Annotated in this window: 94 protein-coding genes, 1 tRNA gene and 1 pseudogene; 29 read left to right on the top strand and 67 right to left on the bottom strand. The window is 67.2% G+C overall.

Translation table 11 applies throughout. The features are described 5' to 3' along the window. The 3 genes and pseudogenes from AC1DDO_RS18410 to AC1DDO_RS18420 form a co-directional block, all read left to right on the top strand. Positions 1-159 (top strand): annotated as a pseudogene (locus AC1DDO_RS18410) (lipoyl synthase); the annotation flags it as partial. Positions 160-249: 90 nt separating this feature from the next. Next, positions 250-999, top strand: coding sequence for a DUF4191 domain-containing protein (locus tag AC1DDO_RS18415; RefSeq protein WP_476868045.1), 750 nt, complete (start codon positions 250-252; stop codon positions 997-999). A 165-nt stretch (positions 1,000-1,164) separates the two neighbouring features. After that, complete coding sequence (locus AC1DDO_RS18420) at positions 1,165-1,566, top strand: DUF3817 domain-containing protein (protein ID WP_476868044.1); 402 nt, start codon at positions 1,165-1,167, stop codon at positions 1,564-1,566. A gap of 148 nt (positions 1,567-1,714) precedes the next feature. Here the strand turns inward: AC1DDO_RS18420 and AC1DDO_RS18425 are convergent, their stop codons facing one another. Then, a complete protein-coding gene (locus AC1DDO_RS18425) occupies positions 1,715-2,152 on the bottom strand; it encodes an RDD family protein (protein WP_441410347.1) in 438 nt (145 codons plus the stop codon). 284 nt (positions 2,153-2,436) lie between these two features. Here AC1DDO_RS18425 and glnA (AC1DDO_RS18430) point away from each other — a divergent pair, with 284 nt between their 5' ends. Further along, on the top strand, positions 2,437-3,861 hold the full coding sequence (gene glnA, locus AC1DDO_RS18430; RefSeq protein ID WP_223985745.1) for a type I glutamate--ammonia ligase: 1,425 nt from the start codon (positions 2,437-2,439) through the stop codon (positions 3,859-3,861). Between the two features lie 145 nt (positions 3,862-4,006). Here glnA (AC1DDO_RS18430) and AC1DDO_RS18435 read toward each other — a convergent pair whose 3' ends face one another. The 4 genes from AC1DDO_RS18435 to glnA (AC1DDO_RS18450) all read right to left on the bottom strand — a co-directional run bounded on the left by AC1DDO_RS18435 (position 4,007) and on the right by glnA (AC1DDO_RS18450) (position 9,434). Further along, the gene (locus tag AC1DDO_RS18435) at positions 4,007-4,522 is read right to left on the bottom strand and encodes a GNAT family N-acetyltransferase (RefSeq protein ID WP_476868043.1); all 516 of its coding nucleotides are present in this window, start codon (positions 4,520-4,522) and stop codon (positions 4,007-4,009) included. Between the two features lie 57 nt (positions 4,523-4,579). Beyond that, a complete protein-coding gene (locus AC1DDO_RS18440) occupies positions 4,580-4,996 on the bottom strand; it encodes a VOC family protein (RefSeq protein ID WP_476868042.1) in 417 nt (138 codons plus the stop codon). A 76-nt stretch (positions 4,997-5,072) separates the two neighbouring features. Then, positions 5,073-8,084, bottom strand: coding sequence for a bifunctional [glutamine synthetase] adenylyltransferase/[glutamine synthetase]-adenylyl-L-tyrosine phosphorylase (locus AC1DDO_RS18445; protein ID WP_476972473.1), 3,012 nt, complete (start codon positions 8,082-8,084; stop codon positions 5,073-5,075). Positions 8,085-8,093: 9 nt separating this feature from the next. Then, a complete protein-coding gene (gene glnA / locus AC1DDO_RS18450; protein WP_120954845.1) occupies positions 8,094-9,434 on the bottom strand; it encodes a type I glutamate--ammonia ligase in 1,341 nt (446 codons plus the stop codon). Positions 9,435-9,697: 263 nt separating this feature from the next. On the opposite strand from glnA (AC1DDO_RS18450), the gene panB reads away from it, so the two are divergent. The 3 genes from panB (at position 9,698) to AC1DDO_RS18465 (ending at position 12,170) form a co-directional block, all read left to right on the top strand. After that, positions 9,698-10,672: a 3-methyl-2-oxobutanoate hydroxymethyltransferase gene (gene panB, locus AC1DDO_RS18455; protein ID WP_476868040.1), complete on the top strand. Its 975-nt coding sequence runs from the start codon at positions 9,698-9,700 to the stop codon at positions 10,670-10,672. 235 nt (positions 10,673-10,907) lie between these two features. Continuing rightward, positions 10,908-11,297, top strand: coding sequence for an SHOCT domain-containing protein (locus tag AC1DDO_RS18460; RefSeq protein ID WP_441410353.1), 390 nt, complete (start codon positions 10,908-10,910; stop codon positions 11,295-11,297). Positions 11,298-11,399: 102 nt separating this feature from the next. Beyond that, positions 11,400-12,170, top strand: coding sequence for an MBL fold metallo-hydrolase (locus AC1DDO_RS18465; RefSeq protein WP_476972474.1), 771 nt, complete (start codon positions 11,400-11,402; stop codon positions 12,168-12,170). 82 nt (positions 12,171-12,252) lie between these two features. On the opposite strand, the gene AC1DDO_RS18470 is transcribed toward AC1DDO_RS18465, so the two are convergent. Further along, on the bottom strand, positions 12,253-14,376 hold the full coding sequence (locus AC1DDO_RS18470; RefSeq protein WP_476868038.1) for a phage holin family protein: 2,124 nt from the start codon (positions 14,374-14,376) through the stop codon (positions 12,253-12,255). Positions 14,377-14,518: 142 nt separating this feature from the next. Next, on the bottom strand, positions 14,519-14,683 hold the full coding sequence (locus tag AC1DDO_RS18475) for an SPOR domain-containing protein (protein WP_018772367.1): 165 nt from the start codon (positions 14,681-14,683) through the stop codon (positions 14,519-14,521). Positions 14,684-14,846: 163 nt separating this feature from the next. On the opposite strand from AC1DDO_RS18475, the gene map reads away from it, so the two are divergent. The 3 genes from map to AC1DDO_RS18490 all read left to right on the top strand — a co-directional run bounded on the left by map (position 14,847) and on the right by AC1DDO_RS18490 (position 17,389). Continuing rightward, positions 14,847-15,725, top strand: coding sequence for a type I methionyl aminopeptidase (gene map / locus AC1DDO_RS18480; protein WP_476868037.1), 879 nt, complete (start codon positions 14,847-14,849; stop codon positions 15,723-15,725). A 97-nt stretch (positions 15,726-15,822) separates the two neighbouring features. Further along, positions 15,823-16,626, top strand: a complete 804-nt coding sequence (gene ppgK, locus AC1DDO_RS18485; protein WP_476868053.1) for a polyphosphate--glucose phosphotransferase — start codon at positions 15,823-15,825, stop codon at positions 16,624-16,626. Between the two features lie 4 nt (positions 16,627-16,630). Continuing rightward, a complete protein-coding gene (locus tag AC1DDO_RS18490) occupies positions 16,631-17,389 on the top strand; it encodes an SDR family oxidoreductase (protein ID WP_476868036.1) in 759 nt (252 codons plus the stop codon). A gap of 141 nt (positions 17,390-17,530) precedes the next feature. On the opposite strand, the gene nrdR is transcribed toward AC1DDO_RS18490, so the two are convergent. The 3 genes from nrdR to AC1DDO_RS18505 all read right to left on the bottom strand — a co-directional run bounded on the left by nrdR (position 17,531) and on the right by AC1DDO_RS18505 (position 20,279). Beyond that, the gene (gene nrdR / locus AC1DDO_RS18495) at positions 17,531-18,034 is read right to left on the bottom strand and encodes a transcriptional regulator NrdR (protein ID WP_476868035.1); all 504 of its coding nucleotides are present in this window, start codon (positions 18,032-18,034) and stop codon (positions 17,531-17,533) included. 195 nt (positions 18,035-18,229) lie between these two features. Next, the gene (gene hisD / locus AC1DDO_RS18500) at positions 18,230-19,576 is read right to left on the bottom strand and encodes a histidinol dehydrogenase (protein WP_476868052.1); all 1,347 of its coding nucleotides are present in this window, start codon (positions 19,574-19,576) and stop codon (positions 18,230-18,232) included. Between the two features lie 139 nt (positions 19,577-19,715). Further along, entirely contained in the window at positions 19,716-20,279 is a 564-nt protein-coding gene (locus tag AC1DDO_RS18505; protein WP_476868034.1) for a hypothetical protein, read from the bottom strand. 196 nt (positions 20,280-20,475) lie between these two features. Here AC1DDO_RS18505 and AC1DDO_RS18510 point away from each other — a divergent pair, with 196 nt between their 5' ends. Continuing rightward, positions 20,476-20,934: a flavin reductase family protein gene (locus AC1DDO_RS18510; protein WP_441410424.1), complete on the top strand. Its 459-nt coding sequence runs from the start codon at positions 20,476-20,478 to the stop codon at positions 20,932-20,934. Positions 20,935-20,979: 45 nt separating this feature from the next. On the opposite strand, the gene dnaE is transcribed toward AC1DDO_RS18510, so the two are convergent. The 23 genes from dnaE to dinB form a co-directional block, all read right to left on the bottom strand. Beyond that, the gene (gene dnaE / locus AC1DDO_RS18515; RefSeq protein WP_476868033.1) at positions 20,980-24,537 is read right to left on the bottom strand and encodes a DNA polymerase III subunit alpha; all 3,558 of its coding nucleotides are present in this window, start codon (positions 24,535-24,537) and stop codon (positions 20,980-20,982) included. 43 nt (positions 24,538-24,580) lie between these two features. Next, a complete protein-coding gene (locus tag AC1DDO_RS18520) occupies positions 24,581-25,555 on the bottom strand; it encodes an RluA family pseudouridine synthase (RefSeq protein ID WP_476868032.1) in 975 nt (324 codons plus the stop codon). After that, the gene (gene lspA, locus AC1DDO_RS18525) at positions 25,548-26,126 is read right to left on the bottom strand and encodes a signal peptidase II (RefSeq protein ID WP_476868031.1); all 579 of its coding nucleotides are present in this window, start codon (positions 26,124-26,126) and stop codon (positions 25,548-25,550) included. The genes AC1DDO_RS18520 and lspA overlap by 8 nt, the downstream gene beginning before the upstream one ends. A 167-nt stretch (positions 26,127-26,293) precedes the next feature. Then, positions 26,294-26,998: a DivIVA domain-containing protein gene (locus AC1DDO_RS18530; RefSeq protein WP_390202918.1), complete on the bottom strand. Its 705-nt coding sequence runs from the start codon at positions 26,996-26,998 to the stop codon at positions 26,294-26,296. Between the two features lie 160 nt (positions 26,999-27,158). Next, positions 27,159-27,467: a YggT family protein gene (locus AC1DDO_RS18535; RefSeq protein ID WP_390202917.1), complete on the bottom strand. Its 309-nt coding sequence runs from the start codon at positions 27,465-27,467 to the stop codon at positions 27,159-27,161. Positions 27,468-27,604: 137 nt separating this feature from the next. Further along, the gene (locus AC1DDO_RS18540) at positions 27,605-28,135 is read right to left on the bottom strand and encodes a cell division protein SepF (RefSeq protein WP_441410364.1); all 531 of its coding nucleotides are present in this window, start codon (positions 28,133-28,135) and stop codon (positions 27,605-27,607) included. 87 nt (positions 28,136-28,222) lie between these two features. Further along, a complete protein-coding gene (locus AC1DDO_RS18545; RefSeq protein WP_476972495.1) occupies positions 28,223-28,984 on the bottom strand; it encodes a YggS family pyridoxal phosphate-dependent enzyme in 762 nt (253 codons plus the stop codon). Further along, on the bottom strand, positions 28,977-29,789 hold the full coding sequence (locus AC1DDO_RS18550; protein WP_476868029.1) for a laccase domain-containing protein: 813 nt from the start codon (positions 29,787-29,789) through the stop codon (positions 28,977-28,979). Before AC1DDO_RS18550 ends, AC1DDO_RS18545 begins: the two co-directional genes overlap by 8 nt. Before the next feature lie 115 nt (positions 29,790-29,904). Then, positions 29,905-31,122 (bottom strand): cell division protein FtsZ, encoded by a 1,218-nt coding sequence (ftsZ, locus tag AC1DDO_RS18555; protein ID WP_476868028.1) that lies wholly within the window; start codon positions 31,120-31,122, stop codon positions 29,905-29,907. 218 nt (positions 31,123-31,340) lie between these two features. Continuing rightward, positions 31,341-32,282 carry a cell division protein FtsQ/DivIB gene (locus AC1DDO_RS18560; RefSeq protein WP_476868027.1) on the bottom strand — a complete coding sequence of 314 codons (942 nt, stop codon included), beginning with the start codon at positions 32,280-32,282 and terminating at the stop codon, positions 31,341-31,343. Further along, a complete protein-coding gene (gene murC / locus AC1DDO_RS18565) occupies positions 32,275-33,675 on the bottom strand; it encodes a UDP-N-acetylmuramate--L-alanine ligase (RefSeq protein WP_476868026.1) in 1,401 nt (466 codons plus the stop codon). The genes AC1DDO_RS18560 and murC overlap by 8 nt, the downstream gene beginning before the upstream one ends. Positions 33,676-33,679: 4 nt before the next feature. Next, complete coding sequence (gene murG / locus AC1DDO_RS18570) at positions 33,680-34,831, bottom strand: undecaprenyldiphospho-muramoylpentapeptide beta-N-acetylglucosaminyltransferase (protein ID WP_476868025.1); 1,152 nt, start codon at positions 34,829-34,831, stop codon at positions 33,680-33,682. A gap of 10 nt (positions 34,832-34,841) precedes the next feature. After that, on the bottom strand, positions 34,842-36,401 hold the full coding sequence (ftsW, locus tag AC1DDO_RS18575; protein WP_476868024.1) for a putative lipid II flippase FtsW: 1,560 nt from the start codon (positions 36,399-36,401) through the stop codon (positions 34,842-34,844). A gap of 2 nt (positions 36,402-36,403) precedes the next feature. Further along, positions 36,404-38,005: a UDP-N-acetylmuramoyl-L-alanine--D-glutamate ligase gene (gene murD / locus AC1DDO_RS18580; protein WP_476972475.1), complete on the bottom strand. Its 1,602-nt coding sequence runs from the start codon at positions 38,003-38,005 to the stop codon at positions 36,404-36,406. After that, positions 37,987-39,096, bottom strand: coding sequence for a phospho-N-acetylmuramoyl-pentapeptide-transferase (gene mraY, locus AC1DDO_RS18585; RefSeq protein WP_441410370.1), 1,110 nt, complete (start codon positions 39,094-39,096; stop codon positions 37,987-37,989). The genes murD and mraY overlap by 19 nt, the downstream gene beginning before the upstream one ends. Further along, positions 39,093-40,688: a UDP-N-acetylmuramoyl-tripeptide--D-alanyl-D-alanine ligase gene (locus tag AC1DDO_RS18590; RefSeq protein ID WP_476868022.1), complete on the bottom strand. Its 1,596-nt coding sequence runs from the start codon at positions 40,686-40,688 to the stop codon at positions 39,093-39,095. The genes mraY and AC1DDO_RS18590 overlap by 4 nt, the downstream gene beginning before the upstream one ends. A 6-nt stretch (positions 40,689-40,694) precedes the next feature. Further along, on the bottom strand, positions 40,695-42,356 hold the full coding sequence (locus AC1DDO_RS18595; protein WP_476868021.1) for a UDP-N-acetylmuramoyl-L-alanyl-D-glutamate--2,6-diaminopimelate ligase: 1,662 nt from the start codon (positions 42,354-42,356) through the stop codon (positions 40,695-40,697). A 129-nt stretch (positions 42,357-42,485) separates the two neighbouring features. After that, positions 42,486-44,288, bottom strand: a complete 1,803-nt coding sequence (locus AC1DDO_RS18600) for a peptidoglycan D,D-transpeptidase FtsI family protein (RefSeq protein ID WP_476868020.1) — start codon at positions 44,286-44,288, stop codon at positions 42,486-42,488. Positions 44,289-44,329: 41 nt separating this feature from the next. Then, positions 44,330-44,995, bottom strand: coding sequence for a cell division protein FtsL (gene ftsL, locus AC1DDO_RS18605; protein ID WP_441410374.1), 666 nt, complete (start codon positions 44,993-44,995; stop codon positions 44,330-44,332). Then, positions 44,992-45,990 carry a 16S rRNA (cytosine(1402)-N(4))-methyltransferase RsmH gene (gene rsmH / locus AC1DDO_RS18610; RefSeq protein ID WP_091564374.1) on the bottom strand — a complete coding sequence of 333 codons (999 nt, stop codon included), beginning with the start codon at positions 45,988-45,990 and terminating at the stop codon, positions 44,992-44,994. The genes ftsL and rsmH overlap by 4 nt, the downstream gene beginning before the upstream one ends. A 209-nt stretch (positions 45,991-46,199) precedes the next feature. Next, positions 46,200-46,628, bottom strand: coding sequence for a division/cell wall cluster transcriptional repressor MraZ (gene mraZ / locus AC1DDO_RS18615; RefSeq protein WP_090956633.1), 429 nt, complete (start codon positions 46,626-46,628; stop codon positions 46,200-46,202). A 415-nt stretch (positions 46,629-47,043) separates the two neighbouring features. After that, the gene (locus AC1DDO_RS18620) at positions 47,044-47,415 is read right to left on the bottom strand and encodes a DUF3040 domain-containing protein (protein WP_441410375.1); all 372 of its coding nucleotides are present in this window, start codon (positions 47,413-47,415) and stop codon (positions 47,044-47,046) included. 278 nt (positions 47,416-47,693) lie between these two features. After that, complete coding sequence (gene dinB, locus AC1DDO_RS18625; protein WP_476868050.1) at positions 47,694-48,947, bottom strand: DNA polymerase IV; 1,254 nt, start codon at positions 48,945-48,947, stop codon at positions 47,694-47,696. A 219-nt stretch (positions 48,948-49,166) separates the two neighbouring features. Here dinB and AC1DDO_RS18630 point away from each other — a divergent pair, with 219 nt between their 5' ends. Next, positions 49,167-49,691, top strand: a complete 525-nt coding sequence (locus AC1DDO_RS18630; RefSeq protein WP_441410377.1) for a hypothetical protein — start codon at positions 49,167-49,169, stop codon at positions 49,689-49,691. Beyond that, entirely contained in the window at positions 49,688-50,782 is a 1,095-nt protein-coding gene (locus tag AC1DDO_RS18635) for a polyprenyl synthetase family protein (RefSeq protein ID WP_441410378.1), read from the top strand. The genes AC1DDO_RS18630 and AC1DDO_RS18635 overlap by 4 nt, the downstream gene beginning before the upstream one ends. A 165-nt stretch (positions 50,783-50,947) precedes the next feature. Here the strand turns inward: AC1DDO_RS18635 and AC1DDO_RS18640 are convergent, their stop codons facing one another. After that, positions 50,948-51,301, bottom strand: a complete 354-nt coding sequence (locus tag AC1DDO_RS18640; RefSeq protein ID WP_441410379.1) for an Rv2175c family DNA-binding protein — start codon at positions 51,299-51,301, stop codon at positions 50,948-50,950. A 306-nt stretch (positions 51,302-51,607) separates the two neighbouring features. On the opposite strand from AC1DDO_RS18640, the gene AC1DDO_RS18645 reads away from it, so the two are divergent. Beyond that, positions 51,608-52,996 carry a lytic transglycosylase gene (locus tag AC1DDO_RS18645; RefSeq protein ID WP_476868019.1) on the top strand — a complete coding sequence of 463 codons (1,389 nt, stop codon included), beginning with the start codon at positions 51,608-51,610 and terminating at the stop codon, positions 52,994-52,996. A gap of 102 nt (positions 52,997-53,098) precedes the next feature. Continuing rightward, on the top strand, positions 53,099-55,264 hold the full coding sequence (locus tag AC1DDO_RS18650; protein WP_476972476.1) for a Stk1 family PASTA domain-containing Ser/Thr kinase: 2,166 nt from the start codon (positions 53,099-53,101) through the stop codon (positions 55,262-55,264). A 143-nt stretch (positions 55,265-55,407) separates the two neighbouring features. Here AC1DDO_RS18650 and AC1DDO_RS18655 read toward each other — a convergent pair whose 3' ends face one another. Together AC1DDO_RS18655 and AC1DDO_RS18660 are read right to left on the bottom strand one after the other, a co-directional pair. After that, the gene (locus tag AC1DDO_RS18655; RefSeq protein ID WP_476868017.1) at positions 55,408-56,799 is read right to left on the bottom strand and encodes a class II 3-deoxy-7-phosphoheptulonate synthase; all 1,392 of its coding nucleotides are present in this window, start codon (positions 56,797-56,799) and stop codon (positions 55,408-55,410) included. A gap of 88 nt (positions 56,800-56,887) precedes the next feature. Continuing rightward, positions 56,888-57,703 carry a lysophospholipid acyltransferase family protein gene (locus AC1DDO_RS18660; protein ID WP_476868016.1) on the bottom strand — a complete coding sequence of 272 codons (816 nt, stop codon included), beginning with the start codon at positions 57,701-57,703 and terminating at the stop codon, positions 56,888-56,890. A 113-nt stretch (positions 57,704-57,816) separates the two neighbouring features. Here AC1DDO_RS18660 and AC1DDO_RS18665 point away from each other — a divergent pair, with 113 nt between their 5' ends. The 3 genes from AC1DDO_RS18665 to AC1DDO_RS18675 are packed head-to-tail and all read left to right on the top strand — an operon-like array spanning position 57,817 to position 60,207. After that, positions 57,817-58,632 carry an alpha/beta hydrolase gene (locus tag AC1DDO_RS18665; RefSeq protein ID WP_476868015.1) on the top strand — a complete coding sequence of 272 codons (816 nt, stop codon included), beginning with the start codon at positions 57,817-57,819 and terminating at the stop codon, positions 58,630-58,632. Then, positions 58,629-59,432: an alpha/beta hydrolase gene (locus AC1DDO_RS18670; protein WP_476868014.1), complete on the top strand. Its 804-nt coding sequence runs from the start codon at positions 58,629-58,631 to the stop codon at positions 59,430-59,432. Before AC1DDO_RS18665 ends, AC1DDO_RS18670 begins: the two co-directional genes overlap by 4 nt. Beyond that, positions 59,425-60,207 carry a hypothetical protein gene (locus AC1DDO_RS18675; protein ID WP_476868013.1) on the top strand — a complete coding sequence of 261 codons (783 nt, stop codon included), beginning with the start codon at positions 59,425-59,427 and terminating at the stop codon, positions 60,205-60,207. Before AC1DDO_RS18670 ends, AC1DDO_RS18675 begins: the two co-directional genes overlap by 8 nt. Positions 60,208-60,272: 65 nt before the next feature. On the opposite strand, the gene AC1DDO_RS18680 is transcribed toward AC1DDO_RS18675, so the two are convergent. Then, positions 60,273-61,361 (bottom strand): ROK family glucokinase, encoded by a 1,089-nt coding sequence (locus AC1DDO_RS18680; RefSeq protein ID WP_476868012.1) that lies wholly within the window; start codon positions 61,359-61,361, stop codon positions 60,273-60,275. A gap of 250 nt (positions 61,362-61,611) precedes the next feature. On the opposite strand from AC1DDO_RS18680, the gene AC1DDO_RS18685 reads away from it, so the two are divergent. Next, positions 61,612-63,432, top strand: a complete 1,821-nt coding sequence (locus tag AC1DDO_RS18685) for an AMP-dependent synthetase/ligase (RefSeq protein WP_476868011.1) — start codon at positions 61,612-61,614, stop codon at positions 63,430-63,432. A gap of 113 nt (positions 63,433-63,545) precedes the next feature. On the opposite strand, the gene AC1DDO_RS18690 is transcribed toward AC1DDO_RS18685, so the two are convergent. Next, positions 63,546-66,941: a pyruvate carboxylase gene (locus AC1DDO_RS18690; protein WP_476868010.1), complete on the bottom strand. Its 3,396-nt coding sequence runs from the start codon at positions 66,939-66,941 to the stop codon at positions 63,546-63,548. Between the two features lie 319 nt (positions 66,942-67,260). Between AC1DDO_RS18690 and AC1DDO_RS18695 the strand changes: the two genes are divergently transcribed. Then, complete coding sequence (locus AC1DDO_RS18695) at positions 67,261-68,121, top strand: ParA family protein (RefSeq protein WP_476868009.1); 861 nt, start codon at positions 67,261-67,263, stop codon at positions 68,119-68,121. 138 nt (positions 68,122-68,259) lie between these two features. On the opposite strand, the gene AC1DDO_RS18700 is transcribed toward AC1DDO_RS18695, so the two are convergent. From AC1DDO_RS18700 to gcvH, 5 genes are all read right to left on the bottom strand, one after another. Then, positions 68,260-68,856 (bottom strand): MerR family transcriptional regulator, encoded by a 597-nt coding sequence (locus AC1DDO_RS18700; protein WP_441410391.1) that lies wholly within the window; start codon positions 68,854-68,856, stop codon positions 68,260-68,262. A 352-nt stretch (positions 68,857-69,208) separates the two neighbouring features. After that, the gene (locus AC1DDO_RS18705) at positions 69,209-69,712 is read right to left on the bottom strand and encodes a bifunctional nuclease family protein (protein WP_441410392.1); all 504 of its coding nucleotides are present in this window, start codon (positions 69,710-69,712) and stop codon (positions 69,209-69,211) included. Next, on the bottom strand, positions 69,712-70,434 hold the full coding sequence (gene ftsR / locus AC1DDO_RS18710) for a transcriptional regulator FtsR (RefSeq protein ID WP_476868008.1): 723 nt from the start codon (positions 70,432-70,434) through the stop codon (positions 69,712-69,714). Before ftsR ends, AC1DDO_RS18705 begins: the two co-directional genes overlap by 1 nt. Positions 70,435-70,451: 17 nt before the next feature. Beyond that, positions 70,452-70,928 carry an FHA domain-containing protein gene (locus AC1DDO_RS18715; protein ID WP_028275906.1) on the bottom strand — a complete coding sequence of 159 codons (477 nt, stop codon included), beginning with the start codon at positions 70,926-70,928 and terminating at the stop codon, positions 70,452-70,454. A 159-nt stretch (positions 70,929-71,087) separates the two neighbouring features. After that, a complete protein-coding gene (gene gcvH, locus AC1DDO_RS18720; RefSeq protein WP_441410394.1) occupies positions 71,088-71,474 on the bottom strand; it encodes a glycine cleavage system protein GcvH in 387 nt (128 codons plus the stop codon). Between the two features lie 195 nt (positions 71,475-71,669). On the opposite strand from gcvH, the gene AC1DDO_RS18725 reads away from it, so the two are divergent. Both AC1DDO_RS18725 and AC1DDO_RS18730 read left to right on the top strand, forming a co-directional pair. Next, complete coding sequence (locus AC1DDO_RS18725; protein ID WP_476972477.1) at positions 71,670-72,539, top strand: Fpg/Nei family DNA glycosylase; 870 nt, start codon at positions 71,670-71,672, stop codon at positions 72,537-72,539. A 156-nt stretch (positions 72,540-72,695) separates the two neighbouring features. Further along, a complete protein-coding gene (locus AC1DDO_RS18730) occupies positions 72,696-73,298 on the top strand; it encodes an adenylate kinase (protein WP_476972496.1) in 603 nt (200 codons plus the stop codon). A gap of 118 nt (positions 73,299-73,416) precedes the next feature. On the opposite strand, the gene AC1DDO_RS18735 is transcribed toward AC1DDO_RS18730, so the two are convergent. The 10 genes from AC1DDO_RS18735 to AC1DDO_RS18780 all read right to left on the bottom strand — a co-directional run bounded on the left by AC1DDO_RS18735 (position 73,417) and on the right by AC1DDO_RS18780 (position 83,396). After that, positions 73,417-73,493: transfer RNA gene (locus AC1DDO_RS18735), tRNA-Pro, on the bottom strand. A gap of 149 nt (positions 73,494-73,642) precedes the next feature. Further along, complete coding sequence (der, locus tag AC1DDO_RS18740) at positions 73,643-75,193, bottom strand: ribosome biogenesis GTPase Der (protein WP_441410396.1); 1,551 nt, start codon at positions 75,191-75,193, stop codon at positions 73,643-73,645. Continuing rightward, positions 75,190-75,870, bottom strand: coding sequence for a lysophospholipid acyltransferase family protein (locus tag AC1DDO_RS18745; RefSeq protein ID WP_476868048.1), 681 nt, complete (start codon positions 75,868-75,870; stop codon positions 75,190-75,192). The genes der and AC1DDO_RS18745 overlap by 4 nt, the downstream gene beginning before the upstream one ends. 70 nt (positions 75,871-75,940) lie before the next feature. Continuing rightward, the gene (gene cmk / locus AC1DDO_RS18750) at positions 75,941-76,699 is read right to left on the bottom strand and encodes a (d)CMP kinase (RefSeq protein ID WP_476868006.1); all 759 of its coding nucleotides are present in this window, start codon (positions 76,697-76,699) and stop codon (positions 75,941-75,943) included. Next, positions 76,699-77,805 (bottom strand): prephenate dehydrogenase, encoded by a 1,107-nt coding sequence (locus AC1DDO_RS18755; RefSeq protein ID WP_476868005.1) that lies wholly within the window; start codon positions 77,803-77,805, stop codon positions 76,699-76,701. The genes cmk and AC1DDO_RS18755 overlap by 1 nt, the downstream gene beginning before the upstream one ends. Positions 77,806-77,807: 2 nt before the next feature. Continuing rightward, positions 77,808-79,097, bottom strand: coding sequence for a pseudouridine synthase (locus AC1DDO_RS18760; protein ID WP_476868004.1), 1,290 nt, complete (start codon positions 79,095-79,097; stop codon positions 77,808-77,810). A 129-nt stretch (positions 79,098-79,226) separates the two neighbouring features. Continuing rightward, entirely contained in the window at positions 79,227-79,820 is a 594-nt protein-coding gene (scpB, locus tag AC1DDO_RS18765) for an SMC-Scp complex subunit ScpB (protein ID WP_476868047.1), read from the bottom strand. A 101-nt stretch (positions 79,821-79,921) separates the two neighbouring features. Further along, on the bottom strand, positions 79,922-80,773 hold the full coding sequence (locus AC1DDO_RS18770) for a segregation and condensation protein A (RefSeq protein WP_476972478.1): 852 nt from the start codon (positions 80,771-80,773) through the stop codon (positions 79,922-79,924). A gap of 44 nt (positions 80,774-80,817) precedes the next feature. Then, positions 80,818-81,717 (bottom strand): ParA family protein, encoded by a 900-nt coding sequence (locus tag AC1DDO_RS18775; RefSeq protein ID WP_476868002.1) that lies wholly within the window; start codon positions 81,715-81,717, stop codon positions 80,818-80,820. 299 nt (positions 81,718-82,016) lie between these two features. Next, a complete protein-coding gene (locus AC1DDO_RS18780; RefSeq protein WP_476972479.1) occupies positions 82,017-83,396 on the bottom strand; it encodes a cation:dicarboxylate symporter family transporter in 1,380 nt (459 codons plus the stop codon). 140 nt (positions 83,397-83,536) lie between these two features. Between AC1DDO_RS18780 and AC1DDO_RS18785 the strand changes: the two genes are divergently transcribed. From AC1DDO_RS18785 to AC1DDO_RS18795, 3 genes are all read left to right on the top strand, one after another. Next, positions 83,537-85,279, top strand: coding sequence for a sensor histidine kinase (locus AC1DDO_RS18785; RefSeq protein ID WP_476972480.1), 1,743 nt, complete (start codon positions 83,537-83,539; stop codon positions 85,277-85,279). Beyond that, positions 85,276-85,995 (top strand): response regulator, encoded by a 720-nt coding sequence (locus tag AC1DDO_RS18790; RefSeq protein WP_476972481.1) that lies wholly within the window; start codon positions 85,276-85,278, stop codon positions 85,993-85,995. The genes AC1DDO_RS18785 and AC1DDO_RS18790 overlap by 4 nt, the downstream gene beginning before the upstream one ends. A 196-nt stretch (positions 85,996-86,191) precedes the next feature. Continuing rightward, the gene (locus AC1DDO_RS18795) at positions 86,192-87,472 is read left to right on the top strand and encodes a hypothetical protein (RefSeq protein WP_476972482.1); all 1,281 of its coding nucleotides are present in this window, start codon (positions 86,192-86,194) and stop codon (positions 87,470-87,472) included. Between the two features lie 161 nt (positions 87,473-87,633). Here AC1DDO_RS18795 and AC1DDO_RS18800 read toward each other — a convergent pair whose 3' ends face one another. Further along, positions 87,634-89,544 carry an AMP-binding protein gene (locus tag AC1DDO_RS18800; protein ID WP_476972497.1) on the bottom strand — a complete coding sequence of 637 codons (1,911 nt, stop codon included), beginning with the start codon at positions 89,542-89,544 and terminating at the stop codon, positions 87,634-87,636. A 201-nt stretch (positions 89,545-89,745) separates the two neighbouring features. Between AC1DDO_RS18800 and AC1DDO_RS18805 the strand changes: the two genes are divergently transcribed. Genes AC1DDO_RS18805 through AC1DDO_RS18820 form a run of 4 tightly spaced genes read left to right on the top strand, consistent with a single transcriptional unit; the run spans position 89,746 to position 94,016 of the window. Beyond that, a complete protein-coding gene (locus AC1DDO_RS18805) occupies positions 89,746-90,402 on the top strand; it encodes a GntR family transcriptional regulator (RefSeq protein ID WP_476972483.1) in 657 nt (218 codons plus the stop codon). Beyond that, complete coding sequence (locus tag AC1DDO_RS18810) at positions 90,395-91,915, top strand: MmgE/PrpD family protein (RefSeq protein WP_476972484.1); 1,521 nt, start codon at positions 90,395-90,397, stop codon at positions 91,913-91,915. Before AC1DDO_RS18805 ends, AC1DDO_RS18810 begins: the two co-directional genes overlap by 8 nt. Further along, complete coding sequence (prpB, locus tag AC1DDO_RS18815) at positions 91,915-92,817, top strand: methylisocitrate lyase (RefSeq protein WP_476972485.1); 903 nt, start codon at positions 91,915-91,917, stop codon at positions 92,815-92,817. Before AC1DDO_RS18810 ends, prpB begins: the two co-directional genes overlap by 1 nt. A gap of 59 nt (positions 92,818-92,876) precedes the next feature. Further along, positions 92,877-94,016, top strand: a complete 1,140-nt coding sequence (locus tag AC1DDO_RS18820) for a bifunctional 2-methylcitrate synthase/citrate synthase (protein ID WP_476972486.1) — start codon at positions 92,877-92,879, stop codon at positions 94,014-94,016. Positions 94,017-94,193: 177 nt separating this feature from the next. On the opposite strand, the gene AC1DDO_RS18825 is transcribed toward AC1DDO_RS18820, so the two are convergent. From AC1DDO_RS18825 to AC1DDO_RS18885, 13 genes are all read right to left on the bottom strand, one after another. Continuing rightward, positions 94,194-95,078 carry a hypothetical protein gene (locus AC1DDO_RS18825; RefSeq protein WP_476972487.1) on the bottom strand — a complete coding sequence of 295 codons (885 nt, stop codon included), beginning with the start codon at positions 95,076-95,078 and terminating at the stop codon, positions 94,194-94,196. Between the two features lie 169 nt (positions 95,079-95,247). Beyond that, complete coding sequence (locus AC1DDO_RS18830) at positions 95,248-96,735, bottom strand: hypothetical protein (RefSeq protein WP_476972488.1); 1,488 nt, start codon at positions 96,733-96,735, stop codon at positions 95,248-95,250. After that, positions 96,728-97,237, bottom strand: a complete 510-nt coding sequence (locus AC1DDO_RS18835; protein WP_476867992.1) for an RNA polymerase sigma factor — start codon at positions 97,235-97,237, stop codon at positions 96,728-96,730. The genes AC1DDO_RS18830 and AC1DDO_RS18835 overlap by 8 nt, the downstream gene beginning before the upstream one ends. A 68-nt stretch (positions 97,238-97,305) precedes the next feature. Further along, positions 97,306-97,794 (bottom strand): 8-oxo-dGTP diphosphatase, encoded by a 489-nt coding sequence (locus AC1DDO_RS18840; protein ID WP_476972489.1) that lies wholly within the window; start codon positions 97,792-97,794, stop codon positions 97,306-97,308. Between the two features lie 66 nt (positions 97,795-97,860). After that, positions 97,861-98,967 (bottom strand): site-specific tyrosine recombinase XerD, encoded by a 1,107-nt coding sequence (gene xerD, locus AC1DDO_RS18845; RefSeq protein ID WP_476972490.1) that lies wholly within the window; start codon positions 98,965-98,967, stop codon positions 97,861-97,863. After that, positions 98,964-99,629: an NUDIX domain-containing protein gene (locus AC1DDO_RS18850; protein ID WP_476867990.1), complete on the bottom strand. Its 666-nt coding sequence runs from the start codon at positions 99,627-99,629 to the stop codon at positions 98,964-98,966. Before AC1DDO_RS18850 ends, xerD begins: the two co-directional genes overlap by 4 nt. A 27-nt stretch (positions 99,630-99,656) precedes the next feature. Continuing rightward, positions 99,657-101,465 carry a CTP synthase gene (locus AC1DDO_RS18855; protein ID WP_476972491.1) on the bottom strand — a complete coding sequence of 603 codons (1,809 nt, stop codon included), beginning with the start codon at positions 101,463-101,465 and terminating at the stop codon, positions 99,657-99,659. A 100-nt stretch (positions 101,466-101,565) separates the two neighbouring features. Then, positions 101,566-103,302 (bottom strand): DNA repair protein RecN, encoded by a 1,737-nt coding sequence (gene recN / locus AC1DDO_RS18860; protein ID WP_476972492.1) that lies wholly within the window; start codon positions 103,300-103,302, stop codon positions 101,566-101,568. Positions 103,303-103,305: 3 nt separating this feature from the next. Further along, positions 103,306-104,358: an NAD kinase gene (locus AC1DDO_RS18865; protein ID WP_476972493.1), complete on the bottom strand. Its 1,053-nt coding sequence runs from the start codon at positions 104,356-104,358 to the stop codon at positions 103,306-103,308. Positions 104,359-104,380: 22 nt separating this feature from the next. Then, a complete protein-coding gene (locus AC1DDO_RS18870) occupies positions 104,381-105,193 on the bottom strand; it encodes a TlyA family RNA methyltransferase (protein ID WP_476867986.1) in 813 nt (270 codons plus the stop codon). Next, complete coding sequence (locus tag AC1DDO_RS18875) at positions 105,190-105,504, bottom strand: hypothetical protein (protein ID WP_476867985.1); 315 nt, start codon at positions 105,502-105,504, stop codon at positions 105,190-105,192. Before AC1DDO_RS18875 ends, AC1DDO_RS18870 begins: the two co-directional genes overlap by 4 nt. Before the next feature lie 9 nt (positions 105,505-105,513). Continuing rightward, the gene (locus tag AC1DDO_RS18880) at positions 105,514-106,503 is read right to left on the bottom strand and encodes an HAD-IIA family hydrolase (RefSeq protein ID WP_476867984.1); all 990 of its coding nucleotides are present in this window, start codon (positions 106,501-106,503) and stop codon (positions 105,514-105,516) included. Positions 106,504-106,507: 4 nt separating this feature from the next. Then, the coding region (locus AC1DDO_RS18885; RefSeq protein ID WP_476972494.1) for a hypothetical protein at positions 106,508-108,010 on the bottom strand (1,503 nt) is incomplete at its 5' end.

Consider the following 108,010-nt stretch of genomic DNA (forward strand, 5'->3'; position numbering starts at 1 on the left):
ATGTCCGGGCCGCTGGTGCGCTCCTCCTACCGCGCCGGCCGGCTCTGGGCCACCGCGATGCGCAAGAAGGGCTGGGAAATCCCCGCCGAACTCGCGCACATCGAAAGCTCCGGCAGCACCCGCCAGGAAGCCAGCTCCCTGCTCGCCGCCCATTCCTGAACCCAACTGCAACACCCTTCCAGCCAAGGGCCGGCGCCGGAGTCATCTGGTGCCGGCCCTTGGCCGTGAATCACGTAGAATTAAGGCACTATGGCGAATTCCCCTGATCCCAGCAGCTCCAGCCCGGCTTCCGATGCTCCGAAGCGCGGTCTTTTCTCCCGTAAGCCCAAGGAAGCAAAGGCCAAGAAGCCGAGCCGGCTGAAGCAGATCGGCGAAGTCTTCCAGATGACGCGCCGCCACGACCCCATGGTTCCGTGGCTCATGTTGCTTGCGTTCCTGGGCGTTGTCGCCGTCAGCCTCCTGGTCGGCTTCCTGCTGGAAAACTGGGTCACCGGCCTGATCATCGGCATCGCGCTGGGCGCCCTTGCGGCCACGCTGATCCTGTCCCGCCGCGCCGAACGCGCTGCATTTGCGCAGATCGAGAACCAGCCGGGCGCTTCAGGTGCCGCACTGGGCACGCTCAAGCGCGGCTGGATCACCGAGGACCAGCCCGTCGCCGTGAACCCCCGCACGCAGGACGCCGTCTTCCGCGCCATCGGCCGTCCCGGCGTCGTTCTCGTCAGCGAAGGCCCCAGCGCCCGGGTCAAGCCGCTGGTTGACGCCGAGCGCAAACGTCTTGCACGCATCCTCCCCAACGTCACCATCCACGTGATCGAGAGCGGCCGCGGCGAAGGCCAGGTGCCGCTCAGCCAGGTCGCCCGCAAGATGAACAAGCTCAAGGGCGAACTGACCAAGACCGAGGTCAGCGCGGTGTCCAAGCGAATTTCCTCGCTCGGCGGCCGCCTGCCCATCCCGAAGGGCATCGATCCCTACAAGGCCCGCCCGACCCGCGGTCGCTAGGCCCCGCCGGCAGCATCCACGCATTTCAGAACCACCCGTACTACAGAATCGCCCCGGTTCACGGCCGCTCCAGGCCGCCAGCCGGGGCGTTTCCATTACCGCCCCAGATCAACTCCGTGAGCGCTGAAGACCGACCCGACTGACGCCAGGAACCAGGAGAAACGCATGACATTTCCACCGACCGCAACCATCATTCGCATTTTCCGGGGGCTGGCCATTGCCGAAGCGTTCAGCTGGGCCGCGCTGCTGGTGGGCATGGTGCTCAAATGGGTCACCCGGACGACGGAACTCGGCGTGGAGATTGCCGGCCCGATCCACGGCGCGTTCTTCATCGGTTACGCAGCCGCGGCACTGAGCCTGTGGGCGAAGCTTCGCTGGCCGTTCCGGGTTGCCCTGCTCTCCGGCCTGTCCGCCGTTTTTCCCTTTGCAACCATCTGGTTTGAACGCTGGGCCGGGCGCCGGGGCCACCTCAATGCCGCCGGCGAACCCGCACGGGCACAGGAATTTGCAGGGGCACAGGAAAAAGAAGTGACGCGCGACGACGACGACCTATCCGCCCGGGTCTGATACTTATTGCTACCGACGGGCGCTGATTGGTACTGACCGGCGCTGATTGCTACCGACCGACGCTAGTTAGTACAGGCCGGGCCCGACCCAACGGGTCTGGCCGGCGCGCACCGGCAAGGACCGACGTCGCGCATCCGGCGGGAAGGTCCTACATGCGGACGAGTACGGTATCCATGGCCTTGTCGTGGAGGCCGCGCTGGTCTGGATCGAAGATGACGGCCGGGATCACGAGGCATAGCAGCACTGTGCGCACCAGGGCGGCGAGGGGGCCCGCCGGACCGCCGCCGAGCCGGACCACGTGGATACCCACGATTCTGTGGCCGATGCTGTAGCCGAGGGTGCCGATCAGCAGGATCTGCTCGATGGCAAACACGGCAAGGGTGGCCCAGGAATCGCCGGCGAAGGCGAAATTGCTGATCAGCAGCGCGATGGCCCAGTCAATGCAGATCGCCAGGATGCGCCGGCCGGCACGGGCAATCGATCCGGGGCCGGCCTCGGGAAATCCCAGCCGCTCCCCCGGGTACCTGGATATGCCGGATGTGTCCGGCCCGGTGAGCCATGAACCGATGTCTTTGCGATCAACCACGGTTCAATCTTATCGGCTCTGGCCCGTCCACAGTGTGGGCGGTAGTGTGTCACACTGTGGACCATGTAGGTCACAGTGTGGACCGGCGACTAGCGTTTACTTGTCAGGGCATTCTGTAACCTCCCCGAAACAATACGGACACTGCGGGGAAATCCCACGTCCTTAGGGTGGTAACAGTTGCTAGCGACTGCGAAGCGGGGAAGCTTTTTTGCCTTCTCCGCTGTTGGACTGCGCTGGACCAATGTGCCTGACGGCCAGATTTTTCATATGCGTAAGGAGCATAGATGTTCAAGACTGCGGACGAAGTCCTCAAGTTCATCAAGGACGAAGACATCAAATTCGTCGATATCCGCTTCACCGATCTTCCTGGCGTTCAGCAGCACTTCAACGTGCCGGCCAAGAGTGTTGACGCCGACTTCTTCGTCAACGGCCAGCTCTTCGACGGATCTTCGATCCGCGGCTTCCAGGGCATCGCCGAGTCTGACATGCAGCTCATCCCGGACGTGACCACGGCATTCATCGACACGTTCCGCATGGAGAAGACCCTTGCGCTGAACTTCTCGATCGTGAACCCGCGCACCGGCGACCCGTACCACCGCGACCCCCGCGGCGTGGCCGAGAAGGCCGAAGCCTACCTCGCCTCCACCGGCATTGCGGACACCGCGTTCTTCGCCCCCGAGGCTGAGTTCTTCGTCTTCGACAACGTCCAGTACCAGTCCTCCCCGCAGGGCAGCTTCTACAAGATCGACTCTGAGGAAGCCCACTGGAACACCGGCCGCGAGGAAGAGGGCGGAAACCTCGGCTACAAGACCCCCGTCAAGGGCGGTTACTTCCCGGTCTCCCCCACCGACAAGCAGGCCGACCTGCGCGACGCCATGTGTGTTGCACTGGACGAGGCCGGCCTTGAGGTCGAGCGCAGCCACCACGAAGTCGGCTCCGCCGGCCAGGCTGAAATCAACTACAAGTTCACCACCCTGACCCACGCGGCTGATGACCTGCAGAAGTTCAAGTACGTCATCAAGAACACCGCCGATGCCTGGGGCAAGTCGGTCACCTTCATGCCGAAGCCGGTCTTCGGTGACAACGGCTCGGGCATGCACTGCCACCAGTCGCTGTGGACCGGTGGCGAGCCGCTGTTCTACGACGAGAAGGGCTACGCCGGCCTGTCCGACACCGCCCGCTGGTACATCGGTGGCCTGCTGAAGCACTCCTCCGCCGTCCTGGCCTTCACCAACCCGACGGTGAACTCCTACCGCCGCCTGGTCAAGGGTTTCGAAGCCCCGGTCAACATGGTCTACTCGCAGGGCAACCGCTCCGCCGGTATCCGTATCCCGATCACGGGCTCCAACCCGAAGGCCAAGCGCATCGAGTTCCGCGCGCCGGACCCCTCCTCCAACCCGTACCTGGCGTTCGCCGCCCAGCTGATGGCCGGCATTGACGGCATCCGCAACCGGATCGAACCCCCGGCTCCGATCGACAAGGACCTCTACGAGCTCCCGGCCGAAGAAGCCAAGGACATCCCCAAGGCCCCGGGCACCCTCGAGGAGGCCCTGGAGGCATTGGCCGAGGACAACGAGTTCCTGCAAGCCGGCGGCGTCTTCACCCAGGACCTGATCGACACCTGGATCGAGTACAAGTACGAGAACGAGATCCGTCCGCTCTCGCTGCGCCCGAACCCGTACGAGTTCGAGCTTTACTACGGCGTCTAGTTAGATCACTGGCTAAACCAGATTTAGTCCACAGAGAGCCCGCACGGGCTGCCAGAGCTTCGGCGATGGCGGCCTGTGCGGGCTCTCTTTTCGTCATCAGGGCCAACCAGTACCGCTGGCCCACGGACGCCAAACTAACCTCTGTTCAGAATGCCCGGTACATGATGCGCTGCGGGCCGGCGTCGCCGCCTTCGTAGCGGCCGCGGTCCTCGAAACCGGCCTTGCGGTAGGCGGCCAGCCCGCCGGGGTTCAGTTCGTTGACGGAGAGGACGACGCCGGACTGGCCAGTGCCCAGGCCCGCCGTCAGTTTGGCAGCCTCCCGCACTGCGGCGTCCGCGGCGCTGGTGCCGAGGCCCTTGCCCTGCTGCCGGCGGTCGATCAGGAAGCCACGCAGGAGCCACGCCGAGTCGTCGTCGGGCCAGCCCGCAAGCGTCGCCGCTCCGGCCTGGAGCGTCAGCACGCCGACGGCGGTGCCGTTCTGATCCACGGCGAATGGATACCGGGACTCCTCTTCGAGCGCGATCAGCATCATCCGCAGCGGCTCGCCGACGAACTTTTGCTGCCCCTCGCCGAGTTCCAGCAGAGCGATCTCCCCCAGTTTGATGTCCCGGGCGTCGTTGTCGAAGTTCTTCAGAGGCAGCAGCCAAACATGTCCGGACATGTAGCCAGCGTACCCGCGCGGACGGTGCCTGCAGCGCCTCCCGTCAACGGGACAGGGCTAGAGCGCAGCCTCCTTGGGCGGCCCCGCAGGATCCATCCAGAACACTTCCCAGAGGTGGCCGTCGGGGTCCTGGAAGCTGTGGGTGTACATGAAGCCGTAGTCCTGGGCTTCTTCCGAGGCCGTGCCCCCGGAGGTGAGGGCGGTTCGGATGACCTCGTCCACGGCTTCCCGGCTCTCCAGCGAGAAGGACATGATGGCCTCGGCGGTGTCAGCCGTAGCGGCAACTGACTTCGAGGTGAACGTCTTGAAGTAGGACTCGACGAGCAGCATCACGTAGGCGCCGTCGTTGACGATCATGCACGTGGCGTTTTCATCGGTGAAGGCGGGGTTGAAGGTGAATCCCAGCGCTGTGAAGAATTCAACAGTCGTATCGAGATTCCGGACGGGAAGATTAACAAACAGTTGCCTGGCCATCCGCCCAAGGTAGCATCGCCCGGCAGCACGTGTCTGTAGGGCCGGTGCCAGTAATCCGTGGGCCGCCGGCGGGGCGCTAGTTGCCGTAGAAGACGCGCTCGAAAACTGCCCGGGCGCGCCGGCTCAGCCGCAGGTAGTCCTCTTCCAGCTCCGCGGCGTTGCCCTGGCCGTAGCCGCACCAGCGCGCAACGGCCTCAAGGTCGCGACGGGAGGAGGGCAGCAGGTCCGAGGTCCGGCCGGTCCAGATGACGTTGGCCGAACGGATCCGGCTCGCCAGCCGCCACGCCCGGAGGAGGATGACGGTGTCCCCCGCGTCCATCAGGTCCAGGGCCGCGGCCGCCTCGAGGGCCTCCACGGTGGATGTGGTCCGCAGCTCAGGGTGCTCGCCGGCGTGCTGAAGCTGGAGCAGCTGCGCCAGCCATTCGACGTCGCTCAGCCCGCCCCGGCCAAGCTTCAGGTGCCGGGCGGGATCGGCCCCGCGCGGGAGGCGCTCCGCCTCGACCCTGGCTTTGACCCTCCGGACCTCCCGCGCGTCCTGGTCGGACAACGACTCCGGGTACCGGATCGTATCGATCAGCGCCACAAAATCCTCTGCCAGCTCATCGTCGCCGGCCATGGGGCGCGCCCGCAGCAGCGCCTGGGCCTCCCAGACGAGGGACCACCGGCGGTAGTACTCGGCATAGGATTCCAGGGACCGCACCATGGGCCCGCTCTTGCCCTCGGGGCGCAGGTCCGCGTCCACCGCCAGCACCCGTTCGGCCAGGATCGCCGGTTTGAGCGGCTGGGTCAGCAGGCTTGAGAGCTTGCCTACGATCTGCAGGGCCTGTGCCTGCGCCTCCTCGTCCGGCACGCCCGGGAGTCCGCGGTGGACGTACATGACGTCGGCGTCCGAGCCATAGCCGATCTCCCGGCCGCCCTGGCGCCCCATCGCCACCACCAACAGGTGCGTCTTCAGCGGTTCCTCGGCGGTGACGATCGTCTCCGCCACGCGCAGCGCGCCCAGGACTGCTGCCCGGTCGGTATCGGCGAGGGCCACACCCACCTGGCCCTGGTCGAGCAGCCCTTCACTGTCCGCAATGGCGATCCGGAGGATTTCCCGGCGCCGGATCAGCCGGATCAGCCGCATTGCGCTCTCGGGGTCCGAGTGCCGGGACATCTTCGAGGTGATCTCCAGCCACTGGGATTCGAAGCTGAGCGGCACCAGGTCCTTGTCCGTGCCGAGCCACGCCACTGACTCCGGCGAAACCTCCAGCAGGTCCGCGATCAGCCGGGAGTTGGCGAGCACATGGCAGAGCCGCTCGGCCGCGGCCGTCGAATCCCGGAGCATGCCCAGGTACCAGTGCGTGGTGCCGAGGGCCTCGCTGACGCGCCGGAAGGCGAGCAGCCCGGCGTCGGGGTCCACGCCGTCGGCGAGCCAGTCCAGCAGGATCGGCAGGAGCTGGCGCTGGAGGGCCGCGCGCCGGCTGACGCCGGCGGTGAGGGCCTCAATGTGCCGCATGGCGCCGCGGGGATCGAGGTAGCCGAGGGCGGCGAGACGGCCTTGGGCGGCCTCCGGCGTAAGCCGCGCCTCCTCGCTGCTCAAAGTGGCGACGGAATTGAGCAGCGGGCGGTAGAAAATGCGCTCGTGGAGTTCCCGGACCGAGCGCTTGGTCTTCCGCCAGGCGGCCACGAGGGCGTCCGGCTTGGGCCGCTCGGCGGAGAACGGCCCAAGGACGGCCTTGGCGAGGGAGCGCAGCGACGCTTCGTTCACCGGCATGAGGTGGGTGCGCCGCAGCTGGAACAGCTGGATCCGGTGTTCGAGCAGGCGCAGGTAGCGGTAGTCGCGGTCGAATTCCGCGGCGTCCGAACGGCCGATGTACCCGCCCGCGGACAGCGCGGCGATGGCCGAGGTGGTGTCCCGGCAGCGCAGTGATTCATCGGACTTGCCGTGCACGAGCTGCAGCAGCTGGACGGTGAACTCGACGTCGCGCAGTCCCCCGCGGCCCAGCTTGATCTGCCGCTGTTCCTCATCGGAGGGAATGTGCTCGGTGACCCGCCGGCGCATGGCGCGGACGGATTCGACAAAACCTTCCCGGCCGGCCGAGGACCAGATCAACGGCGACACGGCTGCTTCGTAGCGCGCCCCCAGGGCGGCGTCGCCGGCGATGGTCCGGGCCTTCAGGAGGGCCTGGAATTCCCAGCTCTCGGCCCAGCGGGCGTAATAGTTTTCGTGCGAGGCCAGGGTCCGGACCAGCGGCCCGGACTTTCCCTCGGGCCGGAGGTTCGCGTCCACTTCCCACAGCCCCGGTTCGCGGCTCGTGGACATGATCGCCCGCGAGATCCCGGAGGCCAGGACGGTGCCGATCGTAATGGCCTGGGCGTCCTCCAGTGTCCCGGCATCGATCACGTAGATGACGTCGACGTCGGAAATGTAGTTCAGTTCGCGGGCTCCGCATTTGCCCATGCCGATCACGGCGAGGCCGACGTCGGACACTTCCGCGGCGTCGAACTTCTCCGCGGCCTCGGCCCGGGACACGGCGAGGGCCGCCTCAAGCGCGGCGCCGGCGAGGTCGGCCAGTTCGGCACCGGCGGCCGGCATGAAGTCCAGCGGATCGGCGGCGCACAGGTCCTTGATGGCGAGTTCCACCAGTCCGCGACGGTAGGCGGTCCGCAGGGCCGCATAGGCCTCCTGGCCGCTTAGGCCCGCCACCGGCCGGGCGGACTTGGGATCGGCCCGCACCGACTGGAGCAGCCGGGACCGCAGGTCTCCGGCATTCGCGGCCATCGGTTCCGGACTGGCCCTGACATCGAACGCGTCGAGGTGCTCCGGGTGGCGGATCAGGAACTCCCCCAGCGCCTCGGAGGCACCCAGGACCCGGTACAGCGCTTCGCTGCTTTCCAAATCGGCGACGGCGAGCTTGCGCAGCTCCGGGTGCTTCTCGATCAGCCGGACCAAGGACTGCAGCGCCGTGTCCGGGTTGGCCGCCAGCTGCAGCCCGGCAAAGAGGGCATCCTGGTCGAGACCCTCCAGTTCCCGGGCAGCCAGGAACCGCTCGCCCTTGTCGAGATCACTGAAGCCGGCGGCAATGAGGCGCCGTGCCAGGCTCACTGGGGCAGCCTACAGAATGCCGAGGTTGCGCTGCAGCTCGTAGGGCGTCACCTGGAGGCGGTAGTCCTGCCATTCGGCACGCTTGTTGCGCAGGAAGTGCTCGAACACCTGCTCGCCGAGGATCTGCGGCATGAGTTCGGAATCCTCCATGGTCCGGATGGCGTCGTGCAGGCTCGCCGGCAGCGGGTCGTGGCCCATGGCGCGGCGTTCCGCGGAGCTCAGCGACCATATGTCGTCCTCGGCCGCCGCGGGGAGCTGGTAGCCCTCTTCGATGCCCTTGAGACCGGCACCGAGGAGCACGGCGTAGGCCAGGTAGGGGTTGGCGGCGGAGTCGATGCCACGGTACTCGATCCGTGCGGACTGGCCCTTGCCGGGCTTGTACAGCGGGACGCGGACCAGCGCGGAGCGGTTGTTGTGGCCCCAGCTCAGGTAGCTCGGCGCCTCTCCCCCGCCCCAGAGCCGCTTGTAGGAGTTCACGAACTGGTTGGTGACTGCTGTGAATTCGGGTGCGTGCTTGAGGATGCCGGCGATGAACTGACGCGCCGTCTCGGACAGCTGGAACTCTGCACCGGCCTCGTAGAAGGCGTTGGTGTCACCTTCGAAGAGCGAGAAGTGCGTGTGCATGCCGGATCCGGGGTGGGCCGTGAAGGGCTTGGGCATGAAGGTGGCGTAGGTGCCCTGCTGCAGCGCGACTTCCTTGATGACCGTCCGGAAGGTCATGATGTTGTCCGCGGTCTGCAGGGCGTCCGCGTAGCGCAGGTCGATCTCGTTCTGGCCCGGGCCGGCCTCGTGGTGGCTGAATTCCACCGAGATGCCCACGGATTCGAGCATGGTCACGGCGGTGCGGCGGAAGTCCTGGGCCACGCCGCCAGGAACGTGGTCAAAGTAGCCGCCCTCGTCCACGGGGACCGGCGACCCGTCCGGGCCCGGCTGCTGGGACTTGAGCAGGTAGAACTCGATCTCGGGGTGGGTGTAGCAGGTGAAGCCCATGTCCGCGGCTTTGGCCAGGGTCCGCTTGAGGACGTTGCGCGGGTCGGCTGCGGACGGTTCGCCGTCGGGCGTCAGGATGTCGCAGAACATCCGCGAGGTCGCCTCTGTCTCGCCGCGCCACGGCAGGATCTGGAACGTGGCCGGATCCGGCTGGGCGAGCATGTCGGATTCAAAGACGCGGGCCAGGCCTTCGATCGATGACCCGTCGAATCCGAGCCCTTCCTCGAATGCGCCTTCCACTTCGGCCGGGGCCAGGGCCACGGACTTGAGCGATCCCACGACGTCGGTGAACCAAAGGCGCACAAACCGCACATCGCGCTCTTCGATCGTCCGCAGGACAAACTCTTGCTGGCGGTCCATTCTGGCCTCTTTCCGGTTCTTCCATCCGCCCCAGGCCCGGCCTTTCATGGGCCCCGCGGTTGCTCACGATTCACTTTACTAATCATTGCCACCGATTGCTGAAGCCGGACCCCCGCGTAACACACCGTTAACACAAAGGCGGAGGTTTTCGCGGCGCGGGGCGGCGTTGGCCATCGGCGCGGGGCGCCCGAGTGACGTGATTCACTGGCCCGGGCCAGTTCCCCGGGTGGCTGCAACGCCACGTATCGCACTACGCTCGTGGCATGGCCACAAGCAACAGCTCTGATTCCAGCACGCCCGCAGAACTTGCGGCCCCCTACGGCACCGGCCCGGCGGCCTCGGTGGCTAGAGCCGGCGGAACCGGCGGCGGCGCCGCTGGTATTGCCCCTGGTGGTGGCGGTGGTAGTGCCGCTGGCGGGACAGCCGATGCGTCCCGGAAGCCGGCGGCCAGGATCCGCACGCATCATCTGCACCAGGCCAAGGTCAACGGTGAGCGCTTCGCCATGCTGACCGCCTATGACCAGTACACCGCCGAGATTTTTGACCAGGCCGGCATCGAGGTGCTGCTGGTGGGTGATTCGGCGTCCAACAACGTTTTCGGCAACGAGACCAGCCTTCCCGTGACGGTTGACGAGCTCCTTCCTCTGTGCCGGGCCGTCGCCCGTTCCGCGCGGCGGGCCCTGGTGGTGGCGGACCTGCCCTTCGGCAGCTACGAGGTCTCCGCCCAGCAGGCGGTGGCCACCGGCGTCCGGTTCCTCAAGGAGGGCCTGGCACACGCGGTCAAGATCGAAGGCGGGAAGTTCTACGCCGAGACGGTCCGCGCCATGGTCCAGGCCGGCATTCCCGTCATGGCGCATATCGGTTTCACCCCGCAGAGCGAGCACGCCCTCGGCGGCTACCGGGTCCAGGGCCGCGGCGATGACGCCGAGCGGCTGATCGAGGACGCCGTCGCGCTGGCCGAAGCCGGCGCGTTCTGCGTACTGATGGAAATGGTCCCGGCCGCGACGGCGGCGGCCGTGGATGCCGCCGTCGAGGTCCCCACCGTCGGCATCGGCGCCGGCAACGCCACCACCGGGCAGGTCCTGGTGTGGCAGGACATGGCGGGCCTGCGGGGTGGAAAGATGGCGAAATTCGTCAAGCAGTACGCTGACCTGCGGACCTCACTCAGTGACGCCGCCACGGCCTACGGCGAGGACGTCCGTTCCGGCCAGTTCCCCGGCCCGGAGCACTCCTTCTAAGCCTTCTCGGAGCCCTCTTTCCAAGCCACCCGAGTGCCCAGAAGGCATTCGCTCCTGATGTCCACAGCGTGACCTGCGGCGATACCTCATCCTTCTCGGAGGATGCGTTGCGCCGGGAGTCCGGGCACGCTGACATCAAAGGCCCGCAACAGGACCTGGGCAGTTGTTCCGCCGACCCAAATTCGTGCATGAAGCGATGGGCCAGACACCGGCGGACACTTAGAGAGGAGTAGCGATGGACACGGGTAACTTCTGGAACGTCATCCTGTGGAGTTTCTGGTTCTTCATCTGGATCGCCGCGCTGATGGTGTGGTTCCGCTGCTTGATTGACATGTTCGGCGACCACACGCTGAGCGGCTGGGCCAAGGCCGGCTGGGTAATACTGCTCGTCTTCGTGCCGTGGCTCGGCGCACTTATCTACCTGATTGCCCGGGGCCGCAGCATGACGGAACGCTCGATGAAGGCCGTTGCCGAGCAGCAGGCCGCCCAGCAGCAGTACATCCAGCAGGTCGCAGGCAAGTCGGCCAGTCCGGCCGCCCAGATCGCCGATGCCAAGGCTCTGCTTGATTCCGGAGCCATCAACCAGACCGAGTTTGATTCCCTCAAGACAAAGGCCCTGGCCTGACACGGACGCCTGACGTAGAACACCAGACGCCGACATCTGACACAGTCAACGGGCCTACGCCCCGCCCTCGCGGCCACCGCCCTGGGCGGGGCAAGGGAAGCCATGAGACTCACCTGGCTGGGTCACTCCACAGTGGTCCTGGACATCGACGGGGCACGGATCCTGACCGATCCGTTGCTTCGTCCTCATGCGGGACTGCTGCGACGCCTGGCACCGCGGCCGGCCCCGACGGCGTGGAGCCGGCCGGACGTTGTACTCCTCTCCCACTTGCACCACGACCACGCGGAGTTGCGCTCCCTGCGCATGCTGCACGGATCGACGCTGATGAGCGCTCCGGCGAACGTCGACTGGTTGAGGCGCCGGCTGCTGCTGCGCGCAGTTGCCCTGGGCGACGACTGGACCCCCGTAGACACCGGAGCCCAGGCCGGGGTCCAGATACGCCAGGTGCCGGCCGAGCACCGTAGCCGCCCCATGCCACACCGCCCCAACGACGCCAACGGACAGCTGGTCCGGGGACCGTCGGGCACCGTGTGGATCGCCGGCGACACGGGACTGTATCCGGAGATGGCCTCGATCCCCGTCATGGCTGGCGGGCCCATCGATGTGGCCCTGGTGCCCGTCTGGGGGTGGGGACCCAGGCTTTCGGCGGGACACCTGACTCCGGAGAGCGCGGCCCGGGCTGTGGCGATGAGCGGCGCCCGATTCGCCGTGCCGGTGCATTGGGGAACGCTGCACCCGCCTATGGTCACACTCTTCGCCCGGACCTGGCTCGAACAGCCCGGGCGCCGCTTTGCCGACGCCGTGGCGGAGCAGGCTCCGGGCTGCACCGCGGTGGTCCTCGCACCCGGCGAATCGTGGGTGCTGCCGCCCTGAGCCGGCCTCCGGCAGCTACCGGAACAGCACTGGATCCACCGGAGCAGGACCGGACCGCCGGCGGGGGCGAACCGGCGGTCGATCATCCGCGGAACGCCGTCGCGGTGCGCTGGCCACTGGCCTCGAGCATCCCCACGAGCACCCTGTGCAGCGCATCGGCACCTTCGATCCGCTCGGGCAGGCCGGCCATGAGATCGGCCGGGCCGAGCAGCACGGCGCGGTCCTGCCACCCGCCCAGGCCGCCGTGGGATCCGACCAGGCCTTCGAACGCGGCGACGTCGTCGGTCACCGGGTCAACGGTGCTGTTGACGTAGAGATCCGGCGCCTCGGGGTGCATCAGCGCGCGGCGGAGCACCCGTGCCGCGTGGGACCCGAAGGTGGCCAGCGGGTCGGTGCCCTCCACGGCAGCGCTTGCGATGTTGATGCGCCCCGCGCTCCCGATTGCCCACTCTTGGCCGTCTTCATCGATGCCGGCGACGAACCCTACGCCGGGATGGCCTGCCAGTCCGGGAATCAGCGCCGGCCACTCCCGTTCGAGGTCTTGGAGGGTCCAGCGCCGGTCACCGCGCACGTAGACCAGGCCCAGGTTGCCCGAGCCCAGCACCACCACCGGGTCCTCCTCGGTGCCGCCCGGGGGCGGAGTCTGCGGGGGCGAAGTCTGCTGGGGTGAAGTCTGCTGTGCCGGCTTGGGCTGGGCCGGAGTCTGCTGGGCCGGAGTCTGGCGGGAAGGCGTCTGCTGTGCCCTGGTCAGCATCTCGTCGGCACGGGCGGCGAGCTTCCCGGTCATCCCGCCAGCCGCGATGTCCCCGGCGAGGGAGTCCGCGCGCCCGAGCCCTTCGACGGACGCGTCCACGTTTTGAACGTGTTCATGAATGAGTTCCTCACACAGATCGCCAAGCGACTGGCCGTATCGGTCAGCGAACGGGGTGCCCTGGGACTGGCCATGGTCCGAGAGCATCACCAGCCGATAGCGGCGGGGAGCGGCCGCGGCCAGCAGGGCCAGGGATCCCAGCGTGCGGTCCAGGCCATCGAGTGCGGCGAGCGACTCGGGCCGGAACACACCCGCGTGGTGGGCGATCTCGTCATAGTCCACGTAGTCCACATAAATGCACTTCGTGCCGCGGCGCAGTTCCTCTGCCACCAGGGCTGTGTTCAGGTCCCGCAGGAGGGCGTTCGTGACCGCCCGCAGGAGGGCAAAGGTCCAGTCCCGGTGCACACGCGGGTCCAGGTTGCGTTTGACTTGCCGTCGGGCCTGCCAACGCTCCTTGAGGATCTCCCCGACGGTCCGTGTGAAGCTGCGCATGAATCCGTTCGGCGAAGCGAAGAACCAGGCGAAGGCGCGGCGGGTTTGGGTGGAGCCGCGGCCGACTTCCACCCGGCTCATGGTCAGCAACGATCGGGGCGCGTCTCCGGTGAACAGGTTTGAAATGGAAACGCCGTCGTCGCAGAGCAGGCCTAGGCCGGTGGTGTGCCTTTCCTCTATCACCCGGGCGTCTGCCGGACGGTTGGCCACTAGGACCCGGCCGAGCTCACGGTCGTACCACCGGAACGCAGGGATCCCATCGACGGTGCCGTGCAGAATGCCAAACTGGCTGGCCGGCGTCGTGCACGGCAGCTGGGGCGTCCATTCGCGGATCTTGTAATCGCCCGATGTCAGCCAGCGCCGGATGTGCGGTACGGCCCCGGACTGGACTGCCCACTGCAGCACCGGGAAGGGGACGCCGTCGAGCTGGACGAACAGGACGCCGTCAACCTCCGGATCACTCACCGTTTCCGGTCGCCGCGCCCGTCCGGCCAACGAGGTAATCAGGCCGTCATCAGTGCCGGCGGTAGTGGCCCACGAAATGAGCGTGCCCACAATGGCGCTGACCCAGGTTGCCGCAATGGCGGTCCATACTGTCGACTCGATGCCGGGCACCAGGCGGATCGCGACGTACATGATCAGGGCCTGGCCGATCAGGGCCGTAAGAATCACTCCCGTCCAGCCCACCCTGGCCGAGATCTCCACCAGTGCGGGGCGCAGGACCAGACCGGCGACCCCGGCCGCCGCTGCCACCGCGGCGTAGGCCCACCAGCTCGTTGCCGAGAACCCCGGGAGCAGCGCGCCGGTAATAATGAGGGCAACAGTCGAGGCAGCCCAGGCGACGGCCAGCCTCGCCAGGTCGGTGACTCGGACGCCGCGGGTGCGGATAACGCTCGTCGGCATTTTCCCAGTATGGCCGGAGGTCACCGGCCGGCACTCACCCTCACCGGGTGAGAATCACGGCCCGAGAAGTATCAGGGCCCGGCGGGACAAGTAGAACGGGACAAGTAGAACGGGTCAAACGGAACGGGTTAGGCGGAACGGGTTAGTCGTCCTCGTCCTTGTCCCACGCCTCATTGCGCGCCTTGACCTTTTCCAGGGCGTGCTCGGCTTCTTCACGGGTCTTGTACGGTCCGATCAACTGACTCCAGTCGGACATCGCGTCTTCCTCGATCTCGTGAGTGTTGACGTTGTACCAGTATTCGGGCATCGGTGCTCCTTCGCTGATTTCCGCTGATTCAGGCTGTTTTTGCAGCTGTTCTTACGGCTGTTTTGCTGGCCGTCTTTCCGGCTCAGTTTTCCGGCTCTGTTTTCCGGCTCTGTTTTCCGGGCTGTATTTACGGGCTTCGCCCGCCTGCTTATATGATCAATCTATGCCTTCTCTAGCCTCAACTGCACCCATCGGCACGCTTGTCCCGGGCACAGTGAGCCCGCAGCTTGCTGTGCCGCCGTCCATCGCGCGGCCGGAATATGTGGGCAAGCCCGGTCCGGCGAAGTTCACGGGATCAGAGGTCAAGTCGGCAGAGACCATCGAGAAGATCCGGATCGCCGCCAAGATCGCGGCCCAGGCCATCGTGGAAGTCGGCAAGCACATCGAGCCCGGTGTCACCACGGACCACCTGGACCGGGTAGGCCACGAATTCCTGCTGGACCACAACGCGTACCCGTCCACCCTGGGCTACCGGGGCTTTCCGAAGTCGCTGTGCTCCTCACTCAATGAGGTCATCTGCCACGGGATCCCGGACAGCACCGTGGTCCAGGACGGCGACATCCTCAACATCGACATCACGGCCTTCGTCGGCGGCGTGCATGGCGACACCAACTACACGTTCCTGGTCGGCGACGTCGATGAGGAATCCCGCCTCCTCGTCGAGCGCACCAAGGAATCACTGAACCGCGCCATCCGGGCCGTAGCGCCGGGACGCGAGATCAACGTGATCGGCCGGGCCATCGAGTCCTACGCAAAGCGATTCGGCTACGGCGTGGTCCGCGACTTTACCGGACACGGAGTGGGCGAAGCCTTCCACACCGGGCTGATCATTCCGCACTATGACGCCGCGCCGGCATACAACACAGTCATGGAAACCGGTATGGTGTTCACGATCGAGCCGATGCTGACCCTGGGCACCGTTGACTGGGACATGTGGGCCGATGACTGGACGGTCGTGACCCGCGACCACAAGCGCACAGCCCAGTTCGAGCACACCCTGCTCGTCACGGAGTCCGGCGCCGAGGTCCTCACGCTGCCCTGACTCGCGCAACACCCGGTATTTCACTGCATCACCCTGCTCTTCACCCGCCGGCCTTGTCCGGCTCCTACCGCCCGCCCCTGCCACGAACGGAATGACATTGGCCAAGAAGGACGAGAAGTCGAAGAAGAACGCCCATCTGATCGGCATTGACATCGGCGGCACCGGTATCAAGGGCGGAATCGTGGACCTGAAGAAGGGCAAGCTGATCGGCGACCGCGTGCGCATCCCCACGCCGCAGCCCTCCACCCCCGAATCCGTGGCCGAAGTCGTGGCGCAGGTCGCTGCCGAGCTCTCCGCCCGTCCCGACGCCCCCGACTCCGACACCCCCGTGGGCGTCACCTTCCCGGGCATCATCCAGCACGGCGTGGTCCACTCGGCCGCCAATGTGGACAAGTCGTGGCTGGAGGCCGACATCGACGGCATGCTCACGGCACGCCTCGGCCGTCCCGTGGAGGTCATCAACGACGCCGACGCCGCCGGCCTCGCCGAGGCCCGCTTCGGTGCCGGCGAAGGAGTCGATGGCACCGTCCTGGTGATCACCTTGGGCACCGGCATCGGTTCGGCCTTCATCTTCGACGGCAAGCTGGTTCCCAACGCCGAACTCGGCCACCTGGAGATCGACGGTTTCGACGCCGAGACCAAGGCCTCGGCCGTGGCCCGTGAGCGCGACGGCCTCAGCTGGGAACAGTACAGCGTGCTGCTGCAACGCTACTTCTCCCACGTCGAATTCCTGTTCTCCCCCGAGCTCTTCATCGTGGGCGGCGGCATCTCCAAGCGTGCCGACGAGTACCTGCCGCACATGAAGCTGCGCACTCCGATCGTTCCGGCCGAACTGAAGAACGACGCCGGGATCGTGGGCGCGGCCGTCGAGATCGCGCTGAAGCACAAGCTGGCCAAGTAGCCCCATGACCGGGCGAGGCTCTGGGGTCGTTATCGTCACCGGCGCCAGCCGCGGCATCGGGGCGGCGATCGCCCTGCGTGCCGCGGCAGCCGGCTACGCCGTCGTAGTCAATTACTCCAACGACGCCGCCGGTGCCGCTGAGGTGGTACATGCCATCACCGGGAGCGGGGGAACTGCGCAGGCAGTGCGCGCCGATGTCAGCGATCCGGCCGCGGTGTCCGGACTGTTCGACGCCGCCATGGGCCTGGGCCCGCTGGCCGCCGTCGTGAACAACGCAGGAATCACCGGGAACCTGATCGGCCCCTTGGCGGACGTGCCGGAGGACACCGTCCGCCGTGTCCTCGACGTCAACGTCGCGGGCCTGATCTTTGTCTGCCAGGAGGCGGTACGCAGGTTGGGCCGCGACCACGGCGGCAACGGCGGCTCCATCATCAACATTTCCTCCACGGCGACAAAAGCCGGTTCGCCCGGAACGTGGGCGCACTACGCGGCGTCCAAGGGCGCCGTCGACGTCCTCACCGTGGGGCTGGCGGCTGAAGTCGCGGCGCAGGGTATCCGGGTTAACGCCGTGGCTCCGGGGAGCACAAACACCGGACTGCACGCCGCCGCCGGCATGCCGGACCGGGTGGAGCGGCTCAATCCTACGATCCCGATGGGCCGCGGCGCGGAGCCCGACGAGATTGCAGCAGCAGTCCTGTGGCTTCTGTCCGGGGAGGCCTCCTACATCACCGGAGCGGTGCTCCCGGTCGCTGGCGGCCGCTAGATCCAACGACCCGCCGCGAGCCAGGCGGGGTGGAGCCGGTGGTGGCCGCGGCTTCCCCTCCGCTGCCACCACCGGAGTCTGTGGTGGTGCCCTTTGACCCAGTTAACCCGGAACAGTCCCCGGGACTTAAGAACACAAATCTTACGACGGCGCCTGAAGCGGACTCTTGTCCGGGTTCTTGCCGTCCCGGCCCTTGGTCTCCGCCTCATGGCGAAGCAGGGATATCGCCGCTTCGAAGTCTTCCAGCGATTCGAAGGCCTGGTAGACGCTGGCGAAGCGCAGGTAGGCGACCTCGTCGAGGCGCTGCAACGGCTCCAGGATCGCCAGGCCTACTTCGTGGGCTTCGATTTCGGCCGCGCCGGAGCCCCGGATCGTCTCCTCGACTTCCTGAGCCAACAGGGCGAGATCGTCCTCAGTAACGGGGCGGCCCTGGCAGGCCTTGCGGACGCCGTTGATAACCTTGCTGCGGCTGAACGGCTCGCCGACGCCCGAACGCTTGATGACGGTCAGGCTGGTGGTTTCCACCGTGGTGAAGCGGCGCCCGCATTCGGGGCACTGGCGACGGCGGCGAATGGCCGAGCCGTCGTCGGCTATCCGGCTGTCCACGACGCGCGAATCAGGGTTCCGGCAGAACGGGCAATACATCTCGTTTCCTCCCCTGTCGCAATCCTCGAGCAGCCGCAATCCGTGAAAGGCGGTAATCCTTAGAAGGCGCCAATCCTTAAAAAGGCACCAATCTTTAAAAAGCGCGGTTTCGGTGCCGCTCTGTGAACCCAGTTTACGACTAGATGTAGCTGAATAACAAGCCTGTAATTACTACATGTAGTGGTTGGGGGCCGGCTACCGGGCGGCGAACCGCACCGTGACGGCCTCGCCGTGCGCGGGCAGATCCTCCGCGCCGGAGAGGCTGACGATGTGGCCGCTGACCTGCTCCAGCGCGGAGCGGCTGTAGTTGATGACCTGGATGGCCCGCAGGAACGTGGTCACGTTCAGTCCGGAGGAGAAAGCGGCCGTGCCGCTGGTCGGCAGCACGTGGTTGGACCCGGCGCAGTAGTCGCCCAGGCTCACGGGGCTGTAGTCCCCCACGAAGATCGCACCGGCGCTGCGGATCCGGGCTGCCACCCCGGCGGCATCGGCGGTCATGATTTCAAGGTGTTCCGCGGCGTAGGCGTCGCAGGCGGCGATGCCCTGCTCCAGGTCCTCGACCAGCACCACGCCGGACTGCGGGCCGGACAGGGCCTCCCGGACGCGGCTGGAGTGCTTCGTGGCTGCGGCCTGCCGCTCCAGCTCCACCCGGACCTCGGCGGCCAGGGCCTCGGAGTCGGTGAACAGAACCGACGCCGCCTTGGGGTCGTGCTCGGCCTGGCTGATGAGGTCCGCGGCCACGAGGGCGGGGCTGGCGGTGGAGTCGGCGAGGATGGCGATCTCGGTGGTGCCGGCCTCGGAGTCGATCCCGACGACGCCCTTGACCAGCCGCTTGGCGGTGGCCACGAAGATGTTGCCCGGACCCGTGACGACATCCACGGGGTCGATCCCGGGGAGGTTGCCGGACGCATCGGCCGGGATGCCGTACGCGAAGGCCGCGATGGCCTGCGCCCCGCCGATCGCGTAGACCTCCTCGATGCCCAGGAGGCAGGCCGCCGCCAGGATGGTGGGGTGCGGGAGGCCGCCGAAGTTCTTCTGCGGCGGTGACGCCAGTGCAATCGATTCGACGCCGGCGGCCAGGGCGGGGACCACGTTCATGATGACCGAGGACGGGTAGACGGCCAGGCCGCCGGGGACGTAGAGCCCGACGCGCGCCACCGGCACCCAGTTTTGGCTGACGACGGCGCCCTCGCCGAGTTCGACGTCGATGTTCGCCGGGCGCTGCGCGTCCGCGAAGCTGCGGGCCCGGCGGATGGATTCCTCGAGGGCGGCGCGCACGGCGGGATCCAGGCCCTCAAGGGCCGCACGCAGCGCCTCGGCCGGGACGCGGGGGTGCGTCTGTTCGACGCCGTCGAAGGCCAGTGCCAGCTCCCGGAGGGCGCCGATGCCCCGCGCGCGGACGGCAGAGATGATGTCCAGGACCTTGCCCTCGGCGTCGGCCATGGTGCCCGACTGTGCCCGGGGCACGGCAGCGCGGAGTCCAGCGAGGGACAGGTGCTGGCCGCGCACGTCCACCGTGCGGAAGTTGAGGGCGGCGGTCATCTGGGCGGGGCTGTCTGGAGTTAGGCTCACCCGATCATTTTACGTGCCCCGCCGCACCGGCCCGAAGCTGTGACGCGGCCCGAAGCTGTGACGCGGCCCCGCCGCGGGAAGCCGACACTGTGCCGCGGGGAGCCGCGGGTCAGCGGCGGGCTTTGCCGCCGGAGCCCGGGAAGAGGCTGTTCAGGAAGATGGCCAGCGCGATCGCCGCCGGCCAGATGGCGAGGACGGCATACGAGCGCAGTGAGAAGGCAACGCTTGCGCTGGCCGAGGTGTCCGCCGGCGCTCCCCACAAGTGGGCGCTGAGCACGCCGGTTCCCCAGGCGATGAGCGAGCCGGCAACGCCGGCGAGGACCACCAGGATCACGGTGCCGGGGCCGGGCTGGTAGTGCTTGGAACCGGCGACGAACGAGCCGGCGACGCATCCGGCGAGCAGGCACAGTCCCGCCAGCACCAGGTCCCTGGGCAGCCAGGTTGCGGTGTTGGTGCCGGCCGCGAGGTCCGGGTTTCCGGTCAGCAGGTTCAACCCCGACGGCGCCAGGAGCCACCAGAGCAGGCCCACGGGGACGCCGGCGGCCGCGATGATCGCGGCCTTCCGCAAGGGCCGCCGGCCGGGTCCGGGCTGCTGTCCCGGATACGCGGGCAGCACCGGCTGCGCGGGCTCCCCGTCGTGGTGGACGGGGCCGTCTACTGCGGGCTGTGTCATGCAACAAACGGTAACAAGAAATTCCGCCGGCGCATGACGCCTCCCGGCAGCACATGACGGCAGAAGTAAAGAAAATGTCCTACTGGATCACCGGCGCAATACGCTGGAAGAGTAGGAACCATGACACGCACGTGCAGCAGGGAGTTGGATCGCAGTGGCCACAGATGAAGGAATTTTCGAAGGAACGTTCAAGGAAATGTTCCGCCGTCACGCTGCGGGCGTGGCCATCATCACGGCCAACTTCAACGACGTCCCGTTCGGATTCACGGCAACCTCTGTCGCCTCGCTGTCCGCCAAGCCGCCGCGCTTCACGTTCAACATGGCCAGGACCTCCAGTTCCTGGCCGGCCGTGGCGAACACGACCTACATTGGCGTCCACATGCTCGGGCTGGACAACCAGGAACTCGCCGACCGCTTCGCTCGGGCCGGCAACCGGTTCGACGGCGACCACTGGGAACACGGACCCCATGACGTGCCTGTGCTCAAGGGTGTCGCCGGCTGGCTGATCGGCAAAGTCCAGATGCGGCTCTCGTTCGAGAACAATGCCGTCGTGGTGGTTGAGGTAGTGGAGGGCCAGGTGGGCGAGGACGGCGCTCCCCTGCTCTATCACTCCGGGGCGTACGGCCAGCCTGTTCCGCTCGACTACGAAATCTGAGCGCCGGGCTCCAGGGGCCGCCGCCGCGCTGGTTCCCCGCCCGGATTAATTGTCCAGGCAGGTCGGGCCGAGCAGCACCTTCAGGTCGCCGAACAGTGACGGGCTCGGATTGACCCGCAGATGCACCGGCAGGCCCATCACCTCTACCCGGGTGTCGCCCTGCAGGTGCAGCCTGACCTCGGAATTGCCGCGGTGGGTGCGCAGGACGTCGCCGAGCTCGGTCACGACGGCCTCGGTGGCCTTGTGCGTGGCCATGGTGATGACCACGGGCCCGTTCTGGCTGTCACTGAGGTCCGGGACGGACAGTTCCATGCAGTTCAAGGTGACGGCTCCGTCGTCGCGCCGTTGCAGGCGGCCCTTGACCACCACGATCAGGTCCTCCGCCAGCACCGAGGCGATGGGGCCGTAGACCTGGCCAAAGAACATGACCTCCATGGAACCGGCGAGGTCCTCGATTTCGGCGCGGGCGTAGGCGTTGCCGCTGGCTTTGGCGATCCTTCGGCTGAGTGAGGTGATCATGCCCGCGATGGTCACGATCGAGCCGTCCGGCGGGCCGTCTTCGGCGATGATGGAGGTGATCGACCGGTCGGCGTGCTGGCTCAGGAGCCCTTCCAGCCCTTGCAGCGGGTGGTCGGAGACGTAGAGGCCGAGCATGTCGCGCTCGAACGCCAGTTTGTCCTTCTTCTCCCATTCCGGCAGGTCCGGGATTTCCGTGCTGAGCGACGCCTCGGGCTCCTGGTCCTCGAAGCCGGCGAAGAGGTCGAACTGGCCGATCGCCTCGTTGCGCTTGAGGGTGATGACGGAGTCGATCGCTTCTTCATGGATCATGGCCAGGGCACGGCGGGGATGGCCGAGCGAGTCGAAGGCGCCGGCCTTGATCAGGGATTCGATGGTGCGCTTGTTGCAGACCACCGCGGGGACCTTCATGAGGTAGTCCTTGAAGGACGTGTAGGCGCCTTCCTTTTCGCGCGCCGCCACCATGGCTTCGACGGCGTTCACGCCGACGTTGCGGATGGCGCCCATGCCGAAGCGGATGTCGGTGCCAACCGGGGTGAAGTTCAGCGCTGACTCATTGACGTCCGGCGGCAGCACCGTGATGCCCATGCGCCGGCATTCGTTGAGGTAGATCGCGGACTTGTCCTTGTCGTCGCCGACGCTGGTCAGCAGGGCCGCCATGTACTCCGGGGCGTAGTGCGCCTTCAGGTAGGCGGTCCAGTAGGAGATCACGCCGTACGCGGCCGAGTGCGCCTTGTTGAAGGCGTAGTCGGAGAACGGCAGCAGGATGTCCCAGAGGGTCTTGACCGCGGCCATGGAGTAGCCGTTGTCCTGCATGCCTTGGGAGAAGCCGGCGAACTGCTTGTCCAGCTCGGACTTCTTCTTCTTGCCCATGGCGCGGCGCAGGATGTCGGCCTGGCCCAGGGTATAGCCGGCGAGCTTCTGCGCCACGGCCATGACCTGCTCCTGGTACACGATCAGCCCGTACGTGCCGCCGAGGATTTCGGAGAGCGGTTCCTCGAGCTCCGGGTGGATCGGGATGACCTCTTGGATCTTGTTCTTGCGCAGCGCGTAGTCGGTGTGGGCGTTGGCGCCCATGGGCCCGGGCCGGTAGAGGGCCAGCACGGCGGAGATGTCTTCGAAGTTGTCAGGCTTCATCAGCTTGAGCAGGGAGCGCATGGGCCCGCCGTCGAGCTGGAAAACGCCCAGCGTGTCTCCGCGGGCCAACAGCTCGTAGGACGCCGTGTCGTCCAGCTCGAGGGTTTCGAGGTCCAGGTCGACGCCGCGGTTCATTTTGATGTTTTCCAGGGCATCGGAAATGATCGTCAGGTTTCGCAGCCCGAGGAAGTCCATCTTGATCAGGCCAAGGCCTTCGGACGTCGGATAGTCGAACTGGGTGATGACCTGGCCGTCCTGGAAGCGGCGCATGATCGGAATCACGTCGATGATGGGATCCGAGGACATGATGACGCCGGCGGCGTGCACGCCCCATTGCCGCTTCAGGCCTTCGATGCCCAGTGCCGTTTCGAAGACCTTGGCAGCCTCCGGGTCCGTGCTGATCAGCTGGCGGAAGTCACCGGCCTCGCCGTAGCGCTTGGACTGGGGGTTCTGGATGTCCGCGAGCGGAATGTCCTTTGCCATCACGGCCGGCGGCAGTGCCTTGGTCAACGTCTCGCCCATGCTGAACGGGTAACCCAGCACGCGTGAGGAGTCCTTGAGGGCCTGCTTGGTCTTGATGGTGCCGTAGGTGACGATCATGGCCACGCGCTCGTCGCCGTATTTACGCGTGACGTAGTCGATCACTTCGGAGCGGCGCCGGTCATCGAAGTCGACGTCGAAGTCAGGCATGGAGACGCGGTCCGGGTTGAGGAAGCGCTCAAAGATCAGGCCGTGGTGCAGCGGGTCGAGGTCGGTGATGCGCATGGCGTACGCCACCATGGAGCCTGCACCGGAGCCGCGTCCGGGACCGACCCGGATGCCGTTGTTCTTGGCCCAGTTGATGAAGTCGGCCACCACCAGGAAGTAGCCCGGGAAGCCCATGGAGGTGATGACTTCCAGCTCATAGTCGGCCTGCTTGCGGACCTTGTCCGGGATGCCCTTGGGATAGCGGTACTGGAGTCCCTTGTCCACTTCCTTGACCAGCCAGGAGGTTTCGTCCTCCCCCTCCGGGCAGGGGAACCGGGGCATGTAGTTGGCGCCGGTGTTGAACGAGACGTTGCAGCGCTCGGCGATCAGCAGCGTGTTGTCGCACGCCTCCGGGTGGTCGCGGAAGAGCTCGCGCATTTCCTGCGGTGACTTGAGGTAGTAGCCGCTGCCGGAGAAGGCAAAGCGCGAGCCGCCGTTGTCGTAGGTCGGCTCCAGGAGGGTGGAACCGGACTGGATGGCCAGCAGGGCCTCGTGCGCCTTCGCGTCGTGCTCGTGCGTGTAGTGCAGGTCGTTGGTGGCCACCAGGGGCAGGTTCAGGTCCTTGGCCAGGCGCAGGAGGTCGCCGGTGACGCGCCGCTCGATGTCCAGGCCGTGGTCCATGAGCTCGCAGAAGTAGTTCTCCGCGCCGAAGATGTCGCGGAACTCGGCCGCGGCCTCGACCGCTTCGCGGTACTGGCCGAGCCGCAGCCGGGTCTGGACCTCACCGGAGGGGCAGCCGGTGGTGGCGATGAGCCCTTCCGAGTAGGTGTTCAGCAGCTCCCGGTCCAGCCGGGGCCATTTGCCGAAGACCGAGTCCAGCGAGGCGATCGAGGAGGCCCGGAACAGGTTCCGCATGCCCACGTTGTTGTAGCTGAGCAGCGTCATGTGCGTGTAGGAGCCACCGCCGGAGATGTCATCCTTGCGCTGGTGCTCCTCGCCCCACCGCACGCGGGTCTTGTCCGTGCGGGCCGTCCCGGGAGTCACGTAGGCTTCGACGCCGATGATGGGCCTGATGCCCTGGTCGGTGGCCCGCTTCCAGAAGTCGAAGGCGCCGAACAGGTAACCGTGGTCCGTGGTGGCCAGGGCCGGCATGCCGAGCCGCTCGGTCTCGTCGAACAGCTCACCGAGCCGGGCGGCACCGTCCAGCATCGAGTACTCGGTGTGGTTGTGGAGATGGACAAACGAGTCGTTGCTGGAAGTCACCGCACCATTCTAGTGCCGAGCCGCGACGGCGACGTGCAAGGGCTCAGGCGTTCCCTGATTCCAGGACCTCGAGCGCATACTTCAGGTCCTGTGGGTACTCGCTCGTGACGGTCACCCGCTCCCCCGTCCGCGGGTGGTCGAAGGCCAGTTCCCGGGCGTGCAGCCACTGCCGGGTCAGTCCCAGGGTGGCGGCGAGCCGCGGGTCCGCGCCGTAGGTCAGGTCACCGGCACAGGGGTGCCGGAGGGCGGAAAAGTGCACGCGGATCTGGTGGGTGCGGCCGGTTTCGAGGTGCACCTCAACCAGGGAGGCCTTCCCGAAGGCTTCCAGGACCTCGTAGTGCGTCACCGAATCCCGGCCGTCTTCGATCACGGCGAACCGCCAGTCGTGGCCCGGGTGGCGGCCGATGGGCGCGTCGATGGTGCCCGCCAGCGGATCGGGAAGGCCCTGGACGACGGCGTGGTAGACCTTGTCCACGGTGCGTTCCTTGAAGGCCCGCTTCAGCACGGTGTAGGCGTTTTCGGTCTTCGCGACCACCATGACGCCGGAGGTTCCGACATCGAGCCGGTGGACGATGCCGGCGCGCTCAGGGGCGCCCGACGTCGAAATCCGGTAACCGAGACCGGCGAGGCCGCCGACCACGGTGGGGCCCACCCAGCCGGGTGAGGGATGGGCTGCCACGCCGACCGGTTTGTCGATGACGACAAATTCGTCATCGTCCAGCAGGATCAACAGGTCGTCCACTACTTCCTCCACGATTTCCAGGGGGTCCCTGCGGTCCGGCACAACGACGTCGAGCACGGTGCCGGGGGCGAGCTTGAGCGACTTGCCCACCGGCTTGGCATTGCTGGTGACGTTGCCCTCGGCGATCAGGGTGGCTGCCTGGGAGCGGGAGATGTCCATCAGCCTGGCCAGGCCCGCGTCCACGCGGGCGCCCGCCAGGTCTTCCGGGACGGTGAAGCGCCGGGGCCCGGCAGGTGCGGCGCCGGGCTCCCCGGGGAGATCTGCAGGTTCAGACATCTTTGGCCACCGTATCCTTCGTGTGGCGCGAGCCGTCCAGGGAGATTCCGCGGAGCGTGAGCAGGCAGATGATCACGACGGCGGAGACCACCGCCGAGTCGGCGATGTTGAAGATCGCGAAGTTCGGAAGCTGGATGAAGTCCACCACGTGGCCCATCGCGAAGGCAGGCTCGCGGAAGAGACGGTCCGTCAGGTTGCCGAGTGCGCCGCCTAGGAGGAGCCCGAGCGCCAGCGCCCACCAGAGCGAGCCAAGCTTGCGCAGCTGCAGCAGGATCGCGACGGACACAGCCGCCATGATGATCGTGAACACCCACGTGACGTTCTCGCCGATCGAGAACGCGGCACCGGAGTTGCGGATGTAGAACCAGTGCAGCAGCGGCGGAAAGACGGGGATCCGTTCACCCTCGGTCATGGTGCTCGTGACCCAGAGCTTGGTCAGCTGGTCGAACACGTAGGCGAACACGGCGAAGCCGGCGAACAGGACAAACAGCTTTGCCCGGCGCGGCCGGGTGTGCACAGGCTGTGCCGCCTCGACGGGCAGCATGGGCTCTGGTGATGGTGCGTCAGTCATAGGGCTTTCGTTCGGGAGCCAGTGCTGAGACTGGGGTGGGGTGCCCGGCTGGTGCCGGCCGGCGGACCCGGCGGCGGCGCAGTGGGGAAAAACAAGATGCGGGAAAATGAAAAGCCGGCGGCAGAGGAGTCCCCAGCCACCGGCTTTCAGAATACTTGGTTTTTGCCCTAGCTGGCTTCGCCAACCTCGGGGGCCGCGACGGAGCCGCGGGCATCCAGGTCACGGAGCTGGCCTTCGATGTAAGCCTTCAGGCGCGAGCGGTAGTCACGCTCGAAGCCGCGCAGCTGCTCGACCTTGCGTTCCAGGACGGAGCGCTGCTGCTCGAGGGCACCGAGGATCTTGCGGGACTTCTCCTGCGCATCGTTGACCAGGCTGCTGGCCTCGATCTGGGCTTCGGCGATGATCTTGTCGCGCTGCTGCTCGCCGTCGGCGACGTGCTTGTCGTGCATCTGCTGCGCCATGGCGAGCAGGCCGGCGGCGGACTCGGAGGCCGGGGTGGCAGCGTTGCGTGCCGGTTCGACTGCCTGGGCAGCCTGGGCAGCCTTGGCGGCCTGCTCGGCTTCCTTCTTCTTGGCGGCTTCTGCTGCCGCCTTTGCCTTGGCCTCGGCTTCTGCCTTGGCGGTGTCTTCCTTCTCGGCCTTGACGGGCGCCGGGACCTTTTCCACCACGGGTGCGGCGGCTGCGGAACTGGCAGGCGTGCCGGCGCCGGATTCGGCGAGCTTCTTGCGCAGCTCGTCGTTCTCCTGGTTCAGGCGCCGAAGTTCGACGACGATCTCGTCCAGGAAGTCGTCAACCTCGTCCTGGTCGTAGCCTTCGCGGAACTTGGTCGGCTGAAAGCGCTTGTTGACAACGTCTTCTGGCGTCAAAGCCATCTGGTCACCTCGTTGGTCTAGTTAGTCAGTAGGCCTTCCGGCCGTCAAAACTACGGTACCTAAATATGGTCTGGTTCCTCTAATTCAACACCGCAGTGTCAAACCGGAGTTTTCTAGCAGTTTGGGCGTCGGCCCAGGTCGCCTGCTGTGCGGCGGCGGCTTATGCTGCGATCGGCTGGGCGTACACCAGGCCCTTGACGATCCACATCGCCACGCTGACGGCCACGAACAGCAGCAGGAAGCCGATGTCCAATGAGATTCCGCCCAGACGCAGCGGCGGGATGAGCCGGCGGAGCAGCTTGAGGGGCTTGTCCGTGACCGAATACACAGCATGGGCGGCCACGAGTGCCATCCCGCGCGGCCGCCAGCTTCGGGCAAACATCTGCACCCAGTCGAAGACCAGGCGGATGATCAATGCCACGAAAAAAAGCAACAGAGCGATATAGACGAGCCCGAAAACAATTCCCATGAGCTAACTCATATCTCCATGTTCATTCCGGATACCGAAGTGTCCTAAGGAAAGTGTCACTTCTATTTCAACACGGATAATTCCGCACTGATGCCAGGCAGGTCTCCCTGCCTGGCATCCGTACCGAATATTCGGGCCTAGCTTTGGTTGAAGAAACTTGCCTGTGTCTCGCTGGCCTTCTTGTCATCGCCAATGACCTCGATGTACGACGGCGAGAGCAGGAACACCTTGTTCGTCACCCGTTCGATGCTGCCGCGGAGCCCGAAAACAAGTCCGGCGGAGAAGTCCACGAGGCGCTTGGCGTCAGCCTCGCCCATGTCGGTGACGTTCATAATGACGGGGATGCCGTCGCGGAAGCTTTCGCCGATGAGTTTGGCGTCGTTGTAGGACCGCGGGTGGATGGTGGTGATCTGCCGCAGTCCGGTGGTCTCTTCGCGGCTCGATGCCGCACGCTTGATGGGTGTCACAGGTGCGCGATATTCCTCTTCAGCGGCTTGAGGCTCTTCCCGGGGGACCTCGCGGACGGGCGCCGGCGCACGTCGTTCCTCGCGGTCGTGCTCCATGGATTCGTCCTCATCCTTGTGCGGTGTGGGGTGCTCAGACTCGTAATGTTCGTCGCCGTCGGCGAGCCCAAGATAGATCATTGTCTTGCGCAGAGCGCCAGCCATGGTCGACTCCTAATCTTGTCCGTAAGCGGGCCGCTTAATGACTAGACAGCCTTGGAATCCCCGCCATTACCTTCCAATACTTTGAACTTACCGCAGCGCCGGACGCGGACCGAGAATATCGGAGCCAATGCGCAGGTGTGTCGCCCCGAACCGGACGGCCTCTTCGAGGTCCTGGCTCATACCGGCGGATATCCCCGTGGCGTGCGGAAACTGTTCTGTAAGCCGCCCGGAAATGGCGGCCAGCTTCTCGAAGGCGGCCGCCGGATCCGTGCCGAGGGGGGCAACGGCCATGACGCCCGCGAGCCGCAAGCCGGGGGCCGCTGCCAGCTCTTCGGCCAGCGCGGGAACCTCGCCGGGAGCCGCGCCTCCGCGGTGCGCCCCGGCGTCCTCGTCCAGGCTGACCTGGATGAAGCAATCCAGGGGCGGGCGCCCAGTGCGTTCCGTTTCGGCCTCCATCGCCTTGGCGAGTGCGACAGCCAGTGCAGCGCGGTCCACCGAATGCACGGACTGCGCGTACTTCACCACGGACTTGGCCTTCTTGCTTTGGAGCTGGCCAATGAAGTGCCAGCTCAGGCCGAGGTCCTCGAGCTGGGCTGCTTTCTCCGCCGCCTCCTGGTCCCGGTTTTCCCCGACGTCGGCGACGCCCAGCGACGCCAGCCGCCGGATGTCCTGCGCAGGGTGAAATTTGGTGACGACAATCAGGCGTGGCGGTGGCCCCTGCCGGCCGGCGGCGGCCACCGCGGCGTCGATCCTGCGCCGGACGGCCGCGAGGTTCGCCTCCAGCTGGGTCAGCCGGGGGCCTTCCAGTGCATCCTGCCGGTGGCCTGGTCCCGTTACCGGCTCAGTCATCGCCATGCGCCAGATCCGCGTGCGTCGGGTCCGTCCACGCCAACCCGGCGAAGCGGCCGGTGTGGCTGTTGCGGCGGTAGGAGAACAGGGTCTCGTCCTCGAGGGTGCAGCCCCCGGAGTATTCGACTTCGACGCCCGCTGCTTCCAGCTGGCTCCGGACCCCTGCCGGCAGGTCCAGCCCGGGGGTGCCGGTGGAGGTCGTGCACCACGCTGCGGGCACGGCCGCGGCGACGTCTGCGCGCAGCCCTTCGGGGACCTCGTAGCATCGGCCGCAGACTGAGGGCCCCACCCAGGCGCTGATGCGGTCCGCGCCAAGCTCCCGCAGGCGGGCGACCGCGGCCGGTACGACTGCGTTGGCCACACCGGGCCGTCCGGCGTGCACGACGCCGAGGACAGGGTCCCCGGCAAGGTCCTCACCGACCAGCACCACCGGCACACAGTCCGCCACCAGGACGGCCAGCGGCTCGGTCCGGGTGACCATGGCATCGGCCGTGGGGGCAGCCGGAGCCGCACCCGCCGTGTCCACGGCCGCCAAGTCCAGAGCCGCCGAGTCCAGAGGCGCTGCTTCCAAGGTTGCAGGGTCAAACGTCGCCGTCGAACTGCCGACGATGGCGACATCGTTGCCGTGGACCTGGTTCATGTACCGGAACCTCCGTCCGCCAAGACCGGCGGCCGCTTCGAGTTCCGCGCGGCGTTGGTGGACAGCCGCGGGGTCGTCGCCAACATGCAGTGCAAGGTTCCCGGCTCCGGCGTCGGTGAAAGCCACCCACACGCCCGGCCGGACTTCAGCCCGCCAGCAAAACAATCACAACACCGCCATCAACATGTCCGGGAATTCTTTCGTTCATACAATCCACCGTAACCCGCCGCAAAGCAGCATGGCACCGCCGGACGGCGGTGCCATGCTGAAGCGGAACGGTTTACTTGAGGAAGTCCGGGACATCCAGGTCATCAGAGTGCCGGCCGGAGAGGTCCGGCTCCACGACAGCAGGCAGGTCGACGTCGAAGCCGGAGTCGGCCGGTACTGCGGAGGGGCGCTGCTGGCCCCAGCCGCCGTAGCCGGCGGCACCAACCGTGGCGTGCAGCGGCTGGACGGGGGCGGAGGCGGGAGCCTGCGCCGGAGCGGGAGCGGCAGTCGCAGGGCGCTGCGGCGCGGCCGGCAGGGACTGGTCCATGGACGGCGAGGTGGCCTTGACGTCGTCGAAGCCGGCGGCGATCACGGTGACCCGGGCCTCGTCGCCAAGGGCGTCATCGATCACGGCGCCGAAGATGATGTTCGCCTCCGGGTGGGCTACTTCCTGGACAAGGCGGGCTGCCTCGTTGATTTCGAACAGGCCCAGGTCCGAGCCGCCCTGAATGGACAGCAGGACGCCGTGGGCACCGTCGATCGATGCTTCCAGCAGCGGGGAGGCAATGGCCAGCTCCGCAGCCTTGACGGCACGGTCCTCGCCGCGGGCAGAACCGATGCCCATCAGCGCGGAACCAGCACCCTGCATGACGGACTTGACGTCGGCAAAGTCGAGGTTGATCAGGCCGGGGGTCGTGATGAGGTCCGTGATGCCCTGGACGCCGGAGAGCAGGACCTGGTCGGCGGAGCGGAACGCATCCAGGACCGAGACGTTGCGGTCGCTGATGGAGAGCAGGCGGTCGTTCGGGATCACGATCAGGGTGTCGACTTCGTCGCGCAGGGCGTCGATGCCGGCCTCGGCGGAGCCGGCCCGGCGGCGGCCTTCGAAGGTGAACGGACGCGTTACGACGCCGATGGTCAGGGCGCCAAGGGAACGGGCAATGCGGGCCACGACGGGGGCGCCGCCGGTACCGGTTCCGCCACCTTCGCCGGCGGTGACGAAGACCATGTCTGCGCCCCGGATGACCTCTTCGATTTCATCGGCGTGGTCTTCCGCAGCCTGCCGGCCGACCTCGGGGTTCGCGCCAGCACCGAGACCACGGGTCAGCTCACGCCCGACGTCGAGTTTGACGTCGGCATCGCTCATCAGCAACGCCTGGGCGTCGGTGTTGATGGCGATGAATTCGACGCCGCGAAGACCGACCTCGATCATGCGGTTGACTGCGTTCACGCCACCGCCGCCGATGCCGACGACCTTGATGACGGCCAAGTAATTCTGCGGAGCTGCCACGTTACGTGTCCCTTGTTCGTGTACTAATGCGAAAACATATCGAGTCCTGCTTGAAGCTGGAAACCTTAACCTTCGACTTGAAGGTTATAGTTATGTCAAGTAACTCATGTCTGTGACGGTATTTCCTATGCCGGGGACATTCAATAACCGGCGGGGCGTGTCGCGCGAATACCGGCAAATAGCCCCTGTAAGTAGCGCCTTGGGCCGCTCGAGGCCGGCTAACGCGTGACAGGGTGCCGGGGCACGCTGACATCGTAGACCTTCACCGGGTTCTTGGGGTCGGCCGGGACCTTCAGGAGGGCCGAAAGGACGCGCGCCTTGAGCTCCTTCTCCCCCGCGTTGCCCCAGACGATCGTCTGCCCGTCGACGAGTTTGAGCTCGACGGCGTCGGCGGAGGCGGCGGAGGCATTGGAGAGCCGGGCCAGCACATCCGCAGGCAGCGCTCCCAGCACCGCGGTGATGGCCTGGAACAAGTCCTTCGGAAGCGTCCCGCTGCCGCCGTCGATGACCGGGAGTGCGACCGAGGCGGCATCCGTGGTGGTGCTGAGCTGGACGCCGTCGACGTCCACGAGCTGGAACGTTTGGCCCTGCTTGACCAGCGCCACCGGAATACGCTCGGTGACGCGCACCTGCAGGGTGGAGGGCGGCAGCGCCGTCACGGTGACGTCCTTGACCTGGACCAGCGGCTTCAGCAGGGCCGTGACCTCCTCCTCGCTGACCTGTGGGAGGGGTTTTCCCTGAAGGGGCGCGAGGGCGGCCTGCACCTGATCCGGGTTGAGCAGCTTGGTGCCCGCCACGGAGACGGTCCGCAGGGCCAGCACGGGCGAGTAGACGGCAGCCGCGACGATCCCCGCCATCAGCACGGCCACAATGCCTATGGTGCTGAGCACGATGCGTCTGCGGCGCTTGCCCTTGGGCTCGGGGAAGGTCAGCACCTTGCCGGCGACGATCTCCGGAGGGCTCTGCGTGCTGTGTGGGCGCTGCGGATGCTGCGCGGTGCCGCCCGCCGGGTCTGCGGCGTTCTTGGACGCCGAAATGACGTCCGTGCCTGTTCCGCCGGAAGGCGGCCGGGAACCTCCCCCAGAGGCGTTGGAACCAGGGGCGTTGGAACCGGAGGCGTTGGAGCCGCCCCGGTAAGTGGGGCGCCGGGTGCTAGGCACCGGCGGCCTCGACCGTCAGGGCGTCGACGATCAGCGGCCCGTAGGCGGTGACGTCGCCGGCGCCGGCGGTGAGCACGATGTCCCCCGGTCCGGCGGCCGCCAGCAGCGCCTGCACGGCTTCCCCGCCGGGTCCGACGAGGCTGCCGCCGGAGCCCAGGTGTTCGGCGATCAGCCCGCTGGTGACGCCGGGGATGGGATCTTCCCGGGCAGGGTAGATATCCAGGACCAGGGCCGTGTCCGCCGTATTGAGGGCCTCGGCGAACTCGCGGGCGAATTCGCGGGTCCGGGAAAACAGGTGGGGCTGGAAGAGCACGTGCACCTTGTGCTGCCCGGCGACCGCCCGCGCCGCGGACAAGGCGGCGCGGACTTCCGTGGGGTGGTGCGCGTAGTCGTCATAGACGCGGACTCCGCGCCCCTCCCCCTTGAACTCGAAACGGCGCGAGGCGCCGGAGAAGTGGGCCAGTGCCCCCGCAGCGGTGTCCGGCGCGACGCCGAGCTCGAGCGCCACCGCGAAGGCCGCGGCGGCATTGAGCGCGTTGTGCCGGCCGGGAACCTGGAGTTCGACGCCGAACGTGCCCGCCGCCGTCGAGATCCCCATCTGGCCGGGTCCGGCGTCGTGCAGCCGGATGTCGGCGTCGGCCGCCGTCCCGTACAGGACCACGCGGGTGTTGCCGCGGGCCCGTGTGCGTTCGGCGAGGGCCCTCGCTCCGGGGTCGTCTGCGCAGGCCACCAGGACACCGTCCGCCGGGAGCAGCGCCGTGAAGCTGTCGAAGGAGGCGTAGACGGCATCGGCGGTGCCGTAGAAGTCCAGGTGGTCCGGCTCGACGTTGGTCACGACGGCGATCGAGGGGCGGTAGTTCAGGAAGGAGCCGTCGGACTCGTCAGCCTCCGCGACGAAGATCCCGGACGCGCCGTGCGCCGCGTTGACGCCCAGGGCCGGGACGTTCGCTCCGATGGCGAAGGACGGGTCCAGTCCGGCGCCCTGGAGCAACACCGTGATCATCGACGTCGTAGTGGACTTGCCGTGGGTTCCGGCGACTGCCACCACCGTGTCCGCCGCCATCGTGGCGGCCAGCGCCTCGGAGCGGTGCAGCACCGGGAGCCCGGCGGCGCGTGCTGCTACGAGCTCGGGGTTGTCGGGCCGGATCGCGGAGCCGGCGACCACGGTCTGGGCGTCGCCCAGGTTGTCCGGTCCATAGCCCACGGCAATCCGGGCGCCGGCGGCTGCGAGGTCCGCCATGACGGGCAGGTCCTTGGCGTCGGAGCCGCTGACCGGGATTCCGCGGGCCACCATGATGCGGGCGACGGCGGACATGCCGACGCCGCCGATGCCGATGAAGTGAATGCGGCCCAGGGACTCCAGGGATCGCGTGCCGTGTTGGGGCTGGGTCATGGCTCTACTGCTTCCTGCCGTCCTGGGTGGGGTGCTGCTGTGTCGGGTGTTGCTTCGGGGCCGCGACTTCGAGGATGAGATCGGCCATGCGCCGGTCCGCGTTGCGGATGCCGAGCTGTTCGGAGCTGGCCGCCATCCGGGCCAGTCTGTCCGTGTCCAGCAGGAGGGGAATGATGTTCCCGCGGATCCAGTCGGCGGAGAAGGCCTTGTCGTCGATGATCAGGGCCCCGCCTGCGTCGACAAGTCCGGCGGCGTTCAGCGCCTGCTCGCCGTTGCCGATGGGGAGGGGGACAAAGACGGCGGGCACGCCGACGGCGGCCACCTCACAGACAGTGGCGGCACCGGCCCGGGCCAGCAGCAGGTCCGCTGCGGCGTACACGGTCTCCATGCCGTCCACGTATTCCACCTGCCGGTAGCCTGGCGCGGCGAGGGGCTTGCCGGCGGCGTCGTGCATGGACTTGCCGCGGCCGGTGATGTGCAGCGTCTGCACGCCGGCCTCGGCGAGGGCTCCTACGGCCGCGGCGAGGGACCGGTTGATGCTCTGGGCGCCAGAGGATCCGCCGGTGACAATCAGCGTTGGCTTGTCCGGGTCCAGTCCGAGCTCCTGCCGTGCCCCGGCGCGGGCGGCCGCGCGGTCAAGGCCGGAAATCTCGGGGCGCATCGGCATGCCCACGTGCCGGGCGCGGCCGAGTTTGGTCGCGGCGAAGGCGACGGCCACGTGCGCGCCGAGCCGGGCGCCTACGCGGTTGGCCAGGCCGGGGCGGGTGTTGGCCTCGTGGACCACGATCGGGATCTTCCGGCGCCGGGCCGCGAGGTACATCGGTGTGCACACGTAGCCGCCCACTCCGACAAGGACGTCGGCTCCTGCCGCATCCAGGATGGACCCTGCCTGCTTCACCGCAACGACCATCCGGCCGGGAAGCCGGAGCAGGTCCGTGGAGGGCTTGCGCGGGAGCGGCACCCGGCTGATGGTGGCCAGCTCCAGGCCGGCCGCCGGAACCAGGCGCGCTTCCATTCCCCCGGGTGTCCCGACAGCCAGGAGCTGCACGGCGGGGAGGGACTGGCGAAGGGCGCCGGCAATGGCCAGCAGCGGGCTGATATGACCGGCGGTTCCGCCACCGGCAAGGACCACGGACAAAGGCGATTCGGTGTTCATGAAGGGCTGTTTACGCTTTCGTACGGCTCTTGGCGGGGTTTTTGCTTGCTGTGCTTTTGGCTGGTGCGTTTTTGGACGGATTGCCGGCGGGATTCCGGGCCGGGTTCGGGGCGGCGCCCTTGCCGGTTGCCTTTGGGGCGGCGCCCTTCGAAGCTGATCCCTTCGGTGCGGCGCGGTCGGCGGACTGGCTGGATGCCTTGGCGGCCGCCCGGGCAGCGCGGGTCCTCCGCACGGAATTCGCGAACGCGGCGGGCCCGAACCTGAACATCTTCTTAGGCTGCATCGCCGGGTCCATTTGGGCCCGGGCAAGGGACAAGACCACGCCGATCGCGCACAGCGACATCAGCAGGGCCGAGCCGCCGTAGGAGATGAAGGGCAACGGGACGCCGATCACCGGTGCCAGTCCGGTCACCACGGCCATGTTGACGCTGGCCTGGCCCAGGAGCCAGACCATGATGGCGCCGGCCAGGACGCGGTGGAAGACATCGTGCTGCGCGACGACAACGCGGTAGATGGCCGTGCCGAGGATGGCGAAGAGGATCAGTACCACCAGCGTCCCGACCAGTCCGAGTTCTTCACCGATGATCGCGAAGATGAAGTCGTTGTGGGCTTCGGGGATCCAGCTGTACTTTTGCCGGCTCTGGCCCAGTCCCACGCCAAACCAGCCGCCGGACGCAAGGCCATAAAGGCCGTTGGTGGACTGGTAGTTCAGGTCGGAGCCGTCGGCACAGGTCTGGCCGGTCCAGGACAGGATGCGGCACATCCGGTTCGGGCTCGTGACGGCGAGGACGGTCGCGCCAATGGCCAGTATTGCCCCGGATATGCCGAAGAAGGAGAGCCGGACGCCGGCGAAGAACAGTCCGGCGGCCACGATGATCATCACAATCATGGCCGTGCCGAGGTCGTTTCCGGCGAGGATGAGGCCCAGGACGGCGGCGGACCCAGGGAACACGACGGGAATCAGGGCGTGGCGCCACTCCTGGAGTAGCTTCGCTTTGCGGTCCAGCACCGTGGCCATCCACAGTGCGAGGGCAAGCTTGGCGGCTTCGGAGGGCTGGAAGGTGAAGGGGCCGACGTCGATCCAGTTCTGGTTGCCCAGGGCGCTGCGCCCGACAAGGAGGACCAGGCCCAGCAGCGCAACGGCCAGGAAAATGATGGGCCAGGCGAAGCGCCGGAGCCAGACGACGTTGACGCGCGAGAGGACAAACATGGCGAAGACGCCGAGTGCTGCGAAGCCACCCTGCTTGAGGGCCGCGGAGTAGGGCGACTCCCCCGCGGCGATGGCTTCCACGCTGGAGGCGGAGAGGACCATCATGATGCCGATCGCCGTCAGGGCCAGGGTGGAGCCAAGGATCAGGTAGTACGTGGATCCGTTGCGGGACTTGCCGGTGCCTTCCAGCGCGGACCAGAATCCCCGCATCCAGGCACGCACCCGTGCCGCGGGCGTCAGAGTGGGCCGGCGCGCCGACGGCGGTGTCCTGCCCCCGGCGGACTTGGCGCCGGCGGCACCGCCGCTGGTGGCCCCGCCTCCGGCGCGGGCCGCCGTCGTACGTGTGGGCGTGCTGACCATTGTTACTCCTCGCTGGTCTGAGCCTGCCCTTCCACGAGCTCGCGGACAGCTTCGATGAAGGCGTCGCCACGGTGAGCATAGGAAGAGAACTGATCCATGGAAGCAGCCGCCGGAGCCAGCAGCACAGTGTCCCCGGAGGCGGCCACCTGCGCCGCCGAGGCAACGGCCTGGGCCATCACAGTCTCGCCAAAAATTGGCGAGGGGCCTGCGGCGGCTTTGGCCGTTCCGGCAGTCTGCACGTCTTCAGTCTCGCCCTTGGCCGCCCCGATCACGGGGACATCCGGCGCGTGTCGCTTCAGCGCGGCCTGCAGGTCACTGGAGTCCGTGCCGATCAGCACCACGGCCTTGAGCCGGCTGCCCTGTTCCCGGATCAGGGAGTCGTAATTCACACCCTTGGACAGGCCGCCGGCGATCCACACCACGTTCTGGAACGCCGACAGAGAGGCGGCGGCGGCATGCGGGTTGGTGGCCTTGGAATCGTTGACCCAGAGGACACCCTCGTGCCGGGCCACGGGCTGGATCCGGTGGTCTCCCGGGAGGTAGTTCAGCAGGCCCTGGCGGACTGCCGACGCCTCCAGGCCGTAGGCCCGGACCAGGGCCGCCGCAGCCAGCGCGTTCGCCACCATGTGGCGCGGAGCCGCCGACCCAAGGTCGGCAATCGAGGCGAGTTCGGCCGCGCTGTCCTTGCGTTCGGCGATGAACGCGCGGTCCACGAGCAGTCCTTCCACGACGCCGAGCATGCTGATGGCCGGCGTCAGTGTGGTGAAGCCCACGGCTCTGCAGCCCTCCACGACGTCCGCGTCCTCGACCATGCGTTCGGTCTCGATCTGCTCGGCGTTGTAGATGCAGGCCTTCTGGGTGTTCGCGTAGACCTTGGCCTTGTCGGCCAGGTAGGAGGCGTAGGAACCATGCCAGTCCACGTGGTCCTCGGCGACGTTCAGACACACGCTGGCCACCGGTGAGACCGTGTGGCTCCAGTGCAGCTGGAAGCTGGAGAGTTCCACCGCGAAGGCGTCGTACTCCACGGGGTCGCGGAGGGCGTCCAGGATCGGGGTACCGACGTTGCCGACCGCGATCGCCTTGAGCCCGGCGGCCTGCAGCATGGACTCGGTCAGGCCCACCGTGGTGGTCTTGCCGTTGGTGCCGGTAATGGTCAGCCAGTCGGCGGTCTTGCGGCCCTTGCGTTCGCGCACCCGCCAGGCGAGCTCGACGTCGCCCCACACCGGAATGTGGGCCCGTGCGGCCGCAGCGAGCAAGGCCTGGTCCGGCCGCCAGCCGGGGGACGTAACCACCAGGTCAGGTTTGTGGCCCTCGACCTTCGGAACGGACTCCACTGCTTCTTCGCCCAGCAGGACGTCCGCCGCGCCGACGATCCGGAGCGTGTCCGCCTGGGCCAGTGCCTTGGCGCTGGTGGCGGCGTCAACCACCACCACGCGGGCACCGAGTTCAATGAGGGTGTCGGCGGCGGCGAAGCCAGAGACGCCGATGCCGGTGACCACGACGCGCAGGCCGGACCAGTCGGAATCCCACGTGGCGAGGTCCTGGAGCCGGGGCGAGGTGGAGAGCGGGGCGGGGATAGGTCCGGTCACAGGAGCACCACCCATTCGGCGTAGAAGACGCCCAGGCCGGCGGCGACGAACAATCCGCACAGGATCCAGAACCGGACCACCACCGTGACTTCGGCCCAGCCCTTGAGTTCGAAGTGGTGCTGCAGCGGCGCCATCTTGAAGAACCGCTTGCCCTTGGTGAGTTTGAAGTAGCCCACCTGGATGATGACGGAAAGCGTGATGAGCACGAAGAGGCCGCCGATGAAGGCCAGCAGCAGTTCCGTGCGGGACAGGATAGCGAAGGCTGCGACCGCGCCGCCGATGGCCAGCGATCCCGTGTCTCCCATGAAGATCTTCGCGGGCGAGGTATTCCACCACAGGAACCCGACCATCGCCGCGCTCAGGATGGCTGCCAGCAGGGCCAGGTCCAGGGGGTCGCGGACCGAGTAGCAGCCGCTGCCGGCCTGCCGCGGGGACCCGCAGGCCTGGTTGCTCTGCCAGATGCCCATGAGCGTGTACGCCCCGAAGACCATGACGGAGGCGCCGGCTGCGAGGCCGTCGAGGCCGTCAGTGAGGTTCACGCCGTTGGTCGCGGCCGTGACGATCAGGTTGGACCACAGCACGAACAGGATCGCGCCGAGCACGGTTCCGGCGAAGGCCAGGTTGAGCCACGGGATATCACGCACCAGCGAGATCTGGGTGGACGCCGGGGTCAGGCCGGCGGCGTTGGGGAAGTTGAGCGCCAGCACGGCGAAAATGATGCCGACGGCGCCCTGGAGAACCAGCTTTGCCTTGGCATCCAGGCCCAGGCTGCGCTGCTTGGAGATCTTGATGAAGTCGTCCAGGAATCCCACCAGCCCCATACCCACCATGAGGAACAGCAGGAGCAGCCCGGAGGCGCTCGGTCCCGGGGAATGCGGATTCATCATCCACATAATCAGGTGCGTGAGCCCGTAGCTGACAAGGACCGCCAGGACCACAACGGTGCCGCCCATGGTGGGCGTGCCGCGCTTGGTGTGGTGCGAGGTGGGTCCGTCATCGCGGATGAATTGTCCGTAACCCTTGCGGACCAGGAACCGGATGAAAAGTGGCGTGCCCACGAACGCGAGGAACAGGGCCATTCCAGCGCCCATCAGTAGTGCAATCACAGCTGTGCACTCCCTTCGGTGGCTGTTGCGGCAATTCCCTCAGCAGGTCGCTCGGGAGAGTCTTGGGGGGCTTGTGGGGGTAATGCTATCCGATCCCCCAGATGGCGCAGCCCGATGCCGTTCGATGACTTGAACAGGACCAGGTCGCCGGGCTGGAGCTCGGTTTGGAGCAGCTCGTAGGCCTCGTCCGCGGTCTCGGCGAAAACACATTCGTCGCCCCAGGAGCCCTCGTTGACGGCGGAGACATACAGGGACCGGGCTTCCCGGCCCACCACCACGAGGCGGGAGATGTTGAGCCGGACCACCTGGGTGCCGACGGCCATGTGCTCACGGATCGAATCCGGGCCAAGCTCCAGCATGGCGCCCAGGACGGCCCAGGTCCGGCGGCCGCGGCCGAGCTCGGCCAGCGTCCGCAGTGCGGCCCGCATGGATTCCGGGTTGGCATTGTAGGCATCGTTGATGACCGTCACGCCGTCGGGACGCTCCGTGCGCTCCATCCGCCAGCGGCTGGCGGCGGTCTGTGCGCTGAGCGAGGCCGCGATCTGCGCGCCGGGGATGCCGGCCGCATGTGCCGCGGCCGCCGCGGCGAGGAGGTTGGCGAGGTGATGGGCGCCGATCAGCTTGGCGGCGACGTGATGCTGTGTTGTCCCCTGGGTGGCGGTCCCGTGAACGGACTCGCCGCCGGGCAGGTGAAGCTCAAATTCAGGGTGGCCTTCGGCGTTCAGGTCCACGTCAACGGCCCGGACCAGGTCGGTCCGGGCGTTGCTGTCCTGGCCGTTGCTGTCCTTGTCGTCGCTGTCCTGGCCGTTGACGGCCGGGCGGGAGGTGTAGCCGAGCACGTGGGCGCGGGTCCTGGTGGCCATCGCGGCGACGCGGGCGTCGTCCAGGTTCAGCACGGCCGTGCCGGAGGCCGGGAGGGCCTCCACAAGTTCGCCTTTGGCGACGGCGATGTTCTCGACGCCCCCGAATTCTCCGGCATGGGCGGTGCCGACGCCGAGGACGACGCCGATCTCCGGCTTCACCATGTCCGCAAGGTACCGGATGTGGCCAATGCCCGTGGCGCCCATCTCGATGACGAGGTAGCGGGTGTCGAAGTCGGCTTTGAAGACGGTGAGCGGGACGCCGATCTCCCCGTTGTAGGACCCCTGGGGCGCAACGGTGGAGCCTTCGGCGTCGGCGGCAGCGAAGATGCCGGCCAGAAGGTCCTTCGTGGTGGTCTTGCCGGCGGAGCCGGTAATGCCGATCACCGTGAACGCGGCGCCGGCAGCCTCGCGGTGTGCCCGGATCCGGCGGACGGCTTCGGCGGCCAGCGCGCCCATGGCGAGGACAGCGTCCTCGACGACGACGGCGGGGTAGTTCGTTCCGGCGGCGTCGGCGACCTCGCGCTCCACGAGTGCCAGGACGGCTCCCCGGTCAAAGGCGGCGCCCACGAAGTCGTGGCCGTCGGCGTTCTCCCCCGGTTTGGCCACATAGAGGGAACCCGCCGTGGCCTCGCGGGAGTCGGTCACCACGGAGGCGGGCGTAATTCCCGGTTCCGCGGCAAGCCGGCCGTTGGTTATGTCGGCGATTTCCGCCGCTGTAAGTGCAATCATCTCGGTTTAGGACTCTATCCGGTGGTCTTCGAGAACGGTGAATCCCCGTGCTGTCAAGGCGTTCCGGAGTTCCACCCGGTCATCCAGTGCCAGGTTGACTCCCTTGACCTCCTGCCACACCTCGTGGCCCCGCCCGGCCACCAGGATGGTGTCCGCTGCTCCGGCGAGCTCCACTGCCTTCAGGATGGCGGCGTCGCGAGGGAAAACCTCCAGGACCGTGCAGTCCAGGCCTTCCTCGTCCCTGGCCGCCAGGGCCCCGGCAAGGACGTCGGCGCGGATGGCTGCCGCGTCCTCGTCGTGGGGGTCGTCGTCGCTGATGATCACGGTGTCCGCGAGCCGGGCGGCGATGGCCCCCATGGCGGGGCGCTTGCCCTGGTCACGCTGCCCGGTGGCGCCGAAAACGACGATCACCTTGGACCCGGGTTCCGGTGACCGGACAGCCTCGAGGGCACGTTCCAGGGCGTCGGGGTTGTGCGCGAAGTCCACCACGGCCGCCGGGGCCGTGGAGACCAGCTGCATGCGGCCGGGCACGGCGACGGTGAAGGGGTCTGCGGCGTCGAGGGCGGCCTGCACGCCGGCAGGCTCGTGGCCTCCGGCGAGCACCATCACCGTGGCCAGCGCGGCGTTGGCCACATTGAAGCTTCCCGGCAGGCCGGTGTGGACGCGCAGCTCGGCGCCGTCGCGGTGCCGGAGCACGAAGTCCGAGCCGAGTCCCCGCGGGGTTGTCGTGGCCACGATCCAGTCGGCGGCCTGACCGGCGGCTCCGGTCCCGGTGCCGGGCTGCCCGGCCGTGGCGAGGGTTGTGACCGGGATTTCGGCGGCGGCCGCGAGCTTCCGGCCCCAGGCATCATCGACGGTCACCACGGCGGCGCGGGCGCGTTCGGGCGTGAACAGCCGGGCCTTGGTCTGGAAGTATTCCTCCATGGTCCCGTGCAGGTCCAGGTGGTCCTGGGTGAGGTTCGTGAACCCGGCGACGTCGAACACCACGGCGTCCACGCGGTGGAAGGACACGGCGTGGGAGGAGACCTCCATGGAGGCGGCATCGAGCCCGCGTTCGCGCATGAGCGCGAGCAGGGCGTGCACGTCGGTGGATTCCGGGGTGGTCAGCAGGCTCGGGATCGGCTCGGCGCCGGCAAGGATCTCGATGGTCCCGATCAGCCCGGTCCGTTTGCCGAGCGCCTGCAGGAGGGCGTTGATGAAGTAGGTGGTGGTGGTCTTGCCGTTGGTGCCTGTGACCCCGAAGAGCGCGGGCGCCCCGGCGCCGTCGGGCCGGCTCTGGTAGATCAGTGCGGAGAGCCGGCCGACGACGCTGCGCGGCTCCTCGGCCAACAGGACGGGGACGGGGATGTCAGTGGCCAGGGCCAGCAGGCGCGCCCCGGCGTCGTCTGTCAGGACGGCTACGGCGCCCGCATCGATGGCCTGGGAGGCAAAGTCGGCACCGTGCCTGGTGGCGCCGGGCAGGGCCACGTAAAGGTCTCCCGGGCGGACCGAGCGGGAGTTCAGGGAGATCCCGGTGACCGTGACAGTGCTGGATGCCCCGGGAACGGCGACGCCGATTGCCTCCCCGATGGCGGCCAGCGGCACCGCGGCAACCGCAGTGGGCCGGAAGCCCGGCGTGGAATCGTGGCCGAACGGCACGGAAGCATCGGGGTCGGTGAGCTCTGACAAGTGGATCTCCGTTGTGGTGCTAGTGGATCGGGCCCATGCAATGGGGGCACGTACGAAGGCGTGCTCGGGTGCATAGGCACTTGGGGGTGGCGCCGGCTGGTGACTGCCGGGCGCCGGATGGAACAGGCGCTATTTCGCGTACTGCGGCAACCGGGCGGGTTCGCCGGTGGAGGGCTGGACGTTGAAAGTGCGCAGCGTCTGGCTCATCACCGAACGGAACACCGGTCCGTTGGTGATTCCGTAGATGCTTCCCTTGGGCCGTTGCAGGACCACCTCAACAATAAACCGCGGATCGTCCATGGGCGCCATTCCGATGATCGAAGCGGTGTAGCCGCAAAACCCGGATTTGCCGTCATCGCACGGGGACTCGGACGTGCCTGTCTTGGCGCCTATCCTGTATCCGTCAATCGCCGCTTCCTTGATCTCGCCCTCGGTGACGGCGCTCTCGAGGATGTCGCGGACCTGCTTGGCGGTCTCCTTGGAAACGACCTGCTGCGGGTCCTTGGCCGGGACTTTCTCCTCGGTTCCGTCCGGGCTGATGTAGCTGTCGATCAGCCGCGGCTGGAGCATCACGCCGTCGTTGGCGATGCTCTGGTAGGCGCGGACGGTCTGGAGGGTGGACTGGGCGACGCCCTGGCCGAAGAGGACGGTGTATTGCTGGCGGCCGTCCCATTGGTCGGCGGGGGTCAGGATGCCCTTGGATTCGGCCGGGAGTCCGATGTCGGGGGCCTCGCCGATGCCAAATTTCCGCAGCCAGTTATAGCGCTGGTCCTTGCTCAGGCGCTGCCCCACCATGACCGTGCCGGTATTCATGGAGTAGCCGACGATTCCGGCCAGTGTCCGTTGCTCGGTGCCGTGCTCGAACGCGTCGCTGAAGGTCTGCCCGTCCACGGTGTATGTCGGTGGAATGGTGAAGGTATCCAGCGGGCTGGACTTGCCCTCCTGGATCGCGGCAGCGGCGGTGATCATTTTCTCCACGGACCCTGGCTCGTAGGAGGCGGTAACGGCCCGGACTCCGCGGTCCTCGGCGGGAACCTTGCCGGGATCATTGGGATCCGGGGCGTCGGTGTCCGCCATGGCGATGATGTTGCCGGTCTTGATGTCAGAGACGACGATCACGCCCCATTCGGCGCCGAGCTTGTCCTTCTGGCTTTGGATGGCCTGCTGGGAAAAATATTGCAGGTCCGAGTTCAGCGTGAGCTTGATGTCCTTGCCGTTGATCGCCGGCGTCAGCTCGTCCACGCCGACCGGGATCCGCAGCCCGTCCGCGCCGATCTCGAACACGCGCTTGCCCGGCGTTCCCTTGAGGATCTCGTCCTGGGTCTGCTCGAGCCCCGCCTGCCCGGTAGTGCCGTCCTTGAGGAACCCGACAATTCCGCCGGCCACCGAGCCGTTGGGGTAGACGCGCTTGCTGGTGCCTTCGGTGACAATGCCCGGAATCTGCAGCTTGGAGACGCGGTCCTCGACGTCGGGCTTCAGGTCCTTGGCCACGATGTAGTACCGCTGGGTTCCGGTCAGGGCCTGGCGCAGGGCGTCGCGGTCCATGCCGAGCACGCCGGCCAGTTCGGAGATGCCCTGGTCCCGGGTGACCTTGACGAGCTCTTCCTTGCCGTCGATGGTTTCGAGCCGGCGGAAGGTGTCCGTCTTGGTGTTCACGGTCTGGTCCACCACCACGTTGTAGCGGATGACGCTGCTGGCCAGGACCGTGCCGGACGAATCGAGGATGCTGCCGCGCTCGGCGGGCAGCACTATGGGCGTGAGCCGGTTGTTGAGCGCGGCTTCCGCCATGCCCCCAACGTCCAGCCCCTGGACCATGAACAGCTTGCCGCCGACCACCAGCAGGAGGGTCAACATGATGCCGAGTCCCCAGCGGAGCCGCCGGGTGGCGCTTGGGGCTTTCGCCTTGCTTGCCTTGCCGGAGTTCTTCGCCACGGTGAGTCCTTGCTGCTTGCCTTGCTGGTGGTCAGTGAACGTTACTGCCCGGGGGTCTTCTGCGCTGGGGCCGGAACCGATCCGCCGTGGAGCTCCACCGCAGGGGTCTTGGGGGCCGCCGCGGCCGGCGCGGGTGCGGGCTTTGCGGCCGCAGGCGCGGTGTCCGTTTCTGCCGGTTTGCGCTGGGCGAGCGGTTCATTTTCCGTGGCCGGCGGGACGACGTTGAGCGCCCCGGCGAGGGCCGGCGCGGCGATAACGGCACCGGGCGCGTCGCCCTTGACCGCCGGCTTGGCCTTTCCGGTGACGCTGAGGGTCGAAAGGTCGATCTGGCCCTTGGCGAGGGAAGCCACCATGCCTAACTCCGTGGCCCTGGCCGCGAGGTTCTGCGGGGCGTCGAAATTTTGGACCTGCTGGGTGAGGTCCTGGTTCTGCTTGGTCAGGGTGGTCTGTTCACTGCGGAGCTGGACCAGCTGGTACTGGGCGGAGGAAACGGAGATGTTCAGGACCAGGACAGCCATGAGGGCAATGGCCAGGAGGCCGAAGCAGAGGACCACGAACGGTGCGCGGCGCTTGCGGGGCACCGAGCGGACCACGGACAGCGGAGTGCGTGCCTTCCGGGTCTGCTCAATTCCCGGGCGGCCGCCTGGCAGGGCACGGGCAGTGGCGCCCTGGGCAACGGGGTAGCTGTTGACGGCTGCGGTGCTCATGCTGCTCTCCTGGCTTTGATGCGTTCGACGGCGCGCAGCCGGGCGGAAGCTGCGCGGGGGTTTTCGGCGATTTCAGCGGCGGTGGGTACCTCGGTGCCCTTCGTCAGGGTTTTGAGTTCGGCTTTGTGCTCTTCGAGCTCGACCGGGAAGCCGAGCGGGGCCGAGGACTTCGATCCGGCCTGGAAGAAGCCCTTGACGATCTTGTCTTCCAGGGAGTGGTAGGACATGACCACCACGCGGCCGCCGAGGGCGATGGCCTCGATGGCTGCCGGGATGGCCCGCTCCAGGACGTCCAGTTCCTCGTTGACCTCAATCCGGAGGGCCTGGAAGGTGCGCTTGGCGGGGTGGCCGCCGGATTTGGCGGCGCCGGCGGGTACCACGGAGCGGATCTGTTCGACGAGTTCGCCGGTGGTCGTGAAGGGCTTTTCGGCACGCGCTGCCACGATCCTGTTCGCGATGCGCCCGGCGAATTTCTCTTCGCCCCATTTCCGGATAATCCGGACGAGTTCTTCTTCGCTGTAGTTATTGACGACGTCGGCGGCCGTCTGGCCGCGGCTGGTGTCCATCCGCATGTCCAGTGGCGCGTCGAAGGAGTACGCGAAGCCGCGTTCCCGTTCGTCCAACTGGAGGGAGGAAACGCCGAGGTCCATGAGCACGCCGTGGACTTCGGTGAAGCCCAGGTCCGCGAGCACGTCCGGGATTTCGTCGTAGACGGCGTGAACGAGGTCGGTCCGGTTGGCGAAGGGAGCCAGTCGCGCCCCCGCCAGAGCCAGGGCTTCCTCGTCGCGGTCGATGCCGATGAGGTGAAGGTCGGGAAAGCGCTGGAGGAGGGCCTCGGAGTGGCCGCCCATGCCAAGGGTCGCGTCGATCACCACGGGGGTTTCGCCGCGGCTCCGGGCTGCCTCGAATCCAGGGGCCAACAAATTGATGCACCGGTCCTTGAGGACCGGTACATGGCGTTCGGACGTAGGCTTCGCCTGGTCGGGATCCGTCATGCCTTCGTCCTTTCGTTGACCGTGTTCATTGCGTTTTGCTGGTTCCGCGTTGCTGGTTGTGGCTCTTAAGCAACGTTCCTTGGTCCAGATCCCCATCCGCGCCTACCCTGCGCCGGCCTGACTCCGGGGAAGTGAGCCAGGACAGCAACCGGATGGGCGGCTGGAGATCTCGATCAAGGAACGTTGTGTGCTGGTGGTTCAGTTGGGGTTCAGAGAATCCCCGGGATGGCGTCGTCGGTTTCCGAGAAGGCGGTTTCCTTTTCGGCCAGGTACTCACTCCAAGCCTGGGCGTCCCAGATCTCCGCGCGGGATCCTGCGCCAATGACGGCGAGTTCCCGGCCAAGACCTGCATATTCCCGGAGCGCCGGCGGAATCGTCACGCGCCCCTGCTTGTCAGGTACCTCGTCAGAGGCCCCAGAGAGGAAAACACGGATGTAGTCACGTGCTTGCTTGGAGGAAATTGGAGCCTCCCGCATCTGCTCGTGAACCCGGCCGAATTCCGCCTCACTGAAGACATAGATGCAACGTTCCTGGCCCCTTGTGAGAACCAGCCCGCTGGCAAGTTCCTCGCGGAACTTTGCGGGGAGGATAATTCGACCTTTTTCGTCCAGACGTGGCGAATGTGTGCCGAGAAACACGGCCCACCGCCTGTCTGTTCTAGTTAGCCCAACGTCCCCTGTGTTGCCACTACCCTCTTACGCCCTCCACATTACTCCACATCGCTCCACAGTCAACGACACGCCCGTGAAGTTTAGACAAATCTGCGGATGTTTATCCCCTTTCTTCCCTGCATTTGCAGGCAAACGGGATTGGTGGGGGAAAGTGGAGCGATTTTGCCTGCTTGCCTCGGCCGCCGTCGCCGATCGACGTCGCGGAGCGATCGCCCGCGTGATGGAATTTGGCGGCGTGTCCCGTTTCGTGCTGTTTGGTGGTCCCGAGCATCCGGAAAATGCCGCCTTAAATGGCGAAAGACCCGCCGAAGCGGGTCTTTCGCCGTCCCCCGGCGAACCGGTGGCGGGAAGTGGAGGGCCTACGGGGCCGTGACGGAGCGGTTCAGGATTCGCCCCCGTGCCGCTCGTCCCAGCGCTGCTCCAGGTTGCTCATGAACGAGCTCCGGGGTTTGCCCTGCTTGCGGCCGCCAGCTGCCCTGGCCTTGCCGACGGCGGAACTGCGCATTGTGGCGAAATAGACACCAGCGCCCATCACCACAAAGCCGAGGACTCCAACGAAGATGTTTTGCATCGAAACCCCGATTAACAACAACAGCACGCCCGCAAGTGTCGCGAGCACACCGATGACGAGGTGGCGGGTGGACCAAGATCGCCCTGGGACCGATCCCATCGAGTTTGCAAACTTCGGGTCGTCCTCATGCAGCTGCTTCTCTAGTTGCTCCAGCAACTTCTGTTCGTGCTCCGAGAGCGGCATCACGACCTCCTCATATCCGCCAACGTCCGGGCGTGACGTGGCCATTGCCCTAATCCCCTAACGCCCGGGCTTCCGAAGTGGTTCCCATTCACCGCCCTTGGTGAAGGGTCAATTCAAAAGTCCCGTGCCGGTCCTCAGCTGGCTGGGCCGTCCGCACGACCCAGCTGTCCTAAACCTAGGTATTAATAAGGATAGATTGTCGCGGCCTGTTCTGAAAGACAGTCTTAAGGCCCTGTCGCGTGCGCGGATGTCCGCGGCGTGACGGACGCACCAAATCCTTATCCGGGCTCGTCCGTGGGCGCCCCCGGATCCAGGAGCCGGGCCGGGAGAACTGACTTATTGCCGAATTTCCGGGTGACCGCGTCGAGGGCCTGTTCGGCGGCGCGCCAGTTGTCGTCGCGGCGGTCCAGGCTGAGCTGAAGAGGGGCGTCGGCAGCCTCTTCGAGCTGTTCGGCCCGGATGCCCACGAGCCGGACCGTCATGGGCCGGTCGCCCACCGATTCCAGGAGCTGGACGGCCACCGCGTAGAGGAGCTGGGCGCTGTCGATCGGTGTGCTCACGGTGCGGCTGCGGGTGATGGTGGAAAAATCGGCGTAGCGCAGCTTGAGCGCCACGGTGCGGGCATGCAGGCCGGCGCTGCGGAGGCGTTCCGCCGTCCGGTGTGAAAGGCGAAGCAGTTCACGGTGCAGCAGGGTGTCATCCGCGGTGTCAGTGGCGAATGTCTCCTCGGCTCCAATGCTCTTTTCCAGCCGGGCCGGCGTCACCGGGCGCGGATCGATGCCCCACGAGAGCCGGTATACGTGCTCTCCCGAGGCACCCAGCAGTTTCCGCAGCGAGGGCAGCGGCGAGGCGGCGACGTCCGCCACCGTCCGGATGCCCCTCCGGGCGAGTACTTCCACGGTCTTGCCGCCCACTCCCCACAGCGCACTGACGGGGAGGCTGTGCAGGTACGGAACAGTTTCCTCCGGCGTGATCAGCAGCAGCCCGTCCGGCTTGCACCGGGTGGAGGCGATCTTGGCCACAAACTTGCTGGCGGCAATGCCCACCGACGCCGTGATTCCCAATTCCCGGACGACGCGGGCCCGGATGAGTTCGCCGATCTCACGGGGCGGACCGAGCCGCCGGATGGCTCCCCCGACGTCCATGAACGCCTCGTCCACGCTGAGCGGCTCGACGAGATCGGTGATGGAACCAAAGATTTCCATGATCTGGCCGGACACTTCGTAGTAGAGCTTGTGCCGGGGCTCGATGATGACCGCCTGTGGGCACATGCGTGCCGCAACCACCATGGGCATGGCCGATCTGACGCCAAAGGCCCGGGCCTCGTAGGAGGCGGAGAGCACTACAGAGCGGTCCGCGGGATAGCCCACAATCACCGGCCTGCCCTTCAGCTCGGGACGGCTGCGCAACTCCACCGAGACAAAGAAGGCGTCCATGTCAACGTGCATGATGCTGCTGCGCCGGAGTTCGAGCAGGGATTCCCCGCTGAGGCGCGCAGCAGGCTGGACAGCTGGCTGATCTTTGAGCTGGATCCGTGGCTGTGAATTCGACGCTGCCGACACCGGCTTCGACACCGGATTCGACGGCGGATTCGGCACCGGATTCGACGACGGATAGTGGCGCACATTCCCCTGCGCCCCCTGCTGATTGTCTGCGTCCGGCCCCACGTCTTCAATCCTATGCCCGGGGACTGACTAAACTGGAGGCTGATTCCGCGTCAACACCGTGTCAACACCAGGAGGAAAATCCCTGTGAAGGTATTTGGACAGCGCAAACGTGCCGCAGCGGCCCTCGCGGCGGCGGGCACGTTATTGGCCTTGGCGGCATGCACGCCAGCCGGCAGCGGGAGCCCGGCGACGTCGGCGTCGGGCTCCTCCGCATCGCCGCAGTCCTCCACCACGGCTCCTCCCAGCCCCTCCGCGGAGCCCGGCACCTCGGCCACGGTCGGCGCCCTGGTTCCCGGCTTCCCGCAGGCGCTCCTGCCACTCATGCCCGGAGCCAAGGTGGTGTCCAGCAGCTTTGACAAGACAACCGTGCCGGCAACCGTGGCACTGGTCGGCAGCATCACGGCCCCTGCCGCAGACGTCCTGGCCTTCTATACCAAGGGGCTGGAGGCACAGGGTTTCAAGGCGGTGCCCGGTGAATCCGTAGGCGCCGTGCCCTCCAAGGACTTCCTTCGCGGGGACAACGAGACCGTGAACATCTCCGTCATGGAGAAATCGGGTGTGTCCACCTTCACCATTGGCGCGAACGTGGCTGCCGAGTCCGTCAAGTGAGTCTCGCTGAACAGCTGCGGCTCGAGCAGGCGGAGTTCGTGGCCGCCGTCGCCGGCAAGCTCACGGATTTCCTGACCAGCCGCCAGGCCGTCATGTCCTCGATCTCCCAGGACATTGATCCGCTCATGGGCTCGATCTCAAACCTGGTCACGGGCGGAAAGCGCCTGCGGGCACTCATGTGCTATTGGGGCTGGCGTGGCGCCGGCGGCGAGGCCGGCGCGGCTGAGGTGGTCACGGCAGGCTCGGCCCTGGAGCTGTTCCAGGCAGCGGCCCTGATCCACGATGACATCATTGACCGCTCGGATACCCGGCGGGGCGGCCCCAGCGTCCACCGCCGGTTCATCGAACTGCACGAGGCCCAGGGCTGGGCGCTGGACAGCGAGCGGTTCGGGCATGCGGCGGCCATCCTGACCGGCGATCTCTGCCTGTCCTTCAGCGAGGAATCCTTCACCGAGATCGGACACCGCGCCGCCTCCGGCAGCCCGGCCCGGCTCATCTTCAACCTCATGCGCGCCGAAGTGATGGCCGGGCAGTACCTGGACATCCTGGAAGAGGTCGCCGGGCCCAGGCGGGACCGTGCGGGTGCGGTCAGCCGGGCCCAGTCCATCATCCGGTTCAAGTCGGCCAAGTACTCCACCGAGCATCCACTCGCGCTTGGCGGCGCCCTGGCCGGCGCCGGCGACGAACTGCTGCGCGGCTATTCCGCTTTTGCGCTGCCGCTCGGCGAGGCGTTCCAGCTGCGGGACGATGTCCTTGGCGTGTTCGGCGATCCTGTCACTACCGGCAAGCCTGCCGGTGACGATCTCCGTGAGGGCAAGCGCACCGTCCTGGTGGCCTTCGCCCTGGACCAGGCATCGGCGGACGAATCGGAATTCATCGACGCCAAGCTGGGCAGCCCCGATCTCAGCGATGCGGACATCGAGGAGATCCGGCGGATCATCGTGGACTGCGGCGCGCTCAACGCCACGGAAGTACTGATCGAGGAGTTCGGCAAGGCGGCCTTCGCCGCCCTGGACCTCCTGCCACTGGAGGAGCTGCCCAAGACCGCGCTCCGCAGGCTGGCCGAGGCAACGGTGAGCCGCGCCGCCTAGCCCGGGCCAAGCCCAGGGCAAAAACCAGGACAAAAAACCAGGGACGAAACCGGCCAAACACCAGCTTAAAACGCAGCGGGCCGTGCACAGCGACATGAGCTGTACACGGCCCGCAATGGCACCCTGCAGGGATGCTGCCGGCTTATTGAAGGCGCCGGCCGGCCCCTACCAGGCCAGTGACTGCGCCCTGCGGCGGATTTCGGTCTTGCGCCCTTCCCGGAGGGCGTCGATCGGCCGGCCGCGGAGGGACTCGTCCGGGGTAAAGAGCCAACTGATCAGTTCTTCGTCCGAGTATCCGGCGTCCGAGAGGACAACGATGGTGCCCTTCAGGCTTTCCACTGCGTGCCCGTCCTGGATGAAAGCCGCAGGCACGGACCGGATGCGCCGGTCGCCGATTCTCACAGCCGCCAGCGCACGCTCGTCCAGAAGTGCATGGACTTTGGTAATAGATACATTCATAAGCTGTGCGACATCGGGCAGGGGCAGCCATTCGCCCACGAGGCTTTCTACATTACTCACGGATAAAGATTGCCACGGCCGGTGCCCCGCCGCCTAGTCGGCAGCCGCGGTAATGACGGCCGCGGCCGTGCTTCACCCCGCCTGCCGGAATGCCGCCCGGGTCCAAACGGGACTCCGCGGGACGTCTTTTTGCCGACACTCCGCCGGAGGCTGGTTTGCGGAATGTCAAAGGGTTCTTGTGCTAATTGCCAATTCATGAGACATTCACATAGATCACATTTGTAACAGAAATAACTTTTGTCACACTGGTAACACCAGTTATACCGGCCTGACCGCAGCGTTGCCGCTGAGAAGAGGATCTTTCCAATGACAACCTCACGTTCGCCACAGCTCCGTCCGGGGCGCAGCCTGCCGCTGATCGCGGCGACGACGGCGGCGCTTCCCGCCGTCGTGCTTTCCTCCCTGGCGATCGCCCAGCCTGCCGCGGCCGAATCGCGCACCCGTACGGTGCCGGCCACCCTCGCGGCCGCCATGCGTGCCCAGGCGAAGGCAGACACGGCAACAGCCCTGAAGGCGGCGGTGATCCCCGCGGCCTCCGTCCCGGCAACACTGCCAAGCGCCATGCGGCCCGCTCAGTCTGCCGTTCCCGCCGTGTACACGATTGCCCGCGGCGACACCATCAGTGCTGTCGCCGGCCGCTACGGCCTGGACACCTTTGCCGTGCTGAAGCTGAACAATCTGCAGGCCAACACCATCATCTACCCGGGGCAGAAGATCAAGCTCACGGGTTCGGCTCCGGCGCCGGCAGCCACTCCGGCCGCCCCGGCCACGTCCGCCCCCGTTACGGCCGCCTCCGGTGGCGGCACGGTCTACGTCGTGAAGCCGGGCGACACGCTGAGCGGCATCGCCGCCCGCCACGGCGTCGGGCTGTCCGAGGTCTTCAAGTGGAACGGGCTTGGCATGGGTTCGGTGATCTATCCCGGCCAGAAGGTCAAGGTCGGCGGCGGTTCCAGCACCCCGGCGCCCTCCGCTCCGGTTGCCACAGCACCGGCGACGTCGGCGCCCAAGCCGGCAAGCTCTGGCTCGTACACGATCAAGGCAGGCGACACCCTCTCCGGCATCGCGGCCCGCAACAACGTCAGGCTCTCGGATGTGCTCTCGGCCAACCGGCTGACGATGTCGAGCATCATCTACCCGGGCCAGAAGCTTGCCATCCCCGGCGCGTCGACTATCGCACCGGCGTCGAGCACCCCGACTGCAACCGCACCCCTGGTGCCCAGCACGTTCCTCGGGTTCAGCTACCCGGCCGCGGTGGTCAGCTCGGCCAACCAGAACAAGGCGCTGCTCAACGCCTCTCCGGTCCCCAGCCGCCAACAGATGAAGTCGATCGTGGCGGACACGGCGCGCCGCATGGGCGTGGACGCCAGCCTCGCGCTGGCATTTGCCTTCCAGGAGTCCGGCTTCGACCAGCGCGCGGTGTCACCGGCCAATGCGATCGGCACCATGCAGGTCATCCCGTCCTCCGGCGAGTGGGCCTCGGACCTCGTGGGCCGCAAGCTGAATCTGCTGGACCCGTACGACAACGCCACGGCAGGCATCGCGATCATCCGCCAGCTGGTCCGCACCAGCCCCGACCTGGATTCGGCGATCGCCGGCTACTACCAGGGCCAGTACTCGGTCAGCCAGAATGGCATGTTCGAGGACACCAAGGGCTATGTCGCTGCCATCAATGCCAACCGGACGCTGTTCCGCTAAATTGCATAGCCACCCCACGCTCCAGCACGGCGGAGCGTGACGCTACGGGCCCGGATCGCATGGTGATCCGGGCCCGTTCCGTTCAGCGACTACGATTGTAAGGTGCAAGAATACGTGTCGGACGCTCTCGTCGGGAACCTGGTGGACAACCGCTACCGGGTTCAATCCAGGCTCGCCCGCGGTGGGATGTCCACCGTGTACCTTGCCACGGACCAGCGCCTTGAGCGCGATGTCGCGCTGAAAGTCCTCCATCCCCACCTGGCCGACGACCCGCAGTTCCTCGACCGGCTGGGGCGCGAGGCCAAAGCTGCCGCCCGCCTCTCCCACCCCCATGTGGTGGGTGTCCTGGACCAGGGCGAGGACGGCCGGCTCGCCTATCTGGTCATGGAATTCATCAAGGGCCACACGCTCCGGGACGTCCTCAATGACAAGGGTGCCCTGTCGCCGCGGCTGGCCCTGGCGCTGATCGATCCGGTGGTCGAAGGACTGGGCGCCGCGCACGCCGCCGGCATGATCCACCGGGACATCAAGCCGGAGAACGTCCTTATCGCCGACGACGGGCGGATCAAGCTCGGCGACTTCGGCCTGGCCCGCGCCATCTCGACGTCCACAAGCACCGGGGCCTTGATCGGGACTGTCGCCTACCTCTCCCCCGAACTGGTCCTGGGCAAGCAGGCAGACGCCCGCAGCGACATCTATTCGGTGGGCATCATGCTCTACGAAATGATCACCGGCCGGCAGCCGTTTGACGGCGAGGTGCCCATCCAGGTGGCCTACCAGCACGTCAATGCCACCGTGGAGGCTCCCTCCGTTGCCGTACCCGGGCTGGCCGCGGAGATCGACGAACTTGTCCAGTGGTGCACGGACAGGGACCCGGACAAACGCCCCGTGGACGGAAGCGCCCTGCTGTCCGAGCTTCGGCACATCAGGACCAACCTCAGCGACGCCGAACTCGACCTCCAGCCTCCGGCCGCCGTCCGCAACCCGCTGCCCGCGGTGGCGGCAGCCCCGCCGGGCCGGACACCCGGCGGCGCGGTCCCGGCGTCGGACGCGCAGGACACCGCCCAGGACACTGCCCATGTGCAGCCGCCCACGGAAATGCCCACCGAGATGTACGGCAGCTTCGCCCAGCCCACGGAGATGATCGCCCGCGCCGGCGGCAACCCGACCACCGTGATGTCCAATGCCCCGCGGCGGCCGGCGTACGGGCCCTTGTCCACCCCGGACGAGTCGGCCTACGACGGCGCCGGCGGATATGAGGATCCGGCGGAAGTCGCAGTTCCGCCCAGCAAGCGTATCCAGCGCAAGCTGGACCGCGACGAGGAGAAGGCGCGCCAGCGCGCTGCGGCCACGCCCACCAAGACCCTGCACGAGGGGAACCCGCGGCGCCGCGGACTGCTGTGGATTGTCCTGCTGGTCGTCGCGGCGCTGCTCGCCGCCGTCGCCGGCTGGTTCTTCGGCATGGGTCCGGGCTCGCCCGGCACGATTCCCCCGGTAGCCAACAAGACCGTTGCCGAGGCCCAGGATTTGCTCCGCACCGCCGGATTCCAATCCACCGTCAAGGATGTCTACGACGACGACGTCTCGCCGGGCCTGGTGGTCGGCTCGGAACCGAACGCCGGAGAAGTCATCCGCAAGTTCCAGCCGGTGTCCCTTGCCGTGTCCAAGGGGCCAGAGCTGTTCCCGCTCCCGGAGCTCACCGGCAAGACCCTGGACGAGGCCAAGACAGCCCTCAACGGCGCCCAGATGGCGCTGGGCCCGGTTACCGAGACGTTCGATGAATCGGCACCTGCCGGCACCGTCCTGGCCCAGGCGCCGCGCAGCGGCAACCCGGTCAAGCACGGGACGCCCGTGGGCCTCACGGTCTCCAAGGGCCCGCAGCCCATTCCGGTTCCGGACGTCCGGGGCCAGGAGCAGGGTGCCGCAGTCAAGGCCCTCGAGGCTGCCGGGCTGAAGGCCGTGGTGGCCCCCGAGCCCGTCAACGACAAGAACGTGCCCAAGGGAGCCGTGCTGGCACAGGACCCGGCCTCCGGCAACCTGACCAAGGGCGGTGCCGTCACGCTGACCATCTCGAAGGGCCCCAAGCTCGTCGAGGTACCCAGTTTCATCGGGAAACAGGCCAAGGAAGCCAAGCAAGCCCTCGAACAGCTCGGCTTCGAGGTCAAGATCGATGAGATCCTGGGCGGATTCTTCGGAACAGTCCGCGCCCAGGATCCGGTCAACACGAGCGTACCGGAAGGCTCACTGATCACGCTGACTGTCGTCTGACCGGAGGCGCCAGCCGTCGACAGCCTGCCCCGAGCTGGCGAAACAGACCGCACAGGCCCACCGCACAGGCCCGCCACACAGAAAAGCTCCGCCCGGCTGGATCCAGCTGGGCGGAGCTTTTCTATGTGGTGGGCGGCTGTTCCCTAGCGCTTGGCGAGGGCGCCGGCCACAAGGAACGCCATTTCGAGCGACTGCATGTGGTTCAGTCGCGGATCGCAGACCGACTCGTAGCGGTCAAGGAAGGCTTCCTGGTCGATCGGGTCTGCCCCGCCGAGGCACTCGGCGACGTCGTCGCCCGTCATCTCCACGTGCAGGCCGCCGGGAACGGTCCCCAGCGCGTGGTGGACTTCGAAGAATCCGCGGACCTCGTCGATGACGTCGTCGAAGTTGCGGGTCTTGTAGCCGTTCGGCGAGGTGACCGTGTTGCCGTGCATGGGGTCGGTGACCCACAGGACCTGTGCCCCGGAGGCGGTGACGCGCTCGACGATCGCGGGCAGCTTCTCGCGGATGTTGCTGGCGCCCATGCGGGTGATGAAGGTGAGGCGGCCCGGTTCCCGCTCCGGATCCAGCTTGTCGATCAGGCGCAGGGCGTCGTCTCCGCTGGTCGAGGGGCCGAGCTTCACGCCGATCGGGTTGCGGACGCGGGAGAGGAAGTCAACGTGTGCGTGGTCCAGCTCGCGGGTGCGCTCCCCGATCCACAGGAAGTGCGCCGAGGTGTCGTAGGGCAGTCCGGTGCGCGAGTCGATGCGGGTCAGGGCGCGCTCGTAGTCCAGCAGCAGGGCCTCGTGGCTGGAGAAGAACTCGACGCGCTTGAGTGCCTCGAAATCGGCGCCGCAGGAGGACATGAACTTGATGGCGCGGTCGATGTCCCGGGCCAGGGACTCGTAGCGGGCGTGGGCCGGGTTCTCGGTGAAGCCCTTGTTCCATTGGTGCACCAGGCGCAGGTCAGCGAAGCCGCCCTGGGTGAAGGCGCGGATCAGGTTCAGGGTCGAGGCGGAGGTGTGGTACGCCTTCAGCATCCGGCCGGCATCGTGGGCGCGGGATTCGGGGGTGAAGTCGTAGCCGTTGACGATGTCGCCGCGGTAGGCCGGCAGGGTGACGCCGTCGCGCGTTTCATCGTTGGAGGACCGGGGCTTGGCGAACTGACCGGCCATGCGGCCCATCTTGATGACGGGCATGGCCGCACCGTAGGTGAGGACGACCGCCATCTGCAGGATGGTCCGGACGCGGGCGCTGATCTTGTCCGCCGTCGCGGCCTCGAAGGTCTCGGCGCAGTCGCCGCCCTGGAGCAGGAACGCCTTGCCCTGCGCGGCGGCGGCCAGCCGTTCGCGCAGGATGTCCACTTCGCCGGCGAACACGAGGGGCGGGAGGACGGAAAGTTCCTTGACGGAGGCCTCGAACACTGCCGGGTCCGTCCATGTGGGCTGCTGCGATGCCTGGAGTTCCCGCCAGTTGTCCAGTCCGGGATAGTTGGCGGCTCCGCTCTGGGCGGTGCTGGTCAGCGGGGAAACTGGTTTCTCAGATAGCTCGGTCACCTTCTAAGGATAGTTGCCCCGCGGAAGTTCAGCGGCCCGGCCTGTCATTGACAGCTCGGTTGCCGTCATATGGAAGCTGTGGCGCCCCTCAGGCGGTCCCGGGAACCTCCGGGCTGTCCTCTCCGGGCCTTGTGTCGGGCCTTGTCTGGGGCGTTGTGTCGGGAGCTGATTCCTGCGCAGCATCAGGGCCGGAGGGGGCAGTGTCCGGGGCGGCGTCCTGCGCCTTGCCGGCCATGCGGAGCTTCACGACGGCGGCGTACTCGTCCACGTATTCCTGGCCGGAGAGCCGCATCAGTTCGTACATGATCTCGTCCGTCACCGAACGCTGGACCATCCGGTCATCCTCCATCCCGTAGTAGCGGCTGAAGTCGAGTGGTTCGCCGAAGATCATGCCGATGCGGCGGATGTTGGGCACTCGCTTGCCGATCGGCTGGACTTTGTCCGTTCCGATCATTGCCACCGGGATGACCGGTACCCGGGCCTGCAGCGCAAGGCGGGCAACGCCCACCTTGCCTCGGTAGAGGCGCGCGTCGGGGCTGCGTGTCCCCTCGGGATAGATGCCCATGAGCGAGCCGTTCTTAAGCACTTCCATGCCTGCGTTCAGGGACTGCGCGGACGCGGCTCCCCCGGACCTGTCCATGGGGAGCTGGTTGGTGAGCCGGAAGAACGCAGCGGTCAGCCTGCCCTTGATCCCAGTGCCGGTGAAATATTCGGATTTCGCCAGGAAGACCACCGGCCGCGGCACCATGACCGGCATGAAGATGGAATCCGAAAAGGAGAGGTGGTTCGAGGCCAGGATCGCGGCACCCTGGGCCGGGACGTTGTCCAGGCCCTTGACCCAGGGCCGGAACAGCAGCTTCAGCACTGGTCCCAGGACAAACGTCTTCATGAACCAATAAAACACTCGGTGACCTCTCCGGAAGGCGTCTGGCCGGCCGCCCAAATCGGGCCCGGCCAGGACTTCAATGGACACCTTACTCTAGTGAGTTTTGCCGCCAAGGGTGACACGATGGGCTCATGACTGAAAGCAGCACTCCCCCGGCGCCCGCCGCTTTCAGCTACCCCGGCCACGGCCCCAACGCCCGGACCGGCGTGGCCATCTGCCACGGCTTCACGGGCAGCCCACTCAGCATCCTGCCCTGGGCGCAGCATCTTGCCGACCAGGGTTTCGCGGTATCTGTGCCGCTCCTGCCTGGGCACGGCACCCACTGGCGCGACCTCGCACGGCGGGGATGGCAGGACTGGTACACGAGCTTTGAGACGGCGTACCTGGACCTGTCCGCCCGAACCAGCACCTGCTACGTCGCCGGGCTGTCCATGGGCGGCACCATCGCCCTGCGTACGGCGGCCCGCCACAGCGTGGCCGGCGTGGCCGCAGTCAATCCCGGCTTGAGCTTCTATGACCGCAGGGTCAGGGTGGTGGGACTGCTCAAGTACTTCCAGCGCACCACCACGCCGATCCAGGAGGCGAATCCCACGGCGGCCAGTACGGACGACGGCGACTACTCCCTGACGCCGCTGGCCGCCGTCCACCAGCTGCGCCGGCTGTTCTCCGCAACCCTGCGGGACCTGCCCGCTGTCCAGGCCCCGGCCCTGGTCTTCAAGTCCGACACCGACGCCGTGGTCCCGCCGTCGTCCCTGGCCCTGCTGCGCAGGCGGCTCGGATCCCGGGACCTGACGGTGGTTCCCCTACCAAACAGCGGGCACGTTGCCACGCTGGATGCCGACGCGCCGCTACTCTTTGAGGAATCGGTGCGTTTCTTCCTGCAGCACGCCCGGGCCACCCAGACACGATCCACCATGCCGCCCCCCGCACCCTCGGAGACCCCATGAGCATCCTCCCGGACCACTCGCCGTTCAGCAGCCCGTACACCGGAACCGGTCCCCGGACCGGCGTCGTGGTATCCCACGGCTTCACCGGCAGCCCGCATGGCGTGCGGGACTGGGCGTTGTCACTGGCCGCGGCCGGGTTCGCCGTCCGGCTGCCCCTGCTCCCGGGCCACGGAACAAACTGGCAAGAGCTGGCCAGGACCCGCTGGCAGGACTGGCACGAAGCCCTGGACGCGGCCTACCTCGAACTTGCCGGGGAATGCGACGTCGTCGTGGTGGCCGGGCTGTCCATGGGCGGTGCGCTGGCATTGCGGATCGCGGCCACCCGGCCCGTGGCGGGAGTCGTGGTGGTCAACCCCGGCCTGGTCATCGATGATCCGCGCGCCCCGCTGGCCGGCGTCTTGAAGTTCGTCCTCAAGAGCACCCCCGCGATCGCCAATGACATCCTCAAACCGGGCATGGATGAGGGAGCGTACGCGCGGACTCCGGTGGCGGCCGCGCACGAGCTCAACAAGATGTTCAAGGACACCGTTCGGCTGCTGCCCCGCATCACCGCGCCCGTCCGGGTCTACCGTTCAGCGGTGGATCACGTGGTGTCCGAATCCAGCATGGTGGCCCTGCGCCGCGGGTTGACCAACGCCCCGCTGGAGGTGGTCCGGCTGGAAAACAGCTACCACGTGGCTACCATGGACAACGACGCGCCCGAGATCTTCCGTGGCACGGCCGACTTTGTCCGGTCCGTGGCATCCCCGGCCAGCCCGGACGCCGCCCGCGCCAGCCGGAAGGACACGGCCAATGACTAAACCGGACCCCAGCGTCCCGGACCCCGAGACCCCCGACCCGGAGACACCGGAGCCGGACCCCGCCGATCCCCTATCTCCCGCACCGGATGCTTCCGGCGTTCAGCCCTCCGGCGAGGCCCCGTCCCAGGCCTCCCAAGCCAATGAGTCCCCCGCCAATGGGTCCCCGGCCAATGAGTACCCGGAGTCCGCCGCCGCGGACGCGCTGTCCGCAGATGCAGTCTCCGAAGGTGCACTGTCTGCTGATGACGACGCCGTGTGGCTGGATCTGGTCGCCCGGCTGGAAGGCGTAGGGGCGGAGGCGGACGAGGCGACGGGAGGGCTGGCCGGCGGAACGGGCAGCACCGGCGCCGGCTCCAGTTCTCCGGCGGCCAGGACATTCCGCGATTTTGACCCGCTGGGCCTGGCAGGTGCCGCGCCGATCGAGCTCTCGGCCAAGGAGCGGCAGTCCCCTGCTCCGGGGAAGCCCGCGGCTGCCAGCAGCAGCGACGTTCCGGACACTGCCGCCGGTCCCCGCGACTATGAGCCCGAGGACGACGACGGCGCGTTCGTCCCGGAGGAGCCGCCCAGCCTGGCCGGGGCGGACCCCATGACCGTCCTGGCCTGGCTTGGCGCGGTGGGCGGCCCGATTGCCCTGGTGCTTGCGGCGATGTTCTGGCGGTCGGCACCGCTGCTGGCGATCCTTGGCATCGTGGCCGTGTTCGCGGCGTCGGTCGTATTCCTGATCATGAAGCTCCCGGACGAGAAGGACGAGCACGACGACGGCGCGCGGGTGTAGTCCCCGCGGCCACCGGGTCCACGCGTTTCCGGCTGCCATAGCCGCGCCCCTGCCTCGGGTGTGACCTACGTGTGCATGCGGCTGCTGACCCGGGAGAGGTCGGCCGCGCCGATCAGCCCGGCGTTCGGTCCGAGGGCCGCAAGCTCGATTTCGGCGGCAGGCCGGAAGCCACGGCCGGTGAGGTTCCGGGCGAAGGCCTTCCGGGCGGGTGCGACGAGCAGCTCGCCGGCATCACAGAGTCCGCCGCCGATCACGAACTTCCCCGGGTCCAGGGCCGCCGCGAGGTTGGCCAGGCCAAGGCCCAGCCATTCCCCCACGTCCTCGAGGAGTTCGCGGGATGTCGGGTCCCCGGCCTTGGCCAGTTCGGTCACGATCACACCCGTGATGCGTCCGACGTCGCCGTCGACAGCCTTGAGCAGTTCCTGGGCCACCGGGGAATTCGCGGCGGCCAGTTCCCTGGCCTCACGGCCGAGGGCATTGCCTGAGGCGTACTGCTCCCAGCAACCCCGGTTGCCGCACTCGCAGCGGTGGCCGCCCGGCATGATGATCTGATGGCCGAACTCCCCGGCCACACCGAAGCGGCCGCGTTCCACCCGTCCGTCCATCACCATGGCGCCGCCGATCCCGGTGCCCAGGGTGATGCAGACCAGCCGGTCCTGTCCCTGCCCGGCGCCGAAGCGCCATTCCGCCCAGGCGGCGGCGTCGGCGTCGTTGGTCAGCAGGACGGGGCGGCGCAGCAGCCGCTGCAGGTTATCGCGCAGGGGTTCATTGCGCCAGGCCAGGTGCGGGCTGAAGAGGACCGTCGCGCCATCCAGGTCCATCCAGCCGGCGGCGCCGATGCCGACCGACCAGATCCGGTGCCCTGCGCCCAGTTCTTTGACCAGTTCGACAATGACCTGCTCCACGGCGCGCGGGTCGTTGCCCGGGGTTAAGCGTTTCGCCTGGCTGAGGATCCGGCCGTCGGCATCGACCACGCCGGCGGCGACCTTGGTTCCCCCGATGTCGACGCCGATCGCCAGGCCCTTGCGGCCGAGCCGCAGCGGTGAACGAAGGTCGTGCCCGGCCGCGGCGGCCGCTCCGGCCAGGGCCCGGCTCCGCCAGGCGGCGGTCCGGCGGCGCAGGCCGGGCTGCCGGCCGGGTGTTGGTGTCTGCATGGTGCCCCATTCTATTCGCCGGGGTCCACACAACCGCGCAGGCGAAGCAGCATGACGTCGGTGCACTACACCACTGCCTGAGGCAACAACGCGGCCCTGCCGCCGACGTTCCCGGCACTCCGGACTGGCGGAACGGCGGGCCTGACCGTAAAGTTACTGGCCAGTAGGTGTCGCAGAACACACCATCCCGGGACCGCATACTAGGCTTAGCGGTACCCGTTGCGGGCCTATGGATACCAAAGGAGCTGTCGTGCGAGAAATGATTGTCCCGCCCCTGGTGAATGTCGATCCGGACACCAACGTCACCGATCTCGTGGTGCGCCAGGCGGCCAAGGCCTCCAACCCGGCCCTGTTCTCACGGCTCGATGCGGCAGGCCAGTGGCAGGACGTCCGTGCCACGGATTTCCTGGCCGACGTCACGGCCCTCGCCAAGGGCCTCATGGCCAGCGGCGTGGGCGCCGGCGACCGCGTCGGCATCATGTCCCGCACCCGGTATGAATGGGCCCTGATCGACTTCGCCATCTGGTTCGCCGGCGCCGTCTCAGTCCCGATCTACGAAACGTCCTCCCCCTCGCAGGTGGCCTGGAACCTCGGCGACTCCGGCGCCGTGGCCGCATTCGGCGAATCCGCGCACCACGAGGACATCATCCGGCAGGCAGCGACCTCCGAAGGGCTCACCGCCCTGCAGCACGTCTGGCAGCTCGAGGGCGACAGCCTGGACGAGGTCCGTGCGGCGGGAGCCGGCATCAGCGACGCCGAGCTCGAGGCGCGGCGCAGCCAGGCATCCCTGAGCGACATCGCCACGATCATCTACACCTCCGGAACCACCGGCCGGCCGAAGGGCTGCGAGCTGACCCACGGCAACTTTGTGGAACTCTCCGAGAACGCCCTGGCCACATCGCTGGGCACGATTGTGCACGAGCAGGCCAGGACCATCATGTTCTTGCCATTGGCGCACGTCTTCGCACGCTTCATCTCCGTGCTGGCCGTGGCCGCCGGCGTCACGGTGGCGCACACACCGGATATCAAGAACCTGCTGCCGGATCTGCAGAGCTACAAACCGACCTTCATCCTCGCCGTCCCGCGCGTCTTCGAAAAGGTCTACAACTCCGCCCTGACCAAGGCCGAGGACGGCGGCAAGGGCGCCATCTTCCACCGCGCCGCGGACACCGCCATCGAATTCTCCCGGGCGCGGCAGGCCGGCAAGGTGGGCCTCGTGCTGAAGCTCAAGCACGCCTTGTTCGACAAGCTCGTCTACGCCAAGCTCCGGGCCGCCATGGGCGGGCACGTCTCCCACGCCGTGTCCGGCGGCGGCCCGCTGGGTGAACGGCTGGGCCACTTCTTCCAAGGCATCGGCATGCAGATCCTGGAAGGCTACGGGCTGACCGAAACCACGGCGCCGGTCACCGTGAACACCCCGGACCTGATCAGGATCGGTACCGTCGGCGCCCCGATCCCGGGCAACTCCGTCAGGATCGCGGACGACGGCGAGATCCTCGCCAAGGGCGTATGCGTCATGCGCGGCTACTACAAGCGCGATGACCTGACCGCCGCGACGTTCGACGACGGCTGGTTCCGCACGGGCGACATCGGCCAGCTGGACGAGCAGGGGTTCCTGACCATCACGGGGCGCAAGAAGGAAATCATCGTCACGGCCGGCGGCAAGAACGTGGTCCCCGCCCTGCTGGAGGACCAGATCCGGGCGGACGCGCTCGTCTCGCAGGTGCTCGTGGTGGGCGACAACCGCCCGTTCATCGGCGCCCTCGTGACGCTGGACGAAGAAGCCCTTCCCGGCTGGCTGGGCCGCCACGGGCTCCCGGCCTCGACCTCGCTTGCCGAGGCTGCCGAGAACCCCGCGGTCAAGGCCGCCGTCCAGGAACTCATCAACCACGCCAACCAGTCGGTGTCCCAGGCCGAGGCGATCAAGTCCTTCCGGATCGTGCCGGCCGACTTCACCGAGGCCTCGGGCCACCTGACCCCCTCCATGAAGGTCAAGCGCGCGCAGGTGCTCAAGGACTTCGAGAACGTGATCGAGGAAATGTACAGCGCCAAGCGCACCACCCTCGCCTAGGCCGCGCCCACGCGTTGTTGTGCGTGAAACGCAGAAGGGTCCTTCCAGCTTTTGCCGGAAGGACCCTTCTGCGTTAAGCCGGCGAGGGTTGCTGTGCCCCCGCTGTTCGGCTGCTATTCAACGACCAGCAGCAGGTCCCCGCCCTGGACCTGTTCGATCGCGCCGACGGCGAGGCGCGCCACGGTGCCGGCCACCGGCGTCGTGATGGATGCCTCCATCTTCATGGCCTCGATCGTGGCAACGGTGTCGCCGGCCTTCACGGTGTCCCCTGCCTTGACGGTCAGGGTGACGGCGCCGGCGAACGGCGAGGCCACCTGGCCCGGCTGGGAGGTGTCGGCGCGTTCGGCCGCCTTGACGTTGCTCACCACGGAGCGGTCGCGGACGACGACGGGCCGGGACTGTCCATTGAGCGTGCACATGACCGTGCGCATGCCCTTCTCGTCCGGCTCGGAGACGGCCTCGAGCGAGGCGATCAGGTGGACGCCCTTTTCGAGCTCGATCTCGTGCTCCGCGCCGCGCTGCAGCCCGAAGAGGTAGTCGCGCGTGTCCAGCACCGAAAGGTTGCCGTAGGACTCGACGCTCTTCAGGTAGTCCTTGGTGGGACCGGCGAACAGCAGGCGGTTGAGCGTGCCGCGGCGGGTCTTGGAGTCGGCGTTCAGCCCGGCACTGTCCTCGGCGCTGAGTTCGACGTCGCGGACCTTGATGGTGCGGCCCTGCAGGGCCTTGGTCCGGAACGGCTCCGGCCAGCCTCCCGGCGGGTCGCCGAGCTCGCCGGAGAGGAAGCCGATCACCGAATCCGGGACGTCGTACTTCTGCGGGTTCTCGTTGAAGTCCGCGGGATCGGCGTTAAGGCCCACCAGGTGCAGGGCGAGGTCGCCCACCACCTTCGACGACGGTGTCACCTTCACCAGGCGGCCGAGGATCCGGTCTGCCGCGGTGTACATGTCCTCGATCGCCTCGAACCGCTCGCCAAGGCCCAGCGCCATTGCCTGCTGGCGCAGGTTGGAGAGCTGTCCGCCCGGAATCTCGTGCTGGTATACCCGGCCCGTGGGCCCCGGCAGTCCGGACTCGAACGGCGCGTAGACCCGGCGGACGGCTTCCCAGTACGGCTCAAGGGCACAGACGTTGGTGAGGCTGAGCCCGGTGTCACGCGGCGTGTGGGCCAGCGCGGCGACAAGGGCCGAGGCCGAGACCTGGCTGGTGGTGCCGGCCAGGGAGGCCGAGGCCACATCCACGGCGTCCACGCCGGCGTCCACGGCCGCGAGGAGCGTGGCCAGCTGGCCGCCTGCGGTGTCGTGGGTGTGCAGGTGGACGGGGAGGTCGAAGCGCTCCCGCAGCGCCGAAACGAGGCGCGCCGCGGCAGCCGGACGCAGCAGCCCGGCCATGTCCTTGATCGCGAGGATGTGTGCCCCGGCGTCGACGATCTTCTGCGCCAGCTCCAGGTAGTAGTCCAGGGTGTAGAGCGTCTCGTCCGGATCCAGCATGTCCGCGGTGTAACAGAGGGCAACCTCGGCGACGGCGGTGCCGGTCTCGCGGACGGCCCGGATGGCCGGGGCCATCTGGTTGACGTCGTTGAGGGCATCGAAGATGCGGAAGATGTCGATGCCCGTGGCGGCGGCCTCGTTGACGAACGCCACCGTGACCTCTTCCGGGTAGGGCGTGTAGCCGACGGTGTTCCGGCCGCGGAGCAGCATCTGCAGGCACAGGTTCGGCATCGCCTTGCGCAGGGCAGCAAGCCGGTCCCACGGGTCTTCGCCGAGGAAGCGCAGGGCGACGTCGTAGGTCGCCCCGCCCCAGGCCTCGACCGAGAGCAGCTGCGGGAGCAGCTTGGATTCGGCCGGACCGGCCGCCACGAGGTCGCGGGTGCGTACACGGGTGGCGAGCAGGGACTGGTGCGCGTCGCGGAAGGTGGTGTCCGTGACGGCCACGGCGTTCTGCGCGCGCAGGGCCCGGGCAAAGCCTTCCGGGCCGAGTTCCAGGAGCCGCTGGCGCGATCCCGGCTGGGCCTTGGCGTTATCGAGGGCCGGCAGCTTGTCCGCCGGGTCCGTGTGGACCTTCAGTTCGCCGTTGGGCTTGTTGACGGTCACATCGGCGAGCCAGGTCAGGAGCTTGGTGCCGCGGTCCGCCGAGACCCGCGCCTTCAGCAGCTGGGGCCGTTCGTCAATGAAGGAGGTGGCCACGTCGCCGGCGACGAAGTCGGCGTCGTCCAGGACGGCCTGTAGGAAGGAGATGTTGGTGGACACGCCGCGGATGCGGAATTCGGCCAGCGCCCGGCGGGCCCTCGCCACCGCGGCCGGGTAGTCGCGGCCGCGGCAGGTGAGCTTGACCAGCATGGAGTCGAAGTGCGGACTGATCTCCGCGCCCGAGTAGACGGTGCCGCCGTCGAGCCGGACACCGGCGCCGCCGGCTGACCGGTAGCCGGTGATCTTGCCGACGTCGGGACGGAAACCGTTCGCCGGGTCCTCCGTGGTGATGCGGCACTGCAGGGCGGCGCCCTTGAGCTGGACGGTCTCCTGCGAGAGGCCCAGGTCCGCGAGCGTCTCGCCGGAGGCGATGCGCAGCTGCGCCTGGACGAGGTCGACGTCGGTGACTTCCTCGGTGACGGTGTGCTCGACCTGGATGCGCGGGTTCATTTCGATGAATACGTGCTGGCCTGCGCGCTCCCCCACTGTGTCGACAAGGAATTCGACCGTGCCGGCGTTGACGTAGTTCAGCGCCTTCGCGAATTTGACGGCGTCGCGGTACAGGGCCTGCCGGATGCCCTCGTCGAGGTTCGGGGCCGGCGCGATCTCGATGACTTTCTGGTGGCGGCGCTGGATGGAACAGTCACGCTCGAAGAGGTGCATGACGTTGCCCTCGGCGTCGGCCAGGATCTGGACCTCAATGTGGCGCGGGCGCAGGACAGCCTGCTCAAGGAACATTGTGGGGTCCCCGAACGCGGCGTCGGCTTCGCGCATGGCGGCCTGCAGGGCCTCAGGCAGCGCCTCGCGGGTGTCGACGCGGCGCATGCCGCGCCCGCCGCCGCCGGCGACCGCCTTGGCGAAAATCGGGAAGCCGATCTCATCCGCTGCAGCAATCAGTTCGTCCAGGTCCTTCGACGGCTGGCTGGACTTCAGCACAGGGACGCCGGCCTTCCGCGCGGCCTCGAGGGCTGCAACCTTGTTGCCCGCCAGTTCCAGGACCTCCGCCGGCGGGCCGACGAAGGTAATGCCGGCCTCCTTTGCGGCACGCGCCAGGCGCGGGTTCTCGGAGAGGAAACCGTAGCCGGGGTAAATGGCGTCCGCCCCGGCCTCCTTGGCTACGCGCACCACCTCGTCCACGTCCAGGTATGCCCGGACCGGGTGGCCTTCCTCGCCGATCAGATACGCCTCATCGGCCTTCTGGCGGTGAATTGAGTTACGGTCCTCGTGGGGAAACACAGCGACAGTCTTGGCACCCAGCTCATAGCCCGCGCGGAAGGCGCGGATCGCGATTTCGCCGCGGTTGGCCACCAGAATCTTAGAAAACATACTTCTCCTGCATCATCGCGGGCGGTATCGGTAAGTGCTCACAGTGTCTAGGACCTGTGTGGGCAAACACAAATCATTGTGGCCACTGTCACAGCATTATCCGTCACGGACGCCGCGATAGGCAGGGCCCCAGCCTGAGAGCTTTCTCCGCCTGTCCGGTTCACGAGGTTCTGGCGCTCCGGGGGCGGATGAAACGGGTTTCGCCGGAGCATCAACATATGATGAGTGGGTGGGTGGCGCATGCACGCCCCGGCTCCGAAGAACGCAGGAGCCGGCACGACCCCGTCTCGGCAACCGGCGTTAGGTATTGGTTTTTCAAGTGCAAGTAGTGAGCATCAGCAGCCTCAAAGGCGGTGTCGGCAAGACATCCGTGACCACCGGACTGGCGTCGGCGGCATTGGCCGCCGGCATCCCCACACTCGTCGTCGACCTTGACCCGCACGCTGACGCCAGCACCGCCCTGGGCGTGAGCCCGGACGATCAGCTCGATATCGGCAGGATGCTCAGGTCGCCCCGGCGGGCACATCTGGCGGACAACGTGGTTCCCAGCGGCTGGGTGGAACAGGCCAGAACCAACGGCGCCAATGGCACAGCGCATTCCGGCGCGCAGGCTTCTGTCCTGGACGTGGCCGTGGGCTCTGCCTACACGGGTATCTACGACCGGCCGGATCTGGGCCGCCGCGACCTCCGCAGGCTCTCTGCGGTTCTGGCCGGTGCACAGAACTATGACCTGGTCCTGGTCGATTGCCCCCCGTCGCTGAACGGCCTGACCCGGATGGCGTGGTCCGCGAGCGACAAGGTGACCCTGGTGGCCGAGCCCGGGCTCTTCTCGGTGGCCGGCACGGAGCGCACCATGCGCGCCATCCAGCTGTTCCGCCAGGAGTTCGCCCCCAAGCTCTCCCCCGCCGGGATCGTGGCCAACCGGGTGCGCAGCGGCTCAGCCGAGCACACGTTCCGGCTCTCGGAGATGGAGTCCATGTTCGGCGACCTGCTCCTGAGTCCACACATCCCGGAGCAGGCCAACTGGCAGCAGATCCAGGGCGCCGCCCACTCCATCCACCACTGGCCCGGGGACTCGGCCAAGAATGCCGCCGCGCTTTTCGACGCCCTCCTGCAGAACCTGCTGCACCCCAACGGCCTGGCCCCTGCCGGCACGGTCCGCAACCGCAGCCTGCGCTAACCGGAACGGTTGGAACTGCCAACCCCGTTCCAGCGCAACGAATGAGGCCGCCTTCCCTGTTTGGGAGGCGGCCTCAGTCTGTTCTGTATCTGTAGCGATTCTGTATCTGTAGCGGTTCTGTATCTGTAGCGGTGGGCGCTAGCCGATCTTGCGGGCTGCGCGGCGCTTGCTCAACTCGTCGTCGGGAAAGGACTGCTCCGCGGCGTGTTCGCTGGGAAGAGCAGCGAGGCTTCCTTCCACCTCGCGCCAAACACGGCCTACGGCGATGCCGAACACCCCCTGGCCGCCCTGGACGAGATCGATTACTTCATCGGCCGACGTGCATTCATAGACGCTCGCGCCGTCGCTCATGAGCGTGATCTGGGCGAGGTCCTCGACGCCGCGCTCCCGCAGGTGCTCCACGGCGGTGCGGATCTGCTGCAATGAGACCCCGGTGTCCAGGAGCCGCTTGACCACCTTGAGGACCAGGATGTCCCGGAAGCCGTAGAGCCGCTGCGAACCGGAGCCGGCCGCGCCACGGACGGCGGGCTCGACAAGTCCGGTGCGTGCCCAGTAGTCGAGCTGGCGGTAGGTGATGCCGGCCGCCTTGCAGGCGGTGGGACCGCGGTAGCCCGCGTCTTCGTCCAGAACGGGAAGATCCTCGGTGAACAGCAGGCCTTGGGCACCGCTGGCGGGCACAGCAATGCCGGCCGTTGCGGCCTGCTTCAGCTCGCCTGCTTCGCCTTTCGGACTCACGTGGACCCTCCTTGTCGTGAGTTCCCTTGAGTAAGTTGCATCGGCAGCAATGTTCATGAACAGCTGCATGACACAAGGTGATGATTCCACCCGTGTAATTCAGCCGGGGCTGCACTTTCCAGTGTGACTTGCGCGGCTACCGTATGCAATGGGAACTTGTACCTCCGACGTTAGGCCTGCCGGGGCCCAAGGTCAAAGACGTTGGGGCTATTCGGCGGGCGTGTCGAAACTTTCATCCTCGGCTTTAACCTTTGGGGCCGCCACAGCCGCCCCGGGAGTGTCAGAAAACACTCCTGTAACAGGAGCACCAGCGATCCCGGCAGCTCTCCTGGCGGCAGTGGCGGGCGGCTGTTCAGCCGCCGAAGTCTTCGGGTTCGACGTCGTCGAGGAACTCGCGGAAGCGGCGCAGTTCGCCTTCCTCGTCCACCGCGGGGCTGGGATGCGTGTCCTCGCCCTCGTCGTGTTCGGTGATCCGGACGCCGGCCTCGTCCATGACGGCGTCGGCACACCAGATCCGGCACTTGGCGCGCAGGGCAAGCGCCAGGGCATCCGAGGCCCGGGAGCTCACGGTGGTTCCGTTCTCGAACTGCAGCTGTCCGTAGAAAATGTTGTCCTCCACCGCCACGATGTTGACACTGACGATCGTGTGGCCAAGGGCCTCCACGACGTCCACCAGGAGGTCGTGGGTCATCGGCCGGGGCGGGATGACTCCCTGCTGGGCCAGGGCGATGGCACTGGCTTCCGGGGTCCCGATCCAGATCGGCACATGGCGCTCACCGTGGATCTCCTTGAGCAGGACAAGGGGCTGGTTGGACGGCAGCTCAATCCGCACGCCGACAATCTCCACCTCAATCATCAGATGTCCATCCTCGAGATCCGGTCATGGACCAGCGCCTGGTGCAGGGACAGGCAGAGGTCGCTGATCTCCCGGGCGGCCTCGGCGGCCCGGGCGTGGGAGGCGGCATCCTTGCGGGAGGTCAGCGTGGCCACGGCGCGTTCCACGAGCCCGAACTCGCGGTCGGCGGCCGCCTGGAACGGCCGCAGGTGGCGGGGTTCCAGTCCGTGGCTCTCCAGCTGGACGCAGGCGCGCGCCACCTGCAGGGCGTGTTCGTCGAACTTGCCGTTGACATGGCCGATCAGGCCGTAGCTGAGCAGCGATTCCAGCAGCGGGACGCTTGCCCCGGATTCGGCGCGGAGCTGCTCCTCGCTGAGCCGGCGCGTACGGCCCTGCAGCTCGGTGGCGAGCTGCTCGGAGACGATCCGCGGCGAGACCGTGACGCCGGCCGGCAGGTTCTCCGGCCGTTCGCCCCGGTCGATCGCGTCAAGGTAGTCCTTGATGACCTTCAGGGGCAGGTATTGGTCACGCTGTAGGGCCAGGACGAAGCGCAGCCGTTCGACGTCGTTCTCCGAATACTGCCGGTAGCCGGCAGGCGTCCGCTTGGGGTTGATGAGTCCCTTTTCTTCAAGGAACCGGATTTTTGACGCCGTCATGCTGGGAAAGTCGTCGCTCAGTTGAGCCAGGACTTCCCCGATGTTCAGAACCTGGGGTCCGCGCCGATCCGCTTGTGCCGTGGCCACAGGCAACTACCCCGGAATCAGACGTTGCCTGCTGCGCGGGCAGGGCTGAGGTAGAAGGTGAGGCGGAACTTGCCAATCTGGACCTCGTTGCCGGACTTCAGTTCCACGGAATCCACGCGGTCGTGGTTGACGTAGGTACCGTTGAGGCTCCCGGTGTCCACAACCTCGAAGCTGCGCGCGGTGCGGCGGAATTCAACGTGCCTGCGGGATACCGTGACGTCGTCGAGGAAGATATCGGCGTCCGGGTGGCGGCCCGCCGTCGTGACGTCAGAATCCAGCAGGAACCGCGCACCGGCGTTGGGGCCGCTGTGCGCCACGAGCAGTGCCGATCCGAAGGGAAGGGCCTCGACGGCCGCCCGCTCCTCGGTCGAGAGCTTCGGCGTGAAGTTGGGTTCGTCGCGCACCGGAGTGAGGTTGATCGACGTGGTCTCCGAAGCTTTCACTCCACCCGTGCCGTAACCGTCACCGGTGTCGTTCCGTTCGTGCCCAAACATTGAGTCCTCCTCATTCGTTGCAGGTGTCCCCCCTGCAAACAACGCATGCCGTCCGGGAAAGCCTCGCAGTCCCGGTATGGAGGCCCTTCGGCGGGGTGCGGCTTGTTTTGTTATCCCAACAACACTTTCCGGCGACCCCGGCCCGAACGACCTGTGTCTTTAGCCTACCTGCTGTTCATACTCGGATGCACTGAGCAAGGACTCGACCGCGTCGGCTTCCGCGAGCCTGATTTCAATCAGCCAGCCATCACCGTACGGATCGGAGTTAATAAGGGCCGAATCGGTGTCCAGGGCCTCGTTCCGGCCCACGACTTCGCCGGTCACCGGGGCGTAGATGTCGCTGACGCTCTTGGTGGATTCGACCTCGCCGACCACGTCGTTGGCCTTGATGGTTGTCCCCACCTCGGGCATCTGGGCGTAGACGACATCCCCGAGGGCGTCCTGGGCAAAATCGGTGATGCCCACGCGCACAACCCCGTCGGCATTGGGGGCCGAAACCCATTCGTGTTCTGCGGTGTAGGACAGGTCTTCGGGAATGATGCTCATGACGGGCCTTTCATCGGGTCAATCACCTATGCGGCGGCAGTCGTTTGTTCTAGCCGCCGCTGAAAGTATAGGCATATCGGGCAGGGGCCGGGGAGGGATCTGAGAAGATGGTGCGATGGCAGAGCATGCGCCGCTGAGCATCAGGAATGTGGACAACCGGGGCGCCGGGACTCTCCGGGCGCGCCAGGGCTAGGCATGCCTGAGCTTCCGGAAGTTGCGGCACTGGCGGACTTTTTGGACCAGCACCTGCGCGGAGCAGTGGTGGCGAAGATCCAGCTGGTCTCTTTTGCCGTGCTCAAGACGGCAGACCCGCCCTATACCGGCCTCGAGGGCCGGGCTATCACCGGAGTGCGCCGGTTCGGCAAGTTCGTCAGCGTCGAAGCCGACGGGCTGTTCTTCGTCTTCCATTTGGCGCGGGCAGGGTGGCTCCGGTTCACGGACTCCCCCACGGACACACAACTGAGAATGGGCAAGGGCCACATCGCGGCGCGGCTGACATTTTCCGGCGCCGCCGGCCCGGTCGGCATGGACCTGACCGAGGCCGGCACGAAAAAGAGCCTGGCGATTTATGTGGTCCGCGATCCGTACGACGTGCCCGGCATCGCGGCGCTCGGACCTGATCCGTTCAGTCCCGGCTTCGACGTCGGCACTTTCGCGGCGATCCTCGCGTCCAGTTCCCAGCAGATCAAGGGCGTGCTGCGGAGCCAGGGCGTGATGGCCGGCGTCGGGAATGCCTACAGCGACGAGATCCTGCACGCGGCCAGGACCTCGCCGTTTGCCATCGCCAAGTCCCTGGACCCGGCGGACGTCCAGCGGCTCTACGACGCCATCCACAGCATCCTGGGAACTGCTATGGAAGAAGCCACCGGCAAGCCGCCCAACGAGCTCAAGGACGCCAAGCGGAGCCATATGAGGGTCCATGGCCGGACCGGCGAAGCGTGCCCGGTGTGTGGCGACACGGTCCGGGAAGTTTCCTTTGCCGACTCGGCCCTGCAGTACTGCCCGACGTGCCAGACGAAGGGAAAGATCCTGGCCGACCGCCGGACGTCACGCTTCCTGAAATAGGCGCCGCCGGACGTCACGCTTCCTGAAATAGGCGCCGCCGGTGACACGCGCTGCCGGTGACAGGCGCCGCATCCCAACCCCTTGCGCTGGCGCCTCCCGGCGAACACGATACAAGGACACCTTTCACCGGCGCCTGAGGGAGTTGCCTTGATGCGAATGCTGATTATGGGTCCCCCGGGGTGCGGCAAGGGCACCCAGGCTGAACGATTGTCCGGGCGCCTCGGCATCACCGTGGTCTCCACCGGCGAGGTTTTCCGCGACCACGTGAAAAACCGGACGCCGCTGGGCCGGGAAGTCATTGTGCATCTGGACGCCGGCGACCTGGTGCCGGACACCCTGACGAACCGTGTGGTGCGTGAGCGCCTGGACCAGGACGATGTCAGGGGCGGGTTCGGTTTTATATTGGACGGGTATCCCCGAAACACGGCGCAGCTGGCTGAGCTGGACGTCATCCTTGCCGCCAACGGGCAGGCGCTGGACGCTGCACTCCAACTGAGCGTCGACGACGCCGAACTCGTCAGCCGTTTGCTCCGACGCGCCACCATGACCGGACGCAGCGACGACACCGAGGACGTCATCCGGCACCGTTTGGAGCTGTACCACCAGGAGACCGAGCCCGTGGCCGCAGCGTGCTCACAGCGCGGGATCCTCCTGAGCGTGGACGGCACGGGAAGCGAGGACGAGATTTTCGACCGGCTCCTTGCTGCGCTCCGGGCGTCCTTCCCCGATGCAATCCCCGATGCCACCACGGCCACGTAGTGGCCCTTGAGGCACTCGCGGCGCTCACGCCACTAGCGGCGCCAGAGGCACCCAAGGTGCTTAAACAGCAAAGGCCGCCTCCGGATTTCTCCGGAAGCGGCCTATGACCTGCTTTTGTTGGTCGGGCTGACAGGATTTGAACCTGCGACCCCTTGACCCCCAGTCAAGTGCGCTACCAAGCTGCGCTACAGCCCGCTGGTTCTGCCGTTCTCCGCTGGGAAGTTGACCTGGATTCTCTCCAGATTTTCTTCCAAGCAGTCCGGCCGAACCACCTTGAAAAGCTTACACGATCCAAGAGGGTGCCTGTGACATTTTGATGCTGTCACGGGCAAGGTGTGTCGGAATTAACGTTTCTTGCCACGCTTTTCGCGCACACGCATGTTGACCTCGATCGGCGTGCCCTCGAAACCGAAGGTCTCGCGGAGGCGCCGGGTGATGAAGCGGCGGTATCCCGGGTCCAGGAATCCGGTGGTGAACAGCACGAACTTCGGCGGGCGGCTTGACGCCTGGGTGCCGAACAGGATGCGGGGCTGCTTGCCGCCGCGGACCGGGTGCGGGTGCGCGGCCACGAGTTCGCCCAGGAACGCGTTGAGTCGTCCCGTGGGGATGCGCTTGTCCCAGCTTTCCAGGGCAACATCCAGGGCCGGGACGAGCCGGTCCTTGTGCCAGCCTGTTTTGGCCGAGATGTTCACCCGCGGCGCCCAGGCCACGTGAGCAAGGTCCTGCTCGATTTCGCGCTCCAGGTAGCGGCGGCGTTCGTCGTCGAGGAGGTCCCACTTGTTGAACGCGAGAACCAGTGCGCGGCCGGATTCGACGGCGAGCTGCAGGATGCGGACATCCTGCTCGCTGAGCACCTCGTCCACGGCCAGGAGCACGACGGCGACCTCGGCCTTTTCGAGCGCGCTCTGGGTGCGCAGGGAGGCGTAGAAGTCCGCGCCCTGGGCCATGTGCTGGCGGCGCCGGATGCCGGCGGTGTCCACGAAGCGCCACGTGCGTCCGCCGAGTTCGATGAATTCGTCGACCGGGTCACGGGTGGTGCCGGCGGTGTTGTCCACCACCACGCGCTCGGAACCGGCGAGCTTGTTCAGCAGCGAGGACTTGCCGACGTTCGGGCGGCCGATCAAGGCGATGCGGCGGGGACCGCCGGAACGTTCGAGTCCCTCGATCAGGGAGTATTCCGGGAGCGTGTCCATGACGTGGTCAAGGAGGTCGGCCACACCGCGGCCGTGCAGGGCCGAGACGGGGTACGGCTCACCGAAGCCAAGGCCCCACAAGGTTGCGGAGTCCGCTTCCTGCGCGAAGTCGTCCACCTTGTTGGCCACCATGATGACCGGCTTCTTGGACTTGCGCAGCATCTTCATGACGCCTTCGTCGGTGGCGGTGGCGCCCACCGCGGAGTCGACGACGAACAGGACGGCGTCGGCGAGTTCCACGGCCATCTCGGCCTGTTCCGCGACGCGGGCGTGGATGCCGCGGGCGTCGTGTTCCCACCCGCCGGTGTCCACTACCGTGAAGTTGCGGCCGTTCCATTGCGCCGAGTACATGACGCGGTCGCGAGTGACGCCGGGGGTGTCCTCGACCACTGCCTCGCGACGGCCCAGGATCCTGTTGACCAGGGTGGATTTGCCCACGTTGGGCCGGCCGATGATGGCCAGGACGGGGTCCAGCTTGACCGGACCGTCAAAGTCCTCGTCGTCGAAGTGGCCGCTCAGCAGGGCTGCGTCGTCTTCGTCCAGCTCGTAGTCGTCCAGGCCGGCGCGAAGGGAGGCCGCGCGGAGCTCCGCTTCGTCATCGTCCAGGGCGGCAAGGTGTTCAGCCACCTGGTCGGTGCCGGTGGGCGTGTATTCGTCTTCGCCGGCGCCAAAATTGCCGGAGGTTTGAGTCGTATCGCTCATTGCACTTTCCTTAGGTGGTGATCTGCCGGCGTCCCGGCTACTGCTTCATGACGTTCATGCGGTGATTCCGCGTGGGGCAGGGACTGCCCGGTTCTTAGTACTGAGTCCTGGACATGGCGCGCTAGCGCGGCCCGAATTTCGGTTCCCGCCCTGTCCATTGAAACACGGCCGGTCTCACCGGGCCTGCGGCTGACGTTGATGGCCCCGCCAAAGCTGACATGCAGCCGCCGGCGGGGGGCGGGTACCGTGTCCAGGTGTTCGCCGCCGATTCTGGTGCCCAGGATGGCCACGGGAACCACGGTGGCGCCGGAGTTCAGCGCCAGCCAGGCGACACCGTTGTTGATCGCGGCGGCCCCGCCGCTCCCCCGGGTGCCTTCGGGCAAAATCCCGACACACCGTCCGGCGCCGAGCAGGCTCCGGGCCGTGGCCAGGGCAGCACGGCCGCCGAGGCGGTCAACGGGAAGCTGGCCCGAGGCCGCCAGGACACGGCCGAGGAACCCGGTGAACATCTCCTGTTTGACGAGGATGTGCATGGGCCGCGGCGAGGCGCCGAACATGACGGGTCCGTCGAGGAAGCTGATGTGGTTCCCTGCGAAGATCACGGGGCCTGTGGCGGGGACGTTGGAGCGTCCCGTGACGGAGGTGCGGTAGACGAGGTGGTCCAGGAGCCATCCCACGGGACGGCTCCACGCCGTCGTCCACCGGCCGGGCAGGCAGGCCTGCACGCTCGCCGGTGCTCCGTTGCCGTCAGTCACCGGGGACGGCCCGGTGCCGTGCGGTGCTCTGCTTGACAACGGGGTGATTGACAACGGTGTCCACGATGTCGAGCGCGGCCTGCACCGTCTCGTCAAAGTCCAGCTCCGAGGAGTCCAGGGTGACTACGCCGTCGGCGGCGGTGGTGAAGTTCACCACCGTGGAGTCCTTGGCGTCGCGGTGCGTGACCTGGGCGGCAAGCTGCTCGGCGTTCTGGCTCCCGCCCAGCTGAATGCCGCGGCGGCGCAGCCGGGCTTCCTCGCTGGCGGTCAGCAGCATCCGGACCTCGGCCCCGGGCGCGACGACGGTGGTGATGTCCCGGCCCTCCACCACCATGCGGCGGTGGTGCTTTTCGATCAGTTCGCGCTGCCGGCGGATCAGCTCGGTCCGCGCGCCCAGGGTGGTGGCAACGGCGCTGACCGCTGCGGAAATGGCGGGTTCCCGGATGGCGAGAGTGACATCGTGCCCGCCGACGCGGACGTACTCTTCCTGCGGGCTCGTGCTGATCTCCAGCGGGAGGGTCTCCGCTGCGGTCTCGACGGCCGACGCGTCGTCCAGGTCCGTGCTGTTCTCCAGGCAGAACCACGTCAAGGCACGGTACATCGCGCCGGTGTCGAGGTAGGCCAGTTTCAGACGGCGGGCGACCTCTTTGCTGACGCTGGATTTGCCGGAGCCGGAGGGGCCGTCGATGGCGACCACAAGGCTTTTTCCGGGGCGGACTATGTCCACTGTCTCGATGAGTTCTTGAGTCATTACTGGAGTACCCGCCATCCGCGGTCGTTGAGGGCTTCTATCAAAAGATCGTGCTTGTTGGGCAGCACGGAAATTTCCACCATACCCACGTTCTGTCCCGAGGAGTGGTCGAGCCGCAGGTCCTCAAGGTTGACGCCGATCTCGCCGATCTCGGTCAGCAGCTTCGCGATCTGTCCCGGCGTGTCATCCACCAGGACCGTCAGCCACGAGTAGGCCTGCGGCGGTCCACCGTGCTTGCCCGGAATCCGGGACTGGCCGGCGTTGCCTTCGCTGATCAGCTGGGCAAGATCCAGCCGGGCGCCGGGAGCGGTGGGGGCCTCCAGGGTGCCGATCAGCCGGTTGAGGTCCTCACGGACCCCGTGCAGGATCTCAACCACCTTGTCCGCGTTCGCACCCAGGATCTGGACCCAGAGGGTGGGATCGCTCGCGGCGATCCGGGTGACGTCCCGCAACCCGTTTCCGGCCAGGGACAGCGCGTGCAGGGGCGTGCCCTGCAGGCGGCTGGCCACGAGCGAGGACATCACCTGCGGCAGGTGGGACACGAGCGCCACGGCTCCGTCGTGTTCGTCGGCGCCGAACTCGGACACGACGGCGCCAAGATCGCCCGCCAGCGCACGCGCCACGCGGATGGACTCCGGCAGAGTTTCTTCCGCCGGGCACACCACCCAGGGCATGGAGGTGAACAGCTCGCCGCGGGCGGCGACAGGGCCGGATTTTTCGCGTCCGGCCATGGGATGGGTGCCCACGTAGCGGCCCAGGTCGGCGCCGCGGCTGCGGAGATCGGCAAGGATGCGTGCCTTCACACTCGCGATATCCACCACGACGGCGGCAGGGTAATCCTGCAGCGCTTTGGCAACGACGTCCGCCGTGACGTCCGGCGGCGCAGCCACGACGACGAGCTCCGGCTCGCCTTCGAGGCGCGCCAGCGGCAGCCCGGCGCCGATGTCGACGGCGACAGCCTGGTTGGTCGGCGACGGATCCGAGAGGAACACCGCCACTCCGCGCCCCCGCAGCCCCAGCCCGATGCTGGTGCCCAGGAGCCCGGAGCCCACCACGATCACGGGGCCGTTCAGGTGGCCCCGGCCTTGGGTGCGAAAGGCGGACATGCTTACAGCCCCACGGATGCCAGCAGGTGGCCGACTTCCTGCTTGCCGAGGTTGCGGATGCTGCCCTGGCGCTGGTCGCCCAGCCCGATGGGGCCAACCTTGACCCGGACCAGGCGCAGCACGGGGAAGCCGACGGCGTCGAACAAGCGACGGACGATTCGGTTCTTGCCAGAGTGCAGCACGACCTCGATCAGCACGTGCCCGGGAGTGGAGTCCACGAGCTTGAAGGAGTCCACCGAGGCGATGCCGTCCTCGAGCTCGACGCCGGCCTTCAGTTCCGCGCCCACGCCCTGGGGGAACGGCCCGCGGACCTGCACGAGGTAGGTCTTGGGCACTTCGTAGGACGGGTGCGTCAGGCGGTTGGCGAGCTCGCCGTCGTTTGTCAGGAGCAGCAGGCCCTCGGTGGCGACGTCGAGCCGGCCCACGTGGAAGAGGCGTTCGCCGTGGTGGTTGCGGACGAAGTCGCTGATGCACGGGCGTCCGTCCGGGTCCTCCATGGTGGAGACAACGCCCTTGGGCTTGTTGAAGACCATGTAGACCATGTTCTCGTCCAGCTGGATGCGCAGGCCGTCAACGTGGATCACGGCTGTCTTGGGGTCGACGCGGACGCCGAGCTCGGTGACGACCTGGCCGTCGACCTCCACACGGCCTTCGGCGATCATTTCCTCGCATACGCGCCGTGAGGCGACGCCGGCGGAGGCCATGACCTTCTGGAGGCGGGTGCCGTCGGCGTCGTGCAGCTCAGACTGGGGCACTTCGCGGCGCGGTCCGCGGTTGCGGCCGGGCTTGCGTACCGGTCCGAGGTTCTGGCCGAAGCGTTCGCTGCCGAACGCGCGGGGACCGGCGAACTTGGCGGCGCCGGTGCGCGGCTTGGGCTTGAGGGCGCCGGGGGTGCCGGGGGCCTTGCCGGAGCCGGGCTTGCGCGCGGCGGCCTTGCGGGCTGCTTCCTTGCCCGAGGGCGCCTTCGACTTCCAGTCAGCGGAACCCTGGCGGGCCGCCGACGGCGCGCCGTCCTGTCCCTGCAGGTCCGGATCGATGAAGGCCTCTTCGCGGGGCTTGGGGTGCTTGAAGGGGCGGTCTCCGCCGCCCTTGTATCCGGCTCCGCCGCTGCGGCTGCCGCCGTATCCGGCTCCGCTGCTGCGGCCCGAGCCGCCCTGCGGCCGGCCTGAGCCCTGTGACTTGTTTTGTCCGGCACTGCTTTGACCGGCACTGTTTTGTCCGGCACTGCTTTGTCCGGCACTGTTGCGTCCCGAACTGTTACGTGGTGAACCCTGGCGTCCCGCCTGTGTCATGACCCGTCCTTACGTTGTTGGCCTGCGGCCGCTGTCTCCCGACAACACCCGCCGGCCGGGCAAATTGTTCTGCCCGCTGGATACTCTTTGTGCAGGCGTGGTGCCTGCGTAAAGCCTGAATTAATACTGCTACATACTTCCTGCGTCGTAGTATTCCTCGATCCCTTCCAGACCTGGAAGGTGGGGGGAAAGCTGCGGCAGTTCAGCCACGGAGCCAATTCCCATCCGCTCGAGGAAATACGATGTCGTGCGGTACAGGATTGCCCCGGACTCGGGATCGGTTCCCGAGTCCTCGATCAGCCCCCGCTGCGTCAGCGTCCGTACGACAGAGTCAACATTGACTCCTCGAATTGCAGACACCCGCGCCCTTGATACGGGCTGGCGGTAAGCGATGACGGCGAGCGTTTCGAGCGCCGCCTGCGTCAGCCTGGCTGTTTGTCCCTCCAACACGAATTCGCCAACAATCTCGGCGAACTCCGCGCGGGAATAGATCCGCCAGCCTCCGGCGATATTCCGCAATTCAAAACCCCGGGGGGCGGCATTGTGGCCGACTTTCTTGCCGACTTTTTTGCCGGCCAGGGTGGCGACGTCCGCATCCGGGGCATTAACAGTATAGCCGTTATACTCACGCTGCAGTTCAGCGAGGAGGGACTCGACGACGTCGACCGTCAGGTTCAGCCCGGCGGCCAGCGCCGTGGCCGTGGCCGGTTCGTCGATCACCATCAGCACGGCTTCCAGGGCAGCGCGGGCGCCGCCGGGCAGGCTCGCAACGTCCAGGGCAGTGTCCGATCCCGTGTCCTGCTGCGGGTCAGGCAATCGTTCGTTCACGGCTGGTCCTCGTATTCTTCACTCAGGTTTTCGCTGCTCCACTCCTGGGTATCCGCCGTCCAGTGCACGGTCAGGTCGCCGAGTGGCAGGAGCTGGTCGAAGCCCACGGCGCGGTCGCGGAAGAGCTCCAGCAGCGCCAGGAACCGCGCCACCACCACCAGTGTGGATTCGGCGTCGGCGATCAGCGCCCGGAACGTCAGCGGCGTACCCAGCCGCAACCTGGCCCCCAGCAGCTCGGCCTGTTCCTTGACGCTCACGGGCGCACCGTGCAGGTGCGCGAGGCCCACTTCCGTGGGGGCTGCCTCCTTGGGCTTGAGGGCTGCCTCGGCCAGGCCGGCGAACTGTTCGGGGGTGTGCCGCCACAGCAGTTCCGGAAGCAGTGCGGCAAAGTGCCCCTCCAGGGCAACCTGCCGGGGATACCGCCGGGCTTCAAGTTCGAGGGTCGAGCCCATCATGCCGGCCACGTGCTTGAAGGCCTTGTACTGCAGGAGCCGGGCGAAGAGGAGGTCCCGGGCTTCCAGCAGGGCGATGTCCTCGTCGTCCTCGACTTCGCCTGCGGGCAGCAGCCGGGCCGCTTTGAGGTCCAGGAGGGTGGCCGCGATGACCAGGAATTCGCTGGCCTCATCCAGCGCCCATTCTTCCCCGAGCTTCTGCAGGCCCCTGATGTACTTGATGAACTCGTCAGTGACCGTGGACAGCGCCACCTCGGTGATGTCCAGCTGGTGCTTCGAGATCAGGCCGAGCAGGAGGTCGAACGGGCCCGTGAAGTTGGCCAGCCGCACCTCGAAGCCGGGCTTCTTCCCGGCCGGCCCTGCAGAGTCCGGACGTGCGTCCAGCTCCGCGGGCATGTCGGGACTTGCTGGCGGAGCGAAGGCGCCTGCCACGATCCTGGCTAGGGCGCGCCGCCGCGCGAGATCAGCTCTTTGGCCAGGCGGCGGTAGGCGTCGGCACCGACGTGGTTGCCCGCGTAGGTGGTGATGGGCTCGGCCGCAACCGTGGCGTCGGCAAACTTGATGGAGCGCTTGATGACTGTTTCGAAGACCTTGTCACCGAAGGCCTCCACCAGGCGGGCGATTACCTCGCGGCCGTGCAGGGTCCGGGCGTCGTACATCGTGGCGAGCACGCCGTCGACCTGCAGGCGCGGATTGAGGCGGTCCTGGACCTTGTCGATGGTTTCCACGAGCAGCGCCACGGCGCGCAGGGCGAAGAATTCACAGATCAGCGGGATGATGACGCCGTGGGCAGCCGTCAGCGCATTGACGGTGAGCAGGCCGAGTGAGGGCTGGCAGTCGATCAGGACGACGTCGTAGTCGTCCTCGACCTTTTTCAAGGCCCGGTCCAGGACCTGCTCGCGGGCCACTTCGTTAACCAGCTGCACCTCGGCGGCAGAGAGGTCGATGTTGGCAGGAAGCAGGTCAACGTTTTCCACGCCGGTCTTTTGGATGGCGTCGCGGATGTCCACTTTGCGGTCCATCAGCACGTTGTACACGGTGAGGTCGAGTTCGTGCGGATTCGTGCCGAGTCCCGCGGACAGGGCGCCCTGCGGATCGAAGTCGACAAGGAGCACGCGGCGGCCGTACTCAGCCAGGGCTGCAGCGAGGTTGATGGTGGACGTGGTTTTGCCCACCCCGCCCTTCTGGTTGACCATGGCGATGACCCGCGCAGGACCGTGGGAGGACAGCGGTGCGGGCTCCGGAAAGTCGCGTTGGGGCCGCCCAGTGGGGCCCATGACGGCGTCTTCCAGATCGAGTTCGATGCCTTCCAGAGTTGCTGAACCCTGTTCGCTGCTCACGTATCTATCCACACTTTCGATGACGGTGATTGTCGTGCTTCATATTCCTGCCACCGGGCCCAGGGCCCAGCACGTTCCTCCCAAGGTTACAGCGCCCGGCGCGGTATTCGACGGACCTTGACAACCGCCGTCATCTGAGCCTTGAGGTTCCGGTAGAACTCGAAGGTTCCCGCCCGGGGCGGGAGGGTGTAACCACGGCCCGGCCTCCGCAGCCACGGGCCGGGCGGACAAAAAACTGCCCGGACGCTGGTCGGCGTCCGGGCAGTTTTCCGTAGCTACAGGATCAGATAGCGTCCGGGTCAGGCGTTTGCCAGGACCGGCTGGGCCGGCTGTTCCGGCTTTTCGGTGACGTCCTGCTCTGTGGTCTGCACAGCGGTGTGGCCGGCGAGCATGGTCTCTTCGTCGAAGGGCTCGGCACCGGCGAGGACACGGTCCACGCGGTGTCCGTCGATCTCCTTGACCCAGGTGCCGATCAGCACGGTGGCGACGGCGTTGCCGGTGAAGTTGGTCAGGGCGCGGGCCTCGGACATGAACCGGTCGATGCCGACGATCATGCCCACGCCGCCGAGCAGCTGAGGAGCATGCGCCTGGAGTCCGGCGGCTAGTGTGGCGAGGCCGGCGCCGGTAACGCCGGCGGCACCCTTGGAGGCGATGATCATGAAGACCAGCAGGGAAACCTGGGCGCCAAGGTCCAGCGGCGTGCCCATGGCGTTGGCGACGAAGAGCGCGGCCATGGTCAGGTAGATGGCGGTGCCGTCCAGGTTGAAGGAGTAGCCCGTGGGCACGGTGACGCCGACCACCGGCTTGGACACGCCGAGGTGTTCCATCTTCGCGATCAGGCGGGGCAGCGCGGCTTCGGAGGAAGACGTGGAGAAGATCAGCAGGTATTCGCGGCCGAGGTACCTCATGAGCTTGAAGATGCTGACGCCGGCGACCACCTTGAGCAGGCCGCCGAGGATCACCACGATGAACAGGGCGCAGGTGATGTAGAAGGCGCCCATCAGGGTGGCCATGCTGATGATGGCCTGGAAACCGGTAGCACCGACGACGGCGGCGATCGCACCGAAGGCTCCGACGGGAGCCAGCCACATGATCATGATGAGGATGCGGAATACCAGGGCCTGTCCGTAGCCCACGGTCTTGAGGATCGGGGCTCCCTGCGGGCCCATCTTCTGCAGGGCGAAGCCGACCAGGATCGCGGCGAGCAGAGTCGGCAGCACGGGAATGTCGCCCGGGATGATGCCAAGCAGGAAGTCAACGGTGCTGTCGACCGCCGCCTTCTTGTTCGGATCGTAGGGGGCGAGCTTGAGGCCCTCGCCCGGGTGGATCAGGTTGCCCACCACGAGGCCGATCGCCAGGGCAAAGGTGGACATGACGACGAAGTAGCCGAGCGCCAGGCCGCCGACCTTGCCGACTGTGGCGGCCTTGGCGATGGAACCGATGCCCAGCACGATCGTGCAGAAGATCACCGGCGCGATCATCATCTTGATGAGTTTGATGAAGCCGTCGCCCAGCGGCTTGAGGGATTTGCCGACCTCGGGGAACATCAGACCGATGACGGCACCTGCAATGACGGCGACGATGACTGCAATGTAAAGGTAGTGGGACTTGTCCAGTCCCTTGCGCTTCTTGGCCAGCGTTGCGGCCGGTGCTGCCGACTCTCCTCGTTGAGAGGCCATGGTGTTCTCCTTGGATAGGCTGGACTTTCGTGAGGCCCACTCTGTGGTCCGGTCACTGTCCGTTCTTGCGTGTAACCCCATCATTGATGACAAGGTGACGCGCATCACCCTTACGTTCATATTGGTCATGGAAGGTGTTGATGATCCAGCGCTGGAGCATCGCCCGCAGGCTGTTTGCGGCCAATCTGCTGTTCATCGTGGCGCTGACGGCCATCGTGGGCACGGCCACGTTCGTCGACGCACGCGATCATGCCTACGACGAGGCCGGACGCCGGATGGCCGGCATTGCCACCACGGTGGCCGACGCTCCCTTCGTCCTGCAGGCGGCGAGCGCCGCCGACCCGTCAGCCCTGCTCCAGCCGTATGCCTTGAAGATCATGAACGATGCCGGCGCGGATTTCGTCACGATCATGGCCCCGGACCGGACGCGGTGGACCCATCCGCGCAACGAGGAACTGGGCAAGCCGTATATCGGCTCCATCGACGCAGCCCTCAACGGCCAGGTCTTCACGGAGGTCACGGCCGGCACCCTCGGCCCGTCCGTGCGCACCATCGCCCCGGTCAAAGATGCGGACGGCAACGTACGGGCGCTCGTGGCCGCGGGCGTGACGGTCCGGACGGTAGATGTGGCGGTCTCCGGCAGGCTGCCGGCGGTGCTGGCCATCGCCCTGGCGCTGCTGGCAGTTGGTTCGCTGGCGTCCTGGCTCCTGGGGCGGTACCTGCGCCGGGTGACCCGCGGCTGGGGACCGGAGCAGTTGGGCCAGCTCTTCGCGTACTACGAATCAGTGCTGCATTCGGTGCGTGAGGGCGTGATCCTCATCGACCCGCAGGGCAAGGTGGTCATGTACAACGACCAGGCCGCCGACCTGCTGGGGTTGCCGAAGCAGTCAGCCGACGGCGCTGGCGCTGCCGGGACGGATGCTGCCGGGACGAATGCCACCGGCGACGCGGGCGGCGGCCGCCAGATGGCCCCCTCCCTCGCGGACCTGCCGCTTGCACCCAGCCTGAAGGAACTTTTCGAATCCGGGCGGACGGCGCTCGACGAGCTTCACCTGACCGATTCCAGGGTCCTGGTGGTCAACCAGGGCCCCGCAGTGGGGCCTGCCACCGCCACAGGCCGCCAGCGGGGAGCGGCTTCCGGGGCGCATGTTTACGGCACTGTGGCCACTATCCGGGACCGCACCGAAATCGAGTCCCTGGGCAGCGAGCTTGAAACCATGCGCACGCTCTCGGACGCCCTCCGCGCCCAGACCCACGAGCACGCCAACCGGCTCCACACCATCGTCTCGCTCATGGAACTGGGCCGGGCACCTGAGGCACTGGACTTCGCCACCAAGGACCTGGAGCTCAGCCAGCGGCTGACGGACGACATTGTCAGCTCCATCGAGGAACCTGTCCTCGGGGCCCTGATCATGGGCAAGGCCGCCGAGGCGCACGAGCGCGGCGTCGAACTGATCCTCAGCGCCGGCGGCTCCACGGCCGTGACCGGACTGGCCGTGCAGGACCTCGTGGCCATCCTGGGAAACCTGCTGGACAACGCCATCGACGCCGCGGCCGAAGCGCCGGCGCCCCGGCTGGTGGAGCTGACAGTGGAGACCACTGGCTCCGCCGTGGAGATCACGGTGGAAGACAGCGGCCCCGGGATTGACCCCGCGGCCGTGGAAGACGTCTTCCGGCACGGCTTCAGCACCAAGACGCCGGGCCCCTTCGGGCGGGGCCTGGGGCTGGCCCTGGTCCGCCAGGCCGTGCAGCGGCTGGGCGGTACCATGACAATCACCAGCCCGGCCGGGGCGCTGTTCCGCGTCACCCTGCCGGTCACACCACCGCCGTCCACACCACCGGCGCCCACAACAGTGCCGTCCACAACAGAGGAACAACCATGAGCGACATCCGGGTGCTCGTCGTCGAAGACGAGCCCATTGCCGCTGCGGCGCACGCCGCCTATATCGAAAGGCTGGACGGTTTCACCCTGGCGGGCTCCGCGCCGGACGGGCAGTCCGCCCTGCGCCTGCTCACGGACTTCGCGGCGGCGGGCAACCCGGTGGAGCTGGTGCTGCTGGACATGAACCTCCCGGACCTGCACGGGCTGGACATCGCACGGCGGATGCGGGCTGCCGGGCTGTTCGCGGACATCATTGCCATTACCGCCGTGCGGGAACTGAACATCGTACGCAGCGCTGTGGCCACCGGCGTCGTCCAGTACCTGATCAAGCCGTTCACCTACGCAACGTTTGCGGACAAACTCGCCAGCTACCGGCTGTTCCGCGAGCAGCTGGCATCGCCGGTGGCTGGCGTCGCCGGGGCCCGGGCGTCCCAAAGCGACGTGGACCAGGCCTTCGCCAGCCTGCGCGCCCCGTCCGAGGTGTCGCTGCCCAAGGGCCTGGCCGTATCCACGCTGGAATCCGTCCAGGACTACATCAAGGCGCAGGACGGGGCGGTCTCGGCCAGCGAGGTCATGGAGGCGCTCGGCATGTCCCGGGTCACCGCCCGGCGCTACCTCGAATACCTCGCCGACGCCGGCACAGTCTCCCGTGCGGCACGCTACGGCGCCCCCGGCCGGCCGGAAAACGAATACCGATGGACCCGACCGCGGCCCTGAACTGCTCCGGCCGAGGGACCGACGCAATTGGCGGATCCTTCCGGGCGGCCGTCACTGGCCTGCTCCGCCGCGGGCACTGAAACAGGAGCCGCGATCAGGACGCCCCCGGGCCCGCACACATGACGGCCAGAACCCGCCAGTTCAGGCTAGGATCACTCCGAGGTCGCCGCTTGGCGTCCCGTTATTGGGGGAACATATGAATACTTTGCGTAGCGCCGGAGCGGCCCTGCCAGCCGCCGCTCGGATCGTCCACACCAAACATGCGCTCATCCTGCTGGTGCTTGCCGCACTGTGCTCGGTGCTCATTGCGCCGGTTGGCGCCGCTCCGGCAATGGCCGGGACCGGACCCATCGGCGGCATTAAGCCCATGTCGTTAGGGCCCGGGCGGATCTTTGACTCACGAAAGTCGTCCGGACCCGTGCCCGGCGGCGGGTCGATTTCCTTCGATGTCCCCGGCAAGAACGGGTTCCCCGCGAGCACGCAAGCGGTGGTCCTGAACATCACAGCCAGCGACGGCACCGCAGCGGGGTTCCTCACCGCATATCACTCGGGCGTCATGGCGCCGGGCACCTCCAACGTCAACTACGGGCCGGGGCAGATGGTGGCGAACCTGGCCATCGTGGAGGTCGGCGCTACCGGGCAGATCACCATCGCGAACATCTCGTCGGGAAGCGTGCAGATCACGGTCGATGCCCTGGCGTATTACGACGTGTCCGGGATCTCCGACGCCCCGGGCTCATACCAGGCCGTGGCGCCCAAGAGGCTCCTGGACACCAGGACCTCCTCGGGTCCCGTTGCCGGCGGCAGAAGCGTGCCGCTCCGTCTGGGAGGAACCACCGGGGTTCCGGCCAACGCTGCGGCGGTCGTCGTGAACCTCACGGTGACGCAGCCGACGTCGTTCGGATTCATCACCGCCTACCCGACCGGCACCCCAAAACCGAACGTCTCGAACCAGAACTACGCAAAGGGCCAGACCATTCCCAACCTTGCCGTCGTGCCGGTGGGTTCTGACGGCACGGTGACCATCGCAAACACCTCATCCGGAAAAGCACACGTCATCGCCGACGTCGTCGGCTACTTCCTGCCGGGAACCCCGACCACCTCGGGAGCGTTCGCCGGGATCGCCCCGGCACGCTTTCTCGACACCCGAACCTCCCGCGGTCCGGTTGGCAGCGCCTACACCGTGCCGGTCCAGGTCGCAGGAGTCAAGGGGGTACCGAACAACGCCACCGGCGTCTGGGTCAATATCACGGTGACCGAACCGACAACCTTCGGCTACGTCATGGCACGCGGCTATCAGGCGGCATGGCAGGACGCCTCCAGCCTGAACTTCGACCGCCGGCAGACGATCGCCAACATGGCCTACGTGCCCATCGGAGAAGGCGGCAAGATTGAGATCCAGCCCCTCCTCCAACAGGTACCGCGCGCCGAATTCACACACCTGATCGTCGACGTCTTCGGCTACACACTCCCCTAGCCCTGTGAGCTGCGCGGCGCGGGCACCCCGCCCCGCGTCACGCAGCGCAGAGTTTCGAAATGGCTATTTCGGCACGACGGCGGATTCACGCCGTCGTGGATCCCGGAGTGCCCCAAAAGCATGCACTGCGTGACGCGGGACTGGGGCCGTGGGCCGAGCCGCTACTCCGGGGCGGCGGGGCGCAGGGTTTCGAGCAGCCGGTCGATCACGCCCGCGTCCTCGATCGTGGACGGCACCACGTAGTCGTCTCCGTCGGCGATCTGGCGCATGGTCTTGCGCAGGATCTTGCCCGAACGGGTCTTGGGCAGCGCCTCCACCACGGTGACGTGCTTGAAGTCCGCCACGGCCCCGATGTCCCGCCGGACCAGGGCGATCAGGTCCCTGGCCAGCACGTCCTCGGGAACGTCCACACCGGATTTGAGGACCACGTAGCCGCTGGGACGCTGGCCCTTGAGCGGGTCGGCGAGGCCCACCACCGCGCATTCGGCGACCGCCGGGTGCTGGCCGATCACCTGTTCCATGGCGCCGGTGGAAAGCCGGTGTCCGGCGACGTTGATGATGTCGTCGGTGCGGCCCATCACAAAGACGTAACCGTCCGCGTCCCGGTAGCCGGAGTCGCCGGTGGCGTAGTAGCCCTCGAATGCCTGCAGGTAGGAGGAGATGTAGCGTTCGTCGTTGCGCCACAGCGTGGTCAGGGTGCCGGGCGGCAGCGGCAGGCCCAGCACGATGTTGCCTTCCGTGCCGGCCTCGACGTCAGCGCCCCCGCCGTCGACAATGTTGAGCCGGAACCCGGGCATCGGGACGCTCGGCGAGCCGGCCTTGATCGGCAGCTCGGCCACGCCGCGCGGGTTGGCGCAGATGGCCCAGCCGGTCTCCGTCTGCCACCAGTGATCGACCACCGGGACGCCCAGCACCCGCGAGGCCCAGTGGAAGGTGTCCGTGTCCAGCCGCTCGCCGGCCGCGAACAGGGTCCGCAGGCTGGAAATGTCGTAGTTGCCGACAAGCTGGCCCTCGGGGTCCGCCTTCCGGATAGCCCGCAGCGCGGTGGGGGCGGTAAACAGCACGTTGACCTTGTGGTCCTGGATCACCCGCCAGAACGCGCCGGCGTCGGGGGTTCCCACCGGCTTTCCTTCGTACAGCACCGTGGTGGCGCCGGCGAGCAGCGGCCCGTACACAATGTAGGAGTGGCCCACCACCCAGCCGACGTCCGAGGCCGTCCACATGACGTCCCCAGGGCCGACGTCGTAGACGTTTTCCATCGTCCACGACAGGGCCACGGCATGGCCGCCGTTGTCCCTCACCACGCCCTTGGGCGAGCCGGTGGTGCCCGAGGTGTAGAGGATGTACAGCGGATCCGTCGCCTTGACATCCACCGGCGCGGCCGGCGCGGCGGAGGCCATCTCGGTGTCCCAGTCGAGCCACCCGGGGTGGTCGGCCGCCATGGACTCCACCGTGGCGGTGAAGCCGTCCCGGGCCTTGACCAACACCGGGGTCCCGGGGGCATCAGCCAGGTCGAGGGCCTCGGCGACGGCGGGCAGGTATTCGATCCGGCGCGAGGGCTCGATGCCGCCGGTCGCCGTCACCACCGCCGCCGGGGCGGCGTCCCGGATCCGGGCGGCGAGCTCCTTGGGAGCGAAGCCGCCGAAAACCACCGAGTGCACGGCGCCGAGCCGCGCGGTGGCCAGCATCGCGATCGCGGCCTCGGGGATCATCGGCATGTAGATCACCACGCGGTCACCCTTGCCGACCCCGCTGCGGCGCAGCACACCGGCGAACCGGGCCACGAGCTCCGTCAGTTCCGCATACGTGTAGCTCTGCCGGGTGCCCAGCATGGCGGAGTCGTAAATGAGGGCGTCCTGCCCACCCCGGCCTTCGGCGACGTGCCGGTCCAGGGCGTTGTAGGACGTGTTCAGGACACCGTCGGGAAACCAGTCATACAGCGGCGCCCGGCCGGGATCGAGGGCCTGCTGCGGCGGCTTCGACCAGGAGATCCTGCGCGCGGCCTCCAACCAGAACTCCTCGGGGTGATCCAGGCTGCGTTCGTAGGCGGCCCGATAGCTCTTGGTGACCATGGCATTCATCCTGTCCACGACGTTGTGTTGCTGCCCATGGTAGACCGGGGCAGACCGGGCGGACAAGAGCCATGTATACACAGCTGAGCAATTTTCTAGGTTCAGGCAGCAATTGCTGGGCAAAGTGACCCTTCGTGTATACACTGTTGATGTTCCACCACGACTGTTCCACCCGCTAAGGCCACCACCGAAGGAGGCAGGATGCGCGCCAGCGACAAGGCCTACGAGGCCCTGCGCGAGGACATCATCGAGTGGCGCCTCCTGCCCGGAACCGTGCTCGCGGAAGTGGAGCAGTCCGAGCGGCTGGGCATTTCACGCACGCCGCTGCGGGAGGCCCTGAGCCGGCTCACAGCCGAGGGACTGACGACGACGGGCGGTCGCGGCGTCGTCGTGACCGACATTTCCCTGGACGACATCGACGAACTGTTCGAACTGCGCGAAACCCTCGAAGGCAAGGCCGCCGCCCTGGCCGCGGAGCGCGGCGATCCGGCGGTCTTCGATGCGCTGCGGCGCGAACTGCTCCGGGCCCCGGAACTGATCGGCGGGCAGGATCCGGCCCTGCACGACTACTACGGGCTGGTGGGACGGCTGGACGCGGCCATCGATGCCGCCATCTCCAACTCTTACCTCGCCCAGGCCATGCGCAGCCTCCGCGTCCACCTCGTGCGCGTCCGGCGCCTGGCCGCCGACGACGCCGACCGGCTCACCGCCGCCGCCGCTGAACACGCCGCGATCGCCGAGGCGATCGCCGCCGGCAATCCGCGGCTGGCGGAGGCCGCCACCACGCTTCACCTGCACCGCAGCCTTTCCCACGTCAAAGCCACGCATACACCTCAGCAAAAGGAGCACCATGGTTAAGGAACACCACGTCCGCGTCTACAAGAGCGAGGAAAACCTGGGCCGCGAGGACCAGCTCGCCTACAAGATCGCCAAGGTCGCCGCCGATCCCGTAGCCGTCACCGATGAGGTCACCGATATGGTGATCAACCGGATCATCGATAACGCCTCGGTGGCGATCGCGTCGCTGAACCGTGCCCCGATCGTCGCGGCCCGGGCGCAGGCGCTGACCCATGGCCCCAGCACCGGCGGCAAGGGCGCCAAGGTCTTCGGCATCGAGGAACGCGTCTCCCCCGAATGGGCTGCCTGGGCCAACGGCGTCGCGGTCCGCGAACTCGACTACCACGACACCTTCCTGGCCGCGGACTACTCGCACCCGGGAGACAACATTCCCCCGATCCTGGCCGTGGCCCAGCACGTCGGCTCCGACGGCCAGGACCTGATCCGCGGCATCGCCACCGGCTACGAGATCCAGGTCAACCTGGTCAAGGCCATCTGCCTGCACAAGCACAAGATCGACCACGTGGCGCACCTCGGCCCCTCCGCCGCCGCCGGCATCGGCACCCTGCTGGGCCTCGACGTCGAGACCATCTTCCAGTCCGTCGGCCAGGCGCTGCACACCACCACCGCCACCCGGCAGTCCCGCAAGGGCGAGATCTCCACCTGGAAGGCCCACGCCCCCGCGTTCGCCGGCAAGATGGCCGTCGAGTCCGCGGACCGTGCCATGCGCGGGCAGACCTCCCCGGTGCCGATCTACGAAGGCGAAGACGGCGTGATCGCCTGGATGCTGGACGGCCCGGACGCCTCCTACGAGGTGCCGCTGCCGACGCCCGGCGAGGCCAAGCGCGCCATCATGGACACCTACACCAAGCAGCACTCGGCCGAATACCAGGCGCAGGCCTGGATCGACCTGGCCCGCAAGCTCCACGGCGAACACCCCGAGGTCACGGACCCGGCCAACGTCGATTCCGTGCTGATCAAGACCAGCCACCACACGCACTACGTGATCGGCTCCGGCGCCAACGATCCGCAGAAGTACGATCCCACGGCCAGCCGGGAAACCCTGGACCACTCCATCCCGTACATTTTCACCGTCGCCCTGCAGGACGGCACCTGGCACCACGTGGACTCCTACGCCCCGGAACGCGCCGGCCGTGCGGACACCGTGGAACTCTGGCACAAGGTCACCACGGTGGAGGATCCGGAATGGACCCGGCGCTACCACTCCCTGGACATCGCGGAGAAGGCTTTCGGCGGCACCGTGGAGATCACGCTCAAGGACGGCACCGTCATCACCGATGAGATCGCCGTGGCCGACGCCCACCCGCTGGGCGCCCGGCCGTTCGCGCGGGAGCAGTACGTCAACAAGTTCCGCACCCTCGCCGCCGGTCTGGTGGACGACGCGGAAATCGAGCGCTTCCTCGCCGCGGCCGCCCGGCTCCCCGAGCTCGGCGCCGGCGAGCTGGACCAGCTGAACATCAAGGCTGCCGACGGCGTGATCGACCTCGCCGCCGCACCGAAGGGACTTTTCTGATGCTGTACTCGAAGGTCACTCCGGAGCAGAAGCGGGTCCGGTTCCGCGAACTCCTCGCATCCGGCACGATCCAGCAGTTCCCCGGCGCATTCAACCCGCTCTCGGCCCGGCTGATCGAGGAGAAGGGCTTCGCCGGGGTGTACATTTCCGGCGCGGTCCTGGCCAACGACCTGGGGCTGCCGGACATCGGGCTGACCACCCTCACCGAGGTGGCCACCCGCGCCGGGCAGATCGCCCGGATGACGGGCCTGCCGGCAATCGTCGACGCCGATACGGGCTTCGGCGAGCCCATGAACGTGGCCCGTTCGGTCCAGGAACTCGAGAACGCCGGCCTGGCCGGCTGCCACATCGAGGACCAGTTCAACCCCAAGCGCTGCGGCCACCTCGACGGTAAGAACGTGGTGGACCTGGACACCGCCACCAAGCGGATCCGGGCCGCGGCCGACGCCCGGCGCGACCCGAACTTCCTGATCATGGCCCGGACGGACATCCGTGCCACCGACGGGCTCGAGGCCGCACAGGAGCGCGCCAAGGCGCTCGTGGAGGCCGGTGCGGACGCGATTTTCCCCGAGGCTATGAAGGATCTGAGTGAGTTCCAGGCCATCCGCGACGCCGTCGACGTCCCGATCCTGGCCAACATGACCGAATTCGGCCAGAGCGCCCTGTTCACCGTGGAAGAGCTGGCCGGCGTCGGGGTCAATATGGTCATCTATCCGGTGACGCTGCTCCGTAGTGCCATGGGCGCTGCGGAGCGTACTCTGGAATCGATTAAGGCCGACGGAACTCAGGAGGCACAGGTTGGAAGCATGCTGACCCGTGCGCGTTTGTACGATCTTGTTGACTATGAGGCTTACAACCGTTTTGACACTGGAGTGTTCAATTTCCAGATCCCCGGTAAGTAAGCCCACACAGAACCACCGGCTCGTGCCGGTACAGGAGTCAGAGACAAAGGAGTTTCAGCATGGCTGAACAGGACATCAAAAAAGGCCTCGCCGGTGTCGTAGTTGACTACACAGCGGTCTCCAAGGTCAACCCGGACACCAATTCATTGCTGTATCGCGGCTATCCGGTGCAGGAACTGGCCGCCAAGTGCAGCTTCGAGGAAGTCGCGTACCTGCTCTGGAACGGCGAGCTGCCCACCACGGACCAGCTGGCGGAGTTCACCGCCAGGGAGCGTGCCGGCCGCGCGCTGGATCCGGTGATCAAACAGGTAATCGACGCCCTGCCCACCACATCGCATCCCATGGATGTCTGCCGGACGGCGGCCTCGGTCATGGGGGCACGGCACCCGCTCGAGAATGACTCCTCGCGCGAGGGCAACCTGGCAAAGGCCGTTGATCTGTTCGCGGCAATGCCGGCCGTGGTGGCCTACGACCAGCGGCGCCGGCGCGGCCAGGACGTGGTGGAACCCCGCGAGGATCTGGGCTACGACGCCAACTTCCTCTGGATGACCTTCGGCGAGGAGGCCGTCCCGGAAGTAGTCGACGCGTTCAACGTTTCCATGATCTTGTACGCCGAGCACTCCTTCAATGCCTCCACCTTCACGGCCCGGGTTATCACGTCCACGCTGTCGGACCTGCACTCGGCCGTGACGGGCGCCATCGGCGCCCTCAAGGGCTCGCTTCACGGTGGAGCCAATGAGGCCGTCATGCACACCTTCGACGAGATCGGCATCAGGCCGGAGGAGTCATTGGAGGACGCCCACGTCCGGGCGAAGGCCTGGATGGAGGACGCCCTGGCCCAGAAGAAGAAGGTCATGGGCTTCGGCCACCGCGTCTACAAGCACGGCGACTCCCGCGTGCCCACCATGAAGTCGGCGCTGGACAAGATGATCGCCCATTATGGCCGCCCCGAACTGTTGGGCCTATACAACGGGCTTGAGACCGCGATGGACGAGGCGAAGGGGATCAAACCGAACCTCGACTATCCAACCGGCCCCACCTACCACCTCATGGGCTTCGACACCGCCACCTTCACTCCCCTGTTCGTCGCCAGCCGCATCACCGGCTGGACAGCGCACATCATGGAGCAGCTGGATGCGAACTCCCTGATCCGCCCGTTGAGCGAGTACAACGGCGTCGAGGAACGGCACCTGGCTTAGCAGGCTCTGCCGCACATCAGCCCGGCACCAAGCAAAGAAAACGCGGACCGGTCACCCCCCAAAAAAAGGTGACCGGTCCGCGTTGGTCTGTGCGCGTAATTTCTGCCCGCGTTTGTACTGCCTGCAGTCTTGCGCCTGCCGTGTAGTGCCTGCGGCGCTGAGCCTGCGGCGTTTCGCCTAGCCGGCCTTGATTTTCAGCGAGGTGATCATGCGCTTCGCGTTCACGTACTCCGGGGTCTGCATGTAGGCCTTCGCAGCTTCCAGCGAGGGGAAGGTCTTGGCGCCCTGACGGTTTCCGTTCTGTTCAGTGCCGCCGCTGTTGACCTGGACGGCGTCGGCAAAGTAGTAGAAGGGCGACTCTGCCGGACCACTGACCACGTTGTAGAACATGCAGGACTTTCCGTCCTTGCCGGCTGCACTGCCCGCGATGCCGTACGAAGCGGTGACGCGGCCCGCTTCCAGAAGGGCACGGAAGGCAAAGTGGGGCGTGATGGTGTCAGCGGCGGCAGTGTTGTGCGGTAACGACAACTCCATCGAGTCCAGGACGCTGTAAGGTACGGGGTTCTGGCAGGCGCCGCCGAGCCCGGCACCGGACGGTCCGTAGTGGAGTGACGCCACCACCATGCCCGAGGCGTCCGACACGTCGACGTCGATGTTCGGCGCCGCGCCAAGGCCTGCCGGCGTTGCTAAAGTCCATCCGGCAGGATAGTCGAAGCTCACTTTCCCGTTTGTGCTCGTGTAAGTCTGCCATTTCTCCGTTGCCGGCGCCGCCGGTGTCGTGGCGACTGCCGACGACGACCCCGCCGTCGCAGACGGCGTCGCAGTGGCTGTTTCCGTTGCCGTTGCGGTGGCCGACGGCGCGGCTGCGCCGCCCTGTCCGGCGGCCGGTGACCCGGAGGGGCCGCAGGCTGTGGAGCCGAGCAGTAGGGCCGTGGCTAGGGCCGCCACCGCGGCCTTCCGGCGCCCGGGGAAGCTTTTGGAGGGCTTCGCGGGGGAATGCGGCGCGGTTTCCTCAAGGCTGAAAGCAGCTCCTCCAGTGATCCTGTGGTTGGTCGATTCCATGTGATTCCCCCGTTGTGCTGTTGGTGCTTGAAGTTGTGTGTGCGGATGGTTCCCGCAGGCTACCGGCAACCCCGGTGCACTGCTTGTCAACCGGGCCGTCCTGGCTGATCGGGTGACGGCGGGCTGGTCCCCCTGCACAAGGTGGCCACCCCGCCGCTTCTCGAAAGCCTTATGCCGGCATCCTGAGGCTGACAATCATGTTCTTGAGCTTCTTGTACTCGGGTGTCCCCATGTAGGCCTTAGCCTCCGTGAGGCTTTTGAACACTGGCTCGTCAGCACCCTTGGAAGCCCTGTCGGCGAAGATCAGTGAGCCCCTGGGCGCGCCGCTCACCACGGAATACATGAGGCAACTGTCCGTCAGTTGGCCGCTGGACTTGTCCACCAGACCAACCTGGTAGCTGAAGCCCTTCCCGATCGAAGTCTGGTCCAGCACCCGGTAGGAGAACCGGACTCCGGCATCGAAGGCCCATTGTTCAGTAAGGGACGTCGACGCTGTGTCCAGTTCGGTCGCCTTGTACTTCTCCGGACCGCACGCCCCTCCGAGGCCGGCGCCCGCACCGTAGTAGAAGCTCGCTACCTTGTTGCCGGTCTCGTCTGAGACCTGGATTCCCGAGGCGGGAACGTCCGGGGTGCCTGCAGGCACGTCCTTTGCGGTCCATCCGACGGGCAGATTGAACGAGGCATCTGCTGCTGCGCTCGTGAAACGCGTTGATGTTGGCGTCAACGAAAGCGAAACGAGCATGCGCTTGATGTCCTGGTACTCCTGTGTCTGCATGTACGCCTTGGCCTCGGCAACGGAAGCAAAGGTCAGGGGAGCGTCCTCACCGTCAGCGGTGAGCCACAGGGCATCCCCGAACTGTGCGAAAGGCACGTCGTCCGGGCCCAAGATACTGTTGTACAACGCGCACGTGGTGGTGTCCGGAGCCAGATCCATGTCAGTCAGCGCCACGGATCCATAGACTTTGTCACCTTGGATGATCCGAAAAACAAACGCCGACGGGCCCCGGGGACTTTCCTTGAGCTTGTTCGCCTTTTGCGGGATATCGAGAACCACCGAGTCGAGGGTGGAAAACGGCTTGGGAACCGGGCACACGGGTCCTCCCGCTCCGTCGTAGACCAGGCCCAGGGTTGATATCTTCTTGCCCTCTGAATTCCTCACCTCAACGGTGTTGAAGAAGCCACCATTAATTGTTTTCGGCGTCTGGGAGACGGTCCAACTGGCGGGGAGTTCAAACGTGGCCTGGCCGGTCGCGTCAGTGAAGGTAGTCCAGGCCGCCGGAGCGGATATTGCCGGGGGTGTCGGTGTCGCCGACGGCGTCACGGTCTCTGAGGTGGTCGCGGAAGCCGTCGGGAACGCAACCGCCGTGGGAGCAACGGTGCCCGCCGGCTCGGGGGCGGTGGTCAGTGCCCCCAGGTTCGTTGCGACCAGTACGCCGGCGGTGACCGCTGCCGCGGTCAGCGTCAGCACGCCGGCCAGCCTGGCCCGCCGGTGCTTCCGGTCCGCGAGGGAGGAGACATTGAGCGGCAGGCGATCGCTAAATTCGCCGGGCTCGGCGAGCATCCGCCGCAGTGCTGCCTCGCCGTCGGGCACGGACGGATCGTTGTGCACGGGGTCCACCGCGGAAATCATGTTCTTGATCGGATCCATCTCAGGCACCCATCTTCTGTGTCATGGTGTCAGCACTGACCGGCATTTGCTTGCGAAAAGCGGCCCGGGCCCGGTGCAGCCGGACCTTGGCGGCGGACTCGCTGCACTGCAGCACGCCCGCGATGTCAGCGATACTCAATTCATCCCAGTAGGCGAGCTGGAGTATGTCCTGGTCCTTTTCGCGCAAACCGGCCAAGGCGTCCTGGACCGCCACGTTGTCCGAGTCGTCACCGAACCGGACAACGGCCGCGGAGCGCAGCTTGTCCTGCAGCGCCTGCTGACGGTCCCGGCTCCGGTATGCGTTCCCGATCAGATTGCGGGCCACTGTCAGAAGCCACGCCGTATCCGTCCGCGGTGCGTCATCCCATTTCTGCCAGACCACGCGGAATACGTCCGCGGCGAGTTCCTCCGCCAGCTCGGCTGATTCCACCCGCCGCCGCACAAATTTGTAGACCAGTGGGTAACTGTCTTTGTGAATGGCGATAAATGCCAGTTCGCGCTCCGAAAGCACGCATCCCCCAAGTATGTTGTGTCCGAAACTGCTGGATAACTGTATAGTTTCCGGCCGCCCGCTAGGGGTTACACGCCCCGCAAAGAATATTCCGCAGAGGCCACGGTCTCGTTGTCATCGTTCAGGGTGATGACGGCTTCCACCGTGCCTTCCCCCAAAGCCAGCGGCAGCCAGTGCCCGGCATCCTGCCACATGCGCGCCAGCGGCAGGGCCGCGACCTGGAACCATTCCGGGATCATTTCCTGGCTTTCGACGGGTTCGCCAGACCAGCGGCGCGTGGTGAAAAGGCTCGTGGACATGTTCCATTCCGGCCGGGCGGGAAAGACGAATTCGATCAGCCCGGCAACGCGGAGGTCGTCTTCTGTGACCACGATTCCGGCTTCCTCAAAGACTTCGCGGCAGGCGGCCTCGGCGTCGGACTCCCCCGGTTCCACGTGGCCGCCCAGCCCCACGATCTTTCCGACTCCGAACCCGGTCTTCTTTGTACCGAGGAGGACCTGCGTGCCGACAGCTCCGTCGCGTAGCAGGAAGCACAGAGTGACAGCTGTCGAGTTCATGAATCCACCCTAGCGCCAGCCCCCGGGGCCGGCGGTGCCACGCCGCAGGCGTGCCTCGGCGCGGATTTAGCCCAGGGCGCGGGGGTGCGCGGCGGCATAGATCTCCCGCAGCGTATCGGCCGTCACCTGCGTGTAGACCTGTGTGGTGGTCACTGAGGCGTGTCCCAGCAGTTCCTGGACCACGCGCACGTCGGCGCCGCCCTCCAGCAGGTGGGTGGCAAAGGAGTGCCGCAGGGTGTGCGGTGACACGTCTTTGGTGATGTTGGCTTTGTCCGCCGCAGCCTTCAGGATGGTCCAGGCGCTTTGCCGGCTGATCCTGCCGCCGCGGGCGTTCAGGAACAGCGCCGGGGTGCCCTTGCCCTTGGCGGCCAGCAGGGGCCGCCCGCGGACCAGGTAGGCGTCCAGGGCGCGCGCCCCATAGGATCCCAGCGGGACGAGGCGTTCCTTTGATCCCTTGCCGAAGAGCCGGACGATTGCCGGGCCACCGCCTTCACCTGCCTCCCGGGAGGTCTGCAGGGAGATGTCGTCAACATCCAGGCCCACGGCTTCGCTGATGCGGGCACCGGTGGAATAGAGGAACTCGAGCAGCGCACGGTCCCGCAGGCCGGTTGCCGTGTCCGTGTCGGCCGCCTCGAGGATCCTGGTGACCTCGCCGACGCTGATGGCTTTCGGCAGACGTTTGCCGGGCATGGGCGGGTGTACATCGCTGGCGGGGTCGGTGGGTGTGACGCCTTCGAGCGCCCAGAATTTGTGGAGGCCGCGCACGGCCACGACGGTGCGCGCCGCGGACCGGACGCCCAGGGAGGAGCCGCCGTCGGAGCCGTCGGAGAGCGCCTGGACGAATCCGGTGACGTCGTGGCGGATGACCTCCGACGGGCGCTGGCGTCCCGACCGGGCGAGGTGGCTCGCGTACCGGGCCAGGTCACGCCGGTAGGCCGCGAGGGTGTTTGCCGCGAGTCCGCGTTCCACGCTCATGTGCTGCAGGTAGTCAGTCACTGCGCGGTCAATCGCGGTGAGCGGCCGCGCGGGCGGGCGTTCGGGAGCGGCTGACGCCGCCGGGGCCGGAGGTTGCACGGGCGCCGGTGCGGGGTCCGGAAGTTGCGCAGGGTCCGGAAGTTGCGCAGGGGCCGCCGGATCCAGCCTTGGGGGTTCGGCGATCAGCGCGTCGGTCATCGGCGCTGGCTGGGATGGGCGGGCCAGGGCGCGTCGGCCGGGCGGAGGCTTTCGAAGTTGTCGGCGCGGGCGGCGGCTGCGGCCAGCACGCCGACGACGGCGGACGGGTTGTGCAGGCGGCCGTCCAGCACGGCCTGCACGGCTTCGTCCAGCGGGGTCCAGTGCAGTTCGATTTCGGCTTCCTCGTCGGTGCGTACGTGCCGCTCGTGCCCTGGCACCTCGCTCAGGCCGCGGGCCAGGTAGATGCGGATGGCTTCGCTGGAGGATCCCGGGGAGTTGAAGAAGTCCGCCAGCACGTTCCAGCGGTCCGCCACGAGGTCCGCTTCCTCGGCCAGTTCGCGGGCCGCGCCGATGACGAAGTCCTCTCCTTCGACGTCGAGCAGCCCGGCGGGGATCTCCCAGAGGTCCATGCCGACGGGGTGCCGGTACTGCCGGAGCAGCAGCACGTCGCCGGCGTCGTTCATGGGGAGAATGGCCACCGCGCCGGGATGGTCGATGTAGTCCCGGACCAGGGTGTCGCCGTCGTCGTTGAGCTGGAAACTGTCGCTGACGACGTCCCAGATCCTGCCTTCGTAAACCTTCCGGGAAGACAAAAGACGGCGCGGGCTCGGCTCATCCGAAACCTGCCGTGCAGCATTGGGGGTCTCAGACATACCGGGCATCGCGCCGTCCTTTGATTCAGTTGGAAATTACTTGGACACTGCTGCCGACGAGGGCTTGGGCGCAGCGGCCGGGGCATCGGCCTTCGCACTGCCCGTCTTGGCGCTGGCGCTGATGGTGGCAGCGGGCGCAGAGTCGGCGGCCTGCTGGTGGCCCAGGGCGGCCTTGATCAGGCCCGCGAACAGCGGGTGCGGGCGCGTGGGCCGCGAGCTGAGCTCGGGGTGCGCCTGCGTGGCCACGTAGTACGGGTGGACGTCGCGGGGAAGTTCCACGAACTCGACCAGCTTGCCGTCGGGCGAGGTTCCGGAGAAGCTCAGGCCCTTGGCGGCAATCTGCTCGCGGTACTTGTTGTTGACCTCGTAGCGGTGCCGGTGACGTTCGCTGACATTCGTGGCGCCGTAGGTTTCGGCGACGACGGATCCTTCGTCCAGTTTGGCCTCGTACAGGCCCAGGCGCATGGTGCCGCCGAGGTCGCCCTTGCCGTCAACGATGTCCAGCTGCTCTTCCATCGTGGCGATGACCGGGTACTTGGAATCCGGCTCGAACTCGGACGAGGACGCGCCCTCGAGGCCAACCACGTTGCGGGCGTACTCGATCACCATGCACTGCAGGCCCAGGCACAGGCCCAGGACCGGGAGCTTGGTTTCGCGGGCATACTTCAGGGCGCCAAGTTTGCCTTCGAGGCCGCGGATGCCGAAGCCGCCCGGAACGCAGATGGCGTCAACGCCGGCCAGGGACTGCACAGCGCCCTCGCGGGTTTCGCATTCGTCCGAGGGGACCCAGCGGATCTTGACCTTGGTGTCGTTGGCGAAGCCGCCGGCGCGCAGGGCCTCCGTGACGGACAGGTAGGCGTCCGGCAGGTCGATGTACTTGCCCACGAGCGCGATCTCAACCTCGTGCTTCGGGTTGTGGACGGCGTCGAGCAGCTTGTCCCAGCTGGTCCAGTCCACATCCTTGAACGGCAGGTCCAGGGCGCGGACGATGTATGAATCCAGGCCCTGGGAGTGCAGGGTCTTCGGGATGTCGTAGATGCTCGGGGCGTCCGGGCAGCCGATCACGGCGTCGATGTCGACGTCGCACATGCGGCCGATCTTGTCGCGCATGGGCTGCGGGACTTCGCGGTCCGAACGGATCACGATTGCCTCAGGCTGGATGCCGATGGAGCGCAGCGCGGCAACGGAGTGCTGCGTCGGCTTGGTCTTCAGCTCCTGCGAGGGGCCGATGTACGGCACGAGGGAAACGTGGAGGAAGAAGACATTTCCGCGGCCGATGTCCTGGCGGACCTGGCGGGCGGATTCGAGGAACGGCTGGGACTCGATGTCCCCCACCGTGCCGCCGATTTCGGTGATGATGACGTCCGGGGCGTTCTTGCCCTCGGCGGGCAGCCGCATGCGCCGCTTGATCTCATCGGTGATGTGCGGGATGACCTGGACGGTGTCGCCGAGGTATTCGCCACGGCGTTCCTTGGCGATGACGGTCGAGTAGACCTGGCCGGTTGTGACGTTGGCCGATCCTTCGAGGTTTTCATCGAGGAAGCGCTCATAGTGGCCGATATCCAGGTCCGTCTCGGCGCCGTCGTCGGTAACGAAGACTTCGCCGTGCTGGAAGGGATTCATCGTGCCCGGATCCACGTTCAGATAGGGATCGAGCTTTTGCATTGTTACAGACAGACCGCGTGCCCGCAGGAGGTGGCCGAGGCTCGAAGCCGTCAGTCCCTTACCGAGCGAGGACGCTACACCACCGGTGACGAAGATGTGTTTGGTCGTCTTGGACGAGCCCGGGAACCGGGAATTTACACGAGAGTTTGATCGCTGCACCACGGGGTTTGAGCTTATCATCAATTCGGCCTTCCACGGGCTCCCTGGCGGGATCCCGATGTGATTGTTGTCCTAGCAGCGGCACCTGCGGAACTCCGTGCGGAAGTCCCGGCGAACCCGCCTAGATTTGCGGCAGGAGTTTGGCGTCGTCCAGCAACTCCTGGGCGTGGGCCTGCGCCGACTCCGAGTCCTCCTGGCCGGCGAGCATGCGGGCCAGCTCGCGGACGCGCTCGGCCTCGTCCAGCAGCTGCACGTCGCTGGAGGTGAATCCCGTGGCGGTGGCACCGTCGGCGCCCCGCATGGAGGTCTTGGTGACCCTGATGTGCTGGTCCGCGAACGCGGCCACCTGCGGCAGGTGGGTCACCACAAGGACCTGGACGTGCCGTGCCAGCATCGCCAGCCGGCGGCCGATCTCGACGGCGGCCCGGCCGCCCACGCCGGCGTCGACCTCGTCGAAGACGAACGTCGGGACGGGATCGACGGCGGCCAGGACCACCTCGATGGCGAGCATGACGCGGGAGAGTTCACCGCCCGAGGCGCCCTTGCCCAACGGCCGGGCCGGCGCACCCGAGTGCGGCTGCAGCAGGAACGAGATGTCATCTGCCCCGAACGGTCCCAGCTGGCCGGCGGGCTCGAGGTTGATGACCAGGGTGGCATCGGCCATGGCCAGCGCCTTCAGCTCCGCACTGACCCGTGCGGAGAGGTCCTTCGCGGCCTTGGTGCGCACCTTGGTTATCGCGGAGGCCTTCTTCTTGAGCTCGGCCTCGGCCCGGGTCACCTCGGCTTCCAGCGATTCGATCCGGGTGGAGTCGTCCTGCAGTTCCTCGTACCGGGTCCGGGCTTCCTCGGCCCAGACCAGCACCTCGTCGATGCTCGGCGCGTACTTGCGCACAAGCTTGGCCAGCGCGGCCCGGCGGTCCTCGATCTCTGCCAGCCGTTCCGGGCCCTCCGTGTCCAGGGCGGCCTGGTAGCTGGCGAGCTCCGCGGCGATGTCGTTGAGCAGGAAGCCGACCTCGGCCAGACGCGCCGCGGCTGAGCCCAGCTCCTCGTCGTGTTCGGCAACGTGCTCCAGGGTGCGCTTGGCGGCGTCCACCAGTGTGGTGGCGTCGGCATCTTCGCCAAAGTCCTCGGCGATGAGCGCCTGGTGGGCGGTACTGGCCGCGATCCGCAGTTCCTCGACGTTGGCCAGCTTCACTGCCTCGGCCTTCAGGGCGTCGTCCTCCCCCGGCTGGGGGTCCACGGCGTCGATCTCGGTGAGGGCAACCTGCAGCGACTCGGCCTCGCGGAGGCGTTCACGGGCGGCGCTGCGCAGGGAGTCCAACTCGGCCTGGCTGGCGTGCCAGTGGGCGTAGAGGTCCTGGTAGGCGGCCAGCGTTCCCGCGAGGCTGTCGCCCGCGAATTTGTCCAGGGCGCCGCGTTGCGCCACCGGGCTCTTGAGCCGGATCTGGTCCGACTGGCCATGCACCACCACAAGGGTTTCGCCGATTTCGGCGAGCACGCCGACAGGCGCGGCCCGTCCGCCCAGATAGGCGCGGCTGCGGCCGTCCGCTCCGACGCTGCGGGCAAGCAGCAGTTCAGCACCGCCGTCGAACTCCTCGACGTCGGCGCCGGCCTCGCGGGACCGGGCGATGGCGGCGTGCCCGGCGTCGAGCTTCAGCACCGCCTCCGCGGAGGCGCTCTTCGCGCCGCTGCGGACCGCTCCGGCGTCGGACCTGGCACCGAGGAGCAGTCCGACGGCGGTGACCACCATGGTCTTGCCGGCTCCGGTTTCACCGGTCACGACGCTGAGGCCCGGGCCCAGCGGCAGGGTGGCGTCGGTGATGACGCCGAGATCGCGGATTCGCAGTTCTTCAAGCATGGTTCACTTCTCGGTTGAGGGATCTGGCGATGGATCGGGCCCGTCGCCGGGTCCTGCGTCGCCGGGTCCTGCGTCGTGCGGCGAGGGCAGCGGCGGCATGGGGCGGGGCGTGCGGATGATCGGGACGGGTCCGGTGTGGATGGCCTTGGCCTGCGGCATGGGGCCGCGCCAGCCCTGGATGGGGAGCTGGAACTTGCGCACGAGCCGGCCGGAGAAGGGGGTCTGGTGTGTCCTGGCCAGCCGGACGGGCGTGGCGGAGCGGGTCACTTCTACGCGCGCGCCGGGCGGCAGGTCCACCGAGCGGCGGCCGTCGCACCACAGGACGCCCTGGGCGTCGGTACGGTTCAGGATCTCGACGGCGAGCCGGGACCGGGGAGAGACCACGAGCGGCTTCGCGAAGAGGGCATGGGCGCTGATCGGCACGATCAGCAGGGCCTCCACTTCGGGCCACACGACGGGGCCGCCGGCGGAAAACGCGTACGCCGTGGATCCGGTGGGCGTGGCCAGGACCACGCCGTCGCAACCGAAGGAGGTCAGGGGGCGTTCGTCGACTTCCGTGACCACCTCCAGCATCCGTTCCCGGTTGCCCTTTTCGATCGCCGCCTCGTTGAGGGCCCAGGTGTGCCAGATCTTCTGCCCACGGACCCAGACCTGGACGTCGATCGTCATGCGCTCCTCCACCGTGTAGTCACGGCTGGCGATCCACTCGACTGTCTGGGCGAGGTCGGCCCGCTCACTTTCGGCAAGGAACCCCACATGGCCCAGGTTCACTCCGAGCAGCGGCACGTCGACTTCCCGGACCAGCTCGGCCGCGCGGAGGATGGTGCCGTCCCCGCCCAGCACCATGACGAGTTCCACCTCGGGCAGCTTCACGTGGTCGTGCAGTACCTCCACGGGGTGGTCGAGCCGGCCGAAGAACCGGACCATGTCCCCGAGCTCGTTTTCCTGCAGCACCGGGACCAGGCCGGACTCATGCAGCAGGGCGCACGCCTCCCAGGCAGCCTTGAGGGATTCCTCGCGCCCTGTGTGGGCAAGGATGAGGACACGCCTGCTCATCGGGTTCCGCCTTCTGGTGGTTCTAGTGGTTCGGCCAGATTGTTCCGAGCAACGCAGCAACGGCTGCGTCCCGCTCCTCGATCTTAGGCGGGACTTCCGACATCGCGCGTTTTATCCACAGGAAGTATTCGACATTGCCGTCCTGTCCCGGCAGCGGGCTTTGGGCGAGGCCCCGCAATTCGAGGCCCGCGTCCACGGCGGCGGCAGCCACCTTGGTCACGGCGAGCCTGCGCTCCCGCTCCGAGGTGACCACGCCGGTCCGACCCAGCCGGTCCTTGCCGATCTCGAATTGCGGTTTGACCATGAGGACAAGGTCACCACCGGGCACCGTGCAGGCGGCGAGCGGTACCACCACCAGGGTCAGCGAGATGAAGGACAGGTCAGCCACCGTCAAAGCGGCCGGTCCACCGATTTCCCCTGGCGTCATGTACCGGACATTGAGACCCTCGTGGACGGCAACGCGCGGGTCGTGCCGGATTTCCGGGACCAGCTGGCCGTGCCCGACGTCTACGGCCACCACGTGGGCGGCTCCGCGCCGCAGCAGCACATCCGTGAACCCGCCGGTCGAGGCACCGGCGTCGAGGCATCGTTTGCCGGCGACTTCGACGGCGGGAAAGGCATCCAGCGCGCCGGCCAGCTTGTGCCCGGCCCGGCTTACGTAGCCGTCCTCTGCGGAGGCCCGCACGTCCAGCGCCGCGTCATCCGGGATTTGCTGTGAGGCCTTGGCGAGGATCTCGCCGCCGGAGCTCACCTTGCCCTCGGAGATGAGCCGGGCGGCATGCGTCCGGGACCGTGCCAGCCCCCGGCTGACAAGTGCCTGGTCCAGCCGGCTCACGCTCCCCCGTCCCCTGCTGCATGGATGCGGCGTGCCGCGCCGGCGTGGCCGGCCACGTCCTCGTTCAGGGCCTCCAGCAGGGCATCGTGCATGCCGGCATAGACTTCGCCGTGTCCGGACACCGGCGCCTGCCGCACGGCCGCGAGGCGGTCCAGCACGGCACTGACGGCCGGGTCCTGGACGTGCTGCAACGACAGATCGGGCCAGGCGACGCCGGCCTCTGCCGGGGCGCCAGCCTCAGCCGCCTCGTGAGGCTCGTGGGTTGGATCCTGGTTTGGATGTGGGTTCAGCTCTGGGTTCAGCTCGGTCATAGGTCCAGCCTAGTGATCGAGCCACTCGAGGACCGGGGCCAGCGCGCTGGTGGTCTCGGGGTTCGCGGCCCACCAGGCCGAACAGGCGGCACGCCATGAATCGAGGTCGGCGGGGTCGCCGCTGATGTGGACGGACTGCCCGCGCACGATTGCCGAGGCCGTGCCGCTGCTGTACCGCCCGGCGTCGTGCTCCACGGCAGGGTACGGCGCGTACAGGCCGGTGAGGTCATTGATGAGGAAATCCGGGCGCTCCATGGACCGGGCGGCGAGGATCGATTCCCTGGTGTCCACGCCGGTCAGCACAGCCACCGTGGCGAAGCCGGCGTTGTTGCCGCCCAGGATGTCGGTGTCCAGGCGGTCACCGACGACCAGCGGCCGGTCGGCGGACAGCCGCTTGGCGGCCGTGTGGAACAGCGGTGCCTCGGGCTTGCCCGCCACGATCGGGGTCTTGCCGGTCGCGGCCGCAACGGCCGCCACAAGCGTCCCGTTCCCCGGGGCAATGCCGCGCGCCTGGGGAATGGACCAGTCCGTGTTGGTCGCCACCCAGAGGGCGCCGCCGGCCACGACGTACGACGCCTCCGCGAGGTCTTTCCACCCGATGTCCGGGCTGAAGCCCTGCACGACGGCGACCGGGTTGTCCTCCGCGCCGCGGACGGGAACCAGGCCCACCAGCTCAATTTCCTGGGCCAGCGCGGCGCTGCCGGTGATCAGCACGTGCGACCCGGCAGGCAGCATCGAGGCCAGAAGCGCCGCCGCCGCCTGCGAGGAACTCACCACCTGGTGATCCTCGGCAGGGGCTCCGAGGTCGCGCAGGTGTTGCGCTACCTGCGCCGGGGAGCGGGAGGCGTTGTTGGTGACGTAGCCCAGCCCGACGCCGACGCCGGCGAGCCGGCGCAGCGATTCCACGGCCCCGGGGATGGCATGGGGGCCGGCGTACACCACGCCGTCGAGGTCAGAGAGCAGGGCATCAAACGTGGCGATCAGTGCGGTGTCGCCCATGCGGCTAGTCCTCGGCCCGGTCATGCCGGGCGGCCTCGGAGTCGTCCAGGAGTTCCTGATCCGCTTCGGCCTCTTGGGCCTCCGGTTCGCCGCCGGCGTTATCGAGCACTTCTGATTCACTCAGCACGTCGGCTTCCACCGAATCCTGGTCGGACTCGGCGTCGTCGGACTCGAAGTAGTCCCCTTCGGCGTCGTCGGCGTTATGGTCGATAACGCTGTGGTCGATGGCGCTGTGGTCGATGGCGCTGCCGTCGGTCGCATTCAGGCCGGTCGCCTCAGCTGCGGCGCCGGTGGTTTCCGCGGCGGCAGCAGCACCGGCGGCACGCGGGGCGCGCTCTTCGGTGCCGGCGTGCGTGTCGGCGTTCTCCTGCTCACGGAGCCGGCGCTGCCGGTTCTCCTCACGGGCTTCCTCTTCCTCGTCCCAGCCGAGGTCGATGATGTCAGGGTCCTCGTCCTCCCCAAGGCCCAGTGCGTTTTCGGCCACGACGGCCTGGCGCTGCCACTTCTCGGCCTCAGCCGCACGGCCGGCTGCCGTCAGCGCATCAGCGTACGCGCGGAACAGCCGGGGGCTGTAGGAAAAGGCCCGGTTGATGTCCAGCAGCGGGATCTCCAGTTCGGAAACCGCGGCGTCGAACTGCCCGAGGTCGGTGCGGGCACCGGCTGCCACGATCGCCAATTCCACCTTGCCCGGGGCGTCGAGATCCTTGGCTTCCTCGGATCGGGCCATGTCCAGGGCACGGTCCGGGCGGCCGAGGCCCCGCTCGCAGTCGGCCATGACCGGCAGGTGCATGTTGGAGCCACTGATCCGGCGGTAGGTGCGGAATTCCCGGAGGGCTTCACCATAGTGGCCGGCCGCGTAGGCGGTCAGGCCGACAGCTTCGCGGACGGACGCAAGGCGTCCACCGCGGCGGCTCGCTGCCAGGGCATGCTGGAAGGCAAGCTCAGGTTCCTCGTCAAGGAGCCGTCCGGCCATGACAAGGTGGCGGGCCACCCATTCGGCGCTGGTGCCTTCGAGGGTCTTGATCTGGTGCTGGGTGGCACGGTCAAGTTCCTTGCCCGTGACGTCCTCGTCGATCTGGGGTGAACGCTCCCGGTCGGGACGGTTGGCGCTGCGGAGATCGCGCGCGTTGGGTACGCGTACCGGACGGTCCTCGGGACGGTCGCGACCATACTGGCGCGGACCCGACTCGCCACGGTCGAAGCTGCGTGCGGGACGGTCCTCGCGGCTGCCGAACGGCTTGCGGTTATCGCCGGCGCCGTAGGGCTTGCGGTCACGGTCGCCGCCGCCGAAACTGCGCTGGCCGCCACCCTCACGCGGAGCACGATCACCATAGGGCTTACGCTCGCCACCACCGCTGTACGGCTTACGATCGCCATAAGACGGACGGCTATCGCCACCGAAGCTGCGCTGGCCTCCACCTTCACGCGGGGCACGATCACCGTAAGGCTTACGCTCACCGCCGGCGCCGCCGCTGTACGGCTTACGCTCACTGCCCCCGAAACCACG

The organism is Arthrobacter sp. 10N43 (assembly GCF_056394525.1).

Coding starts and splice junctions, on each gene's coding strand:
- scpB (WP_476868047.1), bottom strand. CDS start 79,820: ATGGTGATCGACGAACCGGCCACGGCCACGGCGCTGGCCGCCGGGCTG.
- AC1DDO_RS18465 (WP_476972474.1), top strand. CDS start 11,400: ATGAGACTCACCTGGCTGGGTCACTCCACAGTGGTCCTGGACATCGAC.
- nrdR (WP_476868035.1), bottom strand. CDS start 18,034: ATGTATTGCCCGTTCTGCCGGAACCCTGATTCGCGCGTCGTGGACAGC.
- hisD (WP_476868052.1), bottom strand. CDS start 19,576: ATGACCGCCGCCCTCAACTTCCGCACGGTGGACGTGCGCGGCCAGCAC.
- AC1DDO_RS18520 (WP_476868032.1), bottom strand. CDS start 25,555: ATGTCTGAACCTGCAGATCTCCCCGGGGAGCCCGGCGCCGCACCTGCC.
- AC1DDO_RS18770 (WP_476972478.1), bottom strand. CDS start 80,773: ATGCCCGCGGAGCTGGACGCACGTCCGGACTCTGCAGGGCCGGCCGGG.
- AC1DDO_RS18440 (WP_476868042.1), bottom strand. CDS start 4,996: ATGGCCAGGCAACTGTTTGTTAATCTTCCCGTCCGGAATCTCGATACG.
- AC1DDO_RS18475 (WP_018772367.1), bottom strand. CDS start 14,683: ATGCCCGAATACTGGTACAACGTCAACACTCACGAGATCGAGGAAGAC.
- AC1DDO_RS18795 (WP_476972482.1), top strand. CDS start 86,192: ATGAATACTTTGCGTAGCGCCGGAGCGGCCCTGCCAGCCGCCGCTCGG.
- AC1DDO_RS18620 (WP_441410375.1), bottom strand. CDS start 47,415: ATGCCGCTCTCGGAGCACGAACAGAAGTTGCTGGAGCAACTAGAGAAG.
- AC1DDO_RS18820 (WP_476972486.1), top strand. CDS start 92,877: ATGGCTGAACAGGACATCAAAAAAGGCCTCGCCGGTGTCGTAGTTGAC.
- der (WP_441410396.1), bottom strand. CDS start 75,193: ATGAGCGATACGACTCAAACCTCCGGCAATTTTGGCGCCGGCGAAGAC.
- AC1DDO_RS18760 (WP_476868004.1), bottom strand. CDS start 79,097: ATGACACAGGCGGGACGCCAGGGTTCACCACGTAACAGTTCGGGACGC.
- glnA (WP_120954845.1), bottom strand. CDS start 9,434: ATGGACCGCCAGCAAGAGTTTGTCCTGCGGACGATCGAAGAGCGCGAT.
- AC1DDO_RS18490 (WP_476868036.1), top strand. CDS start 16,631: ATGACCGGGCGAGGCTCTGGGGTCGTTATCGTCACCGGCGCCAGCCGC.
- AC1DDO_RS18535 (WP_390202917.1), bottom strand. CDS start 27,467: ATGGGAATTGTTTTCGGGCTCGTCTATATCGCTCTGTTGCTTTTTTTC.
- AC1DDO_RS18545 (WP_476972495.1), bottom strand. CDS start 28,984: ATGACTGAGCCGGTAACGGGACCAGGCCACCGGCAGGATGCACTGGAA.
- AC1DDO_RS18705 (WP_441410392.1), bottom strand. CDS start 69,712: ATGATTGAGGTGGAGATTGTCGGCGTGCGGATTGAGCTGCCGTCCAAC.
- AC1DDO_RS18850 (WP_476867990.1), bottom strand. CDS start 99,629: ATGCCCGGTATGTCTGAGACCCCCAATGCTGCACGGCAGGTTTCGGAT.
- AC1DDO_RS18665 (WP_476868015.1), top strand. CDS start 57,817: ATGACTGAAAGCAGCACTCCCCCGGCGCCCGCCGCTTTCAGCTACCCC.
- AC1DDO_RS18470 (WP_476868038.1), bottom strand. CDS start 14,376: ATGCCGACGAGCGTTATCCGCACCCGCGGCGTCCGAGTCACCGACCTG.
- AC1DDO_RS18790 (WP_476972481.1), top strand. CDS start 85,276: ATGAGCGACATCCGGGTGCTCGTCGTCGAAGACGAGCCCATTGCCGCT.
- prpB (WP_476972485.1), top strand. CDS start 91,915: ATGCTGTACTCGAAGGTCACTCCGGAGCAGAAGCGGGTCCGGTTCCGC.
- ftsL (WP_441410374.1), bottom strand. CDS start 44,995: ATGAGCACCGCAGCCGTCAACAGCTACCCCGTTGCCCAGGGCGCCACT.
- lspA (WP_476868031.1), bottom strand. CDS start 26,126: ATGACTGACGCACCATCACCAGAGCCCATGCTGCCCGTCGAGGCGGCA.
- AC1DDO_RS18435 (WP_476868043.1), bottom strand. CDS start 4,522: ATGTCCGGACATGTTTGGCTGCTGCCTCTGAAGAACTTCGACAACGAC.
- AC1DDO_RS18530 (WP_390202918.1), bottom strand. CDS start 26,998: ATGGCTTTGACGCCAGAAGACGTTGTCAACAAGCGCTTTCAGCCGACC.
- AC1DDO_RS18730 (WP_476972496.1), top strand. CDS start 72,696: ATGCTGATTATGGGTCCCCCGGGGTGCGGCAAGGGCACCCAGGCTGAA.
- rsmH (WP_091564374.1), bottom strand. CDS start 45,990: ATGACGGATCCCGACCAGGCGAAGCCTACGTCCGAACGCCATGTACCG.
- murG (WP_476868025.1), bottom strand. CDS start 34,831: ATGAACACCGAATCGCCTTTGTCCGTGGTCCTTGCCGGTGGCGGAACC.
- AC1DDO_RS18505 (WP_476868034.1), bottom strand. CDS start 20,279: ATGACACAGCCCGCAGTAGACGGCCCCGTCCACCACGACGGGGAGCCC.
- AC1DDO_RS18510 (WP_441410424.1), top strand. CDS start 20,476: ATGTTCCGCCGTCACGCTGCGGGCGTGGCCATCATCACGGCCAACTTC.
- gcvH (WP_441410394.1), bottom strand. CDS start 71,474: ATGAGCATCATTCCCGAAGACCTGTCCTACACCGCAGAACACGAATGG.
- ftsW (WP_476868024.1), bottom strand. CDS start 36,401: ATGGTCAGCACGCCCACACGTACGACGGCGGCCCGCGCCGGAGGCGGG.
- AC1DDO_RS18875 (WP_476867985.1), bottom strand. CDS start 105,504: ATGACCGAGCTGAACCCAGAGCTGAACCCACATCCAAACCAGGATCCA.
- map (WP_476868037.1), top strand. CDS start 14,847: ATGCCTTCTCTAGCCTCAACTGCACCCATCGGCACGCTTGTCCCGGGC.
- recN (WP_476972492.1), bottom strand. CDS start 103,302: ATGCTTGAAGAACTGCGAATCCGCGATCTCGGCGTCATCACCGACGCC.
- AC1DDO_RS18670 (WP_476868014.1), top strand. CDS start 58,629: ATGAGCATCCTCCCGGACCACTCGCCGTTCAGCAGCCCGTACACCGGA.
- AC1DDO_RS18680 (WP_476868012.1), bottom strand. CDS start 61,361: ATGCAGACACCAACACCCGGCCGGCAGCCCGGCCTGCGCCGCCGGACC.
- cmk (WP_476868006.1), bottom strand. CDS start 76,699: ATGACTCAAGAACTCATCGAGACAGTGGACATAGTCCGCCCCGGAAAA.
- AC1DDO_RS18840 (WP_476972489.1), bottom strand. CDS start 97,794: ATGAACTCGACAGCTGTCACTCTGTGCTTCCTGCTACGCGACGGAGCT.
- murC (WP_476868026.1), bottom strand. CDS start 33,675: ATGACCCAGCCCCAACACGGCACGCGATCCCTGGAGTCCCTGGGCCGC.
- AC1DDO_RS18675 (WP_476868013.1), top strand. CDS start 59,425: ATGACTAAACCGGACCCCAGCGTCCCGGACCCCGAGACCCCCGACCCG.
- AC1DDO_RS18825 (WP_476972487.1), bottom strand. CDS start 95,078: ATGGAATCGACCAACCACAGGATCACTGGAGGAGCTGCTTTCAGCCTT.
- AC1DDO_RS18865 (WP_476972493.1), bottom strand. CDS start 104,358: ATGAGCAGGCGTGTCCTCATCCTTGCCCACACAGGGCGCGAGGAATCC.
- AC1DDO_RS18810 (WP_476972484.1), top strand. CDS start 90,395: ATGGTTAAGGAACACCACGTCCGCGTCTACAAGAGCGAGGAAAACCTG.
- AC1DDO_RS18420 (WP_476868044.1), top strand. CDS start 1,165: ATGACATTTCCACCGACCGCAACCATCATTCGCATTTTCCGGGGGCTG.
- murD (WP_476972475.1), bottom strand. CDS start 38,005: ATGGGTGGTGCTCCTGTGACCGGACCTATCCCCGCCCCGCTCTCCACC.
- AC1DDO_RS18715 (WP_028275906.1), bottom strand. CDS start 70,928: ATGTTTGGGCACGAACGGAACGACACCGGTGACGGTTACGGCACGGGT.
- AC1DDO_RS18800 (WP_476972497.1), bottom strand. CDS start 89,544: ATGGTCACCAAGAGCTATCGGGCCGCCTACGAACGCAGCCTGGATCAC.
- AC1DDO_RS18540 (WP_441410364.1), bottom strand. CDS start 28,135: ATGGCTGGCGCTCTGCGCAAGACAATGATCTATCTTGGGCTCGCCGAC.
- xerD (WP_476972490.1), bottom strand. CDS start 98,967: ATGACCGACGCGCTGATCGCCGAACCCCCAAGGCTGGATCCGGCGGCC.
- AC1DDO_RS18855 (WP_476972491.1), bottom strand. CDS start 101,465: ATGATAAGCTCAAACCCCGTGGTGCAGCGATCAAACTCTCGTGTAAAT.
- AC1DDO_RS18690 (WP_476868010.1), bottom strand. CDS start 66,941: ATGTTTTCTAAGATTCTGGTGGCCAACCGCGGCGAAATCGCGATCCGC.
- AC1DDO_RS18415 (WP_476868045.1), top strand. CDS start 250: ATGGCGAATTCCCCTGATCCCAGCAGCTCCAGCCCGGCTTCCGATGCT.
- AC1DDO_RS18780 (WP_476972479.1), bottom strand. CDS start 83,396: ATGGCCTCTCAACGAGGAGAGTCGGCAGCACCGGCCGCAACGCTGGCC.
- panB (WP_476868040.1), top strand. CDS start 9,698: ATGGCCACAAGCAACAGCTCTGATTCCAGCACGCCCGCAGAACTTGCG.
- AC1DDO_RS18725 (WP_476972477.1), top strand. CDS start 71,670: ATGCCTGAGCTTCCGGAAGTTGCGGCACTGGCGGACTTTTTGGACCAG.
- AC1DDO_RS18805 (WP_476972483.1), top strand. CDS start 89,746: ATGCGCGCCAGCGACAAGGCCTACGAGGCCCTGCGCGAGGACATCATC.
- AC1DDO_RS18645 (WP_476868019.1), top strand. CDS start 51,608: ATGACAACCTCACGTTCGCCACAGCTCCGTCCGGGGCGCAGCCTGCCG.
- AC1DDO_RS18755 (WP_476868005.1), bottom strand. CDS start 77,805: ATGTCCGCCTTTCGCACCCAAGGCCGGGGCCACCTGAACGGCCCCGTG.
- AC1DDO_RS18460 (WP_441410353.1), top strand. CDS start 10,908: ATGGACACGGGTAACTTCTGGAACGTCATCCTGTGGAGTTTCTGGTTC.
- AC1DDO_RS18880 (WP_476867984.1), bottom strand. CDS start 106,503: ATGGGCGACACCGCACTGATCGCCACGTTTGATGCCCTGCTCTCTGAC.
- glnA (WP_223985745.1), top strand. CDS start 2,437: ATGTTCAAGACTGCGGACGAAGTCCTCAAGTTCATCAAGGACGAAGAC.
- AC1DDO_RS18590 (WP_476868022.1), bottom strand. CDS start 40,688: ATGATTGCACTTACAGCGGCGGAAATCGCCGACATAACCAACGGCCGG.
- AC1DDO_RS18785 (WP_476972480.1), top strand. CDS start 83,537: ATGATCCAGCGCTGGAGCATCGCCCGCAGGCTGTTTGCGGCCAATCTG.